Source organism: Gluconacetobacter diazotrophicus PA1 5 (assembly GCF_000067045.1).
Taxonomy (GTDB): domain Bacteria; phylum Pseudomonadota; class Alphaproteobacteria; order Acetobacterales; family Acetobacteraceae; genus Gluconacetobacter; species Gluconacetobacter diazotrophicus.
The window spans coordinates 708092-822271 of the sequence record NC_010125.1 but is presented as its reverse complement, the minus strand read 5'-3'; the positions used below and the strand labels follow the sequence as shown (position 1 = coordinate 822271).

At 67.9% G+C, this 114180-nt stretch carries 97 protein-coding genes, 1 tRNA gene, 6 pseudogenes and 1 riboswitch (1 of these 105 running past the window's edge); of the genes and pseudogenes, 54 read left to right on the top strand and 50 right to left on the bottom strand.

From position 1 onward, the window contains the following. Window positions 1–5 precede the first annotated feature (5 nt). The 8 genes from tolR to secA all read right to left on the bottom strand — a co-directional run bounded on the left by tolR (window position 6) and on the right by secA (window position 7478). Window positions 6–449, bottom strand: a complete 444-nt coding sequence (gene tolR / locus GDI_RS03825; protein WP_012223559.1) for a protein TolR — start codon at window positions 447–449, stop codon at window positions 6–8. A gap of 3 nt (window positions 450–452) precedes the next feature. Continuing rightward, window positions 453–1169 (bottom strand): protein TolQ, encoded by a 717-nt coding sequence (gene tolQ / locus GDI_RS03820; RefSeq protein WP_012223557.1) that lies wholly within the window; start codon window positions 1167–1169, stop codon window positions 453–455. 170 nt (window positions 1170–1339) lie between these two features. Beyond that, window positions 1340–1744: a YbgC/FadM family acyl-CoA thioesterase gene (locus GDI_RS03815; RefSeq protein ID WP_012223555.1), complete on the bottom strand. Its 405-nt coding sequence runs from the start codon at window positions 1742–1744 to the stop codon at window positions 1340–1342. Beyond that, window positions 1741–2787: a Holliday junction branch migration DNA helicase RuvB gene (gene ruvB / locus GDI_RS03810; RefSeq protein ID WP_012223553.1), complete on the bottom strand. Its 1047-nt coding sequence runs from the start codon at window positions 2785–2787 to the stop codon at window positions 1741–1743. Before ruvB ends, GDI_RS03815 begins: the two co-directional genes overlap by 4 nt. Then, complete coding sequence (ruvA, locus tag GDI_RS03805) at window positions 2784–3386, bottom strand: Holliday junction branch migration protein RuvA (RefSeq protein ID WP_012223551.1); 603 nt, start codon at window positions 3384–3386, stop codon at window positions 2784–2786. The genes ruvB and ruvA overlap by 4 nt, the downstream gene beginning before the upstream one ends. Then, the gene (gene ruvC, locus GDI_RS03800; protein ID WP_012223549.1) at window positions 3383–3889 is read right to left on the bottom strand and encodes a crossover junction endodeoxyribonuclease RuvC; all 507 of its coding nucleotides are present in this window, start codon (window positions 3887–3889) and stop codon (window positions 3383–3385) included. Before ruvC ends, ruvA begins: the two co-directional genes overlap by 4 nt. Before the next feature lie 26 nt (window positions 3890–3915). Then, window positions 3916–4665, bottom strand: a complete 750-nt coding sequence (locus GDI_RS03795) for a YebC/PmpR family DNA-binding transcriptional regulator (protein WP_012553648.1) — start codon at window positions 4663–4665, stop codon at window positions 3916–3918. Between the two features lie 62 nt (window positions 4666–4727). Beyond that, entirely contained in the window at window positions 4728–7478 is a 2751-nt protein-coding gene (gene secA / locus GDI_RS03790; RefSeq protein WP_012223545.1) for a preprotein translocase subunit SecA, read from the bottom strand. A gap of 244 nt (window positions 7479–7722) precedes the next feature. Here secA and GDI_RS03785 point away from each other — a divergent pair, with 244 nt between their 5' ends. The 12 genes and pseudogenes from GDI_RS03785 to GDI_RS03730 all read left to right on the top strand — a co-directional run bounded on the left by GDI_RS03785 (window position 7723) and on the right by GDI_RS03730 (window position 21426). Then, window positions 7723–9066, top strand: coding sequence for an IS1182-like element ISGdi13 family transposase (locus GDI_RS03785; RefSeq protein WP_012223140.1), 1344 nt, complete (start codon window positions 7723–7725; stop codon window positions 9064–9066). A 69-nt stretch (window positions 9067–9135) separates the two neighbouring features. Beyond that, window positions 9136–10062, top strand: coding sequence for a peptidylprolyl isomerase (locus GDI_RS03780; RefSeq protein WP_012223543.1), 927 nt, complete (start codon window positions 9136–9138; stop codon window positions 10060–10062). Between the two features lie 95 nt (window positions 10063–10157). Next, entirely contained in the window at window positions 10158–11390 is a 1233-nt protein-coding gene (gene argJ, locus GDI_RS03775; protein WP_012223541.1) for a bifunctional glutamate N-acetyltransferase/amino-acid acetyltransferase ArgJ, read from the top strand. A 25-nt stretch (window positions 11391–11415) separates the two neighbouring features. Further along, entirely contained in the window at window positions 11416–12024 is a 609-nt protein-coding gene (locus tag GDI_RS03770) for an RDD family protein (protein WP_012223539.1), read from the top strand. A gap of 116 nt (window positions 12025–12140) precedes the next feature. Next, a pseudogene (locus GDI_RS03765) lies at window positions 12141–14660 on the top strand (mechanosensitive ion channel domain-containing protein). Next, a complete protein-coding gene (locus tag GDI_RS03760; RefSeq protein ID WP_012223525.1) occupies window positions 14657–15394 on the top strand; it encodes a 2OG-Fe dioxygenase family protein in 738 nt (245 codons plus the stop codon). The pseudogene GDI_RS03765 and the gene GDI_RS03760 overlap by 4 nt, the downstream one beginning before the upstream one ends. Continuing rightward, window positions 15394–16770 carry an MBOAT family O-acyltransferase gene (locus tag GDI_RS03755; RefSeq protein WP_012223522.1) on the top strand — a complete coding sequence of 459 codons (1377 nt, stop codon included), beginning with the start codon at window positions 15394–15396 and terminating at the stop codon, window positions 16768–16770. The genes GDI_RS03760 and GDI_RS03755 overlap by 1 nt, the downstream gene beginning before the upstream one ends. Continuing rightward, window positions 16745–17809, top strand: a complete 1065-nt coding sequence (locus GDI_RS03750) for a hypothetical protein (RefSeq protein ID WP_012553654.1) — start codon at window positions 16745–16747, stop codon at window positions 17807–17809. Before GDI_RS03755 ends, GDI_RS03750 begins: the two co-directional genes overlap by 26 nt. A 91-nt stretch (window positions 17810–17900) precedes the next feature. Beyond that, a pseudogene (locus GDI_RS03745) lies at window positions 17901–19051 on the top strand (MlaE family ABC transporter permease). A 3-nt stretch (window positions 19052–19054) separates the two neighbouring features. After that, window positions 19055–19849: an ABC transporter ATP-binding protein gene (locus GDI_RS03740; RefSeq protein WP_012223516.1), complete on the top strand. Its 795-nt coding sequence runs from the start codon at window positions 19055–19057 to the stop codon at window positions 19847–19849. A 3-nt stretch (window positions 19850–19852) separates the two neighbouring features. After that, window positions 19853–20821 carry an MlaD family protein gene (locus tag GDI_RS03735; RefSeq protein WP_012223514.1) on the top strand — a complete coding sequence of 323 codons (969 nt, stop codon included), beginning with the start codon at window positions 19853–19855 and terminating at the stop codon, window positions 20819–20821. Then, a complete protein-coding gene (locus GDI_RS03730; protein WP_012223504.1) occupies window positions 20818–21426 on the top strand; it encodes a PqiC family protein in 609 nt (202 codons plus the stop codon). Before GDI_RS03735 ends, GDI_RS03730 begins: the two co-directional genes overlap by 4 nt. A gap of 19 nt (window positions 21427–21445) precedes the next feature. On the opposite strand, the gene GDI_RS03725 is transcribed toward GDI_RS03730, so the two are convergent. The 3 genes from GDI_RS03725 to GDI_RS03715 are packed head-to-tail and all read right to left on the bottom strand — an operon-like array spanning window position 21446 to window position 24357. Then, the gene (locus tag GDI_RS03725; protein ID WP_012553657.1) at window positions 21446–22510 is read right to left on the bottom strand and encodes a purine nucleoside permease; all 1065 of its coding nucleotides are present in this window, start codon (window positions 22508–22510) and stop codon (window positions 21446–21448) included. After that, the gene (locus GDI_RS03720) at window positions 22507–24102 is read right to left on the bottom strand and encodes an adenosine deaminase family protein (RefSeq protein WP_041249275.1); all 1596 of its coding nucleotides are present in this window, start codon (window positions 24100–24102) and stop codon (window positions 22507–22509) included. The genes GDI_RS03725 and GDI_RS03720 overlap by 4 nt, the downstream gene beginning before the upstream one ends. Window positions 24103–24150: 48 nt before the next feature. Next, window positions 24151–24357, bottom strand: coding sequence for a DUF1653 domain-containing protein (locus tag GDI_RS03715; RefSeq protein ID WP_012223498.1), 207 nt, complete (start codon window positions 24355–24357; stop codon window positions 24151–24153). An 80-nt stretch (window positions 24358–24437) separates the two neighbouring features. Between GDI_RS03715 and GDI_RS03710 the strand changes: the two genes are divergently transcribed. After that, entirely contained in the window at window positions 24438–25010 is a 573-nt protein-coding gene (locus GDI_RS03710) for a hypothetical protein (protein WP_012553659.1), read from the top strand. A gap of 32 nt (window positions 25011–25042) precedes the next feature. Here GDI_RS03710 and GDI_RS03705 read toward each other — a convergent pair. Then, a tRNA-Gly gene (locus tag GDI_RS03705) sits at window positions 25043–25116 on the bottom strand. A gap of 133 nt (window positions 25117–25249) precedes the next feature. Next, window positions 25250–25330, top strand: a riboswitch (SAM riboswitch). Window positions 25331–25453: 123 nt separating this feature from the next. On the opposite strand from GDI_RS03705, the gene metZ reads away from it, so the two are divergent. From metZ to folE, 3 genes are read left to right on the top strand one after another with little or no spacing between them, the layout of a single operon-like run. Then, entirely contained in the window at window positions 25454–26656 is a 1203-nt protein-coding gene (metZ, locus tag GDI_RS03700) for an O-succinylhomoserine sulfhydrylase (protein ID WP_041249665.1), read from the top strand. Window positions 26657–26674: 18 nt separating this feature from the next. Beyond that, complete coding sequence (gene apaG / locus GDI_RS03695) at window positions 26675–27151, top strand: Co2+/Mg2+ efflux protein ApaG (protein ID WP_012553661.1); 477 nt, start codon at window positions 26675–26677, stop codon at window positions 27149–27151. Window positions 27152–27188: 37 nt separating this feature from the next. Then, window positions 27189–27806: a GTP cyclohydrolase I FolE gene (gene folE, locus GDI_RS03690; protein WP_012223489.1), complete on the top strand. Its 618-nt coding sequence runs from the start codon at window positions 27189–27191 to the stop codon at window positions 27804–27806. A gap of 51 nt (window positions 27807–27857) precedes the next feature. On the opposite strand, the gene GDI_RS03685 is transcribed toward folE, so the two are convergent. The 3 genes from GDI_RS03685 to GDI_RS03680 form a co-directional block, all read right to left on the bottom strand. Then, on the bottom strand, window positions 27858–28487 hold the full coding sequence (locus GDI_RS03685; protein WP_012553662.1) for a POTRA domain-containing protein: 630 nt from the start codon (window positions 28485–28487) through the stop codon (window positions 27858–27860). A 102-nt stretch (window positions 28488–28589) separates the two neighbouring features. Continuing rightward, on the bottom strand, window positions 28590–28766 hold the full coding sequence (locus tag GDI_RS19625; protein ID WP_012553663.1) for a hypothetical protein: 177 nt from the start codon (window positions 28764–28766) through the stop codon (window positions 28590–28592). Between the two features lie 163 nt (window positions 28767–28929). Then, window positions 28930–29877, bottom strand: a complete 948-nt coding sequence (locus GDI_RS03680) for a hydrogen peroxide-inducible genes activator (RefSeq protein ID WP_012223482.1) — start codon at window positions 29875–29877, stop codon at window positions 28930–28932. Between the two features lie 129 nt (window positions 29878–30006). Between GDI_RS03680 and ahpC the strand changes: the two genes are divergently transcribed. Both ahpC and ahpF read left to right on the top strand, forming a co-directional pair. Continuing rightward, entirely contained in the window at window positions 30007–30570 is a 564-nt protein-coding gene (ahpC, locus tag GDI_RS03675) for an alkyl hydroperoxide reductase subunit C (RefSeq protein ID WP_041249274.1), read from the top strand. 69 nt (window positions 30571–30639) lie between these two features. Then, entirely contained in the window at window positions 30640–32196 is a 1557-nt protein-coding gene (ahpF, locus tag GDI_RS03670; protein ID WP_041249273.1) for an alkyl hydroperoxide reductase subunit F, read from the top strand. Between the two features lie 74 nt (window positions 32197–32270). On the opposite strand, the gene GDI_RS03665 is transcribed toward ahpF, so the two are convergent. The 5 genes from GDI_RS03665 to GDI_RS03645 all read right to left on the bottom strand — a co-directional run bounded on the left by GDI_RS03665 (window position 32271) and on the right by GDI_RS03645 (window position 39256). Beyond that, window positions 32271–32852 (bottom strand): DJ-1/PfpI family protein, encoded by a 582-nt coding sequence (locus tag GDI_RS03665; RefSeq protein WP_041249663.1) that lies wholly within the window; start codon window positions 32850–32852, stop codon window positions 32271–32273. 26 nt (window positions 32853–32878) lie between these two features. Then, window positions 32879–33427, bottom strand: coding sequence for a molybdenum cofactor biosynthesis protein B (gene moaB / locus GDI_RS03660; RefSeq protein ID WP_041249662.1), 549 nt, complete (start codon window positions 33425–33427; stop codon window positions 32879–32881). Between the two features lie 197 nt (window positions 33428–33624). Beyond that, entirely contained in the window at window positions 33625–35163 is a 1539-nt protein-coding gene (locus GDI_RS03655) for a carbohydrate porin (protein ID WP_081482847.1), read from the bottom strand. Window positions 35164–35438: 275 nt separating this feature from the next. Beyond that, window positions 35439–38105 (bottom strand): AAA family ATPase, encoded by a 2667-nt coding sequence (locus GDI_RS03650; RefSeq protein WP_012223470.1) that lies wholly within the window; start codon window positions 38103–38105, stop codon window positions 35439–35441. Further along, window positions 38102–39256: a metallophosphoesterase family protein gene (locus GDI_RS03645; RefSeq protein WP_012223469.1), complete on the bottom strand. Its 1155-nt coding sequence runs from the start codon at window positions 39254–39256 to the stop codon at window positions 38102–38104. The genes GDI_RS03650 and GDI_RS03645 overlap by 4 nt, the downstream gene beginning before the upstream one ends. Window positions 39257–39407: 151 nt before the next feature. On the opposite strand from GDI_RS03645, the gene GDI_RS19620 reads away from it, so the two are divergent. The 5 genes from GDI_RS19620 (at window position 39408) to GDI_RS03625 (ending at window position 43573) form a co-directional block, all read left to right on the top strand. Then, window positions 39408–39596 carry a hypothetical protein gene (locus tag GDI_RS19620; RefSeq protein ID WP_157870989.1) on the top strand — a complete coding sequence of 63 codons (189 nt, stop codon included), beginning with the start codon at window positions 39408–39410 and terminating at the stop codon, window positions 39594–39596. A gap of 244 nt (window positions 39597–39840) precedes the next feature. Next, a complete protein-coding gene (locus GDI_RS03640; protein WP_012223464.1) occupies window positions 39841–41913 on the top strand; it encodes an FUSC family protein in 2073 nt (690 codons plus the stop codon). Window position 41914: 1 nt separating this feature from the next. Continuing rightward, complete coding sequence (locus GDI_RS03635) at window positions 41915–42109, top strand: DUF1656 domain-containing protein (RefSeq protein ID WP_012223462.1); 195 nt, start codon at window positions 41915–41917, stop codon at window positions 42107–42109. 11 nt (window positions 42110–42120) lie between these two features. Beyond that, complete coding sequence (locus tag GDI_RS03630; protein WP_012223460.1) at window positions 42121–43152, top strand: biotin/lipoyl-binding protein; 1032 nt, start codon at window positions 42121–42123, stop codon at window positions 43150–43152. A gap of 40 nt (window positions 43153–43192) precedes the next feature. Further along, window positions 43193–43573, top strand: coding sequence for a hypothetical protein (locus tag GDI_RS03625; RefSeq protein WP_041249272.1), 381 nt, complete (start codon window positions 43193–43195; stop codon window positions 43571–43573). A gap of 35 nt (window positions 43574–43608) precedes the next feature. Here GDI_RS03625 and GDI_RS20460 read toward each other — a convergent pair whose 3' ends face one another. Then, window positions 43609–43758: a NepR family anti-sigma factor gene (locus GDI_RS20460; RefSeq protein WP_012223442.1), complete on the bottom strand. Its 150-nt coding sequence runs from the start codon at window positions 43756–43758 to the stop codon at window positions 43609–43611. Between the two features lie 234 nt (window positions 43759–43992). Continuing rightward, on the bottom strand, window positions 43993–44844 hold the full coding sequence (locus GDI_RS03620) for a phosphotransferase (protein WP_012223424.1): 852 nt from the start codon (window positions 44842–44844) through the stop codon (window positions 43993–43995). A gap of 491 nt (window positions 44845–45335) precedes the next feature. On the opposite strand from GDI_RS03620, the gene GDI_RS03615 reads away from it, so the two are divergent. Continuing rightward, on the top strand, window positions 45336–46757 hold the full coding sequence (locus GDI_RS03615; protein WP_012223422.1) for a hypothetical protein: 1422 nt from the start codon (window positions 45336–45338) through the stop codon (window positions 46755–46757). A 48-nt stretch (window positions 46758–46805) separates the two neighbouring features. On the opposite strand, the gene GDI_RS03610 is transcribed toward GDI_RS03615, so the two are convergent. Then, window positions 46806–47864 (bottom strand): IS481-like element ISGdi10 family transposase, encoded by a 1059-nt coding sequence (locus tag GDI_RS03610; protein ID WP_012222646.1) that lies wholly within the window; start codon window positions 47862–47864, stop codon window positions 46806–46808. Between the two features lie 127 nt (window positions 47865–47991). Here GDI_RS03610 and GDI_RS03605 point away from each other — a divergent pair. The 4 genes and pseudogenes from GDI_RS03605 to GDI_RS18850 all read left to right on the top strand — a co-directional run. Beyond that, window positions 47992–49359: pseudogene (locus GDI_RS03605) on the top strand (hypothetical protein); the annotation flags it as partial. A 23-nt stretch (window positions 49360–49382) separates the two neighbouring features. Continuing rightward, window positions 49383–50637, top strand: a pseudogene (locus GDI_RS03600) (IS701-like element ISGdi12 family transposase). 829 nt (window positions 50638–51466) lie between these two features. Then, window positions 51467–51901, top strand: coding sequence for a hypothetical protein (locus GDI_RS03590; RefSeq protein WP_231854208.1), 435 nt, complete (start codon window positions 51467–51469; stop codon window positions 51899–51901). 287 nt (window positions 51902–52188) lie between these two features. Then, window positions 52189–53258, top strand: a protein-coding gene (locus GDI_RS18850; protein WP_012553677.1) for an IS630-like element ISGdi5 family transposase whose coding sequence is annotated in 2 segments (ribosomal slippage) — window positions 52189–52675 and window positions 52675–53258 — 1071 coding nt in all. Because the reading frame shifts where the segments join, the coding sequence is not laid out codon by codon here. A 9-nt stretch (window positions 53259–53267) separates the two neighbouring features. Here GDI_RS18850 and GDI_RS03575 read toward each other — a convergent pair. Genes GDI_RS03575 through GDI_RS03565 form a run of 3 tightly spaced genes read right to left on the bottom strand, consistent with a single transcriptional unit; the run spans window position 53268 to window position 55921 of the window. Next, window positions 53268–54659: a cryptochrome/photolyase family protein gene (locus GDI_RS03575; protein ID WP_012223414.1), complete on the bottom strand. Its 1392-nt coding sequence runs from the start codon at window positions 54657–54659 to the stop codon at window positions 53268–53270. Window positions 54660–54671: 12 nt separating this feature from the next. After that, on the bottom strand, window positions 54672–55001 hold the full coding sequence (locus GDI_RS03570) for a chaperone modulator CbpM (RefSeq protein WP_012223412.1): 330 nt from the start codon (window positions 54999–55001) through the stop codon (window positions 54672–54674). After that, complete coding sequence (locus GDI_RS03565; RefSeq protein WP_012223410.1) at window positions 54998–55921, bottom strand: DnaJ C-terminal domain-containing protein; 924 nt, start codon at window positions 55919–55921, stop codon at window positions 54998–55000. The genes GDI_RS03570 and GDI_RS03565 overlap by 4 nt, the downstream gene beginning before the upstream one ends. 281 nt (window positions 55922–56202) lie before the next feature. On the opposite strand from GDI_RS03565, the gene GDI_RS03560 reads away from it, so the two are divergent. Then, window positions 56203–56589 carry a hypothetical protein gene (locus tag GDI_RS03560; RefSeq protein ID WP_012553679.1) on the top strand — a complete coding sequence of 129 codons (387 nt, stop codon included), beginning with the start codon at window positions 56203–56205 and terminating at the stop codon, window positions 56587–56589. A 14-nt stretch (window positions 56590–56603) separates the two neighbouring features. On the opposite strand, the gene glcF is transcribed toward GDI_RS03560, so the two are convergent. Genes glcF through GDI_RS03545 form a run of 3 tightly spaced genes read right to left on the bottom strand, consistent with a single transcriptional unit; the run spans window position 56604 to window position 60627 of the window. Continuing rightward, window positions 56604–57917 carry a glycolate oxidase subunit GlcF gene (gene glcF / locus GDI_RS03555; RefSeq protein WP_012223407.1) on the bottom strand — a complete coding sequence of 438 codons (1314 nt, stop codon included), beginning with the start codon at window positions 57915–57917 and terminating at the stop codon, window positions 56604–56606. Next, window positions 57911–59131, bottom strand: a complete 1221-nt coding sequence (locus GDI_RS03550; RefSeq protein WP_012223406.1) for an FAD-binding protein — start codon at window positions 59129–59131, stop codon at window positions 57911–57913. Before GDI_RS03550 ends, glcF begins: the two co-directional genes overlap by 7 nt. After that, complete coding sequence (locus GDI_RS03545; RefSeq protein ID WP_012223405.1) at window positions 59131–60627, bottom strand: FAD-linked oxidase C-terminal domain-containing protein; 1497 nt, start codon at window positions 60625–60627, stop codon at window positions 59131–59133. Before GDI_RS03545 ends, GDI_RS03550 begins: the two co-directional genes overlap by 1 nt. 197 nt (window positions 60628–60824) lie before the next feature. Here GDI_RS03545 and GDI_RS03540 point away from each other — a divergent pair, with 197 nt between their 5' ends. From GDI_RS03540 to GDI_RS03530, 3 genes are read left to right on the top strand one after another with little or no spacing between them, the layout of a single operon-like run. Continuing rightward, window positions 60825–61568, top strand: coding sequence for a (Fe-S)-binding protein (locus GDI_RS03540; protein WP_012223404.1), 744 nt, complete (start codon window positions 60825–60827; stop codon window positions 61566–61568). A 14-nt stretch (window positions 61569–61582) separates the two neighbouring features. Beyond that, window positions 61583–62998, top strand: a complete 1416-nt coding sequence (locus GDI_RS03535) for a lactate utilization protein B (RefSeq protein ID WP_041249271.1) — start codon at window positions 61583–61585, stop codon at window positions 62996–62998. Further along, the gene (locus tag GDI_RS03530) at window positions 62995–63582 is read left to right on the top strand and encodes a LutC/YkgG family protein (RefSeq protein ID WP_012223394.1); all 588 of its coding nucleotides are present in this window, start codon (window positions 62995–62997) and stop codon (window positions 63580–63582) included. The genes GDI_RS03535 and GDI_RS03530 overlap by 4 nt, the downstream gene beginning before the upstream one ends. 45 nt (window positions 63583–63627) lie before the next feature. On the opposite strand, the gene GDI_RS03525 is transcribed toward GDI_RS03530, so the two are convergent. Beyond that, on the bottom strand, window positions 63628–64611 hold the full coding sequence (locus GDI_RS03525) for an aldo/keto reductase (RefSeq protein ID WP_012223392.1): 984 nt from the start codon (window positions 64609–64611) through the stop codon (window positions 63628–63630). A gap of 392 nt (window positions 64612–65003) precedes the next feature. Between GDI_RS03525 and GDI_RS03520 the strand changes: the two genes are divergently transcribed. Beyond that, window positions 65004–65897 carry a DUF2272 domain-containing protein gene (locus tag GDI_RS03520; protein WP_012223390.1) on the top strand — a complete coding sequence of 298 codons (894 nt, stop codon included), beginning with the start codon at window positions 65004–65006 and terminating at the stop codon, window positions 65895–65897. Window positions 65898–66084: 187 nt separating this feature from the next. Here the strand turns inward: GDI_RS03520 and GDI_RS03515 are convergent, their stop codons facing one another. Then, entirely contained in the window at window positions 66085–66492 is a 408-nt protein-coding gene (locus GDI_RS03515) for a rhodanese-like domain-containing protein (RefSeq protein WP_012553684.1), read from the bottom strand. Window positions 66493–66577: 85 nt separating this feature from the next. Between GDI_RS03515 and GDI_RS03510 the strand changes: the two genes are divergently transcribed. Next, entirely contained in the window at window positions 66578–67615 is a 1038-nt protein-coding gene (locus GDI_RS03510; RefSeq protein WP_012223369.1) for a cysteine synthase A, read from the top strand. Here the strand turns inward: GDI_RS03510 and GDI_RS03505 are convergent. Together GDI_RS03505 and GDI_RS03500 are read right to left on the bottom strand one after the other, a co-directional pair. Then, entirely contained in the window at window positions 67557–68882 is a 1326-nt protein-coding gene (locus tag GDI_RS03505; protein WP_144880403.1) for an MFS transporter, read from the bottom strand. The genes GDI_RS03510 and GDI_RS03505 overlap by 59 nt on opposite strands. 70 nt (window positions 68883–68952) lie before the next feature. Continuing rightward, a complete protein-coding gene (locus GDI_RS03500) occupies window positions 68953–69735 on the bottom strand; it encodes a PRC-barrel domain-containing protein (RefSeq protein WP_012553686.1) in 783 nt (260 codons plus the stop codon). 147 nt (window positions 69736–69882) lie between these two features. Between GDI_RS03500 and GDI_RS03495 the strand changes: the two genes are divergently transcribed. The 4 genes from GDI_RS03495 to GDI_RS03480 all read left to right on the top strand — a co-directional run bounded on the left by GDI_RS03495 (window position 69883) and on the right by GDI_RS03480 (window position 73874). Next, window positions 69883–70602 (top strand): response regulator, encoded by a 720-nt coding sequence (locus GDI_RS03495; RefSeq protein WP_012223363.1) that lies wholly within the window; start codon window positions 69883–69885, stop codon window positions 70600–70602. A gap of 97 nt (window positions 70603–70699) precedes the next feature. Next, a complete protein-coding gene (locus GDI_RS03490; protein ID WP_012223362.1) occupies window positions 70700–72094 on the top strand; it encodes an ATP-binding protein in 1395 nt (464 codons plus the stop codon). 132 nt (window positions 72095–72226) lie between these two features. Further along, window positions 72227–72805 (top strand): YqaA family protein, encoded by a 579-nt coding sequence (locus tag GDI_RS03485; RefSeq protein WP_012223361.1) that lies wholly within the window; start codon window positions 72227–72229, stop codon window positions 72803–72805. An 82-nt stretch (window positions 72806–72887) separates the two neighbouring features. Next, a complete protein-coding gene (locus GDI_RS03480) occupies window positions 72888–73874 on the top strand; it encodes an SDR family oxidoreductase (protein ID WP_012223360.1) in 987 nt (328 codons plus the stop codon). 6 nt (window positions 73875–73880) lie between these two features. Here the strand turns inward: GDI_RS03480 and GDI_RS03475 are convergent, their stop codons facing one another. From GDI_RS03475 to GDI_RS03465, 3 genes are read right to left on the bottom strand one after another with little or no spacing between them, the layout of a single operon-like run. Then, window positions 73881–74267, bottom strand: coding sequence for a hypothetical protein (locus tag GDI_RS03475; protein ID WP_012223359.1), 387 nt, complete (start codon window positions 74265–74267; stop codon window positions 73881–73883). Between the two features lie 33 nt (window positions 74268–74300). After that, window positions 74301–75218, bottom strand: coding sequence for a 4-(cytidine 5'-diphospho)-2-C-methyl-D-erythritol kinase (locus GDI_RS03470; RefSeq protein ID WP_012223358.1), 918 nt, complete (start codon window positions 75216–75218; stop codon window positions 74301–74303). Beyond that, on the bottom strand, window positions 75211–77049 hold the full coding sequence (locus tag GDI_RS03465; protein WP_012223356.1) for a tetratricopeptide repeat protein: 1839 nt from the start codon (window positions 77047–77049) through the stop codon (window positions 75211–75213). Before GDI_RS03465 ends, GDI_RS03470 begins: the two co-directional genes overlap by 8 nt. 103 nt (window positions 77050–77152) lie before the next feature. Here GDI_RS03465 and GDI_RS03460 point away from each other — a divergent pair, with 103 nt between their 5' ends. Both GDI_RS03460 and GDI_RS03455 read left to right on the top strand, forming a co-directional pair. Further along, on the top strand, window positions 77153–77977 hold the full coding sequence (locus GDI_RS03460; protein ID WP_081482846.1) for a uracil-DNA glycosylase: 825 nt from the start codon (window positions 77153–77155) through the stop codon (window positions 77975–77977). Between the two features lie 213 nt (window positions 77978–78190). After that, on the top strand, window positions 78191–80197 hold the full coding sequence (locus GDI_RS03455; RefSeq protein WP_012223350.1) for a lytic transglycosylase domain-containing protein: 2007 nt from the start codon (window positions 78191–78193) through the stop codon (window positions 80195–80197). Window positions 80198–80233: 36 nt separating this feature from the next. Here the strand turns inward: GDI_RS03455 and GDI_RS03450 are convergent, their stop codons facing one another. Further along, complete coding sequence (locus GDI_RS03450) at window positions 80234–81520, bottom strand: hemolysin family protein (RefSeq protein ID WP_012223349.1); 1287 nt, start codon at window positions 81518–81520, stop codon at window positions 80234–80236. 121 nt (window positions 81521–81641) lie between these two features. Then, window positions 81642–82820, bottom strand: coding sequence for an adenosyl-hopene transferase HpnH (hpnH, locus tag GDI_RS03445; protein ID WP_012223346.1), 1179 nt, complete (start codon window positions 82818–82820; stop codon window positions 81642–81644). A gap of 407 nt (window positions 82821–83227) precedes the next feature. Here hpnH and GDI_RS20570 point away from each other — a divergent pair. From GDI_RS20570 to hpnK, 6 genes and pseudogenes are all read left to right on the top strand, one after another. Beyond that, window positions 83228–84217, top strand: a pseudogene (locus tag GDI_RS20570) (1-deoxy-D-xylulose-5-phosphate synthase N-terminal domain-containing protein); the annotation flags it as partial. Between the two features lie 37 nt (window positions 84218–84254). Beyond that, a pseudogene (locus GDI_RS20565) lies at window positions 84255–85360 on the top strand (transketolase C-terminal domain-containing protein); the annotation flags it as partial. Continuing rightward, window positions 85357–86034 carry an ABC transporter substrate-binding protein gene (locus GDI_RS03430; RefSeq protein ID WP_012223344.1) on the top strand — a complete coding sequence of 226 codons (678 nt, stop codon included), beginning with the start codon at window positions 85357–85359 and terminating at the stop codon, window positions 86032–86034. The pseudogene GDI_RS20565 and the gene GDI_RS03430, both read left to right, overlap by 4 nt. 111 nt (window positions 86035–86145) lie before the next feature. Then, a complete protein-coding gene (gene hpnI, locus GDI_RS03425; protein WP_041249659.1) occupies window positions 86146–87324 on the top strand; it encodes a bacteriohopanetetrol glucosamine biosynthesis glycosyltransferase HpnI in 1179 nt (392 codons plus the stop codon). Window positions 87325–87401: 77 nt separating this feature from the next. Then, window positions 87402–88826: a hopanoid biosynthesis associated radical SAM protein HpnJ gene (gene hpnJ, locus GDI_RS03420; protein ID WP_012553695.1), complete on the top strand. Its 1425-nt coding sequence runs from the start codon at window positions 87402–87404 to the stop codon at window positions 88824–88826. Window positions 88827–88880: 54 nt separating this feature from the next. Next, entirely contained in the window at window positions 88881–89720 is an 840-nt protein-coding gene (gene hpnK, locus GDI_RS03415) for a hopanoid biosynthesis-associated protein HpnK (RefSeq protein ID WP_012223336.1), read from the top strand. Window positions 89721–89842: 122 nt separating this feature from the next. On the opposite strand, the gene trxA is transcribed toward hpnK, so the two are convergent. The 5 genes from trxA to tsaE form a co-directional block, all read right to left on the bottom strand. Further along, window positions 89843–90169: a thioredoxin TrxA gene (gene trxA, locus GDI_RS03410; protein WP_012223335.1), complete on the bottom strand. Its 327-nt coding sequence runs from the start codon at window positions 90167–90169 to the stop codon at window positions 89843–89845. Window positions 90170–90239: 70 nt separating this feature from the next. Continuing rightward, window positions 90240–93794 (bottom strand): double-strand break repair helicase AddA, encoded by a 3555-nt coding sequence (addA, locus tag GDI_RS03405; RefSeq protein ID WP_012223334.1) that lies wholly within the window; start codon window positions 93792–93794, stop codon window positions 90240–90242. Next, window positions 93791–96835, bottom strand: coding sequence for a double-strand break repair protein AddB (gene addB / locus GDI_RS03400; RefSeq protein ID WP_012223333.1), 3045 nt, complete (start codon window positions 96833–96835; stop codon window positions 93791–93793). Before addB ends, addA begins: the two co-directional genes overlap by 4 nt. Further along, window positions 96832–97602 (bottom strand): nucleotidyltransferase family protein, encoded by a 771-nt coding sequence (locus GDI_RS03395; RefSeq protein WP_012223331.1) that lies wholly within the window; start codon window positions 97600–97602, stop codon window positions 96832–96834. Before GDI_RS03395 ends, addB begins: the two co-directional genes overlap by 4 nt. Continuing rightward, entirely contained in the window at window positions 97599–98030 is a 432-nt protein-coding gene (tsaE, locus tag GDI_RS03390; protein WP_231854207.1) for a tRNA (adenosine(37)-N6)-threonylcarbamoyltransferase complex ATPase subunit type 1 TsaE, read from the bottom strand. Before tsaE ends, GDI_RS03395 begins: the two co-directional genes overlap by 4 nt. Before the next feature lie 152 nt (window positions 98031–98182). Between tsaE and GDI_RS03385 the strand changes: the two genes are divergently transcribed. The 6 genes from GDI_RS03385 to GDI_RS03360 all read left to right on the top strand — a co-directional run bounded on the left by GDI_RS03385 (window position 98183) and on the right by GDI_RS03360 (window position 105359). Next, window positions 98183–99208 (top strand): NAD(P)/FAD-dependent oxidoreductase, encoded by a 1026-nt coding sequence (locus tag GDI_RS03385; RefSeq protein ID WP_012553701.1) that lies wholly within the window; start codon window positions 98183–98185, stop codon window positions 99206–99208. A 133-nt stretch (window positions 99209–99341) separates the two neighbouring features. After that, on the top strand, window positions 99342–100505 hold the full coding sequence (gene alr / locus GDI_RS03380; protein ID WP_012223326.1) for an alanine racemase: 1164 nt from the start codon (window positions 99342–99344) through the stop codon (window positions 100503–100505). After that, window positions 100502–101758, top strand: coding sequence for a D-amino acid dehydrogenase (locus GDI_RS03375; protein ID WP_012223324.1), 1257 nt, complete (start codon window positions 100502–100504; stop codon window positions 101756–101758). The genes alr and GDI_RS03375 overlap by 4 nt, the downstream gene beginning before the upstream one ends. A gap of 401 nt (window positions 101759–102159) precedes the next feature. Next, window positions 102160–102498: a P-II family nitrogen regulator gene (locus GDI_RS03370; RefSeq protein ID WP_012223313.1), complete on the top strand. Its 339-nt coding sequence runs from the start codon at window positions 102160–102162 to the stop codon at window positions 102496–102498. A gap of 53 nt (window positions 102499–102551) precedes the next feature. Beyond that, a complete protein-coding gene (locus GDI_RS03365; protein WP_173363395.1) occupies window positions 102552–103874 on the top strand; it encodes an ammonium transporter in 1323 nt (440 codons plus the stop codon). Between the two features lie 219 nt (window positions 103875–104093). After that, the gene (locus GDI_RS03360) at window positions 104094–105359 is read left to right on the top strand and encodes an outer membrane beta-barrel protein (protein WP_012553703.1); all 1266 of its coding nucleotides are present in this window, start codon (window positions 104094–104096) and stop codon (window positions 105357–105359) included. Between the two features lie 102 nt (window positions 105360–105461). Here GDI_RS03360 and GDI_RS03355 read toward each other — a convergent pair whose 3' ends face one another. The 3 genes from GDI_RS03355 to GDI_RS03345 form a co-directional block, all read right to left on the bottom strand. Next, window positions 105462–105704 carry a hypothetical protein gene (locus tag GDI_RS03355; RefSeq protein WP_012553704.1) on the bottom strand — a complete coding sequence of 81 codons (243 nt, stop codon included), beginning with the start codon at window positions 105702–105704 and terminating at the stop codon, window positions 105462–105464. A gap of 325 nt (window positions 105705–106029) precedes the next feature. Beyond that, window positions 106030–107853 (bottom strand): translational GTPase TypA, encoded by a 1824-nt coding sequence (gene typA, locus GDI_RS03350; protein ID WP_012223307.1) that lies wholly within the window; start codon window positions 107851–107853, stop codon window positions 106030–106032. 207 nt (window positions 107854–108060) lie between these two features. Further along, complete coding sequence (locus GDI_RS03345; RefSeq protein ID WP_012223305.1) at window positions 108061–109077, bottom strand: adenosine kinase; 1017 nt, start codon at window positions 109075–109077, stop codon at window positions 108061–108063. Window positions 109078–109506: 429 nt separating this feature from the next. Between GDI_RS03345 and GDI_RS03340 the strand changes: the two genes are divergently transcribed. Beyond that, on the top strand, window positions 109507–109995 hold the full coding sequence (locus GDI_RS03340; RefSeq protein ID WP_041249267.1) for a bactofilin family protein: 489 nt from the start codon (window positions 109507–109509) through the stop codon (window positions 109993–109995). Window positions 109996–110130: 135 nt separating this feature from the next. Here the strand turns inward: GDI_RS03340 and GDI_RS03335 are convergent, their stop codons facing one another. Together GDI_RS03335 and rnd are read right to left on the bottom strand one after the other, a co-directional pair. After that, entirely contained in the window at window positions 110131–110829 is a 699-nt protein-coding gene (locus GDI_RS03335) for a GcrA family cell cycle regulator (protein WP_012223302.1), read from the bottom strand. A gap of 136 nt (window positions 110830–110965) precedes the next feature. After that, complete coding sequence (gene rnd, locus GDI_RS03330; protein WP_012223297.1) at window positions 110966–112147, bottom strand: ribonuclease D; 1182 nt, start codon at window positions 112145–112147, stop codon at window positions 110966–110968. A gap of 106 nt (window positions 112148–112253) precedes the next feature. On the opposite strand from rnd, the gene queF reads away from it, so the two are divergent. Further along, on the top strand, window positions 112254–112733 hold the full coding sequence (queF, locus tag GDI_RS03325; protein ID WP_012223295.1) for a preQ(1) synthase: 480 nt from the start codon (window positions 112254–112256) through the stop codon (window positions 112731–112733). 86 nt (window positions 112734–112819) lie between these two features. Here queF and atpC read toward each other — a convergent pair whose 3' ends face one another. Both atpC and atpD read right to left on the bottom strand, forming a co-directional pair. Then, on the bottom strand, window positions 112820–113242 hold the full coding sequence (gene atpC, locus GDI_RS03320) for an ATP synthase F1 subunit epsilon (protein WP_012553706.1): 423 nt from the start codon (window positions 113240–113242) through the stop codon (window positions 112820–112822). Between the two features lie 31 nt (window positions 113243–113273). Then, window positions 113274–114180 carry the 3' portion of a F0F1 ATP synthase subunit beta gene (gene atpD, locus GDI_RS03315; RefSeq protein ID WP_012223291.1) on the bottom strand. The gene runs 575 nt beyond the window's last position, so the window shows 907 of its 1482 coding nt (coding positions 576–1482); the start codon falls outside the window, past its right edge; it ends in the stop codon at window positions 113274–113276.

Sequence of the window (114180 nt, the reverse complement as noted above, 5' to 3'; positions counted from 1 at the left end):
CGCGATCAGGGCGCGCCGCCGCCGGACGGCGGCTGCTGGGCCAGGAGGGCGACGTGGGTGAAGCCGCCCGCCGTGATCCGGCCCATCACTTCCATCACGCGGCCGTAATCGATGTGGGAATCGCCACGGACGAAGATCCGGTGCGCGGGGTCGTTCTGCGCCGCCGCGCGCAACTGGTCCACGAGTTGGTCGGACGAGACCGGGTTGTCACCCAGGTACAGCGCGCCGTCCGAGCGGATGGACACGGTGATCGGCTTGGTGTCGGCATTGACCGGCGCCGCGTCGGTTTTCGGCAGGTCGACATTCACGCCGCTGGTCATCATCGGCGCCGTCACCATGAAGATGATGAGCAGCACCAGCATGACGTCCACCAGGGGGGTGACGTTGATGTCCGACATGGGACGCCGGCGCCCGCGGCGCCCACCCCCTCCACCGAGCGAAACGCCCATGATTCAGCCCCTTTCCTCGGACTGGCGAGAGAGGATGGCGGCGAATTCGGTCCCGAACGCCGCCATGCGGTCCTCGAACAGAGACAGGCTGTTGTTGATGACGTTATAGGCGATCACCGCCGGGATGGCGGTCACAAGGCCGATGGCGGTGGCGAACAGGGCCTCGGAAATGCCGGGGGCGACCACGGCGAGGTTGGTGTTGTGCATCGCGGCGATGGCCCCGAAGGCGTGCATGATGCCCCACACCGTGCCGAACAGGCCGATGAACGGCGCGACCGGGCCGATCGTGGCCAGGAAGATCATCCAGCGGCCCAGGCGCTCCATCTCCCGCGTGATCGTGATGTTCATGGCGCGATCGACGCGTTCCTGCACGCCGCCGCGCGCCAGGTCCACGCCCGAGATCCGCGACGAGCGGCGCCATTCGCCCATGGCGGCGCCGAAGACCGCCGCCAGCGGGTGAACGGGCTTCGCCCCGTCGGTCTCATACAGGTCGTCCAGGCTGCCGCCCGACCAGAACTTGTCCTCGAAGACGCCGGCCTGCCGGTTGACGCGCCGCAGGGTGACGATCTTGTCGAAAATGATGCCCCACACCACCACGCTGCTGAATACCAGCCCGATCATCACCAGCTTGACGACGATCGCCGCATGGAGAAACAAACTCCACAGCGACAGACCCGACGCTGCCGCGCCCAGGTTAGCCGCGTTAACCGCTTGGTCCAAAAACGCCTCCTGCACCTTCTGCCCGTCGCCGCGCGATCGCGATCCCGACCGCCGAGTCGGGGGCAGTCTGACACTGCACTCCAGTGCGTTCCTTATAGGTTTCCGCGGGAAAGCAGAAGCACCCCAGCCGCAGGACACACCCATCGAAACAAGAAATTACCGACCGGCCTTCAATCCACGAGTCCAGTCAGAAGATCACGCCATAAAGGCGGAAATCGGGCGGCCCGGCCATCGGCCGCGCGCACGCAGGCCAGGCGGACATCCAGCGCCGCGCACAGCGTCTGCCCCAGCAGGAAGGTCTGTTCCAGCCGGCAACTGGCCGAGCCCAGTTCGGTCAGGCGCGTGGTCACCGTCACGACGTCGTCCAGTCGCAGCGGAGAGCGGTAGTCGATGCTGGCGTTGCGCACCACGAAGGCGAGGCCGAAATCGTCCAGCAGCGCGGACACCGGCTGGCCCAGGCCGCGAATCGCCTCGGTCCGCGCGCGCTCGGCCAGGCCGAGATACCGGGCGTGGTAGACCACGCCGCCGGCGTCCGTATCTTCGTAATAAATGCGGAAAGGAATGTTGTGCCTCACCCGTCGTCCCCCTGCAGCAGGTCGCCCTGGCCCGTCTGCCGTGGCGGGGGGGCAAGCCCCAGATGCCGCCAGCCCCGCTCGCCCAGCGTGCGTCCCCGGCTGGTACGCAGGACCAGCCCCTCCTGGATCAGGTAGGGTTCGACCACGTCTTCCAGCGTGTCTCGCGCCTCGGCCAGGGCGGCGGCCAGGGTTTCCACCCCCACCGGGCCGCCGTGATGATGTTCGGCGATGCGGCGCAGATAGCGCCGGTCCATCCCGTCCAGCCCCAGCGAATCGACTTCCAGCCGCGACAGGGCGGCGTCGGCCATCGCGCGGTCCACCGGGCCGCCACGGGTGACCGAGGCGAAGTCGCGCACCCGCCGCAGCAGGCGCCCGGCGATGCGCGGCGTGCCGCGCGACCGGCGGGCGATTTCCTCGGCCCCTTCCGGCGTCAGGTCGAATTCCAGCTTCCGCGCCCCGCGCGAGACGATCTGGCGCAGTTCGTCGGGGGTGTAGAACACCAGCCGCAGCGGAATGCCGAACCGGTCGCGCAGCGGGGTGGCCAGCAGCCCGGCCCGCGTGGTCGCGGCCACCAGGGTGAAGGGCGAGAGGTCGATGCGCACCGAGCGCGCCGCCGGCCCCTCGCCGATGATCAGGTCGAGCTGGAAATCCTCCATCGCCGGATACAGCACTTCCTCGATCGCCGGCTGCAGGCGGTGGATTTCGTCGATGAACAGCACGTCACGGGGCTGCAGGTTGGTCAGGATGGCCGCCAGGTCGCCCGCGCGCTGGATCACGGGGCCCGAGGTCGCACGAAAGCCGACCCCCAGTTCCCGCGCCACGATCTGCGCCAGCGTGGTCTTGCCCAGCCCCGGCGGGCCGTGCAGCAGCACGTGGTCCATCGCCTCGCCCCGCTGGCGGGCGGCGGCGATGAAGATGGCCAGGTTCTCGCGGCTGGCCTTCTGGCCCGTGAAATCGTCCAGGGTCTGCGGCCGCAGCCCGGCTTCGGCAGCATCTTCCGCATTGCGGGCGGGATCGACCTCGCGGAGGGGGATTTCGGTCATCGGGCAAGTTCCCGCAGGCTTTCGCGGATCACGACATCCAGGTCCGCCTTGCCGTCCAGGCGCGCCAGGATGCGCCCCACCACCGGCTGGGCCTCGGCCCGGCGGAAGCCCAGGCCCGCCAGCGCCAGCAGGGCATCGGCTTCCACCCCGCCCGAGGCCGGGGGGGCCGCGATCGTCACGCCCGGCCCGGCGGGCATGCGCCCGGCCTTGTCGCGCAGTTCGGTCAGGATGCGCTCGGCCAGCCGCGCGCCGACACCCGACACCCGGGTCAGGCTGGCCTTGTCCGCCGCCGCGATCACCCCGGCCAGGTCGCCCGGCGACAGGGCGGAGAGAATGGCCAGCGCGACCTTCGCCCCCACCCCCTGGACCGTCGTCAGCAGGCGGAACCAGTCGCGCTCCGCGGCTTCCGCAAAGCCGTAGAGCAGGAAGGCATCCTCGCGCACCACGGTCTCGACCAGGACGCGGGTCACATCGGGCGGACGGGGCAGCGCCGAGAGCGTGCGGGTGGAGGCATGGACCAGATAGCCGACGCCGCCGACATCGACCACGCAGCGGTCGGATTCCATCTGCCCCACCAGCCCGGTCAGGTGCGCGATCATGCCATGCGGGTCCCGGCCGACACCCGCAGGGCGCTGGCCCGGTGATGGGCATGGCAGATCGCCACCGCCAGCGCATCGGACGCGTCCGCCCGGCGGATCGTCGCCCCGGGCAGCAGACGGCGCACCATCATTTCCACCTGATCCTTGCTGGCGGCGCCGGTGCCGACCACCGCCCGCTTCACCGCCATGGCACCGTATTCCGAAACCGCGATTCCGGCCAGCGCCGGCACCAGCAGCGCCACCCCGCGCGCATAGCCGAGCTTCAGCGTCGAGGCCCCGTTGCGGTTGACGTACGTCTCCTCCACCGCGGCCTCGCGCGGGCCGTACCGGCGCACGAGGTCCAGCAGGGAATCGTGCAGGCAGCGCAGCCGCTCCGGCACGGGCGCGTCACCGTCCGTGGCGATCACGCCGTCCGCGACATGGCACAGCCGGTTGCCGTCCACATCGACCAGCCCCCAGCCGGTGAAGCGCAGGCCCGGATCGATGCCCAGCAGCCGGACCATCCGTCCATTCGGCCCCGTGGCGGGCGTCAGGCGGACAGCCTCTCGGCCACGTCGTCGGGCAGGTCGAAATTGGCGTAGACCGCCTGGACGTCGTCATGTTCGTCCAGCACGTCGATCAGCTTCAGCACGCCGCGCGCCTTGTCCTCGTCCAGGGTCACGACGGTGCCGGGGCGCCAGTCGAACTTCGCGCTGGACGGTTCGCCGAAGCGGGTTTCCAGCGCGTCGCGCACGGCGAAGAACGATTCCACGGGGCATGTGACCTCGTGCCCCTCGTCCGTGCTTTCGACGTTTTCGGCGCCGGCTTCGATCGCCGCTTCCAGCATCTCGTCCTCGGTGGCGACCGCGGCCGGATAGGTGATGACGCCCAGGCGGGTGAACATGAAGGACACCGAATTGGTCTCGCCCAGCGACCCGCCATGCTTCGAGAACGCGGCGCGGACATCCGAGGCCGTGCGGTTGCGGTTGTCGGTCAGGGCTTCGACGATCACGGCGACGCCGGCCGGGCCGTAGCCCTCGTACCGGACCTCGGCATAATCGTCACCGCCGCCGGCGCCGGTCGCCTTCTTGATCGCGCGCTCGACCGTGTCCTTGGGCATGTTGACTTCGCGGGCCGCGGAAATGGCGGCGCGCAGGCGGGGATTGGATGCCGGGTCGGGCATGCCGGACCGCGCGGCGACGGTGATTTCGCGAATCACCTTGGCGAACTGCCGGGCGCGGCGCGCGTCCTGCGCGCCCTTGCGATGCATGATGTTCTTGAACTGGGAATGACCCGCCATGGCTCGTCTCTACTGAAGTGTATGCAAAATCTTCTTTTTTCGGGAGAAAACGGGCCTCCCGATCAACCCATCCGCCCGTGACAGTGCTTGTATTTCTTGCCCGACCCGCAGGGGCACAGCGCATTGCGCGGCGTTTCGCCCCAGCTTGACGGGTCGTCGGGCATGATCGCCGACGCGCCGATCGGGGTCGCGACGGCGATGTCGGCCGTCGCGGCGCCATAGGACCCGACCGGCTGCGTCATCAGGCCGGGCGCGGGTTCGGAGGCAAGGCCGGGGACATGAGGGTCGGCATGCAGTTCGGCCACGCCGGCAAAGGGATTGTCCAGCACCGGGGGCGCGACCTCGACCCGCGACATGGTCGAGGTCACGCGCAGGCGCAGGGCGTCCAGCATCGCGGTGAAAAGCTGGAAGGCCTCGTGCTTGAATTCGTTCAGCGGGTCCTTCTGGCCGTAGGCGCGCAGGCCGATGCCCTGGCGCATCTGGTCCAGCGCCAGCAGATGTTCCTTCCACACCGAATCGAAGGTGGTCAGCAGCACCTGCTTTTCGATGTAGCGCATGACCGACGGGCCGAAATTGGCCGCCTTGGCGGCCTGGGCCTGCAGGGCGGCCTGTTCCAGGCGTTCGGTCACCGCGTGGCCGTCCACCCCGTCCTCGCGCGCCCAGTCGGCAATGGGAAGGTCCAGCCCCAGGATACCGCGTGCGTCCTCGGCCAGCTCCGCGCTCTGCCATTGCTCGGCGAACGAGCGTTCGGGGATGCGGCGGGCGACCATGTCGTGGATGATGTCCGTCCGCATGTCCTGGACCGTCGCCGCCAGGTCGTCCGCCGCCATGTATTCCCGGCGCTGGGCATAGACCTCCTTGCGCTGGTCGTTCATGACGTCGTCATATTTCAGCGTGTTCTTGCGCATGTCGAAGTTGCGGGCCTCGACCTTCTTCTGCGCGCGCTCCAGGGCCTTGTTGATCCAGGGATGGACGATCGCCTCGCCCTCCTTCAGGCCCAGGCGCTGCAGCATTCCGCCCATGCGCTCGGTCCCGAAGATGCGCATCAGGTCGTCTTCGAGCGAGATGAAGAAGCGCGAACTGCCCGGGTCGCCCTGGCGCCCGGCGCGGCCGCGCAACTGGTTGTCGATGCGGCGGCTTTCATGCCGTTCGGTGCCGATGACGTACAGGCCGCCGGCCTTGGTGACGATGTCATGGTATTCGGCGACCTGGGCGCGGATTTCGGCCTCGCGCCGCGCATGTTCCTCGGGGTCCTCGATTTCCGCCAGTTCCTGGCGGATGCGCATTTCCACATTGCCGCCCAGCTTGATGTCGGTGCCGCGCCCGGCCATGTTGGTGGCGATGGTGATCGCGCCCGGCGCGCCGGCCTGGGCCACGATCGTGGCCTCCATCTCGTGGAAGCGGGCGTTCAGGACATTGTGGCGGATGCCCCGCTTGGTCAGCAGTTCCGACAGATATTCGCTCTTCTCGATCGAGGTCGTGCCGACCAGGACCGGCTGCGGGGTCTTGGCGATGTCCTCGATCAGCGTGCTGACGGCCTCGTATTTCTCGCGCGCCGTCAGGTAGACCTCGTCATCGTCGTCCTTGCGTGCCACCGGCAGGTTGGTCGGGATTTCGACCACGTCCAGCTTGTAGATCTCGGCGAACTCGTCGGCCTCGGTCATCGCGGTGCCGGTCATGCCCGACAGCTTGGGATAGAGGCGGAAATAATTCTGGAAGGTGATCGAGGCCAGCGTCTGGTTTTCCTGCTGGATCTCGACATGCTCCTTGGCTTCCAGCGCCTGGTGCAGGCCGTCGGAATAGCGGCGCCCGTCCATCATGCGGCCGGTGAATTCGTCGATGATGACGACCTTGCCGCCGCGCACGATGTAATCCACGTCCCGCGCGAACAGCGTGTGGGCGCGCAGCGACTGCTGGACGTGGTGGATCACCGCGATGTTGTGGATATCGTACAGCCCGCCCTCGATCAGCACGCCGGCCTCGCGCAGCATGGCCTCGACCTGCTCGGCGCCCGCGTCGGTCAGGATCACCGAGCGGAATTTCTCGTCCTTCTCGAACGCCTCGGGCGTCTTGACCAGTTCGTGGATGACCGTATCGACCGAACGGTACAGGTCGGAACTGTCCTCGGCCGGGCCGGAGATGATCAGCGGCGTCCGGGCCTCGTCGATCAGGATCGAATCGACCTCGTCCACGATGGCGTGGTGGAAGGGCCGCTGCACCATGTCCTCGATCCGGTACTTCATGTTATCGCGCAGATAATCGAAGCCGAATTCGTTGTTGGTGCCGTAGGTGATGTCCGCCTGGTAGGCCGCCCGCCGCTCGTCGTCGGGCATGTTGGGCACGATCACCCCGGTGGTCAGGCCCAGGAAGGCGTAGAGCTTGCCCATTTCCTCGGCATCGCGGCGGGCCAGGTAGTCGTTGACCGTGACCACGTGGACGCCGCGGCCGGACAGGGCGCTGAGATAGACCGCCAGCGTCGCGACCAGGGTCTTGCCCTCGCCGGTGCGCATCTCGGCGATGCGGCCGGCATGCAGGACCATGCCGCCGATCAGCTGCACGTCGAAATGGCGCATGCCCAGGACGCGCCGGGCGGCCTCCCGCGCCACGGCGAACGCTTCGGGCAGCAGGGCGTCCAGCGTCGTGCCGGCGGCGACGCGCTGGCGGAATTCCACCGTTTTCGCCGCGAGTGCCGCGTCGTCCAGCGCCCGGACCTGCGGCTCCAGCGCGTTGATCTCGGGCACGCGGCGCTGAAAGGCCTTGAGCGAGCGATCGTTGGCGGTTCCAAACAGGGCACGGGCAAGACTGGCGAACATGTAGACCTTCCGGGATGGCGCGGCTCCCCCCGCCGGACCCCCGGACGGGCTGGAACTGTAGGAATGGCATTCTCGCGCGGCATCTGAGATAGGACCCGCGCCGTCACCGGTCAACCGAAGCCGGCCCGATGAGGCTGTCTTGCAGGAGCGGACGGGCTCGGCCATGATGCGTCGGACGCTTTATAATCTAGCAGGCTGTCGGGTTGGGGTACCTGGCTCTGGCGATCTGCGGTAAGCTTTCAGGATGAGCAGCTTCATTCCGTTTGATCGATCGCAGCCGTATCTTCTGCCGCCGGATCTGAAGTCATGGCTGCCGTCGGACGATGTGGCGCATTTCATCGTGGCGGCGGTAGAGCGGGTGCCGTTGAGGGCATTTTCCGTTCCTGTGCGGACTGGCGGCAAGGCGCAGTATCATCCGCGCCTGATGCTGGCGCTGCTGATTTACGCCTATGCGAACGGCGTGTTCTCATCGCGTCGGATCGAACGGGCGACATATCGTGATATCGGTATGCGCTTTGTGGCGGCGAACCTGCATCCTGACCATGACACGATCGCGACGTTCCGGCGCGGCAACCGCACGGCGATCGAGGCAGCGTTCATGCATGTACTCCTGCTGGCACGCGAGACGGGACTGGTGCGGCTTGGCACGGTGTCGATCGACGGCACGAAGATCGATGCCAATGCCTCGAAATACCGTTCCATTCGTTATGATCGCGCGAAAGAGCTGCGCGAGAAACTGGCCACCGATATCTCCACCCTGATGGAACGGGCAGAGGCGGCGGATACAACCGATGTGGATCATCAGGCGTTGCCGGAGGAACTGGCCCGGCGGGAGGCTCTGAAGGCAAAGCTGGATGAAGCCTGTGCGCGACTGGAGGCGGAAGCCCGCGAGCAGGCCAAGACCGCCCGACCAGAATATGAGCGCAAGAAGGCAGCTTTTGATGCGAAGCGGGGACGGCGCGGTCGGCCGCCGAAAGAACCGGACGATGAACCGCCACCAGACCGGCAGATCAACCTGACCGATCCGGACAGCAAGCTGATGCGCCGCTCCGACGCGCATGAATACCGGCAAGCCTACAATGCCCAGGCCGTGGTTTGTGCCGAGGGCAGCCAGTTGATCTTGGAAAATGGCGTCGTTGCGACGACGGCGGACGCGCCCAGCTTCGCCGCCACCATCCTGGGTATGGAGGAGAGGATCGGCCTGCCACGAACCGTCCTCGCCGACACGGGTTTCGCCAGCGGCAAAGCCGTCGAAACGTTGCAGGCCAGCGGCGTGGACCCGCTGGTCGCCATCGGACGCCCTGTGAATCGGCGCCCTTATGACTTCCGGCCAGAACCGCCACCCAGGGAGCCGCGCCGGATCACCGAGCCCTGGCGCCTGGAAATGAAGGCCAGGCTGCAACAGAACCCGGCAAAAGCCCTTTACGCCTTACGCAAGCAGACCGTCGAACCGGTCTTCGGTATCATCAAGAGCGCCATGGGCTTCACCCGTTTCCATCTCCGTGGCCTCCCCAACGTCGCAACAGAATGGACGCTCGTCGCCCTCGCATATAATTGCCGTAGGATCACGCGACTGACGGCCGCATAAACGCCGTCGTCGCCATCACTCATCACTACGGCAGCGCCCAATCCGACAGCCTGCTAGGGTATTCAACATATGCGGCCTTCCAGCCCGGCAGCCTCCTTTCTGGCGGCGGCCCTGCTCGTCCCTGCGCTTTCCGTCACTCAAGCCCATGCCGCAGCACCCGCGGCGTCCGCCGCCCCCGCCGCGGCACCGGCCGCGCCGGCCAATCCGAATCCTCTCGTCGCCAGCGTGAATGGCGAGGATATCCACCTGAACGACGTGCGGCAGGCCGCGGCGAACATGCCCGCGCAACTGCGCCAGCTTCCGCCGAACATGATCTTCCCGATGCTGCTGAACCAGTTGATCGACCAGAAGGCGATCCAGGCGGCCGCCACGCATGCGGGCCTGGACAAGCAGCCCGACGTGCAGCAGCAGATGCATGCCGCCGCGATGAACGCGCTGCAGAACGCCTATCTGTCGCAGCAGGTCACGCCGACGCTGACCGATGCCGCCGTGCAGGCCTATTACACGCAGCATTACGCCAACAAGAAGCCCGAGGCCGAAATCCACGCCCGCCACATCCTGGTCGCGACCGAGGCCGAGGCGAAGGACGTGATCAAGCAGCTGAAGGCCGGCGCCGATTTCGGGGCCCTGGCCACCAAGCTGTCGACCGACAAGGCGTCGGCCAAGCAGAATGGCGGCGACCTGGGCTGGTTCAAGAAGGGCGACATGCTGCCCGCGTTCTCGGACGCCGCGTTCGCGATGAAGCCCCACACGTTCAGCCAGACGCCGGTCCACACCCAATATGGCTGGCACGTCATCGAAGTGCTGGACACCCGGACCGCCGACGTGCCCAAACTGGACGCGGTGCGTGACGAGATCCGCCAGAAGCTGATCCAGCAGGGCGTTCGCGATGCGGTCGAAAAGGCCGTGGCCGGTGTGAAGGTCGTCCGCTACGACCCCAGCGGCAAGCCGGTTCCCGCCACGCCGGCCCCGGCCCCCGCAGCCGCGGCCAAATAAGGGCGGGCACCCGGCGCGCCCCCCGACCCCGGCCTGGTCCCCATCCAGGGGGCGGGCCGGTTTCCCGATCATGCGGAAGCAAGAAGGCCGAACCGATGGCAACCCTTCCCGTATCCCCCCTGGCCCGTACGATGCCTGACCTGCCGGCCCTGGCCGGCGTGCGCTTCGGCGCGGCGGCGGCCGGCATCCGCTATACGGGACGGACCGACCTGGTCATGGCCGAATTCGTGCCCGGCACCACGGTCGCCGGCGTGTTCACCCGCAGCAAATGCCCCGGCGCGCCCGTGGACTGGTGCCGCGCGGCCCTGCCGGAGGGACTGGCGCGCGCGCTGGTGGTCAATGCGGGCAATGCCAACGTGTTCACCGGCCGTGCCGGGTTCGAGGCGACGCAGGCCAACGCGGCCGATGCCGCCCGCCTGGTCGGCTGCCCGGCCAGTCATGTCTTCCTGGCCTCGACCGGCGTGATCGGCGAGATCCTGCCCTACAAGAAGATTTCCACCGCCCTGCCCGGCCTGTACGCCACCCTGTCCGAAACCGGCTGGGCGGATGCCGCGCGCGGCATCATGACCACCGACACCTTCCCCAAGGCGGCGGTGCGTGAAACGACGATCGGCGACACGCCGGTCCGTATCCAGGGCATCGCCAAGGGCAGCGGCATGGTGGCGCCCGACATGGCGACCATGCTGTGCTTCATCGCCACCGACGCGGCCCTGCCGCCGTCGGTCCTGCAACCGCTGCTGTCGGCGGGCACGGCGCGCAGCTTCAACCGCACGACGGTCGATTCCGATACCTCGACCTCGGACATGGTGCTGCTGTTCGCGACCGGGCAGGCCGGCAATGCGCCCGTCCAGTCCGAATCCGACCCGGCGCTGTCGGCATTCGCCGAGGCGCTGGACAGCCTGCTGCTGGAACTGGCGCTGCTGGTGGTGCGCGACGGCGAGGGCGCGACCAAACTGATCCGTATCCAGGTCACCGGGGCCGCCAGTGACGAATCGGCGCAGCGCGTGTCGATGGCCGTGGCCAATTCGCCGCTGGTCAAGACCGCGATCGCCGGCCAGGACGCGAACTGGGGCCGCATCGTCATGGCGGTGGGCAAGAGCGGCGAGCCCGCGAATCGCGACACGCTGTCGATCGGGATCGGCGGCGTGTGGATCGCCCGCAACGGCACCGTGGTGGCGGGTTATGACGAGACCCCGGTCGTGGCCCACATGAAGGGGCAGGAGATCGACATCGACATCGACCTGGGCCTGGGGAACGGCACCGGCACGGCCTGGAGCTGCGACCTGACCCACGGTTATATCGACATCAACGGTTCCTATCGCAGCTAAGACGCCATCGCACGGAGACCGACCCATGTCCGACCTGCCGCCTGGCACCAACCCGTTCGGCAGCCTTCGGCCACATTTCGTCTGGGTCTATGCGGGGTTCTGGTTCCGGGTCCTGGCCTGGTGGATCGATGCGTTCATCCTGACCATGCTGGGCTGGGTCACCCGGCTGCTGTTTGCGCCCAGCCTGTCGGTCACGCTGATGAACAGCGGGCCAGGGACGGGCAAATACCAGATTTCCGACATCGTGCAGGCCAGTTACGTGCCGGCCGACTATGCCTACTCCTACACCACGATCCAGCCGGTATGGCATTGGCATGGGCACGGATTCTACGAGATCGCGCAGTTCGTGCTGCCGGCGCTGTATTATATCCTGTTCGAATCCTCGCCGCTGCAGGCCACGCCGGGCAAGCGGGCCTGCCATATGCGCGTGACCGACCTGATGGGCCGACGGATCGGCATCGGGCGTGCGGCGGCCCGGTTCTTCGGCCATTTCCTGTCCTTCATGCTGATGGGGCTGGGATACCTGATGGTGCTGTGGACCCGGCGCAAGCAGGCGCTGCACGACCTGCTGGCCGGCACCTGCGTCATCCGCCGGCAGGAGGAGGCCCTGGTCAGCTTCGCGCCGCCCGCCTGAAGGCCGTTTTCCCCCGCGCGCATGACCCGGGGTGTCCCCGGGACCGTCCCCGGGGTATCGTCACGCTTCGCCGTCCGCCGTGGGCCGTGCGGAGCAGCAGGAGGTATCGAACAGGCATGCCGGTTTTTTCCGTCCGTCGCGATCCGCGGCGGGGCCTATCCTATGTGGCGATTCTGGTCCTGGCGCTGCTGGCCGGGGCAACGCCCGCGATCCGGCCGGCCCAGGCGGCCGACGCCGCGCCGGCCACCCAATCCTCCGCCCAGGCCCCCATGACCGCCGATCAGGCGCAGCAGGTCCTGGGGGTACTGAACGATCCGCACAAGCGCGAGGAGTTCACCCGCACCCTGACGGCCATCGCCAGGGGCCTGCCCCAGGCAGCCCCGGTTCCGGCCCGGGCTTCGGCGCCTGCCGCCGCACCCGCGCCGGCCGCGGGCAATGCGGACGTGGCGCTGGAGCCCAACAGCCTGGGCAGCGACGTCATGTCCGAACTGGCGGGCGTGCGCGACGTGACGCTGCACCAGGCGCGTGAATTCATCGGCCTGTTTTCCGACCTGGTCTTCGTCGGGCACTGGATCCATTCCGAACTGTCCAGCCCGCAATCGCGCCAGACCCTGTTCGACGCGTTCGGACGCGCCGGGCTGATCTTCATCCTGGCGCTGGCGGCCGAGCGGGGCCTGGCCATCGCGCTGCGCCGGCCGCTGAGCGCCGTGACCGCCCGCGCCGTCGAAGCCGAGCGGCAACTGAATCGCAGCGCGGAGCAGGAAACGGCGGAAGCCGCCATGCCGGCCCCGGAGACGGAGGCCGAGCAGGCGGTCCAGGACACCCGCCGGCAGGACGTCCGCAAGCAGGTCGAAACGCTGCGCATCATCCGCCGCATTCCGTATTCGCTGCTGCATCTGCTGACACAAGCTGCTGCCCGTGGCCCTGTTCCTGGGGATCGGCTACGCCGGGGCGGCGTTCGTCGGCGACGGCGAGGTCACGGAACTGGTCACGCTGACCCTGACCAACGCCTATGTCGCGGCGCGGGCAGATGTATCTGGTGGTCGAGATGGATCATGGTGCCGAAATCGCCGACCATCCGGCTGTGCGGGGCATCGGACCGGACGGCGCGGATCGTGACGCGCTGGTGGAACGTGCTGGTGGCCGTGCCGTCCATCGTCGTCTGCCTGTCGTCGCTGGGCGCGCTGTTCCACCTGGCCCCGCGCGGGACCGAGGCCCTGATCCGCGCCATCGTGCTGGCCGAGCACGTGATGATCGCGGTGTTCATCTGGCGCATCCGCAAGCCCGTCGCCATGGCCATGCAGCCGCCGGCCCGCTTCCGGGGCCGCTCGTTCTGGAGCTTCGTCGGCCATCTGGCGCATTTCTGGTGGCTGCCGGCGATGGTGTTCGACCTGGCGCTGTGGCTGGTCTGGGCGATGCATGTGCGCGGTGGATACACGTGGATCTGGCGCACCACGATCCTGACCATCGTCGTCATCCTGCTGTCGCGCGTGCTGTCGCTGCTGGCGTTCGGCCTGCAGAACAGGGTCTTTCATGTCAGCGACGAGTTCGAGGCCCGCTATCCCGGGCTGCAGGCGCGGGCGGATTATTATTATCCCTATGCGCGGCGCGGGCTGTCGATCCTGCTGGTCTTCGCCACCCTGGTCATCCTGCTGCAGGCGTGGGGCATCCCGGCGGTCGCCTTCTTCCTGTACGGCGCGCTGGGCACGCAGATCATGACGGCGCTGGTGTCGATCATCATCGCCTTCACCATCGCGATCGCGGTGTGGGAAATCGCGAATGCCGCGTTGCAGAACCAGATCGCCCGCTACGAGACCACCGAGCAGGCATCCCGCGCCATCCGGCTGCGCACGGTGCTGCCGATCATCCGCACCGTGCTGCTCAGCGTCATCATCATCATCGTCGCGGTCACGACCCTGTCGCAGATCGGCCTGAACGTGGCGCCGCTGCTGACCGGCGCGGGTATCATGGGCGCCGCCATCGCCTTCGGGTCGCAAAGCCTGGTGAAGGATTTCATCACCGGATTCTTCATGCTGGTGGAAAACGCCATGCAGGTCGGCGACTGGGTCACGGCGGGCGGCATTTCGGGCACGGTCGAGCATCTGTCGATCCGCACGCTGCGCCTGCGCACCACGTCGGGCGACGTGCATATCATTCCGTTCTCGTCCGTGACCTCGATCGCCAACACGTCGCGCGACTATAACGTCGTGGTCGTGACCTTCATGCTGGATCTGAGCGAGGACCCCGACCGGGTCGCCGCCATCCTGGCCGACGTGGTGGCCGGCATGCGGGCCGACCCGCAGTTCGCACCCATGATCCTGACGGATTTCGCCTTCCTGGGCGTGGAGAAGGCCGACGGCGACGGGGCGAAGCTGGTGGGATCGTTCCGCACCACGGCGGGCAACAAATGGAAGGTGTCGCGCGAATATTATCGGCGCCTGGGGCTGCGCATGGTCGCGGAAGGGGTGAAATTCCCCAGCCCCACCGCCATTTCCCTGCTGGGCAACACCGGCGGAGCGCCGTTGCGCATCCAGATGGTGACGCCCCCGGCGGCGGCGAACAGCAATACCCAGCCCCCGACCGACGCTCCGCCGCGCGTCCCGGGGGGCGTTCCTCATCCGGACACATCGCAATGACCGACGATCACACACCGGCCGGCCTGACCGGCCTTGAGGAACCCCTGCGGACCGACGGCTTCGCCTTCCTGCGCGCGGCCACGACCCGGGCGATGCTGGAGCCGTACGGCCTGGCGGACTGGGCGGGGTTCGCCGAAAGCTGGAACCGGCTGGGCCTGGACCGCTACATGGCCGACGGCGGCCGCTACCGCCGGCGGCGGCACGCCACCTACGCGATGTCCGGCCAGGGCGTCGAACGCAAGAAGCACCAGCCCCATTACCAGAGCCGCGACTACAACGAACTGAATGGCGGCATCGAACGCTGGTTCCGCCCCATCGAAACCGCCGTGGGCGCCCATCCCGCGCTGATGGCCGTGCTGCGGCTGCTGCACCGGGTGGTCACGGACCTGACGCCCCCGGCCGGCCGGCCCGACGCCTGGCATGTCGAGATCCATCAGTTCCGCATCGAGGCCCGCGCCGACGAACCGGGCGAACCCACGCCCGAGGGGCTGCATCGCGACGGGGTGGACTGGGTCTTCGTGCTGATGGTCCGGCGCGAGAACGTGGCCAGCGGCGAGACCTCGATCCACGACCTGCACCGGCGCCCGCTGGGGCATTTCATGCTGGCCGAACCGCTGGATGCCGCCCTGGTGGACGATAACCGCGTCTATCACGGCGTCACGCCCGTACGTCCGATCGACCCGGCGCGGCCGGCCTATCGCGACGTCCTGGTCGTGACCATACGCCACCAGTAATGCTGTTCAGCAGCCAGGGCTTCCTGCTCGGTTTCCTGCCGGCGACGCTGGTGCTGTTCCACCTGTGCGCCCGCCATCGCATCGCCCGCCAGTCGGTTCTGGTGGGGGCGTCGCTGCTGTTCTACGGGTTCTGGAACTGGCGGTTCGTGCCGGCGCTGGTGGCCCTGACGCTGGTCAACTGGGGCCTGGGCCGCGCATGGGCGGCAAGCGGCCGGCGCCTGTGGCCGATCACAGGAATCGTGCTGAACCTGCTGGTGCTGGGCTTTTTCAAATACGCGAATTTCCTGGCCGACAGCGTGGCGCGGGTCGCGGGCTGGCATCACCAGGCCTGGGCGATCATGCTGCCGCTGGGCATATCGTTCTTCACCTTCCAGAAGATCGCCTATCACGCCGACCTGCTGCGCGGCGGCCGCCCGGTTCGCAGCATGCTGGATTTCCTGGAATTCGTGACCTTCTTCCCGCAACTGATCGCCGGCCCCATCGTCCGCCATAGCGAGATCGTGCCCCAGTTCGAGCGCGATCCCCACGGTCCCGACCTGTGGGAAAACCTGTCGCGCGGCGCCATCCTGCTGCTGCTGGGCCTGGCGAAGAAGGTGGAACTGGCGGACACGCTGGGCGGGATCTGCAACCCGCTGTTCGACCAGGCCGCCCAGGGCATGCCCCTGAACATGGCGCAGGGCTGGATCGCCGCCCTGTCCTATACGCTGGAAATCTTCTTCGATTTCTCGGGCTATTCGGACATGGCGATCGGCATGGCGCTGCTGTTCGGGCTGCGGCTGCCGTTCAATTTCGACGTCCCCTATCGCGCCGCCAGCATCCGCGCGTTCTGGCGCCGCTGGCACATGACGCTGTCCCGGTTCCTGCGTGACTACCTCTATATTCCGCTGGGCGGCAACCGGCACGGGTCGGGGCGGCAGATCGCCAACCTGGTCGCGACCATGACGCTGGGCGGGCTGTGGCACGGGGCCGGCTGGACGTTCGTCGCCTGGGGCGCGCTGCACGGGGCGGCCCTGTCGGTCAACCATGTCTGGACGCGCCTGGGGTTGCGCCTGCCCGGCGTGGCGGGATGGGCGGTGACGATGCTGACCGTCATCGTCGGATGGGTCGTGTTCCGCGCGCCGGATTTCCCGACCGCGGCGCGGATGCTGCGCGCGATGGCAGGCCTGAACGGGGTGGGACGCGCCTGGATGCACGAGGCACCGGTCTTCTGGATCGCGATCCTGGTCGCGCTGGTCGGCCCGTCCTCGCAGGACGCGGCATTGCGGATGCTGCGCCCCACGCCATTGCTCGCCGTGCCCGCCGGGGTCGCGTTCGTGCTTCTGCTGCTGCTGATCGGGGGGCGGATACCCGATGCCTTCATCTATTTCCAGTTCTGACCCGAAATCCGGCGCGGGGCCGGCGGCCTGGCGCCGCTTCGCCGTCCTCTTCGCCGCGACCGCGGCGGGCGTGGGGGCGGCGGTGTACCTGTTCGTCGCCATCGTCGATCCGTGGGACATGCTGCCGCTGTCACCGCGCTGGCACCGGGTCCCGATTTCCATCAATGCGCGCTACACCATGCCGGCCCTGGCCGTCAGCGCGCGGTTCGATTCCGCCATGGTCGGGACATCGACCGGCCGCCTGCTGCAACCCGCCATCATGGATGCGCCGTTCGACGCACGCTTCGCCAACCTGGCGATGAGCAGCGCCTCGCCCTGGGAGCAGGATCGCCTGCTGCGCCTGTTCCTGCGCCATCATGCGGCGCCCCGCTTCGTGCTGATCGACATCGATGCCGCCTGGTGCTTCGCCGCGCCGCGGAACCTGTCCACCGGCAACCGGCCCGCGCCGGACTGGATGTATGTCGGATCGCCCTGGCGGGGATACGCGGACATCATGAGCCTGTACGCGGTGCAGGAAGCCGCGAACCAGTTCATGTGGCTGACCGGGCGCAAGCGCCAGCGCTTCGGCACGGACGGTTATACCACCTTCCTGCCACCCGACAGCCGCTACGATCCAAGGTGGGTCGCGGCGCAGTTCCGCAAGGAGATCTTCGATACCAGCATGGCACGCGGGCCCGCGGCCCCGCCGGTGTCGATGCCGATGCTGGCCGGCCTGGTCGCCGCCATCCCGGCCGGCACCACCACGATCCTGTGGTTTCCCCCCACGGACAAGGAAAGACAGGGCGCCCCGGGCAGCACCGTCGCCGCGACCCGCGCCGCCTGCCGTGCCGCCGTCACCGCGATCGCCCGGGCCGCGCCGCGCACCATGGTGGTCGATTTCGATATTCCCGGCCCGGTCACCGGAACGCGCGACAATTTCTGGGATTCGATCCATTACCGGCAGTCCGTCGCCCGTCTGGTGATGGACGATCTGGCCGCCATCCATTCGGGGCGCGCCATCCCGCCGGAACACGGTCGGGTCCTGGTGCCGCTGCACTGAACGGGGCGCAAATCCGGCCATACTGCCAGCCCCTTGTCCCTCCGCCGTCATCTGATAAGGAGGATGGAGGATCGAAGCGATTGGAGAGGCGGTGAGCAGCACTGATCACGGCCAGCCGGAATGGTCCCTGCAAACCGGCGACGGTGCTACCGTGATCGTCCTGTCGGGGGACTGGCTTGCCCAGGGGGGCAAGGTCCGGGGGGGCCCATTCCCACGTTCCCGCCCGACGGGTTGCGCCAGGCCGCGCCCGGCCGGCCGCTGACCTTCCGCAGCGATGCGCTGGGACGGTGGGATACCGGGCTGATCGCCTTCCTGTGGGATCTGAAGCAGCGGGCGACCCAGGCCCATTTGGACCTGCGCACCGACACGCTGCCCGATTCCGCGCGCAAGCTGCTGGACCTGCTGCCGGAAGCACCACCGCCACCGCCGACGCCCCGGCCCCGCACCTTCGCCCCCGTCACCGCGCTGGGCGCATTCACGATCGAGAGCCTGACCGAGATCGGCACCGTGACCGAACTGGGCGTGGAGACGGCACGCGGCGGCCTGGAGGCCGTGACCGGACGCGGGCGGATGCGGTCGATCGACCTGATGTCGAACATCCGCGATGCCGGGCCGTCGGCGCTGCTGATCGTCAGTGTCGTGAACTTCCTGGTGGGCGCCATCCTGGCCTTCGTCGGCGCGGTGCAGTTGCGCAAGTTCGCCGCCGACATCTATGTCGCCAGCCTGGTCGGCATCGCCATGGTGCGCGAGATGTCGGCGGTCATGACCGCGATCATCATGGCGGGGCGCACCGGCGGGGCCTACGCCGCGCGCATCGCGACCATGCAGGGCAACGAGGAAATCGACGCCCTGACGGTCTTCGGCATCCCGGTTTCCAGCTACCTGATCCTGCCCTCGATCCTGGGGCTGGTGGCCACCATGCCGTTTCTGTACCTGTATGGCTGCCTGATCGGCATGCTGGGCGGTTTCACGGTGGCGATCAGCATGCTGGCCGTCACCGGGGCGGGCTATTTCCACCAGACGATCAATGCCGTCGGACTGAACCAGTTCGAGTTCGGCTTCATCAAGAGCATCTTCTTCGCCATTCTGATCGGGCTGACCAGTTGCCGGATCGGGTTACGGTCGGGGCGCAGCGCCGCCGATGTCGGCGTGGCGGCGACGCGGGCCGTGGTGGTGGGGATCGTCGGCGTCATCACGCTGGATGCGATCTTCGCCGTCATCGCCACGACCCTGGGGATCTGACGCATGACCGATTCCCACGCGGCACAGCCCGAAACCCTGATGGCGCTGGACGGGGTCACGCTGGCGTTCGGGCCCAAGGTCGTACAGCAGAACGTCACCTTCAACGTACGGCGCGGCAGCATCTTCGCCGTGATGGGCGGGTCGGGCTGCGGCAAGAGTACCATCCTGAAAAGCATGATCGGGCTGCTGCGCCCGACCGCGGGCCGCTACCTGGTCGACGGCGAGGATTACTGGGCGGCGGACGACACCCATCGCGTGGAGGTCAGCCGCCGGTTCGGCGTGCTGTTCCAGAGCGCGGCCTTGTGGAGTTCGCTGACGGTGGGCGAGAATGTCGCGCTGCCGATGCAGATGCTGACGCACATGGACCCGGTCACGGTCCGCCGCCAGGTGGAACTGAAGCTGGGCCTGGTCGGCATGCTGCATGCCATCGACCAGTATCCGTCGGAAATCAGCGGCGGGATGAAGAAGCGCGCCGGACTGGCGCGGGCGATGGCGCTGGACCCGGACATCCTGTTCTTCGACGAGCCTTCGGCGGGGCTGGACCCGATCACATCGGCGCGGCTGGACGATCTGATCATGAACCTGCGCGACGGGCTGGGGGCGACGATCGTCATCGTCAGCCATGAATTGCCCAGCCTGTTCACCATTGCCGATGACGGCATCTTCCTCGATGCGCAGACCAGGACACCGATCGCGCACGGGGCCCCGTCCTGGCTGCGCGATCACTGCGATGACCCGCAGGTCCACGCCTTCATGCACCGCGAACGTACCGAAACCCAGTCCGGAAGGACCGACTGACCCATGGCAAACAAGGAAACAGCCGTTGGCGCATTCGTCATCGGCGGCGTCGCGCTGGGAATGGCGGCGCTGGTGTTCTTCGGCAATTTCAACATCTTTTCCAGCACCAAGCAGGCCGTCGTGGTCTTCCAGGGGTCCACATCGGGCCTGAGCATCGGCGCGCCGGTCACCTTTCGCGGGGTGCGGGTCGGTGCCGTGGACGGGATTTCGATCACATATGACGCCAGGACCCATGGCGCCTACATCCCCGTGACGATCGAGGTGCAGCCGGGCCGGGTGACCCTGACCGGCGAGGACCATCGCCGCACCGCCCTGACCCTGCGGGACCTGATCGATCACGGCCTGCGCGCGTCGCTGAACCTGCAGAGCTTCGTCACCGGACAGGCCGAGATCGACCTGGATTTCGACCCGGCCTCGCCCGCCGTGCTGCACCCGGACATCGCGACCCGAACGGAAATCCCGACCCGGCAATCGGCCATCCAGAAGGTGCAGGAAACCCTGAGCCAGCTTCCGCTGAAGGACCTGGCGGACAACGCCCAGGCCGCGCTGCAGAGCATCCGCCAACTGGCCGAACGCCTGGATGGCGACCTGCCGCCGCTGGTGGACAGCGTGAGGGAGACGTCCGACCATTCGCGGGCCGCCGTCGACACCGCGACCCGCGCCATCGACGACCTGCAGCGGCGGCTGGACACCACGCTGGGCAGCATCGACACGCTGGCCACCACCGGCACCCGGCAACTGGACGCGCGGGGGGCCGACCTGCATGTGCTGCTGGGCAATGCCAACGACACGGTGATCCAGGCACGCCAGAGCCTGGCCGGGCTGCGCGACATGACGTCGCCGCGTTCGGCCGACCGCGCCAACATCGATTCGACCCTGCGCGACCTTTCGGCCGCCGCCGCCGCGCTGCGCGGCTTTGCCAGCGATGTCGAGCGCAATCCACAACTTCTGCTGATGGGACGCCGCCCATGACCCGCCGCAATCGCCGGATGGCCCGGCTTGCCCTGCCCCGGCTTGCATTCCTCGTGGTTCCCGCCTTCCTGGCGGGCTGTGCGTCCCCGCCCGTGCGGTTCTACACGCTGGGGGCGCCGGCGATCGCGACCGGGGCGGTTCCGACCGGCATCGTCACGCCCGCCACGCCGGTCGTCGAGGTCGCGCGCGTCACCCTGCCCGACTATCTGGACGGGCAGGATATCGTCGTGCGCGCGGGCAACCAGATCGAACGCAGCGCCACCGGCCGCTGGGCCAGCCGGCTGTCGCTGGGCGCCACCGACCTGATCACCGCGCAACTGGCGCGGGGCCGCACGGATCTGTTCGTGACCGACCAGCCGCAGAGCCTGCCCGCGACGTGGCGGCTGGCGGTGAATATCAGCCGGCTGGATGTCACGCGGGACGGCACCGCGTCATTGGAAGCCGACTGGTCGATCATCCCGCATGACGCCAACCTGCCGATCCTGCACAGCCGCGCGGCCTTCACCCAGGCCGGCGCGGCCGCGACGGACGGGGACACCGCCCGCCTGACCCAGGCGGTGCTGGAACAATTGGCGGAAAGGATCGTGGCCGGGTGGCCACGGTAAGCCGGGGCGGGATGGTACGTTACGGCCCCGGCGGCCGCAGCGCCAGTTCCCGCACCACCACGCTGCCGACCTGATAGGCAGCGGCGACCGAGGGCAGATAACCGGAATACCCGCCCTCGGTCGCCTCGGACTTCAGCAGGGCAGCAGCCGTCTGGCCGGGCGGGGGCATGTCGTAATTGCTGGCGGTGCGCAGGATCAGTACGCGGTCCGGGTCCACGCGCCCGGCCTGGGCCTGCAGCGTCAGGGCCTGCATGAAGCCGACATCCTCCTCGGCCGTGGTGGCGAACGTGCCCTGCCCCTTGGTCCAGTATGTCACCCACCGTTCCGCCCAGCGATTCATCCGCGCGCCGACCCAGAAGGTCTCGCTGGACACGGTATCACCCAGCAGGACGGTGGGTGGCTTCTGCGCCTGGGGATAGCCGGCATAGCGGGCGCGGATCGCCCGCAGGGCCGGCGTGTCGGCCAGCGGCACCGCGCGTGTCAGGTCATACGCCCAGCGGACCAGCGCCGGATTGAGCGTGTAGGCCATGTCGCCCGACAGGGAATGGAGCGGCGGCACCGGCTGTTCGTCCGGGACGCTGCCCTGCACCGGGGTGAAGCCGTCCGGCCAGCCGGCGGGGATTTCACGGGCATCGACCATGTGCGCCAGCCCGCCATTGATCACGCGCGGGGCCCAGACGGCCGATCCGGCCGAACCGAAATTCGGGTCGATCCCGGCAATGCCGGCCAGTACGAAATACGCATGGCGCAGGTCGAAACGCGGGTCGAGGACCAGCGCCGTGATGGAAGAGGCCATATGTTCCGGCCCCTCGCCGCTGGCGATGCCCAGTACCTGAAGGTCGGGATTGTAGCGCATCACCCCGTGCCAGGTGCCTGGTGCGGGCAGGACCTGCGGCAGGGGCAGCTTCTCCACCCAGGTCTGGAATTCGCCGGGGACGTCGCCGGTATCGTTGCCGACCTCGAACGTGGTGACGACGACGACGCGCACCGGAATTCGTGCCGCCTGGGCCGTGCCCGCCCCGGCCATGCCCAGCAGCAGGGCAAGGCAGGAGACCATCCATGTGGGTCGGCCGATCATGATCATCCGTTTCCTTTCTGGCGGCGGGGTGCGGCGCCCGCGCCGGCATCGCGGATCATCCCGGCCTCGAAGTCATGCAGCCGGGCCTCCAGCGTCCATTGCAGCCGTGCCTTCTCGCTGCCGGCCAGCACGTCGTGGCAGGCACCCGCGGCGGGTGCGGGGCCGGGCGGCACCGCGGCGCAGGCCGCCACCATGCGGTAGGGCGCGGTCTGCCGCCACAGGCTGTCCCCCGGGACGAAGGCATATTCCAGCCCGCTGCGCGACAGGTCGCGCAGCGCGGCGTAGTCGAGCGCATAGGTCGTCGCCGCGCGGTCATATTCCCGGGTCAGGTCGATGCGCGACACGCCCTCGTCATCCGTGGACAGCGCGACCGGCACCCCGGCGGCGCGATAGGCGCGGAAGGGATGGGCCGCGCCGGCCACGCCGAGAATGACGTCGTTGCTGGTCAGGTTGATTTCCACCATCACGCGGCGACGCGCCATTTCGGCCATCAGCCCATCGGAATCGTCTTCATGCAGGATGTCCACCCCGTGGCCGATCCGGCGGGCGCCGGCGATTTCCACCGCCTGTCGGATATGGGTGCGCAGCCCCTCGGGCGGGACCAGGCCGGGCGCCAGTTCCCCGGCATGCAGCGACAGCTTCACCTGCGGATCGCGCCGGGCCAGCCAGCCGAACATGCGCATATGCAGCCCGTAGTCGCGCATGGCGATGGCGTTGTCTTCCGGCGCCACGATGTTCACGCCGACGAAGCGGGGATCGGCCTTGACCAGCGCATAGCCGAAATCAAGCTGCGGAAAGACCATGGCCGGGGGCATGGTGCGGATGGTCTGGTACAGATAGCGCACGACGACCGAGCAGCCGGGGCGGGCCTGGTCCGTGCCGCACTGCAGGACGGCATGCATGCGCGCCTCCATCGCATCGACCTCCTGCCGTGCCGCCGCGACCAGGGCGGGCAGCGCCGGGGCGATGGCGCGATCGACGTCGGCGAACCCGTCGCCCTGCAAGGGAAGGTGTGTGCCCAGTCCCGCGACCGGGCCGAGCTGCGGCGACACCATCAGTTCCAGGTACAGGACGTGATCGCCCGCCGCGTGCGTCACGGCTTCGGCCAGCATGTCGCCGCCATGGGTCATCTGTACCGGCATGAACCGGTCGAAGGTCGCGAAGAAATGGTCATGCCCGGACCGGTCGGTCGCGGTCGGCACGAAATCGCGCATCGACAGCGCGTCGATCATGTCGGCCCGGTCGTCGGGACGGGCGGCCAGGTCGGCGGCGCGGACCCGGCCCGAGACCGGCGCGGGGCCGCAATTGCCCGGCAGGATGCGCCCCAGCGCGGGCGAGACGCACAGCCCGTCCTGCGCCGCCCAGTCCAGCATGCTCTCGGCATAGACCGCGCCCGCCAGATGGTTGTGCAGGTCGGCGCCCTTCGGCATGGCGCGCAGCACGTCGTCCAGCCGCGCCGGATCGGTCCGGATGCGGTCGAAGGCAGCCGAGGCGGCGTCGGGCTGGACCGGTGCGGCCCGGGACGCGGCCACCCCGGGCGTGATCAGTGAAACGGCCAGGCCGGCGGCCAGGGCGCAGACGGGAACGAGTCGGACCATGCGGCGATGGTGCGGTGACCGATTCCAAAACGCAACAGCCGCCACATGTCAGGACAGGGGGCTGAAGCGGGGAACGCCATCGACGTCCTCGACCCACATGGCCAGGGGCCGGACCCAGTAATCGCCACGGGCCTCGCTGCGATAGGTCACCAGCCATTCCTCGGTTTCCGAGTGCCGGCCGACGCAGATCAGCGTGTACAGGCCGCCCTTGTAATGCCGATACAGGCCCGGCCGTGTCCTTTCGGTCTCGTTCATGCGTTACTACCCTTGTCCTGCCCGGATTCGGCTCCGGGACCCCGAGCCAGCGCCCACGCGAACCGACGGAACCTCATCGCATGAACCGCCCGCCTCGTCATATCCTGCCCCTTCTCCTGCCGGTCATCATGCCGATGCTGGCGCTCGGCCCCGCGCGGGGCGCCGCGCCACGTCACCCGTCGCATCCCGCCACGATGGGCGGCCCCGTCACGCTGACGCAACAGCCGGACAGCGTGCTGGACCGGGCGGCGCGGCTGCTGAACGCGGGCGACCTGGCGGCGGCGGCCCGGCGCGGGAATACGCCCGTGGTGCTGGTCGGGTCGGCCCCCCTGTCGACCCGGGCGGGGGACAGCGCGCTGTTCGTGCAGTTGCAGTCGGCCGACCTGTGCGGATCGGCGGGCTGTTCGACGTCGGTCTATCTGCGCAAGGACAAGCAGGACTGGATCAAGGTCCTGGATTCGGTCAGCGGCCCGGTTTCGCTGTCGCGCCGCACGCATGGCGGGATGCACGACCTGATCATCAACGGGACCGATCGCTGGGTGTGGAACGGCACGACCTATCGCGACACCATGCCCGCCCCGCCCGCCGACGATCTGCGCCAGTCGATCGAACACTACCAGGCCCAGCACCACAAGGCACCGCCGCCGCAGTAACGGGGCCGACACAGGAAAGACGGGGGAGTGCGTGGAGCGGGTGAAGGGAATCGAACCCTCGTATGCAGCTTGGGAAGCTGCCGTTCTACCATTGAACTACACCCGCGGCGCAGCGGCCCCTATAGCCCAGCGAGCCGGACGATGCAATCCGTTCCGCCGCCGTCGACCGCGCGGGGCGGCGATGGTTGACGAGCGGCGCCCCGATCCGCGATAACCCTGTCGTCCGGCGGGCCTGGGGTTCGGCGGGCCCTCGTGATTTGGATCGGCCGGCTTGCGACGAGGTTAAACAGACGCGCTAAAGAGGCCTGACTTCCGCCAGAATCCGCGGGCGTCACGGTTTCCACGGTCGGATTTTCGCGTCGGGACGCGGGGCCGCCGGATCGGTTCGACACCGGATGCCCCGAGGCCCGGCCTTTCTGACGATTCTGTTCCGGGAGCTCATGATGAGCAACGATTCGACCGACCGAGCCTACCGCCCCGCGACCCGCCTGCTGCATTCCGGCGTCGAGCGCACCCCGTTCGGCGAGACGAGCGAGGCGATGTTCCTGACATCGGGCTTCGTCTACGACAATGCCGAACAGGCCGAGGCGACCTTCACCGGCGACGTGACGCATTATCAGTACAGCCGGTTCGGCAACCCCACCGTCGAGGCGCTGGAGAAGCGCCTGGCGGACCTGGAAGGGGCCGAGGCCTGCATCGCGACCTCGACGGGCATGGGGGCGGTGTCGTCCGCGCTGCTGTCGCACGTCAAGGCCGGGGACCGGGTGGTGGCGTCGCGCGCGCTGTTCGGGTCGTGCCACTGGATCGTCGCCAACCTGCTGCCGCGCTACGGGGTGGAAACGGTGTTCGTGGACGGGGGCGACATGGACGCGTGGGCGGAAGCCCTGGCGCGGCCCACGGCGGCGGTCCTGCTGGAAAGCCCGTCGAACCCGATGCTGGACATCCTGGACATCCGCGCCATTTCCGACCTGGCGCACTGGGCCGGAGCCCTGGTGGTGGTCGACAATGTTTTCGCGACCCCGCTGCTGCAGAAGCCGCTGGAACTGGGGGCGGATGTCGTCGTGTATTCCTGCACCAAGCATATCGACGGCCAGGGGCGCGTCCTGGGCGGCGCGGTGCTGGGCCGCAAGGACTGGATCACCGATACCCTGCAGCCCTTCACCCCGCATACCGGCGACGCCCTGTCGCCGTTCAATGCCTGGGTGATGCTGAAGGGGCTGGAGACGCTGGCCCTGCGCGTCCGGGCAATGACCGACAACGCCGCCGCCGTCGCCGATCACCTGGCCGGCGCCGAGGGGGTGACGCGGGTGTTCTATCCCGACCGGCCCGACCATCCGCAATACGCGCTGGCGCAGGCGCAGATGAGCGGCGCCTCCACCCTGGTCGCCTTCGAGGTCGCGGGCGGCAAGGCGGGCGCCTTCGCCTTCATGAACGCGTTGCGGCTGATCGCGATTTCCAACAATCTGGGTGATGCGCGATCGATGGTGACGCACCCGGCCACCACCACGCACATGAAGATCGGCGCCGAGGAACGGGCACGACTGGGCATCACCGACGGCGTGATCCGCTTTTCGGTGGGTCTGGAAGACAGCGCCGATCTGAAGGATGATCTGGATCGCGGGCTGGCCGCCCTTCGGTCACGCTGACGCAGGCAGGAACGCGCCATGGCCCAAGACAGACCGCCGCCCCCCGGACTGGACCCCGACCCGGACGCCGCCCTGGCCGAGGCCATGGACGGCGCCCCGTGCTACGAGGCGACGACCGGCGCGATCCGCGTGGTCGTCCGGGCCTTCTGGCTGGACGACCAGTCCCAGCCGGAGGAACACCGCTTCACCTGGGCCTATCGCATCCGGATCGAGAACCACGGCAGCGACACGGTCCAGTTGCTGCGCCGCACATGGGAAATCACCGACGCCACCGGCCGGGTGGAACATGTCCATGGTGACGGCGTGGTCGGCGAACAGCCGGTGCTGGAGCCCGGCCAGGCCTTCGAATACACATCCGGCGCGGCGTTGCAGACGCCCACCGGCTTCATGCGCGGGCAGTTCCACATGATCCGCCCGCAGGCGCACCAGCAGTTCGACGTGCGGATTCCGCCGTTCAGCCTGGATTGCCCGTACCACCCCGCCATCATTCATTAAGGGCGCCGCTCCGGCACGCCCCCAGCAAGACAGGCTCATGACCCCCACCGACACGGTTCCCCTGCCCCGTCCCTCTCGCGAGGAGGCGGAAGACGCGATCCGCACCCTGCTACGCTGGGCGGGCGAAGATCCCGCCCGCGAAGGGCTGCTCGATACGCCGGGCCGCGTAGTGCGGTCGTACGAGGAATTCTTCCAGGGCTATGCCGAGGACCCGTCCGAAATCCTGTCGCGCACCTTCTCGGAAGTCGATGACTACGACGAGATCGTGCTGCTGCGCGACATCCGTTTCGAAAGCCATTGCGAGCACCACATGGTGCCGATCATCGGCGTCGCGCATGTCGCCTACCTGCCCGGCAAGCGGGTGGTGGGGATTTCGAAACTGGCGCGGGTGGTCGAGGCCTTTTCCCGCCGGCTGCAGATCCAGGAACGCCTGACGGCGCAGATCGCCAATACGATCAACGATGTGCTGCAACCGCATGGCGTCGCGGTGATCCTGGAGGCCGGGCACCAATGCATGACCACGCGCGGGGTGCATCGGCCCGGCGTATCGATGGTGACCAGCCGCATGCTGGGGGTATTCCGCACCAATTCGGATACGCGGCGCGAACTGATGGCGATGCTGAACCGGCCTTCGGCCGCCACCACCCATATATAACCGCCCGTTCGACCGGGTGGGTGGTCCCCGCCGGTGGCGGGGACCTTCGGGTCAGTCGCCCGCCTTTTCGTTGATCTGATAGGTCAGGGTCACGTGGCTGTCGCCCGGCTTCTGGGCCGGCACGACCTGGACCGACGCGCTGATATCACGCTTCTGGTACAGCTTCTGGACGGCTTCCTGATCGGCGGCCATCGTGGCCTGGGTGATCGCCGAACCCGGACGCAGGGCCGTCGCCGCCGTCAGGTCGGCGGTGGAAACCTTCTTGTTGCCCTCGAAGACGATCTTGTCGACGACCAGGCCGACATGGGTTTCGGTTTCGGTTCCCGGGGCCTGTTCCTCGATGACCCACTGGACATAGACCGCCTTGCCCGCGAATTTCGTCCTGCCGCCCAGTTTCAGGCCGACATTCTTCTTCTGGTAGACGGCCATGACGTCCTGCATGGCGGCTGCGATCTGGTTGCGGGTGACGGTGTCCCCCACATGGAAGGGAACGGCGGCCAGGATGTCCTCCGTCGAGACCTGCTTGTTGCCGGTCACGACCACCGATTTCAGCTTCAGCGGGTCATTGGGCCCCGGCGCGGCGGCGAACGCCACGTCGTGCAGGGCGGGCACCGAGGCGAAGCCGGTGGCCAGGGCAACGGCCAGCGCCGAGCGGGCCATGATATGACGGATGGTGCGCAAAATGGAATTCTCCCATGACACGGGCCGGCGGCGTGCGCGCCGACCCCCTGCCCCCATGATGCACACCTTCCGGGCAATGCCAATGATGGCCGCGGCCCGGTTCTAGAAGAGCGCCCGGTCGGGGATCGTGGCGACGTTGCCGGCAAGGCCGGCATCATATCCGGCCGGACCGTGCCCGTCGGACTGCGGCAGGCCGGAGCCCGCACAGGCGGACAGTGCCAGGGCGGACGAGATCGCGACGGCGATCGCGGTCGCGGAAGTCTTTGTGGATTTCATCATGTTTCGTATCCTTTCCTGATGAGGCACCTGAAACGGGATACGGATTTCCGAGACGGCCGGGAAACAGATAGTATCGAATTCCGTGATAGGAACACCCGATAACAGGTTTCCTTTTCCACAATGGAATCGATAAAATATCGTCAGGGACGCGGCACGTCGCGACCTATGCTTCCGGCCCGTCCTGGCACGGGCGGCACCCTTCGGGAACGTGCCGGCGCAGGAAATCGCCAAGCTCGGCAAAGGCCGGCCCGCGCGGGTCCGATTTGCGCCAGACGGCGCCGATCGTCCGGCTGGCATCCGCCAGGGGCCTGACGGCGATGAGGCCGCGCCATTCGCCGCGATTGCGCAGCGCCAGATGGGGGATCAGGGAATGGCCCTCGCCGGCGCCGATCATGTGCCAGAGCATTTCCAGGCTGGTCGCAAGCCGCTGCCGCGCGCGCGCCTGCGTCGGCAGGCCGCACAGCGCAAGCGCCTGGTCGCGCAGGCAGTGACCGTCTTCGAGCAGCAGGAGTTCGGGCCCGTCCAGGTCACGCGTCGCCAGCGACCGCTTGCGGGAAAGCGGATGGCCGGACGGAACGGCGGCGACGAACGGTTCCTCGAAAAGGGCGCAATCCATGAACGATTTTTCCGAAACCGGCAGCGCCGCGAATACAAGGTCGAGCTCGTCCTGCTGCAACTTCGCCAGGAGTGGTCCGGTCAGGCCGTCCGTCACCTGCAGCCTGAGATCAGGATAGCTCTTGCGCAGCAGCGGCAGCATGCTGGGAATGTAGTAGGGCCCCAGCGTCGCGATCACGCCGATGCGCAGGATTCCGTTCAGCGGCCCGGACTGCATGTGCGCCGCCTCCAGCATCATCCGGGCGGCGGTCACGACATCCCTTGCCCGTTCCAGGAGCCGTATACCTTCCGGTGTCGGCTTCACATGCCGTCGCGTACGTTCGAACAAGACGACGCCCAGGAGATTTTCCAGCTTGCGGATCTGCTCGGACAGCCCCGCCTGGCTGACGCCACATCGTTCGGCGGCGCGGGAGAAGTTTCGCAGATCATCGACGGCCACGGCATATTCGATGTCGCGCAGCGACAGGCCAGACAGGGGAGTGTAGGTCTTTTCCATAAGTACGATCGCTCAATCCAATCCCATAAAATGGTTTTACCTATAATTCCCATCGGGACAAACGATTTCCGCCCGAGGGAAATTTGTCGGACACCCGTTCTGTCATCAACGCACAGAAGGACAGAACTTATGACGACGATAAACTCCGAACTGAAGTCATTCAGCACCGATGCCTTCCATAACGGCGAATTTATCAAGGTATCGGACCAGGATGTGAGGGGAAAATGGGCCGTCTTTTTCTTCTATCCGGCGGATTTCACCTTCGTCTGCCCGACAGAACTGGAAGATATGGCCGATCATTACGCCACTTTCCAGGATCTGGGCGTCGAGATCTACGCCGTTTCCACCGACAAGCATTTCACGCACAAGGCCTGGCATGACACGTCGCCGGCGATCGGCAAGATCCGCTACGTCATGCTTGGCGACCCCACGGGCGCGATCTCCCGCAATTTCGGCGTGCTGGTCGAGGACGCCGGCGTCGCGAACCGCGGCACCTTCCTGATCGATCCGCAGGGGCGGGTGCAATATATGGAAATCACCGCCGAAGGCGTCGGCCGGACGGCCGAAAGCCTGATCGACAAGATCAAGGCCGCCCAATACATCGCTGCTCATCCCGGCGAAGTCTGCCCCGCCAAGTGGAAGGAGGACGGCGCGACCCTGACCCCGTCCCTGGATCTGATCGGCAAGATCTGACCCCAGCCACAGGCCCGGCCCATGCGGCCGGGCAACCGCCCCACTTCACTGGAATACGGAATCCTCCCGATGCTGCAGGATACGATCAAGTCACAACTCAAGGACCATTTCGCCAATCTTGCACATCCGATCGTGCTCGAAGCCTCGCTCGACGACAGCGCTCCGGCCCGGGACATGGCGGCATTGCTGCACGAGATCGCCGCGCTTTCCGGCAAGATTCGCGTCTCGACGGACGGCGTGGCGTCGCGGCGCCCATCCTTCGTAATTCGGCGCGAGGACGCAGCGGGCAGCGTGGCGTTCGCCGCCATTCCCATGGGACATGAATTCACCTCGCTGGTTCTGGCGCTGTTGCAGGTCGGGGGTCATGCGCCGAAACTGCCGGACGACGTTACGGCCCAGATCAGGTCGCTGAGCGGCACGTATCGTTTCGAAACCTATGTTTCGCTGTCCTGCCAGAACTGCCCGGATGTCGTGCAGGCGCTCAATGCGATGAGCGTGCTGAACCCGAACATCAGCAACATCACGATCGACGGCGCGCTGTACCAGCGTGAGGTCGAAGACAAGAACATCATGTCCGTCCCCCAGGTGTACCTGAACGGACAGCCCTTCGGGTCCGGCCGCATGGGTGTCGCGGAGATCCTGGCGAAGCTGGATGCCGACGCACCGAAACGGATCGCGGAACGGCTGAAGGATCTTGCCCCGTTCGACATCCTGGTCGTGGGCGCGGGTCCGGCCGGGTCGGCGGCGGCGGTCTATGCGGCGCGCAAGGGGCTGCGTACCGGCCTGATCGCCGAGCGGTTCGGCGGCCAGGTGATGGACACCGCCGGCATCGAGAATTTCATCTCGGTCAGGGAAACGGAGGGGCCGAAGCTGGCCGCCGCGCTGGAGGCGCATGTGCGCCAATACGACGTGGAGGTCATTTCCGCGCAACGGGTGCGGGAGTTGCATGCCGCAGCACAGCCCGGCGCCCTCCACCACGTCGTGCTGGAGAGCGGGGCGAGCCTGCGGGCGCGCACGATCATTCTTGCAACCGGAGCGCACTGGAGACATCTCAACGTCCCCGGCGAGGAGGAGTATCGCACCCGTGGGGTGGCCTACTGCCCGCACTGTGACGGTCCTTTCTTCAAGGGAAAGCCGGTCGCGGTCGCCGGAGGGGGCAATAGCGGCGTCGAAGCCGCGATCGACCTCGCCGGGATCAGTTCCCACGTGACGCTGCTGGAGCGCGACCCGGCGCTGCGGGCGGACAGGCTCCTGCAGGACAAGCTTCGCAGCCTGTCCAATGTCAGCATCATGACGAATGCCGTGATCACTAAGGTCGAAGGCAACGGCACGAAGATGACGGGCCTGACCGTTCAGGACGGCAGCGGAACCGCGCGGTATCTGGACGTCGACGGCGTATTCGTCCAGATCGGACTGCTTCCCAATACCGATTGGCTTCGCGGCACGATCGAGCGTACGGCGTTCGGCGAAATTATCGTCGATGGCCGGGGCATGACGTCGATTCCCGGAATCTTCGCGGCGGGCGATGCGACGACCACGCCGTACAAGCAGATCGTCATCGCGATCGGGGACGGGGCCAAGGCCGCGCTGGCCGCGTTCGACTACCTTATCCGCCTGCCCGGCTGACCGCCTGGTCCAGAACGTCGTCGGCCGTGACCGAACGTGACGAGGTGGAATCGCCTCGTCACGATCCATCCTTCTTATCCGGGGAGTTTGACGGTGACACCCAGCAGCGTGATGAACTGGGCCAGCCAGCGGGGATGGGCCGGCCAGGCCGGCGCGCTGACCAGCAATCCGTCGGTCACCGCGTCATCGATCGCGATATCGGCATAGACGCCGCCGGCCAGCTCGATTTCGGGCCGGCAGGCGGGATAGGCCGAGACGGTGCGCCCGCTGATGACCCGGGCAGCGGCGAGCAACTGGCCGCCATGGCAGATGGCGGCGACCGGCCGGTCGGAGAAAGCACGGACCAGGGCGATGACCTGCGGGTCCAGGCGCAGATATTCCGGGGCGCGGCCGCCCGGGACCACCAGCCCCGCATAGTCCGCCGCGTTCACCTGCTCGAAATCCGCCGTCAGGGTAAAGCGGTGGCCGGGCTTTTCGCTGTAGGTCTGCGCCCCTTCGAAATCATGGATCGCGGTCAGGACGTAATCGCCCGCCCGCTTGCCCGGGCAGACCGCATCGACCGTGAAGCCCAGCATCGTCAGGGCCTGGTACGGCACCATGATTTCGTAATCTTCGACGTAATCGCCCGCCAGCAGAAGCAGCTTCTTGCCAGTCATCGCATTGCCAGTCATCGCATGACCTTTCAATCGTGAGCGGGTTCCAGATGCTCCCGCAGGCGGGGCATCAGTTCCACGAAATTGCAGGGGCGGTGGCGGCTGTCCAACTGCCAGACCAGGATGTCGTCCCACCCGTCCTTCACCGCGCCGGACGACCCCGGCAGCGCGAACAGGTAAGTGCCGTTGGCGACCCCGGCCAGGGCGCGCGACTGGATCGTCGACGTCCCGATCTTCTGGTACGACAGCATGCGGAACAGTTCACCGAAGCCCTCGATCCGCTTTTCCAGCACCCGTTCGAAGGCTTCGGGCGTCACGTCGCGGCCCGTGACGCCGGTGCCGCCGGTGGAAATGACCGCGTCGATCGCGGGATCGGCGATCCAGCCCGCCAGACGGGCCGCGATGCGGTCGGCATCGTCCGGTTCGATGGCGCGGTCGGCCAGGTGATGGCCGGCGGCAGCGATACGCTGCACGAGCAGGGCGCCGGAGGTGTCGGTTTCCAATACGCGCGTATCGGAAACCGTCAGCACCGCGATACGGACTGGCAGGAACGGTCGGGTGGGATCGAGTCTGGACATGGCATCCATGTTCCCCACCACCGATACTGCCGTCAACGCTCTTCACGCCCGGCAGGAAACATGTGGGCGAAGCCTGCCTGGAAACGTGGTCTGGTGAGCGAGAGTGCCGCGCGGCGGCACGCCCGTCGTGTGTTTCCGAGCACCGGAGCACAGGAAACGCGCGTCGGATCGCCACCAGAGCGCGTTTACGGGCAGGCTTAGAATGTGAGGCCGGTTTCCATGTCTATGATGAAGGCGTTGGCGTAGCGGTTGGTGCCGCCCGGGTGCCAGACATATTGCAGGCCGGGGCGCAACGTGGCCCACGGGGTCGGCCGCCAGCCATAGTTCAGTTCGATGGCCGGTTCGTTCGAAGGGCGGATCGCCTTCTGGCCCTGCTGCTGCAGCATGCCCGCATATTGCGCCATCTTGGGATTCAGCACCGCGATCTTGCCGCCGAAGCTGATCGTATCGTTCGGACGATTGGGGAGCGTTCCCTTGCGGATGATGCCCCAGGTCGCGAAATACGGCGACAGCGCGGTGCGCGGATCGCCCCAGATGAACGACCCGAAAATGACCGTACCCCGGCCGCTGCCGGACTGGTCGCGCTGGATCATCTGGTCACCTTCGAACCAGCCGCCGAAGCGGCCGCGGATCTGGGTGGTCGGCAGGTCGATCAGTTCGACGCTCGCCGGCTGATAGGCCCCGGCCTTGGAGGTGACGATCGGGACCTCGGACGTGTCCCAGTATCCGCCGATGCGGATATTGCCGTCCATGTCGCCGGTATAGTCGTTGCCGTGGTGCCAGCCGAGCTGGAACGGCAGGTAGACGCCCGTCGTATCGTCCAGGCCCAGCTTGAAGCCGTTATGGGTGTTCGAGATGGTGTTATCGACGTTATAGATACCCGCCGACACCAGATAATGGTCGTTGCCGGCCGGATAGAGCTTCAGCCACGCGCCCGGATGGGCCGTGGGATACCAGCCATAGCCGCCATTCATCGCCAGCCCCTGCGGCATGCCGCAGATCGCGTTGGTCTGGAACTGGCAGTAGATCGACATGCCCCAATGCATGGTGGACTGCCCGAAATCGTTTTCGGTGTTGATCCAGCCGGCTTCCATCGAGACGTAGCGATTGAACTGCTTTTCCAGCGACAGGCGGGTGATGCGCACGGTCTCGCCCGAGCCGAAGATCTGCTGCACGGAATCCACCGCGCCGCCCAGCGGGCCCGCCGCCAGGCTGAGGCCCGCGCGTTCGGTCAGCAGAATATGCAGGACGCCGATGTCATGATGGATCAGCCTGGCGAAATTGATGTCGGCGCCCAGCCCGAATTCATGCGCGTAGCGGACACCGGCATATTTTCCGCCCACCGGATTGCCGGATGCGTCTTCCAGGAAATGCCCCTGGATATGCACGCCGCGATCTTCCAGATGGGTACGCAGCCCGCCCCAGTCGCCCGTCATGGTGCTGCCGCGAATCCATTCCTCGTAACTGGGCGGGAAATAGCCCGCCAGCAAGGACGGGGGCACATAGACGTGCGCCGCCGCGGCCTGTTTCGAGGACGTGGTTGCCGGGACGGCCTGTTTCGGGGCGGGAGCGGGGACAAGCCGTGCCGGGACCCGATTCGCATAGCCGCCCACCACGACCGGCCGCGTGGTCGCCACGACGTCGGACTGGGTGGACTGCGCGCGAGCGGACCCGTCGGATAGCATCAGGCCGGATATGGACAGCACGACCGCCGCCCCGAACACAGTACGAATCATCGGGTTCCATCTACCTGCGTCCGGCATCGGCCAAGGGCATGCCGGAGGGACATCATCACGTCAGGTGCCTGCAGGCACCTTTATTGTTTTGGGCGACGCTCTATTCTGTCGTCGTCCTGGGTTCGCCCCGTATAACATTCGCATGACCGATATACCACAACGTCCCGAGAGCGTGATGGAGTGTCGATATATCTGTATATAAAACAATCGAGTAAGACGGATTCCTCGCCCCACCCCGAACCCACGCCACATCGATTATAACACAATTGTGATTTTTACGATGGCGTTGCGGACTCAATCGTCAGGGCACGCGCTCCCAGGCCGGTAAACAGTTCGGTCCGGCAGGTCAGGATCAGGACCTGCACGCGGGTGGCCGCATCAGCCAGGATATCGAACATACGGTCCAGCCGGCCGGCATCGGACCAGGTCAGGGCATCATCCAGCACCAGCATGGCCGGACGCCCGCGCGCGCGCAGCAATTCCGCCAGTCCCAGCCGCACCAGCACCGCGATCTGCTCGCGCGTGCCGTCCGAGAGGTTTTCGAACGGCTCGCCGACGCGCCGGGTCAGGCCCGAGACGCGGAAATCCGGGTCCACGGTCGCCACCGCCCGGGGAAAGAGCGCGGCCAGCGCCGGCTGGATCGCCCGGCTGAGCGGGGCCAGATAGCGTTCCGTCGCCGCCCGGGCCGCGCCCGCCACCGCGTCGCGCAGGCAGTGCAGGATCGCGACCTCGCGCGCGCAGGCCGCGCGTTCGGCGGCGTGGGAGTCCCGCAATCTGTCCTGGGCGGCGATCCGTTCGTCCAGGCCGTCGCCCTCGGCCGCGCGGATCCGGGCCTCGCGCGCCGCCATGTCCTGTTTCAGTGCCGCCAGGCGGGCGCTTCCGTCCTGGATCGCGCGCTCCAGGCGTTGGATCGCGGCGTCGGCCAGGGCCTCCGTGCCGTCGGGCCGGGTTTCCTCGATCCGGTGCAGCGCCTGTCCGGCCTCACGCATCGCAGCGTCTTCCGCCGCCAGCCGGGCGGATAGCGCGTCGTCCGACTCGGCGGCGCGGGCCGCCGCCAGGTCGTGCGTCAGCCGGGACGCGGCATCCTGCGCCAGGCGGTGGTCGCCTTCCAGGCGCCCCAGTTCGGCGGCCGCCAGGCGCAGGGTTTCGTCGGGCGCGAACAGGGCCTGGTTGGCCGCGGCGTGGCGGTCCTCGGCCGCCTGCATGGCATCGCTGGCCCGCTCCAGCGCCTCGGCGGGGTCCTGTCCGGCGGCGGGGTTCCCGTCCTCATCGCCGTGCCGGGCGATCCGCGCCTCCAGTTCGGCCAGACGGCGGCGGCCCTCGGTCATGGCCGCGGCGGGCGACCGGTCGGCGGCCACCAGCAGGCCGGCCAGCGTCGTCTGCGCCGCCTGGAAGGCCAGGTCGGCCTGGCGGCGTTCGGCCAGGGCGGCCTCGGCCGCGTCGGGATCGACGCAGCCCGCGGCGTCCAGCGCCTGGCGCAGGGCGTGGTCGGCCCTTGCCGCGTCGGCGCGCAGCCGTTCGCGGTCATGGCTGGCGGGTTCGATGGATACGGTGCCGATACCCGCGATGTGCAACCGGGCGGTGTCCGTCACCTGAACGCGGCCGGAACCCAGCACGCGGCCGTCCAGCTTCAGCCGTCCGGCGCCCGTGCCCTCCAGCACCACGTCCAGCATCGTCGCCTGCGCCTGGCTGGCGGCGCGGGCGGCCTGGACGGCGCGGGCGGCCTGGCGGATCGCGGTCATCCGGGCCTCGTCGACCGTGCAGGCGGACAGGCGGGCCGCCGCCCGCGTCACCGCCTGCGCCGCCTGGTCCAGCCGGTCGAGCGACGCCGCCGCATCGCGCCGTTCCTGTTCCAGCCGCGTCCGCTCCACCCGCCGCGTGGCCCGGTCCAGGGCGCGCCGGGCCGACAGGCGGTGTGCGTCGGCATCCTGGACCGCCCGCATGCGCGCGGCCTGGGCGGTCTGGGCCGCGTCATGGGCCGCCCGCGCCGCCGCCAGCGCCTCGGCCAGGTCCGCCCTGCGCGCCGACTGGGCATCCAGCGCCTGCCGCCATTCGGCACGGCGGGCCACATCCTGCCGCACAGCGGCCAGCCGCGCCGTCGCGTGGTCCAGCGCGGCGCGCGCGGCACGGTGCCGGGCGTCATGGTCGCGCAGCCGATCGCGTTGCCGCCGGGCCTCGGCCAGATGCTCGCGCTCCTTCTCGCGCCGGTCGGAATCGTCCTCGCGCGCCAGGCGGCGGCGCAGGTCGGCCATGGCCTGCAGATCGTCCTCCAGCACCTGCCGGCGGGTCTGCAGGCGGGCCAGTTCGTCGGACGCCGCCTGCTCGCCCTCGATCGCCGCGCGATAGCGCCCCTTGGGATTGCCGCGCCCGTCCAGCAGCACCGACAGGTCGGCCAGCACCCGCGCCAGGATGCGTTCGGCGGCCTCGCCGCCCGTCATGGCGCCGAGGTCGGATTCCAGGCAGGCGCGCAGGGTCGTCCGCGCGGGGTCGGAAAAATCGGGCTGGGCCAGGCTGTGGCCCTGCCCGACCCACAGGGCATTCATCAGGCCCAGCGCCTCGGTCCCGCGCTTGCCGGACTCGACGCCGATCAGGGCATGCAGGCGGGCCTCCGCCGCATCGCCCTGGAAGGTCGCGCCGTCACCGCTCAACTGGGCGAAGGGCCGGTGCAGGAAGCGCTTTTCCAGCCGCCACATCGTGCCGTCCACGGTGAAGTCGACCGCGATCCGGGGCGCGCCCTTGCCGCCATAGGGTTGCAGGTCGGCGATCGGCCGGCTCTTGGAGCCGTGCTGCAACAGGAAGACGGCGCGCAACGCGGCCAGCAGGGTCGATTTGCCGGATTCGTTCGGCGCCCCCAGCAGGTTCAGCCCCGGCCCCAGCCCCGCCAGGCGCACCGGATCGGCGAAGCGCCGGACCTGTTCGACCTCCAGCCCATGCAGAATCATGCCGCACCTCCCCCGGATTGCGGATCGCCCGCGCGGGCCAGCAGGTAGAGCCGTTGCAGCGCCGCGGCGGCGATGTCGCGGCCGTCCTCGGGGCCTTCATGCGTCTGGCGGACCAGGGCGTCCGCCGCCGCCCGCACCGCGCCGGCCAGGCCAAATCCGTCCAGGTCGTCGGGCGACGGGGCCAGGCCGGGGGCGCCGTCGATGCGCAGCAGCCGCAAGGCCGAGCCCAGCCCGTCCACGATCCGCGTCTGGTAGCATTCGAGGTCGGTCAGGTTCAGCGCCCCGCTGACCGCCAGGCGAACCAGGACGCGGCTGGGATCGTCGCGGTCGATGGCGCGCAGCCGGGCATCCAGCGCCTCGATGCCGGCGGCGTCGGTCAGCACCGCCTGTTCGCGCCGCCAGCGAAAGCGCCCGACATCGTGGGATTCGACGACCGGTTCGGCCCGGGGACCGTCCAGCGTGACCAGCAGCGCCTGCCCGCCGCCGGCGCCCCCGACATCGAACCCGTCGACTTCCGGCGTGCCGGAATACCAGGTCCGGGCGTCGATCCGCAGCGCGCCGTGCCAGTCGCCCAGCGCCAGGTAGGACAGGCCCGCCTGCCGCGCGCGGTCGATGGCGATCACGTTATGGTCCGGCGCGTCCTCGCCGAACGTGCGGACCGACCCGTGCGCCAACCCCACCCGCATGGCGCCTTCCGGCGTGGCCGACCGGTCCATTCCCGCCGTGGGGTCGCCGATGACGTGGCGGTGGCCCAGCCCGGCCGGAATGACCCAGGCCGTGCCGGCCGCGTCCAGCGGCGCCGGGTCGTCGGACAGATGGGGCAGGATGGTGTCCGGCAGGCCGGTACGCAGCAGCCGGTCCCACAGCCCGTCCGGTTCGTGGAAATCGTGGTTGCCCGGGATCAGGTGCCAGCGCAGGTCGGGGAATTGCCGCATCCGTTCGATCGGCTGGCGCAGGGTGCGTTCCGCCGGGCGCGTATAGTCATAGATGTCGCCCGCCACCACCACCGCGTCGGCCCCCTGGGCGCGGGCCAGGCGGCCGATCCGGCTGATCGCTTCCAGCCGTTCGTGCTGCAGGACCGGCAGGACGTCGTCGTCGGCGAAGCGGAAGACCTTGCCGATCTGCCAGTCGGACGTGTGAATCAGGCGCATGGCGTCTTATCGCCCGAACCGGCGCCGGGGGCCAGAGGAACCGCCGGACGACCTTTTCCCTGCCGTATTTCGGACATGAGGCCGGGCAAGACTGCGTATGGCCAGCCCGGCAGTCCGGCCGCGCGGCGAAGACAGGGTTCAAGACACTCCGATGATGGTTCCGGTTCGCAGTTCCTCCCACACCACCCCGCCCCCTGTGACGACGTCCAGCCCCAACCGCCCTGCCCGTCGCACCCGCCTGCATCCGGCCATGTCCGAGGCCGTGCGGGCCATTCATACCCGGCACCGCCGGCATCTGCAGACCCACCGCCGCTCGGACGCCGGGCGCGCCCTCCGCTGAATCGTGGAGCGGCCATGACCATGGCACATTTCAGCCATCGGACCGGGATCGCGGGGGACGGATTCCCAGACAACTGATTGAAACACTGCCTTTATTCCCTCGACCAGCCCGTATCCCGGGCTGGGCGCGGCCGCCGTGACATGGTTTGTCGCTATCGTGACACATAGGATGGGCAGCCGGCCGCCATACTTCGCTCCGGCCCACGGATAGGGTCAGGCGGCACGGCGGATAGGGGCAAGGACGTATGGGGCAGGACGCCGCAAGCGGCGGGGCGGGCATGCGGGCCGGCATCGCGCGCCGGGTCTGGCTGCCTCCCATACTGGCGGGATGGTTTCCCCCCGGCAGCATCGCCTTCTGCCTGCGCACCTGGGCATCGGCCGTGCTGGCCCTGACCGTGGCGTTCTGGATGCAAATCGACTCGCCGGCCAGCGCGGGCGTCACGGTGATGATCCTGTCCCAGCCCCTGCGCGGCCAGATCCTGTCCAAGGCGCTGTATCGCATCGTGGGTACCCTGGTCGGCGCTGCCGTCGCGATCGGGCTGATCGCGGCCTTCGGGCAGGACCGGTTCATGGTGCTGGGGGGGGCCGCGCTGTGGCTGGGGCTGTGCGTGGTCGCCGGCACGCTGGCGCGCGACTTCCGGGCCTATGGCGCGCTGCTGGCCGGCTATACCGTCGCCATCATCGGAATCGGGTGCATCGACCGGCCTGAAGCGGTGTTCTCGGTCGCGATCTTCCGTGTGTCGGCCATCATGATCGGCATCGTATCGGTCGCGGTGGTCAATGACGTGACGGGCTCGCCCTCCGCATGGCGCGCCCTGGCGGACCGGCTGCGCCGGGCGGCGGTCGATGTCCGGCGGATCGCCCGCGACGCCGTGGCCGGGCGGGGTATTCCCGACGACGGAAGCTGTGTTGCGCTGGCAGGGACGATCATGGCGCTGACCAGCCAGGTTTCATTCGCGCGGACGGAACTGGCCGACAGCGCGCTGCGCATGACCGGCGCGCGGTCTGCCATGGTCGCGATGCTGGACATGATATCGTGCAGCCGCGCCATCGGCGGCGTCCTGCGCGAGAACGATGTCCGCCCGGCGATCCTGTCGCGGGTGCGGCAGCGCTTCGGCGACGGGACGCCCTTCACCGGCGCGGACGACGCGCGGGGCGCGCTGGATGCGCTGCTGCGCGTCGAGGACGGCGACGCGCCACCGACCCCGGCCGAGGCCTATCTGATCGAGCGCGCGATGGCGCTGCTGTCCTACGGACGATGGGTCGAGGACGGCATCCGCACGCTGGAGGACGGCCGCGCGGCACCGCGCGTGGCCCGGAACGTGCGCCTCGCCCGGCATCAGGACCCGGTGCTGGCCATGCTGAACGGCGTGCGCGTGATCGTGGGATTTTCCGCCGCCGCCGCGATCTGCATCCTGTCCGGTCTGCCGGGTTCGACGATGACGCTGGTACAGGTCGCCACCATCCTGACCCTGTCGATCACGACATTCGACACCCGCGCCTTCGGGTTCGGGGCGCTGATCGGCGTGCCGCTGTCCACGCTGTGCGCGCTGGTGCTGGATTACCGCATCCTGCCCTACGGGTCCGACATGGGCTTCCTGGCGCTGATGATCGCGCCGGTGGTGTTCGCGACATGCCTGCTGCTGATCCATCCGCGCCATGCGGCGATCGGGCTGAATTTCGGGGTGTTCTTCTTCATCGTGCTGGGGCTGGACAACATCCAGAACTACGACCCGATGCAGTTCATCGACCGCAATGTCTTCTACACGCTGTCGGCGGTGATCCTGTTCTTCTCGCTGGTGCTGCTGCCGCCTTCGGCGCGGCGGCGGCGCTTCCGGGTCGCGATGACGGTGGCGCTGTCGCTGCGGCGGCAGTTCACCGGCCGGGGGGACATCGCCGGCCCGATGCTGATCAGCCGGCAATATGACCGGCTGATCCAGGCCCGCACCTGGACGGGCCATCTGCCGCCGCACCGGGTCGCCGCCGGGGTGTTCGGCCGCATCGTGTCGATGGGCGACCTGATCGGCGCGCTGGCGCGGGCCCGGCGGCACCTGACGCGGGCCATGATGATTCCACCGGTATCGGACCTGGCCCGCCAGGGCCTGGACCTGCTGCGGGTGCGCAATGTCCCCGAAAGCGCGCGGCGCATCATGCACCATGCGACGGTGCTGCTGGCCGCGTCCCGCGACCTGCCCCCGGTCGAGCGCGAGATCGTGATCGGCGCCGTATCGGGCCTGTTCGGCGCGGCGCGGCTGCTGGAGCGCAACGTGCGGCTGCTGCGCCATTACGGCATCATCCCCGCGGCGTGGAGGGGCTGAGATGGGGCCGACGGTCGATATCGCGGGCGTGCAGGTATCCTCGTTCGTCATCGATGCGGGGCTGGCGGTGCTGACCCTGCTGGTGCTGCGCCCGCTTCTGGGCACCACCTTCGTGCAGAAACGGGTCTGGAACGTGCCTCTGGCCGAATTCGGAATCCTGATCTGCCTTGTCGGATTCTATGTTTTTCTGTTGTGAAAGGTCGGATGGTGTTCGAACGCGCCCGTCACGTCATACGGATCGCAACCACGCTGGCCATCCTGGCCATTGCGACAGTGGTGGTGCTGGGGCTGTGGGATTACTACACGGCCGCGCCCTGGACCCGGAACGGGCAGGTGCGCGTGCAGGTCGCCAACATCGCGCCGCGCGTATCGGGGCAGATCGTGGATGTCCGTGTCACCGACAACCAGTATGTCCATCGCGGCGATGTGCTGTACTCCATCGACCCGTTCGATTTCCGCATCGCGGTGGCATCGGCGACGGCGCGCGTCAATGAACGCCAGGCGGACCTGACGCTGCGCCTGGCGCAGCACCAGCGCCGGCAGCAACTGTCCTCGGCCTCGGCCTCGGCCGAGGAAAAGCAGCAGTTCGAAGCCGTGGCGGAACAGGCCAAGGCCCAATATGCCGACGCGCTGGCCGCCCTGTCGCAGGCGCGGATGAACCTGGACCGCACGCAGGTCCGCAGCACCGTCAACGGCTACGTCACCAACCTGACGATGCGGGTGGGCGATTTCGCCACCGCCGGCGTATCGGATATCGAGGTGATCGACGCGGAATCCTATTGGGTGGACGGGTATTTCGAGGAAACCCGGATGCGGGGGATCTATCCCGGCGCGCTGGTGCGGATCGACCTGATGGGCTACGCGACCCCGCTCTGGGGCCATGTCGAGAGCATCACGCGCGGCATATCCTCGGCCAACGCGCAACGATCGACCCAGGGCCTGCCCTTGGTCAACCCGGTCTATACCTGGGTACGGCTGGCGCAGCGCATTCCGGTGCGGGTGCATATCGACGCCCTGCCCGCCGGAATCACGCTGGCGGCGGGCATGACCGCGAGCGTTTCGATCGTCACCCCCGAGGGACGACAGCCCCGCGTGACGCTGCGCGCGCTGGTCGCCCAGTTGCGCCAGTCGATGCACCGCGTCCGGCCGCCCAATGCGGTGGCGGCTTCCCCCGCCACGCCTGTTCCGTCACCCACGTCCCTGTCGAACGGGGTGTCGGAGGACGGACAGGACCGCTAACATGGCTCATTCCATAAAAAGACAAGACCGGAGAAACGCCATGACCCGCCGTCTCGCAACCCACGCCGCCGTGCTGATGGCCCTGTCCGCCACGGGCGCGTGCCTGGGCACACCCACGGACGCGCGCGCCGCCGCTGCCGCCGACCCGTTCACCGGCCGCTGGGCCGCGATGGGCATCTCGCCCGTCGTCATCGCCGCCCCCGACAGCCACCACCAGATCCAGATCACGCTGCCCGACGAACTGCATGCCATCACGCGGCACCAGTTCACCCTGACCCGTCACGACCACACGACGCTGCAATCGATCAACCGCGATCCGCTGGTAACGTTTCGCATGGTATCGGAAAACAGCGCCGACCTGACGATCAAGGGCAACAAGCCGGGGCAGATGCTGGACCTGCCCCTGAGCCGGGACGACTAGGACGCCCGCGACGGAGTCATTCGACGACACGCAGCCTAGTCCGATGTATCCTTATCCTCGATATTTCGGACAATTTGCAGCAGGCTATCCGGTATCGGTTCACGGGCCACATCCCCGTACATTCCATGCAGCCTGCGTCCGAGCCACAGGGTAAAGGCATGATCGCCGTCAGCCGGTCCGGACATGTCTGGTACAGGCCTGTTCATTGAACGGTGTCTCCCGCACGCGGGGCGGTCCGGAGAAGCCAGTCGATCCGGTCATGGACCCGCAATCGGACGTCAACGTCCTCCCTCGACTTCAGTTCAAGGCAGCGACGATATGGCGCAACATTGCTGCCATGCGCCTCGGTGCCACGAATGACGCGGGGCGCGACCTTTCGGGCCGCTTTCGCACAGCATCAGGGCTTTTGAAACAGCCGCTTAAAGGCGAAGTGCTCGTTTGACCCAGGGCAATGCCGTCATAAGCTGCTCGCGCTGTACCCGGCGAACGAACGGAGCGTCGGGGATATTCGCCAGGCCCGCGCGGGCCGCAAAGTATCCTGATACCCACGCAGCGACCTCGGGCGCGTCCGGCAGGATTGCTTCAGGAGGCGGGCCGCCTTCATGCGCAAGGCTGGGCAACCAGAATCCCATATCCAGCTTCGGATTGGACAGGCAGGCCTCTGCCCAATCGACAAGTTTCACGGTCCCGGACAAGAAACACATATTGTCACTACGCAAATCCCAGTGCGTCGGACTGAGACCGGCTGTCGGGCATGCATTTTCAGCCTCGATCAAAGCAGGCAGCGCCCTCGCCAACCAATCTGCCGAGGCGAGTCCCAATGCCAGGAATGGCGTGGGATCAGCCTGGACACAGGTCCACCCTCGGACGTCCACGCCATGGACCGCGTCGAACGTCGGCAATTCAGCACGCATGCCGTGAAGGTCTTCAATTGCGGCTAGCGCGGCCGAAACCCTGTCGTCGGTCCAGGGAGGCGGCCAGATCGCCTCGCTCAGATCTTCGATAACCAGTATGGGATTGACGCTCTCGGCATCGTATCCCAACAGGCGCGGCCGGGTCCCTTCCGGCAAAGACCTGTAGGCCACGATTTCGCGACGCAACAGATTGGCCGTGTGGAGTGTCGTGGCAATCTTGACGAAAGCTTGTTGTTTCCCGTTTCGTACAAGATACCGCGCAGCCGGCGTATAACCTCCGCGCACGACCCGGAACGATTCCGGTGTCCATCCTGAAATCCGCCTGATCGCCTCGCGATGCGCTTGTCCGACGATCATGATCTCTCCGATGCCGATATGCTGAACAACCGCTTATCCAGGTCGTTTCTTCCAAGGCAACAGGTACGAATCAACCCAATATATTCGTGCATGAAGTCCCGCCAGAAGAAACGAGCAATCCTGGCCGGGAGCGCACGGGCAACTTTTGGACATCGGCATGCAAAAGCCGGCATCTGCTGGAACGCTACATATTACCGCTCTCGCCTCTTGTCGGACGCCGTAGTGCAGCCTCACGCTTCTTCGAAGCGGACGTGGTTCATCGCGTGCGAGAAATAAACTCCGTCAGTCCTGGAGCCGCTCAGTTCTCCATTTGGCGACACCCGTCATCTTGAATATAAGTAAGAGGTAGCAGCCCCATCTTACCTTGGGGGAGCGCGTTTGCCATGGGGGTCTTGCGCTCGCCCAATCCAAACACGGCCTAATGAGGCCGAATGTATTAATTTCAAATCCTGCCCCCCAACAGGGGCAGGCTATTTATTGGGACCGGGCCGATGGAAAACATGACAATTAGACAGGTATCGGTTTCTGATTCCATCCTGTCCCGTTTGGACGCTAGAGACATCGCGCTCTGGGTTGGCAAGGACGTCGTTAGGGCCGCGGACCCGGTCGCCTTGGCCGACGTCATCCGATTGCCGTGGCGAGCCGTGCTTCTCGAGGGAGGAGACCCTGCGCTTGAGACCGCGATCCTTGCGCAGGAAGACCCGACTGATTTCAGGGTTCTTCGCCGCGGATATCCCATCATCATCGACGGCAACCCCGCGGATATCGTGCTGCCTCCGCGGAGCTTGCCGATCTACAAGCTCAACAGCGGCGGCGGGTCGGGTACCCTCGTCTCGCAGCTCTCGAGATTGAGTATTCTTAATGAGTTGGCGCGCACGGATCCGCGTGAGCTGCTGGTGCTTTCGTCCAAGGCGACCGGCGTCCCGCCGGATCTCCGTACCTTGTGGGAAGAGGGCTTTCGGCCGCTCACAACCATTGTCGGAGACTACGCGACCCTTCATGCCGAGGCCGATGGATGGCGACGAGCTCGCGCCGCCGGCGGCTCGATCGCAATCGTCGAGAAGGACATCGCTAGCTTCGCCCACGACCTTTCCACCCGGTATGCGCAAGCCCATACTGGGGAACGGGTTCTCCTTCGCGTGCGGAGCGCGCGGGGCGACACGACGTCGGTTGATATAACCCAGGTGGACGACGCCCAGCATCCGGTGCTTGGGCGCTACGAACTCATCCAGGATCAGGATCTCCGGCCCCTCGCGCCCGAGGATCTGACGGCGGAGACCGTCGAGGGGTTCTTCCGCGATCCGAGCGCGTCATGGCAGCCCTACGCGGCAGGCCTTCCTTGGCCGCGGGACGACGTGGCGTGGCCTGAGCTGCGTCATATATTGCGGCGCTTAGATCGCAGCGGCTCCGAGGCCAACACGGTCGCGGTCATCCGCACCGAGCCTGGCGCGGGCGGAACGACCCATGCGCGGATGCTGGCATGGAGGGCCGCTGCCGAGGGTTATCCCACCCTCTTCGCCAAGGGGGCTCCATTCAAGCCAACCTCGCTCGAGATCGTCAACTTCATGACGCGAACGATTGACGCCGAGAAGCAGAGCCGCGGGGAGCCGGACGACGGTCGTCTCTACGAAGCTCCGTGGCTCATCGTGTTCGATCGAGACCATTGGGAGGGACGCGACAGCGAGCTGCGGAGCTTCCTACGGGGACTCGAACAGAGCGGCCGCGCAGCATGCGTACTTGTGGTCACAGGCCCCTACGCGAGCATGGAGTTCATGAGTAGCTCTCGCTTTAAGGAGATTGACCAGCTTACGCACGAAATGCCACGAGCCGGCGCGGTGGAGTTCGGCCAGCATCTCAATCAGTATCTTGCGCCCCACGGACCTGTCAGAAGGCGCGAGGAGTGGCAGGTGTAGAAGTTTGCACTTAATCTGACGGACGGCTTGAAGTGGCCGGCGTGGATGCTACGCGTTCATGTGGTGTTCGACGTGGCGCCCGATATCTTTTTCGCGGGCGTGGTGGGCTGCGTCAAGGAAGGTTTGCATCGGGGTTTTGCCGAAGCAGTATCGTCCCTGGTGGGTGCGATTGCGGTTGAAGTCATCCATCCATTCGTCGAGGTCTGCCTGGAGTTCGTGGATGCTGTCGTAGATCTTGCGGCGAAAAGTGACACGATAGAACTCGTCGAGCATGGTCTTGTGGAAGCGCTCGACGATGCCGTTGGTCTGCGGGCTGCGCGCCTTGGTGCGGGTATGGTCGATGTTCTCCACCGCCAGATAGAGTTCGTATTCATGGCGGTCATGAGAGCCGCAGAATTCGGTGCCCCGGTCGGTCAGCACGCGCTGGAGCGGGAGATCGTGCAGCTCGAAGAAGGGGATGACGCGGTCGTTGAGCAGGTCGGCAGCGGTAACCGGGGTCTTGCGGTCATAGAGCTTGGCGAAGCCGACCTTGCTGTAGGTATCGACGAAGGTCTGCTGGTAGACGCGACCGACGCCCTTCAGGGTGCCGACATAGAAGGTATCCTGAGCGCCGCAATAGCCGGGACATTCGGTCTCGAACTCGCCCCAGGCCTCCTTGTCGGCCTTGGCCTTCTCCAGGGCCGCAAGCTGGCTTTCGGTGAGGATCAGCCGTTCCTGGGCCATCTTGGCTTCGAGCGCCTTGAGGCGGAGCTTCATGGTAGCGAGGTCGTGGCGCAGCCAGATGCTGCGCACCCCGAAAGGAGAGACGGTGACGCCGCGCTTGAGCAGTTCGTTGGCCACGCGGGCCTGGCCCCAGGCCGGTTGTTCGATGGCGATCGCGACCACTGCTTCCTCAACCGCCGGCTCGACGCGGTTTTTCAGCAAGGGTTTGCGGCGGGAGAGTTCCTGGAGCGCGATTTCGCCGCCTTTGTCGTAGAGCTCCTTGAAGCGGTAGAAGCTGTCGCGCGAATACCCCATCATCTTGCAGGCCTGGGAGACGTTGCCCAGTTGCTTCGATAGTTCCAGCAGGCCAACTTTGGCGCGGATGATCTTCTGGTCACGGGTCATGAGGATATCCTCCGATGGCTGCGGCGGGGGCTGCGTCGCCCGGCCACTCCGCCCCCGCCGCAGCCCTGGTTGAGCTTCAGCAGACACCATCCGTCAGATTTAGTCGAGACTTCTACAGTGGCAGGGATTCTTCCAAGCCTCGGCCGTACACGCGGAAAGCGGCATCTCCTCCTTCTGGGTGGCGCTGTCCTTCTGGCTCCAACGGCAGATCGACATGAGCGAGACCGTACAGTCTTGGCTGTTCAGGCAGTTCCAGAGCTCCGTCGTCGATCCGCAACTGCGCTCGACGCTCGTGGATATCGCCGCGATCAGCACCGAGAGACGTCCGCTACCGGAGACCATGCTCCCCGCAACCGTCGACTGGCCAGTGACTCAAAAACTCGAGGACCTGAGAACCATGATCGGCGCGATGGGCCTGATCAGATTGCGACTCGAGGGAGACAGGTATTGGGCACTCGCACACGATATCTTAGGCCGATATCTGCTGAATGCGATCTACTATGATCGCTCCGCGCGGGAGGAATTCGGCTTCGGCGAGGCTTCGAACACCGAGCATCTCCGCTTCCTCGCACTTCGGCGACTCTCGGCCAATCCCGCCTTGGGGAACGCATCCAACCGGGAGATCGCGGAGGACTTCGCCGTCAACATCTTCAAGATCGATCCTGATCACGGCCACGGCACATTCGTGCCCTATTGGCGCGAGGCCCTGGCCGCCTTGGACGAAATGCCAAAGCTGCTGTGGCAGACGAGCCGCGCCCTGCGGCACCACTCCGCGATCTCACGGCGACGCATCGCGAAAGACAAGGAGCTCTTCGGCCTGCCCGAGAGCGAGCGGTTGGACCTGCTGCGGCGGGCGGTCGAAGATATCCGGTTCGCTCTCGACATGATTCCCCGAGCCGAGGGCGAGGAGTCTGACCTCAACCTCTACAACTCGCTGGCGCGGGCATATCAGGACCTTCACGACGAGGCCGCCGCGACTGGCGCGGCGACCGACGAACTCGAACGCCTGCGAGGACTGGCGCGGGACGCGACGCGCCGAGCTTTCCAGCTCAATCCCGATAGTCCTTTCGTCGTGGAAACTTACGCGCGAAGTCTGCTTGGGGAGGCCAAGGCCAATCCGCTGAAGGCGGCGGGAAACGCCATTGAGGTGCTGAACCTAATCTACTTGGAAATGGAGCGTGATCGCTCGGCACAGCGACGCTACGAGTTGAGCCGTCTGGCCGAGGTCGCTATCGAGAATCTCCTCGTCACGGGGGGAAGGCACCGGAATTCCGATAACCCCGAGATCGCCCTGCTCGTCGCGGCGCTCGACGCGCTTACCCACGATGTACCCGATCTGGCCGGAGTGGGCCTTGGTGACTTTCCTGTCGAGAATCGATTGGAGGCCGCGCGGATACTCTCGAATCCGGACGTGCAGTCGAACCTGCAAGCCGTGCGGATGCTTTACGCTCTCACATGCCTTGACAGGCCTAGCACTACAGTTGCGTTTTTCTGAGAGTTCTGAATCTATGGGTAACCATGATTCTGAACGAGATGAATAGCGCAGCTTCGGTCGAGGATGTTCTGGCTCTGACGCTGGAGGCGCTGCGGGACGCCAAGGAGCGAATGCGCCCGGTATTCGGCCAGGAGCGGGTGGCGGCATCGGCAGGCCGGTTTCTGGAAACACTACTGGGCAACGAGCCGCGCAAGACCGGCTGGATGCGGGCTGAAGCTGCGGGCGATCCGGGGCCATGGCGACAGCAGGCCCTGCTTGGACGCGGGCATTGGGACGCCGATGCATTGCGGGACGTCGTGCGCGATCATGTTGTCGAGCATCTGGGGGATGCCGACGCGGTACTGGTGGTCGACGAGACTGGTTTCCTCAAGAAGGGCTCTGCATCATGCGGAGTGGGACGGCAATATACCGGGTCTGCCGGCAAGATCACGAATTGCCAGATTGGCGTGTTCGCAGGGGATCCTATGTCTCTGACAAGGGGCATGCTTTTCTCGACCGGGCTTTGTATCTGCCGAAAGCCTGGACTGAAAAGCCTGAGCGGTGGCGGCGGCCCATGTGCCGGGCGATGTCACGTTTGCCAGCAAACCGTCCTGGTCCACCGCGATGATCGGCCGGGCGCTTGCGGCCGATGTGCCGTTCCGGTGGGTGGCTGGCGACAGCGTCTATGGCGTCGGTGAACTGGAAATGGCTTTGCGCCGCGCAGGCAAAGGCTTCGTCCTTGGCGTCAACGCCAATCACTGGTTCCATTCCTGGCGTCCGGACATCCACTGGTCCGGCGAGGCGCGCGAAATCATCAAGACCCTGCCGGACGAGACCTGGGTCCGCTGTTCCGCCGGACGCGGCACCAAGGGCGAACGACTGTATGACTGGCTGTATTGCCCGATGGCCGATCTCGAGGCCTCCGAATATTCAGGTATCTCAACCGGGATATGGACCCGTGGGCTGCTGGTCCGGCGTAATCCCTCCGATGGCGATCTGGCATATTTCACGACCTGGTGCCCTCAGGGAACACCGCTTGAGATCTTGGTGCGTGTCGAGGGCACGCGCTGGCGAATCGAGGAAGGGTTCGAGACCGCCAAGAACGAATTCGGACTCGACCATAATGAAACCCGTTCCTGGCATGGCTGGCACCGTCACGTCTCGTTGGTCATGCTGGCTTACGCCATGATGGCCGCTGTGCGGTCCCAGGCCAACGCCATGGCGCTCAAAAAAAGCCAGTTGCACAAACGCGGCCGCTCATCCGCTGGTCAATCCAGGAAATCCGCCGCCTCGCCGTGAAAATTACCCGAAGCCGCGCCTCCATCGAGCATATCCTCCGATGGTCGTTCTTTCGACGTGCTCATCAGGCCGCAGCATACCTCTCGCGCCTCAGGGCAAAAACGCAACTGTAGTGCTAGGGCGTTCGAAGCTCAGCTCTCGCTCCTGGAGGCGCTCCTTTCCGGGGGATATCCGGTCAGCCCTCAACAGCGCCTCGAACTGGCCGTCCTCCTACACCAACGCGGCCGGTACGAGGACGCGGAGCATCTCTTCAAACAACTGCGACCGCTGTGGCGCACGGGCGAGTTCTTCGTGCAGGTGCCGGACCGACTTCGATGGTTACTGGATGTGAACGCGGACAATCGGCTTCAGGTAACCGCACGTGTAACGGCTGGAGGAGAGGGCCGCGGCTTCGCGAATATCCAGGAGATGCGGAACCTCAGCGTGCCCTTCCGAGCCCCCGAGTTCGGATTGAAGCAGATCAGGCCCAGCACCCAGATCCGGGGCTACGTGTCGTTTGCCCACAATGGTCCCTTCCTCCGCCCCCTGACAGCTTTGGCGCGTTAGGCCATGTCAGGATTGATGGAGAGCTTTGCTGCGCGACTAGGTTGGACTCTCGCGAAGGTGAATATACTGGTCGAGGGAACACACGACGTCTCTCTAATCACACATGCTGCAAGCCTCTTTTGTAAGGTGACCGGCGTGAAACTACTCGGACCTGACCTTGCGGTAATAGCCGCGGGCCTTGGAAATGAAGGGGGGGGTGGACGGAATAAACCGACGGCTTCCAACCCTTCGTCAAGTAGCCGCGGCAGATCCGGACAAAAGCGGAAAGTTGAGGTATCGCTTCTTGGGACTCTATGACAACGACAGAGCGGGGAGGAGAGCGTTCGCGGCCATATCCTCATACGATGCGACCATCAAGAAGTGCTCTGAAGTCTTCCTGCTTCGCCCGGAGATGTCTCTGAAGGGCGGCGCTGATCATCGGATCGTCCAGCAGCGCTTCGAACGCGATAACGAACCGTACAAAGACCTGGATTGGGAGATGGAGGATCTAATACAGCCTACCTTTCTAGATCTCTTCGAGGACGAATTCCCTACCGCAGTTCGCCATCGGACCACCATCTTAGATCGAACCCATCGAGACTTCACAGAGCAGGGCAAGCGAGATCTTATTAGATTCGTCAAGCAGCACGCGACCCTCGACGAGTTGTTGGACGTAATCAGGCTTATCCGCGCACTTCGGGACTACGGTCACTTGCGGAGTGACCACATCATTGTCTGACCATCGTAGCCGCTCCAAGGCTCCACGCGTTCAGTTCATGGCGCATAGCGTCCGTCACCCGTCGTCGAACGTACGACCTGAAACACCTACCAGGCGTTCCGAAGCGGACGGTCAGCACTCCCGCCAAACCCGCCATAAAGGGACTTCCCGAACGCTCCACGCAGCACGCGTCCGAGCCACAGGTAGGGACGCAATTGCGTCATACCAAAGGCCGTAGCCACTGACTCGTGTGTGAAGTGACGAACGGCGCCGGCTCTGATTCTCTTGATTTTGGGAGGATCTGGCAGATGACGAGAGCGGTGAAGCTACGGGATGACTATTCGGCCTCTGATCTGAGGCGACTTGCGGCGCGCAGCCGGCAGGCGAACGCTGCGCGCCGGCTTCTGGCCCTGGCGGCGATCCGTGACGGGGCCAGCCGCACCGATGCGGCCCGCGTAGGCGGCATGGACCGCCAGACGCTGCGGGACTGGGTTCACCGCTTCAATGCTGAAGGGCCGGATGGCCTGCGCGATCATCTGCACGCAGGGCCGGCCTGCCGCCTGAGCGGGGCACAGCAGGCCGAATTGAAGGCCCTGGTCGAGGCGGGGCCGGATCGGCAGCGTGATGGCGTGGTGCGCTGGCGCCGGGTCGATCTGCAACGCGTGATCGAAGAGCGCTTCGGCGTCGTCTATCATGAGCGTCATGTGTCCACTCTACTGAAACGGCTTGGTTTTTCCTATGTCAGCGCCCGGCCACGTCACCCGGGTCAGGACGCTGGCGTCATGGAGGCATTCAAAAAAACTTCCCCCGCATCCTGAATGCCCATACCGGCCATCTGCCCAAGGGCAAGCCGATCGAGATCTGGTTCCAGGACGAGGCCCGGATCGGCCAGAAGAACGGCATCGTCCGACAATGGGCCCGGCGTGGCACGCGGCCACGCCAGCCGGCTGATCAGCGCTACGAGAATGCCTGGCTGTTCGGCGCGATCTGTCCGGCGCGTGGCAAAGCCGCCGGCCTGGCGCTCCCGTTCATCGGCACCGCCAGCATGCAACTGCACATCGAGGAAATCTCGCGCTGCGTCGTCCGCGGTGCCCACGCCGTCGTGCTGCTCGATCGCGCAGGATGGCATACCACCGACAAGCTGAAGCTGCCCCGCAATATCAGCCTGATCTTCCTGCCGTCCCGCGCGCCCGAACTGAACCCGGTCGAAAATGTCTGGCAGTTCCTGCGCGCCAACTGGCTGTCCAACACCGTCTTCGACGGCATCGATCATATCATCGACGCCGCCTGTTCCGCCTGGAACAAGCTTGCCGCCCTGCCTGACACCATCCGATCCATCGGGCTCAGAAAGTGGGCTCACACAGGTCTGTGTCTATAACCGTTGGTATCAGATCATCTTCCAGGCCGCCAGGGCCCGTTCTCGCGCTGCGCGATGATCCACGATGGGCGCGGGATAGGGATGGGTTGCGCCTGATTCCCATGGGGCGTGGATGGCGTCGTCGGACAGATGCGCAAGCTCGGGCACCCAGCGGCGGATATAGACGCCGTGGGGATCGAATTTCCGGGACTGCAGAATGGGGTTCATGACGCGGAAATAGGGCGCGGCATCCACGCCTGTGCCGGCGTTCCACTGCCAGTTCATCGGGTTGCTGGCCGGATCATGGTCGACCAGCGTGTCGGCAAACCAGCGCTCGCCTTCCCGCCAGTCGATCAGCAGGTGCTTGACCAAAAATGACGCCGCTACCATGCGGACGCGGTTATGCATCCACCCGGTGTGCCAGAGTTCCCGCATTCCGGCATCGACCAGGGGATATCCCGTCTGGCCCCGCTGCCACGCCGCAAGGCCCCCGGGATCGTGACGCCAGGGCATGGCGTCGAACTCCGGCCGCAGATTCCGGGTCGCGAGATCCGGGTTGAAGAACAGGAGCGACCACGCGAAATCCCGCCAGCCGAGTTCCATCAGGAACTTGTCCGGACAGGCCTTCCGCGTGGCCGCGTGCCACACCTGTGCCGGGCTGACATGGCCAAATCGCAGAAAGGGAGACAGCCGGGAGGTCGCCTCATCCCCGGGGAAATCGCGGGCGGTAGCGTAGCCGGCCCCGTCATGCCGGAGAAAATCGGAAAGCTGGTCGCCCGCTTCCTCCTCACCCGGCGACCACATGTCGCGCAGTCCGCCCGCCCAGTCCGGGTGGCGCGGCAGCAATCCATCCTGCTCGTGCCGCGTGATCAGGCTGTCCGGCATCGGGGGGGGAGGGGCGAAGACGAGTCTTTCCGGCGCGGGATGGGGCGGAAAGGGCGCCGGAAGCGCACAGGCGGCGCGCCAGAAGGCGGTAAAGATCTTGTATGGGGCAACCGAGCGCGTACAGACGCTCCATGGTTCATGTAGAAGGGCACCGGGGAAACTGCGGACCGTGAGGCCCCGCGCCCTGAGATCCGCCTTGATGGCGGTATCGGCCTCGCGTCCCGCCGGATCGTAGCGGCGATTCCAGAATACGGCGCCCGCGCCCGTCTTCCGGACGATTTCCGCCAGAACCGCCCGGGCCGCGCCGCGAAAGACATGAAGGGCGCCCCCCATCCCGCGCAGGGTTTCGTCCAGCGAGCGGATCGCGCCGTGCAGCCACCACCGCGCCGCGGCACCGGGCAGATGGGCATCATCGAGAATGACGATACAGAGAGTCGGCTGGCCCCGTTTTTCCGCCTCGAGCAACGCCATGTTGTCCGCGATGCGGAAATCCTCGCGAAACCAGACGATGGTCGGGGCAGGCGCCAGGTTCACCATCCTACCCGGATGTCACTTGGGCAGGTCGCCCAGCAGGGCGCGCACGCGGGCGCGTACGTCGTCGGCCTGGGGGCGTTCGAGGGCGGCGCGCAGGCGCATCATCTGGCGGCGGGCGTCGTAAAGCTGGTCCAGCAGGGACAGGACCAGGGGCATGCCGTCGTTACCGATGCCCAGATCGGTGGTCAGTTCCACGATCAGGCGGGCGCGGGCGACGTCGATGTCGTGGAAGACGTAGTGCCCGGGCTCGCCCTCCGGCCGCAGCCAGGCGACGTCGATCCAGTGTTCGACGTCCGCGACCGTCACGTTACCGACGCGCAGGCACAGAGTTTCGATCGTGATCATGTCGTGCTTCCCCCGGCAGGCGCCTCCGGCGGGGTCCAGGATTTCAGGAAGTCTTCCAGCGCCGCGTCGGTCGGGCCGATCACGACCTTCAGCGTGACGTACAGATTGCCCGCCTCGCGCTTCCCATGGGCCTTTACCCCGCGCCCGCGCAGGCGCATCAGGCGGCCGGTGTCGGAATGGGCGGGAATGTTCATCGAGACCGGGCCGCCCGGGGTCGGGACCGTGACCGAGCCGCCCAGCACCGCGACCTTCAGCCCCACCGGCAGCGTCATGCGGATATCGTTGCCGTCACGCGTGTAATCCGGGCTGGGCGCGATGCTGATCGTGATCAGCGCATCGCCCGCCGGGCCGCCCTGATGGCCCTCGCCCCCTTTGCCCCGCAGGCGCAGGACCTGACCGTCCTCGATGCCCGGAGGGATCTTGACGTCCAGCGTGCCGCCGCCCGGCAGGGTAATGCGCGACGTGCCGCCATTGACCGCATCGGCGAAGCTGACGGTCAGGGAGAAATTGCGGTCCTCGCCCCGCGCCGGCCCCTGGGGGCGGCGGCGGTAGCCGCGCTGCTGGCCGAACATCGACCCGAAGATGTCGCCCAGATCGTCTTCCGAAAAACCGCCGCCGCCGGCGGAATAGCGAAACCCCTGCGCGCCCTCGGCATGGTCGCGATAACCGCCCCCGCCGGGCGCCCAGCCGCGTTCCTGGCCGGCGGCATCGATCTCGCCCCGGTCGAAGCGCGCGCGCTGTTCCGCGTCGGACAGCAGCGCATGCGCCGTGCCGATCGCCTTGAACTTTTCCTCCGCCGCCTTGTCGCCCGGATTCAGGTCGGGGTGCCAGGCCTTGGCCAGCTTGCGATAGGCCTTGCGAATATCGTCCTGGCTGGCCGTGCGCGACACGCCCAGGATTTCGTATGGATCGGTGCTCACGACGGTGCGTCTTCTCCCTGCCTGGGTGCGAAATCGGGCTTCGGCGCCCCATGGAAGCGCCTGTTTCTCTGAAAATAATGGGGAGTGCCCGCCGGACGGTCAATGCGGGCCGGCACCATGCAGAGCAGCCATCACGCAAACGCCCATCCCGTGGCCACCCACCGGACGGACAATGCCGCCATCATGCCTGAACCGCGCCCCGTCCCACAAGGCGCAGGCCTTCACCCGGCGGGCACTTCGGAGTACAAGACCGCAGTTTCGAGGCTGTGGGGAACACGATCATGGTCGTCCGTATCGAGGCGCCGCGTCCGCGCCACCTGGCGCTGCCCGTCCTGCTGGCGGCCGGCCTGGCCCTGATGGGTGCCGGTCCGGCGCAGGCCCGGCATCACGGCCACCAGGAACACACGATCTATGGCTCGGTTTCGGGCTATCAGGCGGTGATCGACCGGGATTCGCCGGAATATAAAAGCGCCGATTCCTACTGCCAGACCCAGGCATCGGTGGATGCCTCGATCAACGGCAGCACCATGCAGAGCAGCGGCACTGGCGGGGGCGGCGGCAACCAGTTTCAACGCCTGAAATATACCTACGCCGCCTGCATGGCCAGCCGGGGGGCCTGGGACCGCATCAACAATACGAAGATCGGCGATCAGCCGTCGTCGGAATGATCGGTCGGTTCCGCTCAGAGGCTGTTTGAAGCGGTCTCCGGAAGTCCATCCGGGCGGGGCCCGCCCGTGGCCCAGTCCAGGAGCTGCACCGTGTGGACGAAGGGCAGGCCGGCATCGGCGGCCAGGTGCGTGATGCAGCCGATATTGCCGCTGGCCGCGACCTGCCCGTCGACCGAACGGATGGCCGCGACCTTGCGCCGCTTCAACTCCTCGGCGATGCCCGGCTGCAACATGTTGTAGGTCCCGGCCGACCCGCAGCACAGATACCCTTCGGGCACGTCCAGCACCGTGAAGCCGGCGGCCTGCAGCAGGGATTTCGGCTGCCGCGTGACGCGCTGCGCGTGCTGCAGCGAACAGGCGGCGTGATAGACCACCCGCAGCCCGGGCGCGACGACCGGCTTCATCAGGCCGATCCGGTCCATGATTTCGCTGATATCCAGCGTCATGGCGCTGATACGCGCCGCGCGCGGCGCCCAGGCCGGATCGTTCCGCAGGGCATGGCCGTAGGCCTTGACCGAATTGCCGCAGCCCGAGGCGTTGATGACGACCGCGTCCAGGCCGTGCGGCCCGTCGGCCTCGCGCAGCCAGGCGGCGATGTTCGCCCGCGCCCGCTTCAGGGCCGGGGCCTCGTCGCCCATATGCTCGGCCAGCGCGCCGCAGCACCCCGCGCCGCGCGCCACCACCACCTCGACCCCATGGCGGCGGAGCAGGCGGATCGTCGCCTCGTTGATCGCGGTGTCCAGGACGGTCTGCACGCAGCCGTTCAGCAACGCGACCCTCATGCGGCGCGGTCCCTGGGCCGGGAAGACCTGCGGCCGGTCGACGGGGCTGGGCGGCGGCAGCGGCGCGGCCGGCACCTTGTCGAGCATCGCGCGCACTGGGCCTGACAGCAGGGCACGCAGCGGGCGCCCCAGCCGCCCGGCCTCCAGCGCCGTGCGGAACAGGCGGGGCCGCGCCAGCAGCAGGACCAGCATGCGGCGGATCGCCGCCTGGACTGGCGGACGGCGGAAATGGGACGCGACATAGGCGCGGCCGGGGCCGATCAGTTTGGAATATTCGACGCCGGACGGGCAGATCGCCTCGCATGCCAGGCAGGTCAGGCAGCGGTCCAGATGCAGGACGGTGCGCGCGTCCGGGGCGCCGCCTTTTTCATACATGTCCTTCATCAGGAAAATCCGCCCGCGCGGGCTGTCATTTTCCTCGTGCCGCACCTGATAGGTCGGACAATGCGACAGGCAGATGCCGCAATGGACGCAGGCATCGATGATGTCGGCGGCCAGCGCGATATCGGAATCCCGGCGTGCGGCCGGGGAGATGGTATTCAGCATGCCGCGTCCTCCTGCGCCGGCGGGGTCATGCGGCCGGGATTGAGGATTCCGGCCGGATCGAAGACGCGGCGCGTCCGTTCGGACAGCGCGCGCACCGCCGGATCGGGCGCGGGGAACGCGCCATGGGCAGCGCGAACGGCGTCCGGCGCGCGGATCAGGATCGCCCGTCCGGCCACTGCCGCCGCCAGGGCGCGCAGCCGGGTCACGCTGTCTTCCCGGCCGGGCTTCATCGCGCAGAACAACAGCGCGCCGCCCCAATCCAGCATCAGGCTGGCGACCAGTCCCTCGCCCCGCAGCCGGTCGGCCAGGCCGGCCGCCGCCGTCGCGGGCAGATGGATGCGCCACAGCCAGTCGTCGGGCCCTGCCGCCAGGGGTACCAGTTCCCGCACCCCGGTCCAGAAGGCGGTGCTGGCCGGTCCCTCCAGCATCCGTCCGGGGGGCAGGCCGGATACCGGATCGGCCAGGCGGCCCATGTGGTCGGTCACGGCGGGCCGGCTGCCTTCGACCCGCAGGGCGATGACCCTGCCGTCGCCGTCCGGCACGACGGCCGCGCCGGTCACGGCCAGCGGCTGCGCCAGGACCGTGGCCATGCGCGCGATATCGCCGGCCAGTCCCGCCGAGGGCAGAAGCAGCGTCCGTTCCTCGGGCGGGGCGGGCAGCACCTTCAGGGTCACGCTGGTCAGCACCGCCAGGGTTCCGAACGCGCCGGTCACCAGTTTCGGCAGATCATATCCGGTGACGTTCTTCATCGTCCGGCCGCCTGCGGAGAAGGAGTCACCCTGGCCGTTCACCCCTTCGACCCCCAGGACGAAATCGCGCGCGGCCCCGGCCTGGAACCGGCGGGGACCCGACAGGCCGGTGCCGATCGCGCCGCCGATCGTCGCCCGTGCCGGATCGGTGCCGTACAGCACGGCATGGACTGGCGGCTCGAAGGGCAGGTACTGGCGGTGTTCGGCCAGGATCGCCGTGAGTTCGGCCAGGGGCAGTCCGGCATCGACGCGGATGACCAGATCGTCGGGTTCATAGAAATGCACCGTACGCAGTCCGCCCACTTCCAGCCGCACGGCAGCGGCAACAGGGTTGCCCAGACCGTGCCGCGTGCCGTTGCCCGCGATCGCCAGCGCCTGCCCCTTGGAGCAGGCGGCCCGCACCATTTCGGCAACGTCGGGGGCCCGGGTGGGGCGGTAGACGATGGGGTCGGCCAGGATGCTCATCAAAACCTCGGTATATGGGGGAAGCGCAGCGCGCCCCCCCGTACATGCATCCGCCCGAATTCGGCGCAGCGGCAGGGGGTGGGAAACACCTTGCCGGGATTGAGAAGTTCGCCGGGATCGAAGGCGCATTTCAGAACCTGCTGCTGCCGCAGGTCGGCGGGGGCGAACTGATGGGTCATCAGGTCGCGCTTTTCGACGCCCACCCCGTGCTCGCCGCTCAGCACCCCGCCCATGTCCACGCAGGCGCGCAGCACGTCGGCGCCGAAGGCCTCGGCCTTCTCCAGGTCGCCGGGGCGGGCGGCGTCGTACATGATGATCGGGTGCAGGTTGCCGTCACCGGCATGGAAGCAGTTGGCGTAGTCGAGCCCGTAGGTGCGCGACAGGATCGCCATACGCGCCAGGATGTCCGGCAACCGGTTGCGGGGGATGGTGCCGTCGGTACAGTAATAATCCTTGCACAGCTTGCCGATTGCGGAAAATGCCAGTTTGCGGCTGCGCCAGATCCGTTCCCGTTCCTCGTCGGTGCTGCTGACGCGCACGGCGATGGCGCCACCGCGTCGCGCCAGGTCGGCCACGGTCTCGATCAGGGCATCGACCTCGGCCGCCGTTCCGTCGAGTTCGCACAGCAGCAGGGCGTCGGTGCGGGGATCACAGGTTTCGCGCAGCAGGGCGGACACCGCGTTCACCACCTTGCGGTCCATGAATTCCAGCCCGGCGGGAATGATGCCGGCGCCGATGATGGCGCCCACGCAGCGGCAGGCATCCTCGACATGGGCGAATTCCATCGACACCACGCGCGCGGTCTCGGGCACCGGCACCAGCCGCACCGAAATTTCGGTGATGACCGCCAGCAGGCCCTCGGACCCCGTCAGCAGGCCGATCAGGTCCAGTTCGCCATCCGCGGCGCCCTGGAAGGCGCCCCCCAGGCGTACGATCTCGCCCGAGACCAGCACGGCTTCCAGTCCCACGATGTGGTTGGCGGTCACGCCATATTTCAGGCAGTGCACGCCGCCGGAATTTTCCGCGACATTGCCGCCGATGGTCGAAATCATCTGGCTGGACGGGTCGGGCATGTAGCACAGGCCGAGATGGCGCACGGAATCGGAAATCCGGACGTTCGCCACCCCCGGCTGCACGCGGGCCACGCGGTTTACGGCATCGACCGACAGGACCGCGCACAGGCGCGACGTCACCAGCAGGATGCCGTCTTCCAGCGGCAGCGCGCCCCCGGACAGCGAGGTACCCGATCCGCGCGGCACGATCTTCACGCCCTCGGCCAGGCAGAACCGCAGCACGTCCTGGATTTCCCGCGTGCTGCCCGGCAGCACGACCAGCAGCGGCGTCGCCTGGTACGCGGTGATCCCGTCGCAGCGATAGGGGCGGCGCTCGGCCTCGTCATCCAGCACCCATTCGGGGCCCACGATCCGGCGCAGATCGATCCCGGCCAGTTCCGCGCGACGGGCGATGATCGCCGGATCGGGATCGGGCATGCGCATTGGTCTGTTCCCCCCGCGACACCCCACCCCCGGCAGGGAGGCACCGCCATTGTCCCATGGCTTGAGTCGCCGCTGGCTTATGTAATAACGTGCCCGTCGGTGAAACAGAAGACCGGACACGGTCCAGCGGTCGCGGCGGCGCAAGCCCGGCCTGGCCGATGCGCCCAGGCAGGCGCGCGTCCGAGGGAACCACACGGATGAAAATCGGCCTGTTCGTTCCCTGTTATATCGACGCCTTCTATCCCTCGGTCGGGATCGCGACGCTGGAACTGCTGGAGCGGCTGGGCCAGGATGTGTCCTATCCGCTGGAGCAGACCTGTTGCGGGCAGCCGATGACCAATGCCGGCTGCACGTCCGATGCCGCGGCGGCCGAGGCCCTGTTCGTGCGCCTGTTCGCGCCGTTTGACGCCATCGTCATGCCGTCGGGCAGTTGCACGCATCACGTTCGCGCGCATTTCGACGCCATTGCCCAGACCGACGCCGTGCGCCATGTCCGTGCCCATACCTACGAACTGGTGGAATTCCTGCACGACGTGCTGCAGGTGCGGGATTTTCCCTGGGCCGAATTTCCCCATACCGTCGGGCTGCATAACGGGTGCAGTTCGCTGCGCGCGCTGCGGACCGCCAGTATGTCGGAACTGGGCGAGCCACCGTTTTCCAAGCCGCTGACACTGCTGTCCGGCGTGCGGGGCATCCGCTTCGCCACACCCCGCCGGCCCGACGAATGCTGCGGATTCGGCGGCACCTTTTCGGTCGCCGAGGAAGCGGTGTCCGCCCGCATGGGGCTGGACAAGGTGCGCGACCATCACGACGCCGGGGCGGAGTATATCGTTTCGGCCGATTCATCCTGCATGATGCACCAGCAGGGATGCGCCGAGCGGGCCGGGGTGGACATGCGCTTCATTCACATTGCCGAAATCCTCAACGGAGCCCGGTCATGAAAGGGACAGGGCGCATGAAGGAGAAGCGCGTCGACCATGCCGGGGCGGCCGCGTCCTTCCTGGCCGACGAGGCGCATCTGGCGTTTCATGACGCGCGGCTGTGGGACATGCGGCAGAAGCGCGACGCGCAGATGCACCTGCTGCCGGAATGGCAGGAGCTGCGCACCCTGGCGTCGCAGATCAAGGAACACACGCTGGCGAACCTGGCGGAGTACCTGCAGCAGTTCGAGGATAATGCCACGCGCAACGGCATCCGCGTCCACTGGGCCGCCGACGGGGCCGAGCATAATCGCATCGTGGCCGAAATCCTGGAGGCACGCGGCGCGAAGACGCTGATCAAGAGCAAGTCGATGGTGACCGAGGAATGCGACCTGCGCCCGTACCTGGCGGCGCGGGGCGTCACGGTCACCGAGACGGACCTGGGCGAACGGATCCAGCAGCTGGACGACCAGATGCCCAGCCACATCGTCGTGCCGTCGGTGCACAAGCTGACGGGCGACGTGGCGCGGATTTTCGCCCGCCATTACGGCACCGACCCCGCCGCCGACGACCCCCACCAGTTGGCCGAGGCCCAGCGCATCGCGGCGCGCCCGGTCATCCTGCATGCCGACGCGGGCATGACCGGGGCCAATTTCGTGGTGGCGGAAACCGGCAGTTTCGTCGTCTGCACCAACGAGGGCAATGCCGATTTGTGCGCCACCGTGCCGGGCGTGCATATCGCCACCATCGGGATCGAGCGCCTGGTGCCCCGCATGGCCGACCTGGGCGTGTTCATCCGCCTGCTGTCGCGCAGCGCCCTGGGTTCGCCCATCACGCAATACACCACCCATTTCCGCGGCCCGCAGGACGGGGGCGAGATGCACGTGATCCTGGTCGATAACGGCCGGTCGGCCCGGCTGGGCATGGCGGATTTCTGGACCTCGCTGAAATGCATCCGCTGCGGCGCGTGCATGAACACCTGCCCGGTCTATCGCCGGTCGGGGGGGCTGTCCTATGGCGCGGTCTATTCCGGCCCCATCGGCGCCATCATCGATCCGACCTTCAACGAGCGCAAATACAGCACCCTGCCCTTCGCCTCGACCATGAACGGCAGTTGCACCAACGTCTGTCCGGTCCGGATCGACATTCACGACCAGTTATACAAATGGCGGCAGGTCCTGGTCGAACACCACCAGATGCCCTTCGTCAAACGCGAGATCATGCACATGGCCGGGCGCCTGATGGGCCAGCCGAAGCTCTACCGCGCCGCGATGGCGGGGGGCGGGGCCGCGCTGAACACGCTGCCCCGCGCGGCATTGTACAATTGGCTGAATCCCTGGGGCCGGCACCGCGAACTGCCGCATCCCGCCCCGCAGACATTCCATAGCTGGTATCGCCGGAACCGGCCCCGCAAGCCCGATGCGGGGACCGACGCGAAAGAGGCGACATGAGCGCGCGCGACACCATCCTGGCGGCGCTGCGCCGCAACCGGCCCGACCCGGCGGCGCATCCCCTGCCCCCGCCCGCCCTGCTGGGCGACGAGGATGCCGGGATCGCCCGCTTCTGCACCAGCCTGTGCCAGATGGGCGGCGCCGTGCTGGACCGCGCCCCCGCCGAGCGGGTCGAGGACGCGGTCGCCCGCCGCTTTCCCCATGCGACGATGATCTGCTCGGTGGTGGACGGCATCAGCGGCACGGTGCGGATCGAGGACCTGCCGACGCCGCAGGCCGCCGAACCGGTGGATGTCGCCATCGTCCGCGCGGCCTTCGGCATTGCCGAAACCGGCTCGATCTTCCTGGGCGAGGCGCAATTGCGGCTGAACGCCCTGGCCCATCTGGCGCAGAACCTGGTGGTCCTGCTGGACCCGGCGCAGATCACGGCCAACATGCACACGGCCTATCGCCGGCCGGAATTCCATACCGCGCGCTATGGCGTCCTGATGTCCGGCCCGTCGGCCACCGCGGACATCCAGGGCGTGCTCATCCGGGGGGCCCAGGGCGTGCGCACGCTGTCGGTCTGCTTCATGCCGGCGTGACGCGCCCCGGGCCGCCCCGGCCCGGGACGATCGGGTCTTTCGCCTTCAGCCGCCCGGAGGCGCCATGAATTCCGGCCCGACCGGATCGGTGATGTGCCGGGCGAGGATCCGGTCGATTTCCGCCTTGTCGTCCGCCGACAGCGTCCAGCCGATGGCCTGGTCGATACCGGCAATCTGCTCGGGCTTGCGCGCGCCCCACAGCGCGATAGTCGGCCCCTGGTCCAGCACCCAGCGGATCGCCAGCGCCAGGACCGAACGATTGAAGCGCTGGCGCGCGAAATCCTGCAGCGCGGTCACGGCGGCCAGATACTGGGCGAAGCGCGGAGCGTGGAATTTGGGATCGGCGCTGCGCAGGTCGTCGACGCCGAAGACGGTGTCCGCCGTCATCCGGCCCGAGAGCAGGCCCCGGCAGAGCGGACCATAGGCCAGGACGGCCAGCCCGTGACGGACCGACCAGGGCAGGATGTCGGATTCGATCTCGCGCTCGAACACGTTATAGGGGGGCTGGACGGCCGCGAGGGGGGCCACCGCGCGGAACTGCTCCATCTGCGCCACGGAAAAATTGCTGACGCCCAGCGCCAGCACCTTGCCTTCGCGATGCAGCCGTTCCAGTTCCCGCGCCGTCTCGTCGATCGGCACCGAGGGATCGGGCCAGTGCACCTGGTACAGATCGATCCGGTCGGTGCGCAGGCGGCGCAGCGAATCCTCGATTTCCGTGCGGATACGGGCGGGCGTGGCGTTGCGGAACGGCTTGCCGTCCTTCCAGTCCAGCCCGACCTTGGTCGCGATGGCCACCTTGTCGCGGCGGCCGGCCAGGGCCTGGCCCACGACCTCCTCGGAATGGCCGAAACCGTAGACCGGGGCGGTGTCGATCAGGGTGATGCCCAGATCCAGGGCCTCGTGAATCGTGGCAATGGCCTTCCGGTCGTCGGGGCCACCCCACATCCAGCCGCCGATCGCCCAGGTTCCCAGCGCGATTCGCGATACGGGAAAGGGAATGCCTTCAATGACAAGGGTTTCCATCGACATGGTCTTTGTCCTTCCTGTCCTGCCGCCGGCGACGCAAGCGCCTTGGCTCATACCCCCAATCGGCGGGGGGCAGGATATGCCGCGGCCACCATAGGCCGGGCGGAACGGAGAGATTACGCGAAAAAGGGCCGGGATGTCGCCACCCCGGCCAAGTTTTCCCTCGTATGCAAGTGACGGGTACCGGATATCCCGCCAAGGCCTATCGTCCTCCGAATACAGCCACGCACAATAAAAAACGGATTTACTTTCATGCCAGTTCCGTGAGGCCCGCTTATCCCGCCCGGGCGGGATGCGGGGCATGCGCCTCTTCCCCCGCCGGGCCCCACGTCCTACGGTATAAGGGGCCGGACCGCCCGCTTCCGGTCGTCCGGCATGGGCCGAATGGAGAGACAATGCCGCGCAAGATCGTCACGCTGGCACCCATTGCACTGCTGGCGGCCTGTTCCGGCCAGTATCCATCCAAGCATCCCGCGCGCACGCCGACGGCGCAGTACCGCACCGGCCAGGGACCGCTGGCGGTGGACGACCACGTTCCCGATTTCGCCACGCGCAATTTCGAGCCCTTCACCCGCCAGGACGTGGTGGCGATCGCGACGCGGGAATGGCGCCTGTTCGGCCAGCCGGTGGATGACGACGACCCGGAGCAGCGCCCCGAACCCCAGACCGCCAGCGTCAAGCCCGAGCGGACCCCCGGCCTGTGGCAGCGGGTGGGCGAATATTGGTGGATCGGCCAGGACCCGGGCGAAACCGAGGTGGGCTGGACCGGCAAGCACGCCGCGGACGGCCAGATTACCGATTTCGTCCATGACGGGTTTTACGCCTGGTCGGCGGCCTTTATCTCCTACGTCATGCGGGTGGCCGGGGCGAACGACCGCTTCGCCTATTCCCCCAATCATTCGACCTATATCAACGCGGCCGCCGCGGGGACCGAAAGCGGGGTGCGGGCCCAGGACCCGGCCGTCTATGCCCCGGCACTGGGCGACCTGATCTGCGTCGGGCGGGGGGCCAGCAAGAGGGTGCGCTTCGCCGACCTGCCGACCCAGTACGGTTTTCCGGCCCATTGCGGCTTCGTGGTCGCGACCGGCCAGAACGGACCGCCCTTCGGCCGCCAGATCAGCATCATCGGCGGGAATGTCGACGACGCGGTCACGCTGACCCATGTCCCGGTCGGGCCCGACGGCAAGCTGGCGGACGCCACCGGCCACAGCTACGACCCGCGCTATCCCTGGTGCGTCGTGCTGCAGGTCCTGTACGACGCCGACAGCGAACCCCCCGACCACGGATAGCCGACCGTTCAGTCTCTCATCATGGACCCCGAAAGTTGGTCCGGAAACGCGGGCTGGTGAGCGAGAGCGGCCCAGCGGGCCGCGCCCGGCGTGCGTTTCCGAGCACCGGAGCGGAGCGGCCATACGGGCCGTGAGCACCGGCGCGCAGGAAACGCGCGTCGGATCGCCACCAGGGCGTGTTTACGGATCAACTTTGGCGCCAGGGGAGGCCTTCGGCTTTCCATCCGGCGACGGTACCGCGATGGCCGTGGGAATCGGGCGGGCCCTCGAAGCCGCCGGCGACGTTGAAGACGTGGGTGAAGCCCGCCATCCGGGCCGCCATGGCGGCCGAATGGCTGCGCGCGCCCGACCGGCAGATGAAATGGATCTCGCTCTCGGGCGTCAGGCCGGCGGCCTTGAGCTGTTCCACGAAACGGGGATTCGGCTGGCCGGTAAGCGCCTGCCACGAGATCGGCAGCACCTGCTTGCCCGTGCCCGCCAAGTCGGGCAGGCCCACGAACATCCATTCCGCGTCGGTGCGGACATCGACCAGTTGTGCCTGGGGCCGCGTGTTCAGGGCCGTCCAGCTTTCGCCCGGCGTTACGTCGTCGATCATCTTGTGTCCTATCGCAAGAATGCACATTGTGCGCGACACGGGCGGCGGCTGACCGCCACGCACGTTGCAGAGAGGGTGCTGCCTTATGGCCGAAAGTGCAAATCCGTCCGCCGTCGGCTGGACCACGTCATCCCCGGACATGACCGCCGCGATCGGCCATACGCCTCTGATCCGCCTGCGCCGCGCATCGGAACTGACGGGATGCGACATCCTGGCCAAGGCCGAATTCATGAATCCCGGCGGGTCGGTCAAGGACCGCGCGGCGCTTGCGATCATCGACGATGCCGAACGGCGCGGCGTGCTGAAGCCGGGCGGCATGGTGGTGGAGGGCACGGCGGGCAATACCGGCATCGGCCTGACGCTGGTCGCGAACGCGCGCGGCTATCGCTCGGTCATCGTCATGCCCGAGACGCAGAGCCAGGAGAAGATCGATTTCCTGCGCATGATCGGCGCCGACCTGCGCCTGGTGCCGGCCAAGCCCTTTCGCGATCCGGGCAACTACGTCCATGTCTCGCGCCGGCTGGCCGAGGAAACCGGGGGCGTGTGGGCCAACCAGTTCGACAACCTGGCCAACCGCGAGGGCCATCGCGCCACCACCGGGCCCGAGATCTGGACGCAGACCGACGGGCGGATCGACGCCTTCACCTGTTCCTGCGGGACCGGCGGCACGCTGGCCGGCGTGGCGCTGGGGCTGGAGGATTCCGCCCGGGCCGCCGGGGCCGCGCGGCCCCGGATCGTCCTGGCCGACCCCGAGGGATCGGGCCTGTACGGATGGGTCAAGTCCGGCGACCTGGGCGTCAGCGGCAGTTCGATCACCGAGGGAATCGGCCAGTCGCGGGTCACGGCCAACCTGGACGGAATCGCCATCGACGACGCCGTGCGGATTCCCGACCCCGAGGCGCTGGAGCTGATCTACGACCTGCTGATCCACGAGGGCGTGTCGGTCGGCGGGTCCTCGGGGATCAACATCGCGGCGGCGATCCGGGTGGCGCGGCAGATGGGTCCGGGCCACCGCATCGTCACCATCCTGTCGGACGGCGGCGGCCGCTACCAGTCCAAGCTGTTCAATCCGGCCTTCCTGCGGGAACGGAACCTGCCGGTTCCCGCCTGGCTGGATCGGTAGCCGGCGGAGTACGCCCGAACGGGCTCCGCGAGACCCCGTTCGGGCGGCTGGTATCGCCCATCAGCAGCCACACCAGCACCACGCACAGCAGCCCCGCAGCCGCCAGCAGCAGGAAGGCCAGCGGCGCCGACCGGTCGGCCACCGTTCCGGCCAGGGTGGTCGAAAAGCTGGCGCCCGCGCCCATGGCCAGGCCCAGGATGCCCATGCACAGATTGAACCGGCCGCTGATCCGCGTCAGGTCGGCGGCGACCAGCGGCATCATCACCCCGAACGAGGACGAGCTGACCCCGTCCAGGAGCTGGATCGCGACGATCAGATAGGGATTGGTGGTCGTCGCCAGCAGCGCCGCGCGCAGCGGCAGGGCCGCGAACGTCACCAGCATGACCGGCCGGCGCCCGACCGTTTCCGCCAGCCGGCCGATATGCGGCGACAGCGCCGCGCCGACCAGTTGCGGCAGCAGGATGCAGGCCGCGATCACGATTTCCGCGATATTGCCCGCGTCCTTCGTGACCTGGCCGGCCGCCAGCGCCAGGATTCCGGCATTGGACAGATGGAAGAACGCGACGCAGATCGCGAACGAGAACAGGCGCCGGTCCCGCAGCAATTCCCATATCCGCCCCTTGGTGCGCGGGGCGCGCTCGCCCTCGGCCAGGGCGGCGGTGTTGACCGACGCCGGCGGGTCGGAGCGTTCGATCGCCGCCAGCGCCACCAGCCCCGGCACCGCCAGCGCGGCCCCGAGGAAGAACGTGGCCTGGGGCGACACCCAGTACCCCACCGCCCCCATCAGGCCGGAACCGATGGCGTTGCCCACGGCGGCGAAGCTGGCATTGCGGCCGAACCGTTCCCCCAGCAGCCCCTTGCCGCTTTCGGCCGTGCGCAGGATCCGCGACGCCACCACCGACAGCGTGATCGCGCCGATGGCCGGCGTCAGCGTGCAACTGGCCAGGCCGTGCAGGATTTCCGCGATCGCGACGGGAAGCTGCTGCGGAAAGAGCGCCAGCAGCAGGCACGAGAAGATCACGCACAGGATCGACAGCACCGCCACCCGGTGCTTGTCGCGCAGCCGGTCGACCAGCATCCCGGCCGGGACCTGGCTGACCATGGCCGTGACCGACCCGATGCTGAGCGCCACGCCGATCTGTCCCTGCGTCCAATGGGCGCCGGTCAGGTACACCGCGATGAACGAGCCGAAAGAAGCCTGGAGATTTCCGACGAAGAAATTCAGCCAGTCCAGCCCGCGCTGGCTGTTTGTGGGCAGAGCCTTCACGCAGGCCCGCCCCCGGATTGACGGAAACGGCAATCCGGACCTCGAGGCTTCAGGGGGTGGCAGGCAGGCTTCATCGCACCATCTGCCCCGCCCGGGCGGAAGGAGGACGCGGATTGGCCGGCGCGTCGCCACGGCTGGAGGAATCGGGCAGCACGGCCGGCGGCGGCGCGGGCTGGACCTCGACCGAAACGGGGGGCGGGTCGATTTCGGCGGGGGGCGCGGCCGGCGGCGCCGGCGGGGGCGGAGGCGGCCCATGGACGACCGTCACGTTCATCGACGCCGCGTCATAGGCGGGGGCCGAGCGGACGTCGGCCGCGCCGATTCGCAGCTTGACCGGACTCTTTTCCGTCATGCCGCCCATGATGAACTGGTCCCAGGCGATGGCGATCCGCCGGTTGCCCACCCCCAGGAAGCCGCCGACATCCACCACCGCGGCGGCGGGGCGGCCGTCCTGGTCCAGCAGCACGTCGATCACCTGGCCGACATGGCTGCCGTCGGGCGCGACGACGTCACGATCGATCAGGCTGCCCAGCCGGCGGCTGGCCAGCGTGGTCGGGGCGGCGTCGTGCCGCACGGCGGGCGCGGAAGCGAGAGGCAGGATCGGGGGGGCGGCCAGTTCGGCGTCGTCGCCCGTCGGCATGTCCTGCGCCGGGCTGTCCACGCCCTGGCTTTCGGCACCGTCCGTCCTCGGGCTTTCCGTTCCCGGACTTTCCGTCCCTGGGCCGGCCGCATCCGCCGCGCGGGTCGGCACGGGCAGCAGGGTCAGGACGCCCAGCAGGGCGCCGCACGCGGCCGCCAGGCGTACGGAACGGCCGGACGGATGCGCGGCCGGGGACAGGGGGCGATGTTCCATGGCCATCCTGTGGCACGAACCGCGCCGTCCTGTCACAGGCTTCGACGCCCCGATGGATGTTTTTTCACGCGACCGGGTCGCCCCGGCGGATTGCAACCGAATGAAACACCGGATGCCGGCCGCCTTGTTTGGAGATAGAGTGATGAAATGGAGCCCTTGCCGCACATCCTGATTGTCGATGACGACCGTGAAATCCGCGACCTTCTCGCCCGTTTCCTGGAACGCAACCAGTTCCGCGTGACCACCGCGCGCGACGGGCGCGAAACCCGCAAGGCCTGGCTGGCCGGCCATTACCAGATCGTGGTGCTGGACCTGATGCTGCCGGGCGAAAGCGGGCTGGAGCTGGCGCGCTGGCTGCGCGGGCAGGCCAACGTGCCGATCATCATGCTGACGGCGATGGGCGAGGAAACCGACCGGATCATCGGGCTGGAACTGGGCGCCGACGATTACGTGCCCAAGCCGTTCAACCCGCGCGAATTGCTGGCGCGCATCCGCGCCGTGCTGCGCCGCAGCAGCGAGGCACCGGAAACCCGGGTGGTGGGCGAGCCGCGCAGCCTGCATTTTTCGGGATGGACGCTGGAACAGGCACGGCGCCGGCTGCTGAACCCGGAAGGGACCGAGGTCCCGCTGACGGGCGGGGAATACGACCTGCTGATGGCGCTGCTGGACCGGGCCAACCGCGTGCTGACCCGCGACATGCTGTTCGACCTGCTGCGCGGACGGCAGGCGGGGCCGTTCGACCGCGCGATCGACGTCGCCATCAGCCGGCTGCGCCGCAAGCTGGAAGATAACGGGCGCAACGCCCAGTTGATCAAGACGGTGCGCGGCGGCGGCTATGTCCTGGCGTCCGATGTCGAACGGCATTGATCCGGCGCGCGGTGCCGCGGACACGATTCTGAACGCCCCCGCCCCCGCGTCCTCGTCCTCTTCCGATGGCGACGCGGCGGCCGGGCCGATCCGCCGGATGGCCGGCTGGCTGCGCCCCCGGTCGCTGGCCGCCCGCACCAGCCTGCTGCTGATCGTGGGCCTGGGGATCATCGAATCGATCGGCCTGACCATCCACGCGCTGGACCGGATCGATTTCGATCGCCGCATGATCCAGCAGGAAAGCCAGAACCGGGTCGGCATGATCTACCGCTCGATCGTCGAGACGCCGTCCGAGGACCGCGAGGCGGAACTGGAATCGCTGCACCTGCCCCCGACCTTCCATGCCACGCTGACCCCCGGCCCCGAGCCCGACATGGTCGAACAGGCCGTGGACGGCCCCCCGCCGATGGACCGCATGGACATGCGGATGGAGCGGATGAATTTCGGCCGGCCGCACGACAACATGCCGCCCCTGCCGCCGCATCTGCGGCCGCGGCAGATGCTGTTCGGCGCGGCGCGTCCCTCGCCGCAGCGCGCCGTGGCCTTCCTGCTGCCGGACGAGACGCGGTGGCTGACGATCCATTATGTGGTGCCCGCGCCCAACCCGTTCCGTTCGCCGACCTTTCCCACCGCCTTCGCGCTGATGACCGTGGCCGGCAGTATCCTGATCGTCTGGGGCGTGCGGCGGGTGATCCGGCCGGTGGGCACCCTGGCCGCCGCCGCCGAGGCATTGGGGCGCGACGTCAACGCCCCGCCGCTGCCCGAGGACGGGCCGCTGGAAATCGCGCGGGCCGGGCGGGCGTTCAATGTCATGGCCAGCCGCATCCGCCGGTTCCTGACCGACCGGACCCTGCTGCTGACGGCGATCGGGCACGATCTGCGCACGCCGATCACACGGCTGAAACTGCGGTCGGAATTCATCGACGACGACGAATTGCGCGCCAAGTTCCTGATGGACCTGGACGAACTGGAATCCATGGTCGCGGCCACCCTGTCCTTCGGCCGGGACACGTCGCGGCGCGAGCCGATGGGATCGCTGGACCTGACCGCGCTGCTGCAGACCATCCTGGACGAGGCCGCCGAGACCCACCCCGACATCGCCGAGGCCATCGGATTCGCCGATGACCCCCCGGCGGTGACGATCCATGCCCGTCCGGTCGCGCTGAAGCGGGCGCTGAACAACCTGGTACAGAATGCGGTGAACTACGGCGGCGGCGTGCGCATCACGCTGCAACCGCCCTACCCCGGCGCCGCGGGCGAGATGCTGACGACCATCCTGATCGAGGATGACGGGCCGGGACTGCCGCCCGAGGACCTGGAGAGAATGTTCGAACCCTTCGTCCGGGCCGAGACCAGCCGCAACCGCGAAACGGGGGGAACCGGGCTGGGCCTGGCGATCGCCCGGAACATCATCTGGGGGCTGGGCGGGGATATCCGCCTGGGCAACCGCACCCCACACGGACTGAGGGCGACCGTCACGCTGGTCTGCTGATCACGTCTTCCTTGCGGCGCGGCGCGGCGAATGGCATTGCTGGATGCAATCGGTGCAACGCGGACCTTCCTCCCGCCGTTAGCGGGGCGCGACCCTTTGCGCCCCACCCGACACCCGACATGGCGGACCGACATGCTCGACCGATTCTATGCCCGTGCCCTGTTCCTGGCGGCCAGCCGCCACGCGCCGCTCTGGCTGGCGGTGGTGGCCTTCGCCGAGGCCAGCGTCTTTCCCCTGCCGCCCGACATCCTGCTGATTCCCATGGTGCTGGCGCACCGCGACCGCGCCTGGGCGCTGGCGGCGCTATGCACCGTGGCCAGCGTCTGCGGCGGCATCCTGGGGTGGTTCATCGGCGCCTTCCTGCTGCAGCACGTCGCCATGCCGATCGTGCATTTCTATCATGCCGAGGCCAGGCTGGCCGCCATGCAGGACCAGTTCCGCCACTGGGGCGTGTGGATCATCCTGTTCAAGGGACTGACGCCGATTCCCTTCAAGATCGTCACCATCGCCAGCGGGGCCGCCCATTTTCCGCTGACGCCGTTCGTGGTGGCCAGCCTGGTAACGCGGGGGGCGCGCTTCTTCCTGCTGGCCGCCCTGCTGCGCATCTACGGGCCGCCGATCCAGAATTTCATCGAGCGCCGGCTGACCCTGGTCGCATCGGCGTTCGGGGTGGTGCTGGTGGGGGGATTCGTGGCGCTGAAATACCTCTGATCCGACACGGCGACTTGCGGCGCGGTGCGTCGCGGAGCAAACACGGCATCGGAAAGTACGTATCAGGTCCGGAGCCTTCGCCATGCCACACCAGGTTGCCGTCATCACCGGAGCAGGGGCCGGTATCGGCCGCGCCACCGCGCGGACCCTTGCCCGCGCGGGATGCGACGTCGCCCTGATCGGCCGGGACCGGGCGCGGCTGGAGGATGCGGCGGCCGAACTGGCCGGGCTGCATGTCCGCACCGCCGTCCTGGTGGCCGACGTGGCCGAGGCCGATGCGCTGGAACAGGCCGCCGACGCGATCGAGGACCAGTTGGGCCCCATCACCCTGTGGGTCAATTGCGCCGGCGCCGGGGTCAGCGGCCAGTTCGTCGCCCTGTCGCCCGACGAAATCCGCCGTGCGACGGAAGTGACCTACCTGGGCACCGTCTTCGGCACGCGTGCGGCGCTGGCGCGGATGCGGCGGCGCGGATACGGCACGATCGTCAACCTGGACGCGCTGGGCCTGCCGCGCCCGCTGCGGGCCGTCGAAAGCGGCGCGCGGGCGGCGATCCGCGCCTTTACCGAAAGCCTGCGGCCGGAAATCCTGCATGACGGGGACCGGATCCACCTGTCCCTGGTCCATCTGCCGGCCATCAATACCCCGCGCTTTGCCTGGACGCGCAACCGTACCGGCAAGCGGCTGCGGCCGGCCGGCCCGGTCTACGAACCCGAAATCGCCGCCGAGGCGATCAGCCATGCCGCCTTCGGCCGCCATCGTGACGTGTGGGTCGGCCTGTCGGGCCTGGGACGGCGCCTGGCCGGGCTGCTGGCCCCGACGCTGGTGGACCGCCGGCAGTCGGTCCGGTCCTATGCCGCGCAACTGGAAAAGAACCCGGCCGAAAGCGACGCGCCGGACAGCCTGTTCGCCCCGGTGGCCGGGGCCTACGCCGCGCACGGCCGTTTCGACCTGATCGCGCGCAAGACCATGCCGCCGCTGATCACGACCACGATCCGCACCGCCGCCATCGGCGTGGCCCTGGTTGCGGGGGCCGGGGCCGCCCTGTCCCTGCTGCGCCGCAGGGACTGATCCGGCTTAGCTGGGCCGGGTCCGTCCGCTGGGGTGGATCATGGCCTGGTGCCGTGTCAGCGCCTGGACGACGCGCCGCGCATCGTCCGGGGCCAGGGCCAGGCCGATCGGGCCATAGGCCGGATGCTGGAAGGCGATCAGCGAGCCCTCGGTCAATGCTTCGGGCTGTACCGCCCAGTTGGTGCGAAAGACCGGCACGACCGGCACGCCCTCGATCGGCGGCGGGGGCGTGTTTTCGACCATCGCGCGGCGGACGGCACCCAGACTGGCGATCAACTGGGTCAGTTGATCCAGCGAGAGGGTGATTTCACCCTCCTGCCCGCTTGCTTCCAGAAAGGCCAAGTTCGCGGTCCGGCCGTCGTCGGACAGACTGACCTGCATGCGCGCGCTCATACCATCCTCCCCCCAACGGAGGGGGACAGTCTATCAGGTTTCCGCCGGCATTCCATGCAAGCCGCCGGCCCATACCCACCATCCGGGGCGTTCGACCGCCGTCATCGCGTCGCGTGCCCCCTGCGGGCTGTCGAACAGGGCGAAGCAGGTGGCGCCCGAACCGCTCATCCTTGCCAGCCGGCAGCCCGGCGCGGCGTCCAGCACCTGCAGGACCGTGCGGATGGTCGGGCAGAGCTCGCAGGCCGCATCCTGCAGGTCGTTGGTCAGCGCCGCCAGGTCGCGCACCATCGCCCCGACATCCGGCCACGCGGACGGCAGGCTGGCCGCCGGGGTGAAGACGGGCGCCCGCGCGCGGAACACGGCGGGGGTCGGCACGGCCTCGCCGCAATTCACCAGCATCATGCCGCAGTTCGGCAGCGCCGGCGCGGGGGCCAGTCTTTCGCCCACGCCGCCCATCCGGGCCGCGCGCTGGTCGATGCAGACCGGGACATCGGCCCCCAGTTCGACCGCCAGGGCCATCAGCCGCGCGCGGGGCAGTGCCTCGCCCGGCCAGGCCCGCAGCAGCAGGCGCAGCGCCGCCGCCGCGTCCGCCGACCCGCCGCCGATTCCCGATGCGACGGGCAGTGATTTTTCCAGCACGATCCGCATGGGGGCCAGCCGGTCGGTGACCCCCATTTCCGCCCGCAGCCTGCGCGCCGCCTGCAGCACCAGATTGCTGTCGGTATCGGCCACCAGCCCGGCGCCGAACGCGCCGGCAATGTCCAGGGCCACCGCTTCCCCCTGGCCCGCCGCACCGGGACGCAGGGTCAGGCGGTCCGCCGCCCCTGCGAAGACCGCCAGGCTGTCCAGCAGGTGATATCCGTCCGGCCGGCGCCCCGTTACATGCAGGTAGAGGTTGATTTTCGCATGGGCGGATTCGTGCAGCGTTCCAGTCCCTGTCGGATCAGTCACGGTCGGATGGGTCCTTCTTCCGGGCCGCCCCGTCCTGGTCGGGCGGCGGGTCTTCGTGGCCCGATCGGGCGGCGTCCGCAAGGGCGGCAGTGATCTTTTGCACGTCCGACGGATCGGCGGCGGGCAGGGCCTGCGCGACATGCCATTGATTGACGGCCTCACGCGGGCGGCCGGCTTTCCAGTAGGCCACGCCCAGATGGTAATTGACGGCCGGGTCCTCCGGCGTCTGTTCCGCCGCGCGTTCCAGCAGGGCCAGCCCTTCGGCGATGCGGCCCTGGCGCACCAGCGCCCAGCCCAGGCTGTCGCGAATCGCCGCGTTCTGCGGCTCGACCGCGACGGCGTGCCGCAGCAGGGCTTCGGCCTGCGGCAGGTTCCGGTCATGCTCGACCCAGGAATAGCCCAGATAGTTCAGAAGCAGCGCCTCGTTGGGCGCGAGGGCCAGCGCGTGTTCCAGGTCGGCCTGGGCCTGCGGCCAGCGGGCCAGCCGGTCATAGGCGACGGCACGGCCGAACAGGATTTCCCAGTCGTCGCCCGACAGCCGGCCCGTGGCCGTGATCGCCCGGCTGAAGGACGCGGCGGCCCCGGCCCAGTCCTCGCGCCCGGACTGGATGTCGCCCAGCGTCTGCCAGATCTGCGCCTGCGCAGGCTGCGCGCGGGCCAGGTCGGTCAGGATGCGGATCGCATCGTCCCCCCGGCCCGTCGCGGCGTCCAGGCGCGCGACCTGCACCTGCATGACCGTCGCCAGCGGGTCGTGGGGAAATGCCCGCGCCACGCCACCATCACGCGCCTGCGCCACGATAGTATCGCGGGCCGCCGCCGCCTGGCCGCCGTCATACTGCAGCGCGGACAGCAGCAGCCGCGCCTGGCCGAAACCCGGGTCCAGCGCCAGGGCGAATCGCAGCAGCAGCATGCGCATGTCGCGCACGCCGGCATCATGGGCCAGCCGTCCGGTCGGGTCGGGTATGCGCTCGGCCTCCTGCCCGATCAGGGCGGAGAGGAACGCATAGGCCTGCGCGATACCCTGGCGCGGTGACGTGACCGGTGGGCGGTCCATCGCGGCCAGCACGCCGTCACGCGCCAGCGACAGGCCGGCCCCGCCGGCCACCAGGCTGTCGAGCAGCCGCGTGGCCTGGTCGCGATGGCCCTGGGCGATCAGCCAGTGCCCCAGGGCCCAGGTGGAAAACAGGTCGCGGCCCGGCGATGCGTCCAGGGCCAGGCGATAATACCGGTCGGCCCGGTCATGCTGTCCCGCGAGATCGGCGATCAGCGCCGCATGGACGGCATAATAGCGGCCCAGCACCCGGTCGGCGGTCCAGGGGTCGATGATCGCCAGCGCCCGGTCAGGCTGGCCGGCGCCCATAAGGGTCCAGGCATCCAGCAACGGGCGGATCGCCGCCAGCATCGCATCCTGCTGCACCCGGTCGTAATGCGCCTGCGCGTCCGACCAGCGTCCGGCCCGGACCGCGTCATTGCCCATGACCAGTTCGGCCATCAACTGCCCCGGCAGGCGCGCCGCCAGGCCGGCCGCCGCATCGTCGCCCGCCAGAGCGCTGTACAGGAACGCCTGCCGCAGCAGGACGGAGCGGGAGGGGTCGAGCCCATAGGCCTGGCGGAAGGCCGATGCCGCGACGGCGTCGTCGCCTTCCAGCGCCGCGACGGTGGCCACCAGCATGGACCCCGACAACCCGTCCGGCCACGGCGCCGCCGCCACCGTCACGGCAGGGGGCTGCATGGACGGAGCGGGGGCCGCCGCCCACGCGCCGGCAGGCACGGCCGCCAGCGGTGCTACGATGGCCAACGCGGCCGTGCATACGAGGTGAAAACGCTGCATGATGGCGGACCCTACCCCGCGTCGGGTAAACTGCCAAACCCTGTCGGATGGCGCTTGGCCGCCCGGCGACCACCCGCATGCAAGAGGCCGCCCCGACCGGATGATGGACGCACTCGCGCTGCTGCAACTTTACGCCGAATGGGGGGCGGATGTCGCGTTCGACGACAGTCCGACGGACCGCCTGGCCGCGCGGCCCCCCCCCCCGGCCCGCGCCGGCATCCCCCCCGCGCGCGACGACGCCCCCAGCCCCCCGGCGCGTCCTGCCGGCCGCGCGGCCGTGGAGCCGGATGACGGGCTGACCCTGGTCGAACGCGCGATTCGCCAGGCCCGGGACGCCGCGGCAGCGGCCGAGAACCTGCCGGCCCTCCACGCCGCGCTGGCGGCATTCGGGGGCTGCGCCCTGCGCGACACCGCCACCCATACCGTGGTGCCGGAAGGCCCCGCGGGGGCCCGCCTGCTGCTGATCGGCGAGCCGCCGGACGCGGCCGAGGACCGGAGCGGCACCGCCTTCGCCGGGCCGGCCGGGCAGATCCTGGACCGGATGCTGACCAGCATCGGCCTGGCCCGGACCGACATGCTGCTGGCGCCGGTCATCCCCTGGCGACCGCCCGGCGAGCGCCCCCCCTCTGCCGCCGAGCTGCAGATCTGCGCGCCGTTCCTGCATCGGCTGATCGTGCTGGCGAACCCCCGCCGGATCATCCTGATGGGCAACACGCCCGCTCGCCTGCTGACCGGCGAGCAGGGGGGAATCGCGCGCCTGCGCGGCCGCTGGCGCGACGTCGCGATCCCCGGCCTGGGCCGGGCGATACCCATCCTGCCGATGCGCCATCCATCGCAGTTGGGCGCCAGTCCGGCGGCCCGGCGCGACGCCTGGAAGGATATCGTGCTGCTGCGCACGACGCTGGATCAGGACCAGGATACAGAGTGAAACAGTAAGCAGGAAAACGCGGTTTGAATTCTGTCCGGATTGTGGCGAAAACTGTGTTTATTGCGTCGCAACATACGAATTATTCGCTCTCGACATCCCTGCCTAAACCGCCGTTTTTACTGCGGTTTGGCCATCTGTTCTGATGCCATACTGATTGCCCCGCACGCAAAAGGCTTGCCTTCCGGGGAATAACCCCTTAGACGCCCCTCGGCCATGCGAGGGACAACACACACACCCCCACAGATCGCGGTCCGGGCCTTTCTGGCCGGTGCCGCCCTTCTGGCAGGAGCGACGTTCACGCCGCTGCGTGTCCAGACCGCGAACGCCCGGAACACGGACGGACATCCGTCCGGCCCGGGCGAGCGGAACGAGGAAACGGCCCTGGCCATGCCGCGGATCGCGCCGCCTGGTGGCGGAGCGGTCGGACTGGCCCAGCCGCTGAGCCCGGACGTCGTCGCCCAGGTACGCCGGATCTTCAGCCTGCAGCGCGCGGGGGCGTTCGACGACGCCATCCGGGAGACCGCGCAATTGCGCGACGACACTCTGCTGGGCGACATCCTGGCCGACCGCTACCTGAATCCCGCCTATCATCCCGCGCCGGGGCAGTTGCGGCTGTGGCTGCGCACCTTTTCCACCCTGGCCGACGCCCCCGCCATCCACACGCTGCTGGCCGGCCTGTCGCCGCGCGGCGCCAGCCTGCCGCCGCTGCCCGCGCAGATGGCGCTGGCGGCCGGCACCGGAGCGGCGGCCATGCGCCCGCCGGAAGAGGACGATCCCGCCGGCCGGGCCTTCGCCCGCAACCCGCTGCTGGACCGGACGGTGCGCGACCGGGCCGAGCAGGGGGTGAAGGGCGCGCGCAGCGCGCTGCACCTGATCAAGATCACGCCGGGCATCGGCGACCTGTATGCCGCGCAGTTGCGCGCCGAGGTCGCGATGACGCTGTTCAGCGCGGGCGAAACCGCCCTGGCGCTGCGGACGGGGCAGGATGCCTTCATCCAGTCCGGCGGCCGGATCGGCCTGGCCGGCTATGTCGCCGGCCTGGCGGCCTGGCGCCGGGGACGGCCCGACATTGCCGAACCGCTGTTCGAAGGCGCGTCGCGCGCCGAACTGACGGCAGCCGGCATCCGGGCCGGCGCCGCCTTCTGGGCGGCCCGGGCGCACCGCAATACCGGCGACCTGGCGGCCTATCATCCCTGGCTGCATCGCGCCGCCGCCGCCCCGCACACGTTCTACGGCCTGCTGGCGGCCCAGTTGCTGGGCCTGCGCCCGGCGAAGGGCCAGCACGCCGCGGACACGTCCCTTCCCGGTGAGCCCCTTTCCGGCGAACCCGCCGCGCCGTCCGCCATGCCGGCGGAAGACCGGACGATGCTGCATGCCGGCGCGCCGGTCATGGGCGAAATCGACGTGGACGCCGTGGCCGCGAAACCGGCCGGGCGGCGGGCCTTCGCCCTGTTGCAGGTCGGCGAGACGGCCCGGGCGGAAGCCGCCCTGCGCCGCCTGTGGCCCGAGGTGCTGGGCGATGCCGCCCTGTGCCGCTCGATCCAGCTTGTGGCCGATGCCGCCGGGCTGACGGGCCTGTCGGCGCAATTGTCGTCGCTGCTGGCATCACAGGGCGCGCCCCAGCCGGCCGTGCCCTCCCGCTTTCCGACGCCGCGCCTGGCGCCCAGCCATGGGTTCAGGGTCGATCCGGCGCTGGTCTATGCCCTGACGCGCCTGGAATCGAATTTCGACAGCGGGGCGATTTCCGGGTCCGGCGCGCATGGGCTGATGCAGATCATGCCGACGACCGCCAGCTTCGTGACCGGCAGGACCCGGCGTTTCGAAGCGGCCCCGGCGCTGCTGCACAATGCGGCGACGAACCTGGATATCGGGCAGCTCTACGTCCTTTACCTGGCGCACCTGAGCGAACAGCATGCTGGCGGCCGTCACCCGTCCGGCGGCGACCTGGTGCGGCTGCTGGCCAGCTACAATGCCGGGCCGGGGGCGATTTCCCGACAGGAAGCCCTGAACGATTGCGGTGACGACCCGCTGCTGTTCATCGAAAGCCTGCCCAGCGCCGAGACGCGGGATTACGTCCATCGCGCCCTGACCTATCTGTGGATCTATGCCGACCAGATGGGCCTGCCCACGCCGTCGCTGGAAACCCTGGCGCGCAACGAATGGCCCGCCTTCGCCGCCGAGCAGGACCTGGCCGGCCGCCACTTCCACACCATACACTGAAGGTCGGCCCGGAAGGGCGGCCTGGACCCGGGCGGTTCAGTCCGCCAGCGCCTGACGGCTGGCCCGGACCTTCACGACCCGCCGCTGGTCGGTCTCCAGGACCTCGAACAGCCAGCCGGAAAACACGACCTTGTCCCCCGTCGCCGGCACGCGGCGCAGCAGCGCCAGGATCAGGCCGCCCAGCGTGTGGTAGCTGCCTTCGTCCGGCAGGTCGGACAGGCCCAGGCGGTCCTTGACCTCGTCGGCGGGCATGAAGCCGTCCAGGATCAGCACGTCGTCCTGCGCCATGCGCTTCTTGGGGGTGCTGCCCGGTTCGTGGTGTTCGCCCACGATGGCCTCGAACAGGTCCGAGGCGGTCACGATCCCTTCGAACGACCCGTATTCGTCCAGCACCAGCGCGATGCCCAGAGGCACGGTGCGCATCCGTTCGACCATGTCGAAGGCCGAGATCGTGTCGGGGACCACCACGGGCTTGCGCAGCCCCGATTCGATCGTGACCGGCCGCCCGTCCAGCAGGCGGTCCAGCATGTCCTTCGCCAGGATGACGCCCACCGGATTGTCGACCCCGCCGTCGCAGACCACGATGCGGGTATAGACGGTGTTGCGCAGGGTACGGCGCAGTTCCTCGCGGCTGGCGTGGCGTTCGATCCAGAACAGTTCGTTGCGCGGCGTCATGATGGCACGGACCGGCCGGTCCGCCAGGCGCAGCAGGCGCTCGATCATGTCGCGCTCCTCCTGCTCCAGCACGCCGGACTGCGCGCCTTCGGCGATATAGGCCTTCAGTTCTTCCTCGGTCAGGGCTTCGCGGGTCATGGCGCCCACGCCCATCAGGCGCAGCACCAGGTTCGAGGACCGCCCCAGCAGCCAGACGGCCGGGCGCGTGACGCGGGCCAGGCCTTCCAACGGCAGCGATAGCCGCGCCGCGACGATTTCGGGATGGCGCAGCGCAAGCTGCTTGGGCACCAGTTCGCCCAGCACCAGCATCAGCGAGGTGATCGCCACCACCACGACCGTCATCGACAGTTCGGCGGCGAACGGACGCAAGGCCGGAAACCGCGCCAGCCAGGGCGTCAGGTACCCTTCGATCTGCGTGCCGCCGAACGTACCTTCCAGGATCGAGACCAGGGTGATGCCGACCTGCACCGTGGGCAGGAAGCTCTGCGGGTCCTCGGCCAGGCGCAGGGCCCGCTCGGCGCCCTTCACCCCGCTGCGGTGCATGATCATCAGGCGCGTGCGGCGCGCCGAGATCAGGGCCAGTTCCCCCATGGCGAAGATGCCATTGATGAGAACGAGGAGAAAAATGACGACAAGCGGCGCGATCATGATGGAAGCGATCTTATACCAATCGGCGGAAGCAATCCGAACTGTGGCAAAAAAGACGCGATGAATATGAAAATGGCGGGGACAAGCCCCGCCACTTCAGATCGCGTCCGTCGCGCACCGCTCAGTCGGCGGCGGTCTCGACGGCCGGCGCGTCCACGACGGTGACGCGCGGCGGCTTGGCCGGCTTCTTCGCCGCGGCCAGTTCGGCCATGCGGGCATCGACATGCTGGGTGTAGACGTATTCGGCCGGACGCTGGTTGGCCAGCGAGATTTCAGGAACCATCGGCTTTTCGGTCTCGGGCCCGAACAGGGCGACCTTGGCGATGTGCCAGGGGCGGCGCACGGCGTCCATCACGGCGGTGGATTCATACCCGGAATGGACCATGCAGTCGGCGCATTTTTCGTAATTGCCGGTGCCGTAATCATCCCACTTGGTGTCGTCCATCAGTTCCTGGAACGTCTTGGCGTAGCCTTCGCCCAGCAGGTAGCACGGACGCTGCCAGCCGAAGACGTTGCGCAGCGGCTTGCCCCACGGGGTGCAATGATATTCCTCGTTCCCCGCAAGGAAGTTCAGGAACAGCGGCGACTGCGTGAAGCGCCACTTCTTGCCCTTGCCCAGGCGGAAGACGTCGCGGAAAAGCTGCTTCGTCTTCTGGCGATTCAGGAAGTGGGCCTGGTCCGGCGCGCGCTCGTAGGCATAACCCGGGGCGGTCATGATGCCGTCCACGCCCATGGCCATGACTTCGTCGAAGAAGGCGGCCAGGCGCTTGGGGTCGGTCCCGTCGAACACCGTGCAGTTGATCGACAGGCGGAAGCCGCGGGCCTTGGCCTTCTTGATCGCGGCCACGGCGCGTTCGTACACGCCGTCCTGGCAGACCGAGGCATCATGCATCGCCTGGTCGCCATCCAGATGCACGTCCCACGAGAAGAAGGGCGACGGCTCGTAATCGTCCATCTTCTTTTCGAGCAGAAGGGCATTGGTGCAGAGATAGACGTATTTCTTGCGCGCGATCAGGCCCCGGACGATGTCCGGCATTTCCTTGTGCAGCAGGGGCTCGCCACCCGCGATCGCGATGACGGGGGCACCGGCCTCGGTATCCGCGTCCAGGCATTCCTGCACGCTCATGCGCTGGTTCAGGATCTGCGCCGGGTAATCGATCTTGCCGCACCCCGCGCAGGCCAGGTTGCACCTGAACAGCGGTTCGAGCATCAGGACAAGCGGGTAACGTTTCCGGCCGGTCACGTGCTGCTTCACGACGTAAGCACCCACCCTGACAGCCTGCATAATAGGAACGGCCATGAAACCTCTGCTCCTGCGCCGGCGATATGCCGGCCCTCTTCAAATCATGTGACCTTATTATGGACACGTTCGTACGAAGGATAACAACCCCGGGGCCGTCCAAGCTGTGCGCGAAAGACATATCGCGGTTGCGGACATGCTACGCCACGCGATCCCGTTCCCGGGGGTATAGGACAAGTCGGGTGTTATACTCAATTCCCATCGCATGTCCTACCGCATGCACTGTGCCTTAATAACCACACCTGACAGCGAGAGGCTGTCTTTGCTTCCGCCCCGGGAGTAGAACCCGAACTGGAACAGGCCGAGGGGCGTTACGAGCATCCGGCTCGGAGACGTCGAAGCAGACTGGACCAGGAGTCGCCCGTCCCCGGACGATATCCCGGCAAACATATATGGACGTAATCGTCATGGATCAGCCGAATCCCACACAGCCCACCGGCCTGTCGGCAGTCGCGGCGGTCCCCGCCGAACGAAAGACGGATGGCCGGCAGCGGGATGGGCGGCATGACGCACAGCCGGGGGGCTCGGTTCCGACGCGTGGCCGCTTTCCGCTGCTGGACCGGGTGGCGTATCCCGAGGACCTGCGGAACCTGTCGGTGGAGCAGCTGAAGCAGCTGGCCGAGGAATTGCGGGCCGAGACGGTGGACGCGGTATCCACCACCGGCGGGCACCTGGGCGCGTCGCTGGGCGTGGTGGAGCTGACGGTGGCGCTGCACGCGGTGTTCGACACCCCGGCCGACCGAGTGATCTGGGATGTCGGCCACCAGGCCTATCCGCACAAGATCCTGACCGGACGGCGCGAGCGCATCCGCACCCTGCGCCAGCCCGGCGGCCTGTCGGGCTTCACCCGCCGGTGCGAGAGCGAATACGACCCGTTCGGCGCCGCCCATTCCTCGACCTCGATCTCCGCCGGGCTGGGCATGGCGGTGGCGCACCACCTGCGCGCCGAGCACGACCCCGCCTATCGCGAGCGCAACGTCGTCGCCGTCATCGGTGACGGCTCGATTTCCGCCGGCATGGCCTACGAGGCGATGAACAACGCCTCGGTCGCCGGCCCCGGCGCCGGGCGGCTGATCGTGGTGCTGAACGACAACGAGATGTCGATCGCGCCCCCGGTCGGCGCCATGTCCAACTACCTGTCGCGGCTGATGTCCTCGCGCCAGTTCCTCGGCCTGCGCGACCTGGCCGGCAAGGTGGCCCGCCGCCTGCCCGAGCGGCTGGAGCGCACCGCCAAGAAGGCCGATGAATATGCCCGCGGCATGATCACCGGCGGCACCCTGTTCGAGGAGCTGGGCTTCTACTACGTCGGCCCGGTCGACGGCCACGACCTGAACCAGCTGGTGCCGATATCGAATTCCTGCAGCCCGGGGGATCCACTAGTTCTAGAGCCCGCCACCGCGTAGCTCCAGCTTTGTTCCCTTTAGAGAGGTACGCGGCTACCGCCCGGCCGAATCGGCGGGTGACAAGTACCACGCGGTGGCCAAGTTCAACGTGGTGACCGGCGAGCAGAAGAAGGCCCCGCCGGGACCGCCCAGCTATACCTCGGTGTTCAGCCGCGAGCTGGTGCGCCGGGCGAAGCAGGACGACACCCTCGTCGCCGTCACCGACGACATGCCCTCGGGCACCGGGCTGGACGCCTTCGCCCGCGCCTGCCCCGACCGCTTCTTCGATGTCGGCATCGCCGAACAGCATGCGGTGACGTTCGCCACCGGCATGGGGACCGAAGGGCTGCTGCCGCATCTGCGCCATCTATTCCACCTTCCTGCAGCGCGCCTACGACCAGGTGATGCATGACGTGGTGCTGCAAAACCTGCCGGAGCGCTTCGCCATCGACCGCACCGGGCTGGTCGGTGCCGACCGCGCCACCCATGCCGGGGCGTTCGACATCAACTATCTGGGCTGCCTGCCGGGCATGACCATCTATGGCCCCCAGCGACGAGCTGGAACTGCTGCACATGACGGCGACCGCCTGCGCCTTCGATGCCGGGCCGATCGCCCTGCGCTACCCGCGCGGCAACGGGCTGGGCCTGGCGCTGCCCGAGGCCGGCGAGATCCTGGAGATCGGCCGCGGCCGCATCATCCGCGAGATGGGCCGCCAGTCGGGGCGCGAGACCGGCGGTATCGCCATCCTGTCGCTGGGCACCCGCCTGGCCGAGGTGCTGAAGGCCGCCGACATGCTGGCCGCCCAGGGGCTGGCCCCCACCGTCGCCGACGCCCGCTTCGCCAAGCCGCTGGATACCGCGCTGATCGAGAACCTGGCCCGCAACCACGCCGTGCTGCTGACCATCGAGGACGGCGCCGAGGGCGGTTTCGGCGCCTATGTCATGCACCACCTGGCCCGCACCGGGCTGCTGGACACCATCCGCTTCCGGCCCATGACCCTGCCGGACCGCTTCATCGACCACAACACCCAGGACGCCCAATACCACCAGGCCGGCCTGGACGCCCCAGCCATCGCCGCATGCGCCATGCAGGCCCTGGGGATCGAAAAGACCATGCCGCAACCCTTGCTAAAGGCGACAATCGGACAGAGATCATGAAGGTTATGCGAGTCCTGACCCATTCCCTCCCGCTGGCCTTCTGTGCCGGCCTGGCGGCGGCGACCATCGCCGCGCCCCTCTTCAGCCCCGTCGCGGCGCACGCCCAGTCCGCCGAGGCCGCCCCGGCCCCGGCCGCCGCGGTGACGGCCCCGGTCAGCGCGCTCTATGCCGCGCTGGGCCAGATCCAGGCCCCCCACAGCGGCAGCTTCGACCAGCGGGCGCAGCTTCTGGGTCCGGTCGTGGACAAGGTCTATGACCTGGAGACGGTGCTGCGCGCATCGGTGGGCCTGCGCTATGCCGGCCTGGCCGACGCGGACAAGCAGCAATTGCTGGGCGTGTTCCGCCAGTTCACCGTCGCGCGGTACATTTCCAGCTTCAAGCCGGGGGGCAACGCACGGTTCACCATCGACCCCACCCCGCGCCCGTCGCCGGTCGGCAGCGACCAGATCGTGACCACCCATATCGGCGCGGCCGACGATTCGGACCCCACCGAGATCGACTATGTCATGCGGTCGGGCCCGCAGGGCTGGCGCATCGTGGACGTCCTGCTGGAAGCCCATATCAGCCAGGTCGCGGCGCAGCGGTCCGATTTCAGTTCGACGCTCGCATCCGGGAATGTGCAGAACCTGATCTCCCTGCTACAGAGGAAGGTCAAGGCGTTCTCCGAGGGTTGATGACCCGCGGAGCCCACCTGTACCTGTGATCCACCCGGTGGCCGTGCGCGCCCGATTCCTGGGCGCCCAATCGCTGGTCACCTTGTCTGTGCCCCCGCTGCCGGAAAGATGATGTTCGCCTTGCACGCCCTTGCCTCACCCGCCGGTCTTGCCGCCCTTGTCGCGGCGGCCGGATGCGTGCAGGCGACGCTGGGGACCGCACTGGTCGCGCGATTCCGCTGGCGCGAACGCCATATTCCCCCGGACAGCACGCTGCCGCCGGTCACGATCCTGAAGCCGCTGCATGGCGACGAGCCGCTGCTGGAGGAGGCGCTGGAGAGTTTCTGCACCCAGGATTATCCCGGCATGCAGATCGTCTTCGGCGTGCAGGATGCCGGCGATCCGGCGATCGCGATCGTCAGGCGCCTGCGGGAACGCCATCCCGGCCTGGACATCGCCCTGGTGGTCGATCCCGCCGTCCATGGCGTCAACCGCAAGATCGGCAACCTGATCAACATGCTGCCCCGGGCCCGGCACGACGTGCTGGTCATCTCGGACTCCGACATCCACGTGGCGCCGGATTACCTGCGGCATGTCGTCCATGCGCTGGCGCGGCCGGGCGTGGGCCTGGCCACCACGCTGTATGCCGGCCTGCCGGCGACGCGCAGCCTGCCGCGCCTGCTGGCGGCATGCCAGATCAACCACAATTTCCTGCCCGGGGTCATGCTGTCGCGCTATCTGGGGCGGCAGGACTGCCTGGGCGCCACCATGGCCCTGCGGCGCGAGACGCTGGATGCGGTGGGCGGCCTGGCGGCGCTGGCACCGCATATCGCCGACGACGCCATGCTGGGCCGCCTGGTGCGCGAGCACGGGCTGCACATCGCCATCGCCCCCTGCATGACCTGGACCACGGTGGGCGAGCCGACCTTCAACGACGTCATGCTTCACGAACTGCGCTGGGGCCGGACGGTCAAGACGCTGGAGCCGGCGGGCTATGCCGCGTCCGCCATCCAGCTTCCGCTGTTCTGGGCGGCGGCTGCCGTCCTGCTGCAACCGCATGCGCGCTGGACCTGGGCGGTCTTCCTGACCGTCTGGGCGGTGCGGGCGGCCAGCGCCTTCCTGATGGACCGGCTGCTGGCGCAGCGCAGCCTGGTCCCGCTTCTGCTGCTGCCGCTACGCGACTGGCTTTCCGCCGCGATCATGGTCGGCAGCGTCAGCGGCACGCGTGTCGCGTGGCGTGGACAGACGATGCATATCGCGCCACATTCGGTTATGACGCCTCCATCCCATCCTGTCGTGCCGGGCGACTGACGCACCCCACACGACATAAGACAGACCAAGAATGGCGGCGCCGGACCGATGTCCCCCCGCCCGAGGATTTGCGTATCATGATGAGAACATTATTCCTGCAACCCCCTTCCTTCGACGGTTTCGATGGCGGCGCCGGGTCGCGCTACCAGGCCAAGCGGGAAATCCGGTCGTTCTGGTACCCGACCTGGCTGGCGCAGCCCGCCGCCATGGTCGAAGGCAGCCGCCTGATCGACGCGCCGCCGGCCCGGATGGGGATGGAGCCGATCCTGGAGGACGTGCGCAACCGCGACCTGGTCATCATGCATACCTCGACCCCGTCCTTCGCATCGGACGTGCGGGTCGCGCAGATGCTCAAGGACGCCAACCCGGCGCTGAAGATCGGCATGGTCGGCGCCAAGGTCGCCGTCCAGGCCGAGGAAAGCCTGCTGAAGGCCGCGCCGGTGGATTTCGTCGCCCGCAACGAATTCGACTTCACGATCAAGGAAATCGCTGAAGGCCGCCCGTTTGCCGAGGTCGACGGCATTTCGTGGCGCAACGAGGACGGCACGATCGTCCACAACCGCGACCGCGCCATGATCGAGAACATGGACAGCCTGCCCTTCGTGACCGAGGTCTACAAGCGGGACCTGAAGATCGAGGATTACTTCATCGGGTACCTGATGCACCCGTACATCTCGATCTATACCGGCCGTGGCTGCAAGTCGCATTGCACGTTCTGCCTGTGGCCGCAGACCGTGGGTGGCCATCGCTACCGCACCCGCAGCCCGGAACACGTGGCTGCCGAAATCCGGCTGGCGAAGCAGTATTTCCCGCAGGTCAAGGAATTCTTCTTCGACGACGACACCTTCACCGACGACCTGCCGCGCGCGGAAGCGATCGCGAAGGAACTGGGCAAGATGGGCGTCACCTGGTCGTGCAACGCCAAGGCCAACGTGCCGCGCAAGACGCTGGAAGTCCTGAAGGAAAACGGGCTGCGCCTGCTGCTGGTGGGGTATGAGAGCGGCAACCAGCAGATCCTGCACAACATCAAGAAGGGCATGCGGGTCGAGGTCGCGCGCGAGTTCACGAAGAACTGCCACGAACTGGGAATCAAGATCCACGGCACCTTCATCCTGGGCCTGCCCGGCGAGACCAAGGAGACGATCCAGGAGACGATCAGGTTCGCCACCGAGATCAATCCCCACACGCTGCAGGTCTCGCTGGCCGCGCCCTATCCCGGCACGTTCCTGCACAAGCAGGCGACCGAAAACGGCTGGCTGGACGAAAGCAACGCGGAACTGATCGACGAGAACGGCGTGCAGATGGCCCCCCTGCACTACCCGCATCTGTCGCACAGCGAAATCTTCAACGGCGTCGAGGAATTCTACCGGAAATTCTATTTCCGCGCGCCGAAGATCGCCTCGATCGTCGGCGAGATGGTGCGCAGCCCGCAGATGATGAAGCGCCGCCTGCGCGAGGGCGTGGAATTCTTCCAGTTCCTGCGCGACCGCCGCGCGGCCTGAGCCCACCCGCCGGGGCCCAGGCCCCGGCGGACTTTCCCCCGGCGACACCTATCCATGAAGCGTGTGATCGTATCCGCCGACGATTTCGGTCTGTCGGAAGAGGTCAACGAAGCCATCGAAATCGCCCATCGCGACGGGCTGCTGTCCACCGCCAGCCTGATGGTGGCGGGACCGGCGGTGGCGGACGCGGTGGCGCGGGCACGGCGCCTGCCGGGGCTACATGTCGGGCTGCACCTGGTGGTGATCGAAGGGCCGGCCATACTGCCGCCCGCCGAGATTCCGCTGCTGGTCGATTCCGCCGGGCAGTTTCCGTCCAACCAGATGGAACTGGGCGTCAATTATTTCTTCCGCCCCGATGTGCGCCGCCAGTTGGCCGCCGAGATCGAGGCGCAGTTCACCGCCTTCGCCCGCACGGGACTGAAGCTGGACCATGCCAACGCACACAAGCACATGCACCTGCACCCCACCGTGGGGCAGTACCTGATCCGCAGCGGGCTGCGCCATGGGCTGACGGCGGTACGGGTGCCGCTGGAACCGCCCGAACCGCTGATCGCCGCCGGCACGTACAGCGATTCGATGGGCGCCGCCGCCCTGCGCCGCTGGACCGGCCTGCTGCGCCATCAGGCGAACCGGGCCGGGCTGCGCACCAATGACTGGTGCTTCGGCATCGCCTGGAGCGGCCATATGACCACCGAGCGGATCGCCGCCCTGGCGGCGCACCTGCCCGAGGGATTGTCGGAAATCTATTTCCACCCGGCCACCGCGAAGAACGCGCTGCTGGAACGGCTGATGCCGACCTACGAGCACGCCGCCGAACTGGCGACGCTGTGCAGCCCGGGCTTTCGGGCCGGCCTGTCGCATTGCCACGCCATACCGACAAGCTGGTCGGCCTGAAAGCCGGGCTCTGCCCGGACCCGGCAGGGCCTGAGGCCCTGCACCCCAATCATTTGATAACAATCGGGTTTCCAAAGGGCGACTGCCCTTTGGCGGGGTTTGGGGCGGAGCCCCAAGCCTCCTTACAGGCTGCTCTTGACCCACTCCTTGAGCTGGCTCTTGGGCAGCGCCCCGACCTTGGTGGCCGCCGGCTGGCCGTTCTTGAACAGGATCAGGGTCGGGATGCCGCGCACGGCGTATTTGTTCGGCGTGCCGGGATTGTCGTCGATATTGACCTTGGCCACCGTCAGCTTGCCCTTGAACTCGGCGCCGATCTCGTCCAGCGCCGGGGCGATCATCTTGCAGGGGCCGCACCATTCGGCCCAGAAATCCACCAGAACGGGCCCTTCGGCCTTCAGGACATCGCTTTCGAAAGTGGCGTCGCTGACGGCCACGGTGTTTTCGCTCATCACATCACTCCTCGGGTTTCCGATGGCGGCTTCCGTCCGGACATGGCGCCGGACGGCCCGGTTATCAAGATTATGGTCCTTCGGGCGTCTGCCCGCCTGAGGCCTGACCCGGAGCATGATGTGCCAGAAGCGAATCGGGCAAGGGCATGATCCGGACGTCCTCGGTCCACACAAGGGTGCACCGAACAGGGCGATCGGGATAGAGGGCACCAAGCAGCGCGTGGTAGGACGCCATCTGGCGCAGGTACAGCACGGGCACCGATGCCGCGTCGTCCGGCGGCTGGCGGTTGGTCTTGAAATCGCACAGCAGCACGTCGCCGGGCCGCACCATCATGCGGTCGACCTGGCCGACGATCACCGCACCGCCGGCGATGCCGGCCAGGGGCTGCTCCGCGCGGCTGCCGGGTCCGAACAACGGCGCCATGGCCGGATCGTCCATCACCGCCAGCACCTGGGCGGCGATGCGTGCCTGTTCGGCGGCGTCCAGGCCATGCCCGGTACGCGACAGCCAGTCGCGCGCGACCCGGGCGCGATCGGCCGCCGGCCGGTCGGGCAGGTATTGCAGCAGCGCATGCACCAGTTGCCCCTTTCGCAGGGCCTGTTCGCGCGCGGCGGGGCGGCGGGCGCGTGCGATGGCCAGGGGGGAGCGCACGGCGGGCTGCGGGCCCAGCGGGGCATCGTCGGGGCGGCTGGGCACCAGCGGGCGCAGCAGCTTCGCCTCGGCGGAGGGCGGGGTGGCGATCCAGTCCGGCGCGCGGCCCATCCAGGCGGGTAGCGCCACGGCGGGGGGCTCGGGCCGGGATCGGGGCGCGGCGGGGGCGCCGGACAGGCGCGCGGGGGCTTCCTCCAGCACCAGGCGAGTGCCTTCCCACCCCAGGTCGAAGGGGCGTTCCTCGGCGCCGGCCTGTTCGAAGCCGCGACGGCAGAGCATGTACCAGCTTTCGTCCGTCACCATGCGCTTCTGCTGCCAGCCGCAGACCACCAGCCGGTCGCTGGCCCGGGTCAGGGCGACATAGAGCAGACGGTTATATTCCTCGATCGCGGCGGCGCGGATGGTCTGCTGCAGCGCGCGGGTCACGCCGATGCCCATTTCGGCGCGCGGCACCCACAGCGGCAGGTCCAGGCCGCTGGGCTGGTCCCGTGCCCAGACCAGGCCGCCGTCGAACTTCGCCGTGCCCACCGTGTCGGGCAGGATCACCAGCCGGGCCTGCAATCCCTTGGCGCCATGGGCGGTCATGACCCGCACCATGTCGGCCGCCGCGTCGGGTTCGCGCTTCACGGTTTCCTGCGACGCGCGCAGCCAGTGCAGGAACCCCTGCAGCGAGGCCGGATGCAGCGATTCGTAGCGCAGGGCCGCGGAGAGCAGTTCGTCCACCGGCTCGGCGGCCTCGGGACCCAGGCGGGCCAGCAGGCGGGCGCGGCCGCCCAGCGGCCCCAGCGCCTCGGACAGCAATCCGTAGGGCGAGGCGTAATCGACGCGGCGGAACAGCGCATCCAGCATCGTCCAGGCCGCGCGCCAGTCCGGCCGTTCGGCATGGCGGTCGCGCAGCACGGCCCAGAGCGGCCGGTCGCCGCGTCCGACCGCCAGGTCCATCACCCCGTCATCCGACACCCCGCCCAGTGGCGAGGTCAGCACGCAGGCCAGCGTCAGGTCGTCCTGCGGCAGCAGCAGCGCGTCGCACAGCGCCATCAGGTCCTGCACCGCCACCTGGTCCACCAGGCCGGTGCGCACCAGCGTCGCCACCGGAACGTCCTGCGTCTTCAGCGCGCGGATCAGGGCCCGCACGAAATTGGAGCGCCGGGGCACCAGCACCAGCACGTCGCCCGGCGTCAGCGGGGCCTGCCCGGGTTCGGGCGGGCGGCGCAATTCCGCCACGATCCAGGCGGCCAGGGAATCGGCCAGGCGCTGGGCGGCGGTGGATTGCCCGGCATTCTCGCGCGGGGCCGCCCACGGGTTGGCGTCCTCGCCGGCCTCGTCGATCGGGGTCAGCGGCCAGAGTTCGACCCGCCCGCCCTGCCCCGGCCGGGCGGAGAGATGGCCGGGCACGCCCCCGCCCGGCTCGACCAGTCCGCGCGCGGCGTCGGGCAGGGAAAAGACGCTGTCCACCAGGCGCAGCACCGGCGCGGTGGAGCGGAAGGACACGGTCAGCGCCGGTTCCTTCCACATCCTGCCCGCATCCTCGACCTGGCGGCGGAAGCGCTGGCGCCAATGGCGGAAGGCGGCGGGATCGGCCCCCTGGAAGGAATAGATGGACTGCTTGTAGTCGCCGACCGCGAACAGGGTGCGCGGCGGGGCGCCGTCATCATGCGCGCCCGCCCCGGCGAAGAATTCCGAGGTCAGGCCGCCCGCGATCGCCCACTGGTCGGGCGAGGTGTCCTGCACCTCGTCCAGCAGCAGGTGGTCGATGCCACCATCGAGCTTGTACAGCACCCAGGCCGCGCCCGGGTCCTTCAGCAGGTCCAGGGTCCGTTCGATCAGGTCGTCGTAATCGACCAGGCCGCGCCCGCGCTTGCGCTCGCCATAGCGATGCAGCACCGGCACCGCGACATCCAGCAGGGCCTGGCTGACGCGCAGGATGGCGATGGCCCGGCATTCCTCGTCCACCGCGATGATCCGCTCGGCCTCGGCCAGCAAGGGCGTCGCCGATCTGCGGCTGCGTTTCGTCGAATTTCGCGTGGGCCGCCCCGGCGGCGCGGTTCGCCGTCCTGCTTCACAGGGCCGCGCGCCACGCGTCCATTGCGCGGCGCGGGCGTCCGGCGCCAGGGCCATCCAGTCCAGCATCGCGACGGCCTTGGCGCGAACGGCGGTCGAGGCCTGTTCGGCCACGATACGCAGCATCCCGCGCAGCCGCTCCTCGTCCGGGACGGCGCAGGCGGCGCGGCGCACCGCGTCCGCATCGCGGCCGCGCGTGCCCAGCACGCGCATCAGCGCGGCCTCGATCGCGGCGCGGTCCTGCTCCAGCGCCGTGATGACCGGCTGCAACTGCCGCAGCCGGGCCTGCAATCCGCCGATCAGGGCGGCGAAATCCCCGGCACCGATCTGGCTGGCCAGGATCGCGACCGCCGGCCCGCCGCCGCCGACCACGGCTTCGACGGATTCGCCCATGGCGATGCGGGCATCCGTGTCCTCGACCAGGGTGAAATGCGGGCTGATCGCGGCCTCGACCGGAAAGCGCCGCAACAGGGACTGGCAGAAGGCATGGATGGTGCCGATCCGCATTCCGCCCGGCAAGTCCAGCACGCGGGCGAACATTCGCGTGCCGCGCGGCGTGTCGCCTCGCACGGCGGGACCGACAGGAAGGCCAGTTCCCGGTCCAGGGACGCGTCGGGCAGCGTTACCCAACTCCCCAGCCGGCTTCTGCAGGCGGATCGCCATTTCCGCCGCCGCCGCCTTGGTGAAGGTCAGGCACTGGATTGCGCGCCGGGTCCGCCCCCGCAAGCAGGTCCCCCGCCCCGTCCCCCCTCGCGTGGGCGCGGGGCGCGGCAGCATCAGCCGCAGCAGCCGGTCGATCAGCAGCTTGGTCTTGCCGCTGCCCGCCGAGGCCGAGACGAAGACCGACGCCCCCGGGTCCGAGGCCTCGCCCTGCCTGGCGTTGGCCAGGCCGATCGCATCCAGCGGGTTCATGATCCGGCCTCGTCGCGCGCGGCACTCCATTCCGCGACCCGGGCTAGGCGGGCGTAATCGGCGAAGCGCGGCCCTTCCTCCGGGTGGGGGTGCGACAGGTAGGGCTGGGCGGGATCGTCATACATCGCGATCAGCCCGCGCAGATTGTCCCAGGACGCGGCGATCAGGTCGTCCAGTTCCTGGCCGGTCGCCACCGGCAGGTCCTCGCCGGCTTCCGGGCCGCCGGTCAGCCGCCAGTAGAGCAGTTCCCGCGCCCGCCCGGCCAGTTCGGCCCCGAAGGCGCCGCGTTCGGCCATCGCGGCCTCCAGCACCAGTTGCGAGGACCAGCCGGCGAAGACGCTCTTGCGGCGCGGCAGGGTGCCGGTCTTGTAGTCGATCAGGGTCAGGCCCCCGTCCCCGTTGCGGTCGATCCGGTCCGCGCGGCCGCGCAGGACGAACGGGCCGCCGGGCAGGCCGGACAGTTCCACCGTTCCCGACCGTTCGGTCCGGGTCACGACGGCACCGGCCTGGCCCGAGGCACGGGCGGCCTCGGCCTGGACCACCCAGGCCGCGATCCGCGCCAGGCGCGGCGCCCACCAGGCGGCCAGCGCCGGACGCAGGCGGGCGGCCGCCAGTTCCTCGGCGAAGGTCGCGCGCAACCCGGCCTCGCCCGCCGCCGATCGCCTCTCGACCGGCTGGCGGAACCAGCGGTCCAGCGCCGCATGGACGATCGTGCCGTAGTCGGCGGCGTCCGCCGGTTCCTCGATCTCCTTCAGCCGGCGCAGGCCCAGGATATGGCGCGCATGGATGGCATAGGGGTCGCGCATCCAGGTTTCGATCTCGGTGATGGTCAGGGCGCGCGGCCGGGCGGCCAGGGGCGGGCGGGGCCGTGGCGGGGCGACCGGGCGGGGCGCATCCACCGGCCGGTCCAGCCGCGACAGCCAGGACAGGGCCGGGTGCGCGGCCAGCGCCTGGTCCCGTCCCGCCAGGAAGGCATCCAGCCGCACCAGCCAGCGCGCGGGCACGGTGGGCGCGCCGTCGCGCCGGCCGGGGACCGACAGCACGACCCGCGGGGCGGCGCAGGCGCAGGCGACGAAATCATGCGCCGCCTGCCCGATCGCGCGTTCCGGCGAGGGCAGACCCACGCGGGCACGCATCGGACGGCTCATCCACGGGCCGGGATCGGTCGCGGGGGGCCATACGGTTTCGACCAGCGCACCCAGCACCATCGTCTCGACAGCCTGCAGCCGGGCTTCCATCAGGCCCCAGATGAAGATGCGCGGATGCAGCGCCGTGGCGTCCCGTCCGCGCAGGCCGCGCCGCGAACGCACGGTCTGGCCAGCCATCGAGGCCGCCAGCAGGCCATCCAGGATCGTCGCCCCCTGCGCCGGCAGCACGTCGCAGAACGCGATCAGCGCGGCCAGGTGCTGGCCCAGCGCGTTGCCGTCCTCGCCCGCCCACAGGCGGTCCGCCCCGGCCCGGTCGTCGGTGGTGGCCAGTGCCTCGGCGGCTTCGACCAGGCCGGCCAGCAGGTCGGCGACCGGCCCCGGGGCCGGCGCCGCGACCAGGGTCAGCAGCGGCGCCAGGCATCGTTCTACCCGGTCGACGAACCCGGCCAGGTCCTCGGGCGCGTCGGGCCGGTCGGCCAGTGCGCCATGCGCGTCGTCGCGCGCCACGGCCAGGCGATCGCGCAGCCCGTCGATTCCGGGCCGAGGCGCCGGTCCGCGCAGCAGCGCGCGTTCCAGCAGGCGGGCCGAGGCACGGCAGGCCCCGGGCGACAGGCCGCAGGCCGCCAGCGGATGTTTCAGCAGCGACAGCAGGGCGACGGGCGACAATCCGCCGGTCGCGGCCTGCACCACCAGGCGCAGGAAGATCGCGGGCGGGGTGGCCCCCAGCGGTTCGCCGGCGCTGTCGTCCGCCACCACGCCCCAGCGCGCCAGTTCCACCGCGACCCGGCCGGCCAGGCCCCGGTCGGGCGTCACCAGGGCGGCGCGATGCCCCGGTTCCGCGATCGCCTGGCGCAGCAGCAGCGCGATGGCCGCCGCTTCCTCCTGCTGGTCGGCGGCGCGCAGGACCGACAGTCCGTCCATCGCGACCGGCGTGGTGTCCCGCAGCCATTCGCCCAATGCCGCCGCCGGCAGCAGGGCACGGGCCAGTACCGCGCCCCGGTCCACCGGGCAGGCGGCACCCGCGTCACCCGAACCTGCGTCACCGGACGGATCGCCCCATTGCGCCAGGTCGGCGCGGTTCCGGCCCACGCCCGCCAACAGCCGGGCGATGCCGGCCTGCGGGTGGCCGTCCGGCAGAGCGGTCCACGTCGCCTCGTCCAGCGAGAGATCGACACCGGGCAGCACCAGCCGCCCGCCCGGCATAGCCAGCACCGCGTCCAGCACGGCCAGGACCGACGGCATGGCGTCGGTGAAGCCCACGGCCCACAGCCGCTCGCCGCCCGGCAGGGGAGAGGCGTGCCACCGCCGGGCCTGGGCGTGCAGCAGGGCGACCTGCCGGGCGGCGGGATTCATGACCCCCTCCTCGGCCAGCCAGGCGGGCCAGATCCCGGTCACGATCGACAGGAAACGCAGGGTCAGGTGCCAATGTTCGGCGAAATCGCCCTCGGCCGCCGCCGGCAGGCGCTCCGCCAGATCGCATTCCGCCCATTCGGCATCGTCCATCAGGTCCGCCAGGGCCTGGGCCAGCGGCCAGGCCTGGTCGATGGTGCGGACATCGCCGAAGGCATCGCCGGCCTGCAGGATCAGACGCGTCAACGTCGCCAGCCGGCGCAGCGGTTCGACGGCGGGCGGCAGGTCCAGCGCCTCCTGCCCCGACAGGGCCAGGGCGGATTCGTCCAGGCTGCCGATGGGGGCGATGCGCGGCAGCAGCATGGGCCGGCCATCGGCATGGCGCAGGAAGGCCTCGGTCAAGGCGCGGGCGGCGCGGCGGCTGGGCAGCAGAATCAGCCCGTCGCCGCTGCGCTGCGGATCGTCCGCGATTTCGGCCATCCACCGGGTCGCGACCGCGTCCAGGAAAGGCACATGCGGCGGGATGGTGACGACATCGCTCATACGACGACGTCCTGGTCCGTTCCGTAGGGATCGCGTGCCATCCGCAGGGCGCGCGTCGCGGCGGGCAGGTCCTCGGGCCGCGACAGGTGGCACCAGACGGAATCATGCACGATGCCGTACAGCCGTCCGCGCGCGATCGCCGCGTCCCACAGCAGGTTCAGGCTGAACGCCCCGGACGGGGCCGCGGCGAACAGCGCCGGGCCGGCGATCTGCACGCCGGTGAAGACATAGGGCGTCACCGCCCCCGATGCCGGACGATGCAACAGGCCGCCGGACTCCAGCACGAAATCGCCCCGCCCGACCTCGCCCACCGCCAGGCTGGTCCGTGCCAGCAGCAACAGTGCATCCATGCGCGCGGGATCGAACGCATCCGCCAGCCGGCGCAGGGCGGGAACCGGACCGTTCAGCCAGATCGAATCGCCGTTCAGCAGGAAGAACGGGCCGTCCCCCAGCGCGCCGTCGCGCAGGGCCGCGCCGGCGCTGCCGCCGGTTTCAATCAGCGCATCCTCGCGCCGGAGGGTGACGCGCGGTCCCTGCCCGGTTCCGGCGCGCGCCTGCATGGACTCCGCTACCCGGTCGGCCTGCCAGCAGGCATTCACCACCGCCTCGGCCACGCCGGCCGCCTCCAGCCGGTCCAGCACATGGTCCAGGACGCTGCGCCCGTCCACCGTCAGCAGAGGCTTGGCCGTCCGGTCGGTCAGCGGGCGCATCCGCCCGCCCAGCCCGGCGGCGAACATCATGGCCCGGGCCGGCATCGGAATGCTCATGGCGCCGGCACCGGCCGGTCGGCCCAGCCCGTGAGGCACGCGCGGCGCGCGCCGTCCTCCAGCACCTCCAGGTCGATCCGCAGGGCGTCGGCGGGCGCCAGCGCGCCCAGCCGGTCGGGCCATTCGACCAGCACGATCCCCTCGCACGCATCGTCCCAGCCCAGTTCGTGCACGGCGTCGGGCCCGGACAGGCGCCACAGGTCGAAATGCGCGATCGGGCCCCGTGGCGTGTCATAGACCTGGACCAGCGTGTAGGAGGGGCTGGGCACCTCCATGTCCGGATCCGCGCAGGCGGCGCGCAGGAAGGCGCGGGAAAACACGCTCTTGCCCGCGCCCAGCACGCCGGACAGCAGGATCGCGTCGCCCGGTGTCGCGACGGACGCGATACGCCGCGCCAGGTCCTCGGTCGCCTCCTGTGTGGGCAGCATGACGGATTGGGCTTCCATGCCCGCATTGTGCCCGCCGGCCCGGCGGGCGCACAAGACCTCGTTCCGCGCAGACGGCGACTTGCACTCCGCCCGGCGAGGCCGCACAACCCATGCCATTCATCGCAGCAGCGTGGAAAGACGGATCTGGACCCATGACGGACGCCCCTACCCTGACGACGGATGTCGCCATCATCGGCGCCGGCCCCGCCGGCCTGTTCGCCGCGTTCGAATGCGGCATGCTGAAGCTGGACAGCCTGCTGATCGACGCGCTGGACTGCGTGGGGGGGCAATGCGCCGCGCTGTATCCGGAAAAGCCGATCTATGACATCCCGGGCCATCCCGCGATCGCCGGCGCCGCGCTGATCGAGGGACTGGAACAGCAGATCGCGCCGTTCGACGTACCGCGCCTGCTGGGCCGGCGGGTGGAGCGGCTGAGCGGCCATCGCGGCGCCTTCACGCTAGGCACCGACCGGGGCGAGACGATTCACGCCCGCGCCGTCATCATCGCCGCCGGGGCCGGCGCCTTCGGGCCCAACCGGCCGCCGCTGGCCGGGCTGGACGGGTTCGAGGCCACGGGGGCGGTGCAGTATTACGTCCGCCGCCGCGCGGATTTCGCGGGCACGCGCATCGTGATCGCGGGCGGTGGCGATTCCGCCATAGACTGGGCCCTGGCGCTGAAGGACGAGGCCGAGAAGATCTGGCTGGTCCATCGCCGCGACCGCTTTCGCGCCGCCCCCGAAAGCCTGCGCCAGCTGGACGAGGCCGTGGCCGCCGGCCGGATCGAGAAGATCGTGCCCTATCAGCTTCATGGCCTGCGCGGCACGGACGGCGCGCTGGAAGGGGTCGAGGTCGCGACGCTGGACGGCGACACCCGCATCCTGCCCGCCGACCGCCTGCTGCCGTTCTTCGGCCTGTCCACCGACCTGGGCCCCATCGCGCACTGGGGGATGGATTCGATCCGCAGCACGATCCCCGTCGTGCCTTCGAGCTGCGAAACCACCCTGCCCGGGGTGTTCGCGGTCGGCGACGTCGCGGCCTATCCCGGCAAGCTGAAGCTGATCCTGCAAGGCTTCAGCGAGGGCGCGATGGCGGCCCATGCCATCCACCCGATCGTGCGCCCCGACACGGCGCTGCATTTCGAATATTCCACCAGCAAGGGCGTACCCGATCGGATCTAGCATCGTTCCTGTCTCTGTTACGCCACACTGTTGCTGTCGGGTGAATTTGTTATATCATCGCTGACCCCCATCCGGAGTCCGCGATGCGTTCCAGCCCGCGCCAGACGATGCCGTACCGGCGGTCCTGCCCGCCATGCTGACCGCGGACCCGATGCCCGCCGCCCCTTCGGCCTGGACGGGGGGCATCCTGACGATCGATCTGGACGCGGTCGCCGCCAATTACCGCATCCTGCGCGACCGGGTCGGTCCCCGCACGATATGCGGCGCGGCGGTCAAGGCCGATGCGTACGGGCTGGGCGCGGCCCGCATCGTGCCCGTCCTGGCGGAAGCCGGGTGCCATACCTTCTTCGTCGCGCACCTGGCCGAGGGGGCTGCCATCCGGCCCCTGCTGGGCACGGATGCCACGATTTTCGTCCTGAACGGCGCCATGCCGGGCACCGAAGCCGCGTTGCACGAACACGGACTGGTGCCGGTGCTGAACAGCCTGGAACAGATCGCGCGCTGGCGCGACCTGGCCCGGCAGGCCGGCAGGGACCTGCCTGCCGCGCTGCAGGTCGATAGCGGCATGTCACGCTTCGGCCTGTCGGACGCGGATGTGGATGCCCTGGCGGCGCGGGACGGTTCCCTGGCCGGGATCACGCCGCTGCTGGTCATGAGCCACCTGGCCTGCGCCGACGAACCCGCCCACCCCGCCAACCACGCGCAGCGCGCGGCCTTCCTGCGCCTGCGGGCCAGGCTGCCGGCGGCGCCCGCCAGCCTGGCCGCGTCGTCCGGCCTGTTCATGGGCAGCGACTGGCATTTCGACATGGTGCGCCCGGGCGCCGCGCTGTACGGCATCAATCCCACGCCGGGCTGGCCGAATCCGATGCAGCCGGTGGTCCGCCTGCAGGCGCGCATCGTGCAGACGCGCTGGATCGGCCCCGGGACGGCAGTCGGATACGGCGCAGCCTTCATCGCCGACCGGCCCAGCCGGATCGCGACGCTGGCGGTGGGGTACGGCGACGGATTTCCCCGCGCCGCGGGCGGCCACGGCCATGCGGTCCTGCCCGAACGGCCGGCGGCGAAGCTGCCGATCATCGGCCGGATTTCCATGGATTGCCTGGCGGTGGACGTAACCGACATCAGCGACGCCCCCCTGGACGCCGGCACGGCGCTGGACCTGATCGGTCCGCATCATTCCATCGATTCCGCCGCCGCTGCCGCCGGAACCATCGGCTACGAACTGCTGACGGGGCTGGGCGCACGGTATCATCGTCTCTATCGCGACGACCGGTCGCGGAAAGGATGCAACGGGTGAAGGTCATCGTTCTGGGGGCCGGGGTCATCGGTGTCACCTCGGCCTGGTATCTGGCGAAACTGGGCCATGAGGTCGAAGTGGTCGACCGGCAGCCCGCGGCGGCGATGGAAACCTCCTTCGCCAATGCCGGCCAGGTCTCACCCGGCTATTCCACGCCCTGGGCCATGCCCGGCCTGCCGCGCAAGGCGCTGGGCTGGATGCTGCAGAAGCACAGCCCGCTGGTCATCCGCGCGCGCATCGATTTCGCGATGTTCCGCTGGATGACGCAATTGCTGACGAACTGCACCGAGCACGCCTACGACGTCAACAAGGCGCGGATGCTGCGGATCGCGGAATACAGCCGCGACTGCCTGACGGCGCTGCGCGAGGAAACCGGCATCACCTATGACGACCGCCAGCGCGGCCTGATCCAGCTTTTCCGCACCGACGCGCAGCTGGAGCACGCGCATGAGGACATGCGCCTGCTGGCCGAAAGCGAGGTACCGCACGAACTGCTGGACGTGGCGGCCATCGTCAGGCGCGAACCCGGCCTGGCCCACGCGCAGCATCTGCTGAAGGGGGGGCTGTTCCTGCCGGGCGATGAATCGGGCGACGCGCATATGTTCACCCAGCGCCTGGCGCAGAAGGCCGAAGAACTGGGCGTCACCTTCCACTACGAGACGGGCATCGAGGGGCTGGATGCCAGCGCGTCCGAGATCCTGGGCGTCCGCACGTCCACCGGCCGGATGACGGGCGATGCATACGTCGTGGCGCTGGGCAGCTATTCGCCGCTGCTGCTGCGGCCGATGGGAATCCGGTTGCCGGTCTATCCGGTCAAGGGCTATTCCCTGACCGTGCCCCTGACCGACCCGGATCGGGCCCCCGTCTCGACCGTGAATGACGAGACGTACAAGGTCGCCATGACCCGGCTGGGCGACCGTATCCGCATCGGCGGCACCGCGGAACTGACGGGATACGATCTGCGGCTGAGCCCCGACCGGCGCGAAACGCTGGAACTCTCCTTTTCGGACCTGTTCGGCGGCGGCGACCTGGGCCGCGCCACCTACTGGACCGGCTTGCGCCCCAATACGCCGGACGGCACCCCGGTGGTCGGCCCGTCGGGACGCTTCCGCAATCTGTGGCTGAATACGGGCCACGGCACCCTGGGCTGGACCATGGCCTGCGGGTCCGGACACATGCTGGCCGACCTGATCGCCGGCCGGCGGCCGAACATTCCACACCTGGACCTGTCGATCGACCGCTACGCTTCCTGAAGGATCGCGATCCGCGCCGGTCGCCCCCTGCCCGCCCCAAGGCAGGGGGCTGTATCGCCCAAGTCAAACGGCTTTCATTACTGTATGTGTTCAGGCTGGGCAGGTTTTCATGCGGTACGCGCCCTAAATCGGGTCGCGGCCCCACACCATGCCTTTTTTATTTCACAATCGATGCAACCAGCGTTTCCGGATGCGTTTGATGGACCGGCGTCCATCATTCGGATTTTCCGAAACGCCTGATGACGACATGGTTGTCGTCATCCCATCACTTTTTTGTTGCACGACGGTTTTTTGACGACATGGAAATCCGGTAGCGGCTTCAGAACGATCTTGCGTCGAAACGTTTTGGCGAATGCAAGCATCGCAGCTTTCCTGGAGACATATTCGCCTGCGAGGAAGACATGAAATTCATTATAGCCATTATCAAGCCATTCAAACTCGACGATGTCCGCGAAGCCCTGGGCACCATCGGCATCCAGGGACTGACCGTTACCGAAGTCAAAGGATATGGCCGCCAGAAGGGACAGACCGAGATCTATCGCGGCGCGGAATATCAGATCCAGTTCGTGGCAAAAGTGAAAATCGAAGTCGCGGTGGCCGATTCGATGCTGGATCAGGCGCTCGATACCATTCGTGCCGCCGCCCATACCGGCACGATCGGGGACGGCAAGATGTTTGTTCTTGAACTGCAACAGGCCATTCGTATCCGTACGAATGAAACCGGGGAGATTGCCTTGTGAACGGGTCAAATTCCTGCTTCAGACGATTGACGCTGGCGGCCCCGGCCGCCGCGATGGCCCTGCTGGCCGCCCCGTCGATCGCATCCGCCGCCGATCCGGCCCCTCCTCCCCCGATCAACACCGGCGATACCGCCTGGATGCTGACCAGCACCGCGCTGGTGCTGATGATGACCGTGCCGGGCCTGGCCCTGTTCTATGGCGGCATGGTCCGCAAGAAGAACGTGCTGGCCACGCTGATGCAGTCCTTCGCCATCTGCTGCATCATCACCGTCCTGTGGATGGTCGCGGGCTACAGCCTGACGTTCGGCACCGGGTCGCCCTATATCGGCGATCTGTCCCGCTTCATGCTGAACGGCATCGGCGCGCAGATTTCCAAGGGGTCCGATGTCGGCTTCACGCTGGGGCTGGGGTCGGCCAACGCCACGGTGATGACAATCCCCGAGAGCGTCTTCATGATGTTCCAGATGACGTTCGCGATCATCACCCCGGCGCTGATCGCCGGCTCGTTTGCCGAGCGCATGAAGTTCAGCGCGCTGTGCGTCTTCACCATCCTGTGGTCGCTGCTGGTCTATGCGCCGATCGCCCACTGGGTCTGGAGCCCGCTGGGCTGGGTCGCGGGGTTCGGCGCCGTCGATTTCGCCGGCGGCACCGTGGTGCACATCAATGCCGGCATCGCAGGCCTGGTCACGGCGCTGGTGCTGGGCAAGCGGCAGGGCTACGGCCAGGACGATATGTCGCCCTTCAACCTGACCTATGCCGTCATCGGCGCGTCGCTACTATGGGTCGGCTGGTTCGGCTTCAATGCCGGGTCGGCCGTGGGCTCCAACGGCCGCGCCGGCATGGCGATGGCGACGACGCAGATCGCGACCGCCGCCGCCGGCCTGTCCTGGATGCTGGCCGAATGGGCCCGCACCGGCAAGCCGACGGTGCTGGGCATCATTTCCGGCGCGGTGGCGGGCCTGGTCGCGATCACGCCCGCCGCCGGCTTCGTGCTGCCGGGCGGGGCGCTGGTCATCGGCCTGATCACGGGCGCCGTGTGCTATTTCGCGGCGACGTCGCTGAAGCACATGCTGGGCTATGACGACAGCCTGGACGCCTTCGGCGTGCATGGCATCGGCGGCATCCTGGGCGCGCTGCTGACCGGTGTGCTGGCCTATGGCCCGCTTTCGGCCACCGACGCCAACCCCGCCGGGGTCGTGGGGTCGTTCGCGCAGTTCGTCACCCAGGCCAAGGCCGTGGGCGTCACCATCGTCTGGTGCGGCGTCGTGACCTTCATCCTGCTGAAGATCGTCGACCTCGCCATCGGCCTGCGCGTCACCACCGAACAGGAACAGCAGGGTCTCGACATGTCCCTCCATGGCGAAAAGATAAGCTGATCGTTCCGGAAACGGGCGGCGCGTCATGCGCCACCCGTTAATATCAGAAAAATACAGTAATATTTAAGCAATACATAATAACGCACGAGATTTTCTCGGGCACAAACAAACAATATAAATTATTTTATCCTCATATATATCCGACATACGCGCTCGGTCGGTCGACGATTATTTCGCATTCGGACAATGGGCGCCTATTGTACGGAATGGGAAGATTCCATGAAGCTGATATCTCATGTCCTTACGATTATCGTGTGTTCCGTCGGCGTGGCCGTGGCCCTGAAACCCGTTGCCGCGCGCGCCCAGGTGACCATCTTCCAGAAATCCGGCCCCTCATCCGATTTCGATGCCTGGCTGCAGGGCATAACCCTGACCGGGCAGATCGAGGGCGGCATCGACGCCAATCCCGCCCGGCCCGACAACGGCATCAATTTCGGCAACTTCCTGGGGGACCACGCCAATCAGGTGCAGCTCAACCAGGTGGCGCTGACCCTTGCCAGGGCCATCGACCCGACGAAGGCCGAATACCAGATCGGCTTCACGCTCGAAGCGCTCTACGGCTCGGACGCACGCTATTACCACCTGCTGGGCATTTCCGACCACATGACGTCGGACCGCTATCAGCTCATTCCCGCCCAGGCCCACGTCGATACCCACCTGCCATGGCTGACGAAGGGGGGGCTGAACATGCAGGCGGGCATCCTGCAGGCCCCCATGGGGGTCGAAACCCTGGACCCGACAACGCGGCCCTTCTATTCTCTGGCCTATACGTCGGAATATTCGGTGCCGTTCCAGCATGTCGGCGCGATGTTCAAATGGCACGTGATCGATATGCTCGACGTCACCTTCGGCATCGATACCGGCAACCAGACGACGTTCGGCCGCAGCGACAACAATGACGCACCGGCCGGCTATTTCGGCTTCAACCTGAACAACCTGGCACACGGCAAACTGACCATCATCGAACTCAGCCGTGTCGGACCCGAAGATTCGGTGAAGGTCCTGGGCTCGCCCGCCAATCACCTGAATCGATTCTGGAACGATATCAACGCGACCTATGCCATCACGGACAAGCTGTCGGTCACCGGCGAATTCAACTACCTGCACGATGACGGGCTGCGGGCGGATACGACCAGCTTCGTCAGCTTCCTCAGCTACAAGATCACGCCGACCCTGACCTTCAATTATCGCGGCGAAATCTATCGCGACAATACCGGCCTGTTCGTCGCCAGCTTCCTGACCAACCGGGCCTATATGCAGGCCGTCGCCGGCATTCCCGCCCCCGCGGAATCCGCCCCGCCGACCACCTATGGCGAACTGACGCTGGGCGTCACCTACAAGCCGGATCTGGGCCACCATATCCGGGTGTTCGAGATCCGGCCCGAAATCCGCTTCGACCGGTCGCTGAACGGCACGACGCCCTTCAACGACGGACGGAACACGGGCGTGTTCACGTTCGGCGGCGACGCCGTGCTGGGTTTCTGATCGTCCCGGCATGCGGCGGTGACAAAAAAAGCGGGGACGGCAAACCGTCCCCGCTCTTTCGTGCCGGCAGGGCCGAAGCCCCGCCGCCGTGCGATCAGCCGATCACTTGGAAGGCGCGGTGGCCTTCTTGTGGTGCGAGCCGTGATGCGAGTGCTTCTTCGGCGCTTCGCTGGAAGTCGCCGGAGCAGCCGGGGTGGCCGGCGCGGCCGGAGCAGCCTCGGGCGCGGCCGGGGCGGCGGGCGCTGCCGGAGCCGCCGGGGTTTCCTGCGCCATCGCCGGGACAGCGGCGCCCATCAGGGCAACGGTAGCAACGGCGGCCAAGAACCGACGAGTCGAAACGATCATTGAATCTCTCCAGAATCAGGACGTCATCCCAAGGCCCAGACCAGTAATCGGAGAGGCTTTCCCAAGTCGGGCAAAAGTACAGCGCCGCACACGGTCCGTGCCCGCCGTTGCTAGCACGCCGCACCGCGTCCGTCTCGCATTAAAATTTATCAAGAAAAACCCCAGGATAGGGTTGTGCCGTCAGGGCCACGGATTCGCAATTATAAAAACATTACGAATTATATCACTTCCGAAATATGTCCGGGCCCGTGGCCGGCACGTGGCCGGGCGGATCACCCGACCACGTGGAAACACCTTGAAAACGCCCGGTTAAAGCGGGACGCGGTCAGGCCGAGGCGCCCTGGCGGTCGCGCTTCTTGCGCTCATGCGGGTCCAGGTAGCGCTTGCGGATTCGCACCGCGCTGGGCGTGACCTCGACCAGTTCGTCGTCCTCGATATAGGCGATCGCCTGTTCCAGGCTCATCTTCCGGGGCGGGGTCAGCAGCAGCGCGTCGTCCTTGCCGGCGGCGCGGATGTTCGTCAGCTTCTTTTCGCGGACCGGATTCACTTCCAGGTCGTTCTCACGCGAATGCTCGCCGATGATCATGCCGACATAGACCTTTTCGCCCGCATCGACGAACAGGGTCCCGCGCTCCTGCAACGAGAACAGCGAGTACTGCGTCGTCGCCCCGTCTTCCGACGAGATCAGAGACCCGTTGCGACGCCCCTCGATCGCGCCGGCCCAGGGCTGGTAGCCGGCGAACAGCCGGTTCATGATGCCCGTGCCGCGCGTGTCGGTCAGGAATTCGCCGTGATAGCCGATCAGGCCGCGCGACGGGATCAGGAAGGTCAGGCGCACCTTGCCGCCGCCCGACGGCTGCATGTCCTGCATCAGGCCCTTGCGCTGCGCCATCTTCTCGACCACCACGCCCGAATAGGGCTCGTCGACGTCGATCAGGACCTCTTCGAACGGCTCTTCGCGCTCGCCGGTCTCCTCGTTGGTGCGAAACAGCACCCGGGGGCGGCCGATGGTCAGTTCGAAACCCTCGCGGCGCATCTGCTCGATCAGCACGCCAAGCTGCAGTTCGCCACGGCCCGCGACCTCGAACGCCTCGCTTTCGGGGCTGTCGGTCACGCGGATGGCGATGTTGCCCTCGGTTTCCTTGAACAGGCGGTCGCGGATCTGGCGCGACGTCACCTTCTTGCCCTCGCGGCCGCCCAGCGGGCCGTCATTCAGGCGGAAGGTCATCGACAGGGTCGGCGGATCGACGGGGGTCGAGGCCAGCGGCTCGGTGATTTCGGGCGAGGCGATGGTTTCGGGAATGGTCGCCTCGGACAGGCCCGCGACCGCGACGATGTCACCGGCCTCGGCTTCCTCCACCGGCACGCGCTCCAGTCCGCGGAAGGACAGCAGCTTGGTCAGGCGTCCGGTTTCGACCACCGAGCCGTCGGGACGCAGCACGCGCACCGGCATGTTGACCTTGGCGCGTCCCTGCTCGACGCGGCCGGTCAGCACGCGGCCAAGGAAGTTGTCGTTTTCCAGGATGGTGGCGACCATGGCGAAGGGCGCGTCCTTATCCACCTGCGGCGGCGGAACGTGCCGCACGATCAGGTCGAACATCGGGGCCAGGTCCTTGCGCGCGCCCTCCAGTTCCTCATCCGCCCAGCCCTGGCGGCCCGAGGCGAAGAGCATCGGGAAATCGAGCTGCTCGTCGTTCGCGCCCAGGGCGGCGAACAGGTCGAAGATCTCGTTGTGCACTTCGTCGGGGCGGGCGTCGCCGCGATCGATCTTGTTCACCACCACGATCGGCTTCAGGCCGCGGGCCAGCGCCTTGCCGACCACGAACTTGGTCTGCGGCAGCGCGCCCTCGGCCGCGTCCACCAGCACCACGGCGCCGTCCACCATGCTGAGGATCCGCTCGACCTCGCCGCCGAAATCGGCGTGGCCCGGCGTATCGATGATGTTGATGCGGGTGTCCTTCCACACCACCGACGTGCACTTGGCCAGGATCGTGATGCCGCGTTCGCGTTCCAGGTCGTTGCTGTCCATCGCACGCTCGGCGACGTGCTGGTTTTCGCGGAACGAGCCCGACTGCTTCAGCAACTGGTCAACCAGCGTGGTCTTGCCATGGTCGACGTGGGCGATGATGGCGATATTGCGAATATCCATAACGTGTGTGACCTGACTTCCTTCGCGGGCACCCGACGGGCGTGCCGGCCGGCCCGCGCACCTTGCGCCACGGCCGACCCGCAGATGATTCCGTATTCCCGGGGTTGATAGAGGGGACGCACGCGGATTGCACGCGAAACTTCGCGGCCGGCGCCCCGGCCACGCACAGGGCAGGTATCAGACGCGCGCCCCGCAGCCTTCCGGAGGCTACAGTTCCATGTCCTGGCGCAGGTTGACCAGCGGACGCGCGCCGTAATGCGAGATGATCTCGGACGCCGCGACGCTGCCCAGCCGGCCGCATTCCTCAAGCGTGCGGCCCGAGGTCCAGCCCGCCAGGAAGCCGGCGGCATAGGCGTCACCCGCGCCCGTGGTATCGACCACCTGCGTCGCCACGGGGGGGACGTCGATCCGCTCGCCCTCCCGGATGATGGCGCTGCCCTGGCCGGAGCGGGTCACGACGGCGAAATGCGTGTCGGCGGCGGCGTGCTCCATCGCCGTCGTGAAATCCTCGGTCTGGTACAGCGAACAGATTTCCTCCTCGTTCGCGAACAGGATGTCGATATGGCCCCGCACCAGCTCGCGGAACGCATCGCGATGGCGGGCGACGCAGAACGGGTCGGACAGCGACAGCGCCACCTGCCGCCCTGCCCCGTGGGCCAGCGACGCGGCATGGCGGAATGCGTCCTGCGCGTGCGGGGGATCGAACAGGTACCCTTCCAGATACGTCACGCAGGCGCTGGCGACGACCTCCTCCACGACGTCCTGGGGCCCGAACGAGACGCAGGCCCCCAGATAGGTATTCATGGTCCGCTGGCCGTCCGGCGTGACCAGTACCAGGCAGCGCGCCGTCGGCTGTTCCTGCGCGATGCGGCCGGTCAGGAACGAGGACGGAAAGAAGATGCCGGAATCCTGCAGGTCGGCCGCGAAGGTCCGGCCCGGGGCGTCGTCCGCGACCTTGCCCAGATAGGCGACCCGCGCGCCCATGTTGGATGCCACGACGCAGGTGTTGGCAGCCGACCCGCCGCCCATTTCGCGTTCGCGATGGATCTTGTTGTACAGGGCTTCGGCACGCTCGGCGTCGATCAGCATCATGCTGCCGGAAATCATGTCATGCTCGGTCAGGAAGGCCGGATCGACCGGTGCCAGGACGTCGATGATCGCGTTGCCGATCCCCAGCAGGTCGAAGCGACAATCCTTTGCGGCGTCGCCGTTCGTCACAGACATTCCATTCCTCCCGCGCGGACCGGATTTTCCGACGCCGTGCCATTAAATAACCAAGATCATCAATCAAACGCGCCCTTTCGCTAACATCGGAGCGGCACGGTCGCAATGGCACACATTTCTTGTCCGTAAGCTTGACGCTTCAGGCTTGTTCGGGCCCAATCCGGGCGTGTAATCGTTGCCCACACCGTTTTTCGAAAAAATCCTCCGACCGGCCGGGCCCCCGCCCGGCCCCACCCACGACACTCAGCGGGGTATCTTTTGTTCAAACGACGCAAACCAGAAGACGAAGCAGCCCCCCCGGGCCGTCCCGCCAGTCCGCAGACGAGCTTCCCGCCGCCGCCTGCCGGTGTTTCGTCCCCCCGTTCCGCCGCCGCATCCGGTCCCGGCGCACCGTCCGCCCCTGCCGTTCCGCCCAAGGAGAATGCCCCCATGGCCCGTGCCCCGTTCCCGCCCGCTCCGCCGCCCGGCCCCGGCGCCGTTCCGCCGCCGCGCACCGGCATGGCCGCGTCGCCGCGCAAGGACAGTGCCGAACGCCGGACGCTGGTCGTGGGGCGCGGGATCAGCGTGCAGGGTACCATCCAGGATGCCGAGCGCCTGGTTGTGGAGGGCACGGTCGAATCCACGATGATCCACGCCCATGAACTGCAGGTCGCCCATGGCGGCATATTCCGTGGCGAGGTCGAGGTCGAGGACGCGGATCTGGCCGGCACCATCGACGGCACCCTGACCGTGCGCGGCAGCCTGACCATCCGGTCCACCGGCCGCCTGCTGGGCAAGGCGAAATGCCGCCGGCTGCAGGTCGAGGATGGCGGGCAGGTCACCGGCCAGCTTGAGATGATCACCACGCCGGCGTCGGCCGCCGCCGAGGCCCCGGCCCCGGAAACCCCGGTCGCGCCCGAAGTGCCCGAACCGATCTGACGGACGATCTCATTCGCCGGACTGCTGCGACGCGGACGTCGCAGCAGTAACGACGGTATTTCCAAAATAAAAAAACCGTTGTGGACCCTGCGATCCACAACGGTTTTTTTGATCCTGTTCCAGCGTGCGAAGCCGTCAGGCGACGTTGTCCCGCCGGTCGCGCAGCTTGACATAGGCAAGCTGCGCGTGTTCGGCGCAGTACGGCTTGCCGGGTACCGGCGTGCCGCCGCAGAAGTGAAAGCCCGGCGTACCCGGGTCGCCCAGCGGCCAGCAGCAGGTCAGGCCGCTGCGGCGCGGGGCCGGAGCCGTAACGGCACGCAGCGGGGCACGCGGTTCCGGCCGGGTGGCCGCGCGGGCTTCCACCGTGCTTTCGGCCTTGCTTTCGGTCGCCGGCGCCGGCGCCGGAGAAACCGGCTGCGGAGAGGACGGAGCCACGGCAGCCGGGGGCGCGGAACCCTGCGGCGCGGGACGGATTTCGGCGACGACGGCCGGCGCCACGGTCGCCGGACGGGGCTCCGCCGCTGCGACGGGCGTCACGCTGTCCGACGCCATGGCCGGAGAGGCGACGGGGGTCGGAGCGGCAGGGGATGACGCGACAACGGGCGCCACTGCGGGCACTGGTGTCGGGGTCGTCGCCTTCTGTTCCATCGCCCGGGCGGGTGCCGGGGGCCTGCGGATCGGGGACGGACGCGACTGAAGGCCAAGACGATGCGCCTTGCCCACGACCGCGTTTTTCGTCACCGCAAGCTGACGCCCGATCTCGGCCGTCGACAGCCCCTGCTGCCAAAGCTCGCGAAGACGCGCGATCGTCTCCTCGGTCCATTCCATTGCCATGCCCCATCTCTCCTTACGAAGAATAGGCGGAAATTAAGCCTATCTTGTGGTCGACTCAACCATTCCACCACAAAATCTTGTGGACAAGGCTGGGCATAACCTGTTCGCAACCCCTGTAAAACAGGTGCGCGACCTGTCAGGCGGGAATGCGCTTGACGCGGGTGCCATCGACCCCCAGCAGCATCCGGCCGTCCTTCAGGGCCAGGGCTTCGTCACCGAACACCGTGCGGCGCCATCCCTGCAGCAGCGGCAGGTCGGGCTCGGGCTCCAGCGCCAGGCGGTCCAGGTCCTCGGACGAGGCGACCAGCCGCGGCGCCACGTCATGTTCCTCGCAGCAGGCAGCCAGCAGGACCTTCAGCAGGGCGACCAGCGCCGGCGACGGGCGGGGCCCCTCCTTGCCCTTCTGCTGGCGCGGCAGGGCGCCGTCGGGCAGCGCCCGGGCGGCCGCCACGGCTTCGAGGATGCCGGTGCCGCTCTTGCCTTCGGCGAAGCCGCGCGACACGCCGCGAATGCGGGCCAGGGCATCGACATCCGCCGGGGCGGTGGCCGCGATTTCCAGCAGGCTTTCATCCTTCAGCAGCCGCTGGCGCGGAACGTTCACCCGCTGGGCCTCGCGCTCGCGCCACGCGGTAATGGCCCGCAGCACGCCCAACATGCGCCGGTTCGAGGTCCGGGGCCGCATCCGCTCCCACAGGGTTTCGGGATCGGGGCGGAAGGTCGCGGGATCGGACAGGACGGCCAGGTCGGACGCCACCCAGTCCAGCCGGCCCTCGCGCTCCAGCCGTTCGAGCAGCAATTGATAGACCGTCCGCAGATGCGTGACGTCGGCGGCGGCGTAGGCGATCTGCGCCTCGGACAGGGGGCGCGCCGACCAGTCGGAAAACCGGTGCGCCTTGTCGATATGCGCGCCGGTCAGCGAGGCGACCAGATTGTCGTACCCCACCTGGTCGCCGAACCCCGCGACCATCGCCGCGACCTGGGTATCGAACAGGGCGGCCGGCAAATGACCAAAGAGGTACAGGAAGATTTCCAAATCCTGCCGCGCCGCGTGGAAGACCTTGACGACCTCCGGGTCGTCCAGCAGGACCCCCAGCGGGGCCAGGTCGATGCCCGGGGCCAGCGTGTCCACCACCACGACCTCGTCCTGGCCGGCCAGTTGTACCAGGCACAGTTCGGGCCAGTAGGTCCGTTCGCGGACAAATTCGGTATCGATCGAAACGAACGGCTCGCGCCGCAGGCGTTCGACGACCCCCGTCAGGTCTTCAGTGGTGGTAATCAGGACCGGATCGGGAAAACCCGCTTTGGATGTGCGCGCCATTCCGTCCTGTTATCATGGGCCACGGTCGGTGCGAAGACCCGGCGCTTGACGGCGGCGGTCCCGCTCTGACATCACCCCCCTACCCCCAAGCGCAAGGATACGAGACGTGAGCGCACCCACCCGCCCGGACGATGGCAGCCAGACCCTGACCCAGCTGGGCCAGGCCACGATCCAACCCGCCCGCCCGGAAGACGCGACGCTGGAGCGCGTGCCCGCGCCGCATCCCGGACGTCGCTACGTGGTCCGGTTCACCGCCCCGGAATTCACCTCGCTGTGTCCGGTGACGGGGCAGCCGGATTTCGCGCATCTGGTCATCGACTACATCCCCGACCAGTGGATCGTCGAGAGCAAGTCGCTGAAGCTGTTCCTGACCAGCTTCCGCAACCATGGCGCCTTCCACGAAGCGTGCTCGATCCAGATCGCGACCACGCTGGTCGATCTGCTGTCACCGGTCTGGCTGCGGATCGGGGCGTACTGGTACCCGCGCGGCGGCATGCCGATCGACGTGTTCTGGCAGACCGGGCCGGCACCCGAGGGCGTGTGGATTCCGGCGCAGGACGTGCCGGGATATCGCGGGCGGGGCTGAAGGATTTTTGAAGCGGCCTCTACGAACCCCAAACGAAAACAGCACCCCGAAGGGTGCTGCCATCGTCTTGCGTCAAACGGGGGCGGTTACGCGCCCTGGACCGCTGGGCCGCCCGCCGCTTCGATTTCCGCGCGGGCCGACTGCATCTTGGCCATCAGCAGGTCCAGCACCGGCACGTTCATCTTGTCGGCCTTGTCGTACGAGGCTTCCAGTTCCGCCAGACGGGCCTGGGCCGCCTCGACCGACAGGTCGGACAGCGCGGTCGCCTGGTCGGCCAGGATGGTGCAGCTTGTCTCCGTCATGTCGGCGAAGCCGCCGGCCACGAAGAACCGGTCCGTCACCGCCCCGTCCTGATGCAGTTCGACGACACCACCGCGCAGCAGCAGCATCATCGGCGCATGGTCGGGCATGGCGGCGATATCGCCCTCCAGGCCCGGGATCAGCGCCATGTCGACCGCGCGCGAGAAGAGGACCTTCTCGGGGCTGACGATCTCGACCTTAATCGGCATCAACTGACTTCCTTGCGCGGGATCGGGCCGGTCAGGCCGTTTCCTTCATCTTCTCGGCCTTGGCCACCGCTTCCTCGATCGATCCGACCATGTAGAACGCGCCTTCCGGCAGATGGTCGTATTCGCCGGCCACGATCGCCTTGAACGAACGCACCGTGTCTTCCAGCGACACCAGCTTGCCCGGCGCGCCGGTGAAGACTTCGGCCACGTGGAAGGGCTGCGACAGGAAGCGCTGGATGCGGCGGGCACGCGCCACCACCTGCTTGTCGTCCTCGGACAGTTCGTCCATGCCCAGGATCGCGATGATGTCCTGCAGCGACTTGTAGGTCTGCAGGATACGCTGCACGTCGCGGGCCACCTGGTAATGCTCCTCGCCCACGATCTTGGGGTCCAGCGAGCGCGAGGTGGAATCCAGCGGATCGACGGCGGGGTAGATGCCCATTTCCGCGATCGAGCGGTTCAGCACCGTCGTCGCGTCCAGATGGGCGAAGGTCGCGGCCGGCGCCGGGTCGGTCAGATCGTCGGCCGGAACGTAGACGGCCTGCACCGAGGTGATCGATCCCTTCTTCGTCGAGGTGATACGCTCCTGCAGCGCGCCCATTTCGGTCGCCAGCGTCGGCTGGTAGCCCACGGCGGAGGGGATACGGCCCAGCAGGGCCGAGACCTCGGCGCCCGCCTGCGTGAAGCGGAAGATGTTATCGACGAAGAACAGAACGTCCTGGCCTTCCTCGTCACGGAAATACTCGGCCAGGGACAGGCCCGACAGCGCGATGCGCGCACGCGCGCCCGGCGGCTCGTTCATCTGGCCGTAGACCAGCGCCACCTTCGAGCCCTCGGTCGTGTCCTCGCCCAGCTTGATCACGCCGGCATCCTGCATTTCGTAATACAGGTCGTTGCCTTCGCGCGTGCGCTCGCCGACGCCCGCGAACACCGACACG

Excerpts from the sequence above, each read along its gene's own strand:
- tolR (WP_012223559.1), bottom strand. The coding sequence starts at position 449 with ATGGGCGTTTCGCTCGGTGGAGGGGGTGGGCGCCGCGGGCGCCGGCGT.
- ruvB (WP_012223553.1), bottom strand. The coding sequence starts at position 2,787 with ATGACCGAAATCCCCCTCCGCGAGGTCGATCCCGCCCGCAATGCGGAA.
- ruvA (WP_012223551.1), bottom strand. The coding sequence starts at position 3,386 with ATGATCGCGCACCTGACCGGGCTGGTGGGGCAGATGGAATCCGACCGC.
- ruvC (WP_012223549.1), bottom strand. The coding sequence starts at position 3,889 with ATGGTCCGGCTGCTGGGCATCGATCCGGGCCTGCGCTTCACCGGCTGG.
- GDI_RS03795 (WP_012553648.1), bottom strand. The coding sequence starts at position 4,665 with ATGGCGGGTCATTCCCAGTTCAAGAACATCATGCATCGCAAGGGCGCG.
- secA (WP_012223545.1), bottom strand. The coding sequence starts at position 7,478 with ATGTTCGCCAGTCTTGCCCGTGCCCTGTTTGGAACCGCCAACGATCGC.
- GDI_RS03785 (WP_012223140.1), top strand. The coding sequence starts at position 7,723 with ATGAGCAGCTTCATTCCGTTTGATCGATCGCAGCCGTATCTTCTGCCG.
- GDI_RS03780 (WP_012223543.1), top strand. The coding sequence starts at position 9,136 with ATGCGGCCTTCCAGCCCGGCAGCCTCCTTTCTGGCGGCGGCCCTGCTC.
- argJ (WP_012223541.1), top strand. The coding sequence starts at position 10,158 with ATGGCAACCCTTCCCGTATCCCCCCTGGCCCGTACGATGCCTGACCTG.
- GDI_RS03770 (WP_012223539.1), top strand. The coding sequence starts at position 11,416 with ATGTCCGACCTGCCGCCTGGCACCAACCCGTTCGGCAGCCTTCGGCCA.
- GDI_RS03760 (WP_012223525.1), top strand. The coding sequence starts at position 14,657 with ATGACCGACGATCACACACCGGCCGGCCTGACCGGCCTTGAGGAACCC.
- GDI_RS03755 (WP_012223522.1), top strand. The coding sequence starts at position 15,394 with ATGCTGTTCAGCAGCCAGGGCTTCCTGCTCGGTTTCCTGCCGGCGACG.
- GDI_RS03750 (WP_012553654.1), top strand. The coding sequence starts at position 16,745 with ATGCCTTCATCTATTTCCAGTTCTGACCCGAAATCCGGCGCGGGGCCG.
- GDI_RS03740 (WP_012223516.1), top strand. The coding sequence starts at position 19,055 with ATGACCGATTCCCACGCGGCACAGCCCGAAACCCTGATGGCGCTGGAC.
- GDI_RS03735 (WP_012223514.1), top strand. The coding sequence starts at position 19,853 with ATGGCAAACAAGGAAACAGCCGTTGGCGCATTCGTCATCGGCGGCGTC.
- GDI_RS03730 (WP_012223504.1), top strand. The coding sequence starts at position 20,818 with ATGACCCGCCGCAATCGCCGGATGGCCCGGCTTGCCCTGCCCCGGCTT.
- GDI_RS03725 (WP_012553657.1), bottom strand. The coding sequence starts at position 22,510 with ATGATCATGATCGGCCGACCCACATGGATGGTCTCCTGCCTTGCCCTG.
- GDI_RS03720 (WP_041249275.1), bottom strand. The coding sequence starts at position 24,102 with ATGGTCCGACTCGTTCCCGTCTGCGCCCTGGCCGCCGGCCTGGCCGTT.
- GDI_RS03715 (WP_012223498.1), bottom strand. The coding sequence starts at position 24,357 with ATGAACGAGACCGAAAGGACACGGCCGGGCCTGTATCGGCATTACAAG.
- GDI_RS03710 (WP_012553659.1), top strand. The coding sequence starts at position 24,438 with ATGAACCGCCCGCCTCGTCATATCCTGCCCCTTCTCCTGCCGGTCATC.
- metZ (WP_041249665.1), top strand. The coding sequence starts at position 25,454 with ATGAGCAACGATTCGACCGACCGAGCCTACCGCCCCGCGACCCGCCTG.
- apaG (WP_012553661.1), top strand. The coding sequence starts at position 26,675 with ATGGCCCAAGACAGACCGCCGCCCCCCGGACTGGACCCCGACCCGGAC.
- folE (WP_012223489.1), top strand. The coding sequence starts at position 27,189 with ATGACCCCCACCGACACGGTTCCCCTGCCCCGTCCCTCTCGCGAGGAG.
- GDI_RS19625 (WP_012553663.1), bottom strand. The coding sequence starts at position 28,766 with ATGATGAAATCCACAAAGACTTCCGCGACCGCGATCGCCGTCGCGATC.
- GDI_RS03680 (WP_012223482.1), bottom strand. The coding sequence starts at position 29,877 with ATGGAAAAGACCTACACTCCCCTGTCTGGCCTGTCGCTGCGCGACATC.
- ahpC (WP_041249274.1), top strand. The coding sequence starts at position 30,007 with ATGACGACGATAAACTCCGAACTGAAGTCATTCAGCACCGATGCCTTC.
- ahpF (WP_041249273.1), top strand. The coding sequence starts at position 30,640 with ATGCTGCAGGATACGATCAAGTCACAACTCAAGGACCATTTCGCCAAT.
- GDI_RS03665 (WP_041249663.1), bottom strand. The coding sequence starts at position 32,852 with ATGACTGGCAAGAAGCTGCTTCTGCTGGCGGGCGATTACGTCGAAGAT.
- moaB (WP_041249662.1), bottom strand. The coding sequence starts at position 33,427 with ATGTCCAGACTCGATCCCACCCGACCGTTCCTGCCAGTCCGTATCGCG.
- GDI_RS03655 (WP_081482847.1), bottom strand. The coding sequence starts at position 35,163 with ATGATTCGTACTGTGTTCGGGGCGGCGGTCGTGCTGTCCATATCCGGC.
- GDI_RS03650 (WP_012223470.1), bottom strand. The coding sequence starts at position 38,105 with ATGATTCTGCATGGGCTGGAGGTCGAACAGGTCCGGCGCTTCGCCGAT.
- GDI_RS03645 (WP_012223469.1), bottom strand. The coding sequence starts at position 39,256 with ATGCGCCTGATTCACACGTCCGACTGGCAGATCGGCAAGGTCTTCCGC.
- GDI_RS19620 (WP_157870989.1), top strand. The coding sequence starts at position 39,408 with ATGATGGTTCCGGTTCGCAGTTCCTCCCACACCACCCCGCCCCCTGTG.
- GDI_RS03640 (WP_012223464.1), top strand. The coding sequence starts at position 39,841 with ATGGGGCAGGACGCCGCAAGCGGCGGGGCGGGCATGCGGGCCGGCATC.
- GDI_RS03635 (WP_012223462.1), top strand. The coding sequence starts at position 41,915 with ATGGGGCCGACGGTCGATATCGCGGGCGTGCAGGTATCCTCGTTCGTC.
- GDI_RS03625 (WP_041249272.1), top strand. The coding sequence starts at position 43,193 with ATGACCCGCCGTCTCGCAACCCACGCCGCCGTGCTGATGGCCCTGTCC.
- GDI_RS20460 (WP_012223442.1), bottom strand. The coding sequence starts at position 43,758 with ATGTCCGGACCGGCTGACGGCGATCATGCCTTTACCCTGTGGCTCGGA.
- GDI_RS03620 (WP_012223424.1), bottom strand. The coding sequence starts at position 44,844 with ATGATCGTCGGACAAGCGCATCGCGAGGCGATCAGGCGGATTTCAGGA.
- GDI_RS03615 (WP_012223422.1), top strand. The coding sequence starts at position 45,336 with ATGGAAAACATGACAATTAGACAGGTATCGGTTTCTGATTCCATCCTG.
- GDI_RS03610 (WP_012222646.1), bottom strand. The coding sequence starts at position 47,864 with ATGACCCGTGACCAGAAGATCATCCGCGCCAAAGTTGGCCTGCTGGAA.
- GDI_RS03575 (WP_012223414.1), bottom strand. The coding sequence starts at position 54,659 with ATGGTGAACCTGGCGCCTGCCCCGACCATCGTCTGGTTTCGCGAGGAT.
- GDI_RS03570 (WP_012223412.1), bottom strand. The coding sequence starts at position 55,001 with ATGATCACGATCGAAACTCTGTGCCTGCGCGTCGGTAACGTGACGGTC.
- GDI_RS03560 (WP_012553679.1), top strand. The coding sequence starts at position 56,203 with ATGGTCGTCCGTATCGAGGCGCCGCGTCCGCGCCACCTGGCGCTGCCC.
- glcF (WP_012223407.1), bottom strand. The coding sequence starts at position 57,917 with ATGCTGAATACCATCTCCCCGGCCGCACGCCGGGATTCCGATATCGCG.
- GDI_RS03550 (WP_012223406.1), bottom strand. The coding sequence starts at position 59,131 with ATGAGCATCCTGGCCGACCCCATCGTCTACCGCCCCACCCGGGCCCCC.
- GDI_RS03545 (WP_012223405.1), bottom strand. The coding sequence starts at position 60,627 with ATGCGCATGCCCGATCCCGATCCGGCGATCATCGCCCGTCGCGCGGAA.
- GDI_RS03540 (WP_012223404.1), top strand. The coding sequence starts at position 60,825 with ATGAAAATCGGCCTGTTCGTTCCCTGTTATATCGACGCCTTCTATCCC.
- GDI_RS03535 (WP_041249271.1), top strand. The coding sequence starts at position 61,583 with ATGAAGGAGAAGCGCGTCGACCATGCCGGGGCGGCCGCGTCCTTCCTG.
- GDI_RS03530 (WP_012223394.1), top strand. The coding sequence starts at position 62,995 with ATGAGCGCGCGCGACACCATCCTGGCGGCGCTGCGCCGCAACCGGCCC.
- GDI_RS03525 (WP_012223392.1), bottom strand. The coding sequence starts at position 64,611 with ATGTCGATGGAAACCCTTGTCATTGAAGGCATTCCCTTTCCCGTATCG.
- GDI_RS03520 (WP_012223390.1), top strand. The coding sequence starts at position 65,004 with ATGCCGCGCAAGATCGTCACGCTGGCACCCATTGCACTGCTGGCGGCC.
- GDI_RS03515 (WP_012553684.1), bottom strand. The coding sequence starts at position 66,492 with ATGATCGACGACGTAACGCCGGGCGAAAGCTGGACGGCCCTGAACACG.
- GDI_RS03510 (WP_012223369.1), top strand. The coding sequence starts at position 66,578 with ATGGCCGAAAGTGCAAATCCGTCCGCCGTCGGCTGGACCACGTCATCC.
- GDI_RS03500 (WP_012553686.1), bottom strand. The coding sequence starts at position 69,735 with ATGGAACATCGCCCCCTGTCCCCGGCCGCGCATCCGTCCGGCCGTTCC.
- GDI_RS03495 (WP_012223363.1), top strand. The coding sequence starts at position 69,883 with ATGGAGCCCTTGCCGCACATCCTGATTGTCGATGACGACCGTGAAATC.
- GDI_RS03490 (WP_012223362.1), top strand. The coding sequence starts at position 70,700 with ATGGCCGGCTGGCTGCGCCCCCGGTCGCTGGCCGCCCGCACCAGCCTG.
- GDI_RS03485 (WP_012223361.1), top strand. The coding sequence starts at position 72,227 with ATGCTCGACCGATTCTATGCCCGTGCCCTGTTCCTGGCGGCCAGCCGC.
- GDI_RS03480 (WP_012223360.1), top strand. The coding sequence starts at position 72,888 with ATGCCACACCAGGTTGCCGTCATCACCGGAGCAGGGGCCGGTATCGGC.
- GDI_RS03475 (WP_012223359.1), bottom strand. The coding sequence starts at position 74,267 with ATGAGCGCGCGCATGCAGGTCAGTCTGTCCGACGACGGCCGGACCGCG.
- GDI_RS03465 (WP_012223356.1), bottom strand. The coding sequence starts at position 77,049 with ATGCAGCGTTTTCACCTCGTATGCACGGCCGCGTTGGCCATCGTAGCA.
- GDI_RS03460 (WP_081482846.1), top strand. The coding sequence starts at position 77,153 with ATGGACGCACTCGCGCTGCTGCAACTTTACGCCGAATGGGGGGCGGAT.
- GDI_RS03455 (WP_012223350.1), top strand. The coding sequence starts at position 78,191 with ATGCGAGGGACAACACACACACCCCCACAGATCGCGGTCCGGGCCTTT.
- GDI_RS03450 (WP_012223349.1), bottom strand. The coding sequence starts at position 81,520 with ATGATCGCGCCGCTTGTCGTCATTTTTCTCCTCGTTCTCATCAATGGC.
- hpnH (WP_012223346.1), bottom strand. The coding sequence starts at position 82,820 with ATGGCCGTTCCTATTATGCAGGCTGTCAGGGTGGGTGCTTACGTCGTG.
- GDI_RS03430 (WP_012223344.1), top strand. The coding sequence starts at position 85,357 with ATGAAGGTTATGCGAGTCCTGACCCATTCCCTCCCGCTGGCCTTCTGT.
- hpnI (WP_041249659.1), top strand. The coding sequence starts at position 86,146 with ATGTTCGCCTTGCACGCCCTTGCCTCACCCGCCGGTCTTGCCGCCCTT.
- hpnJ (WP_012553695.1), top strand. The coding sequence starts at position 87,402 with ATGATGAGAACATTATTCCTGCAACCCCCTTCCTTCGACGGTTTCGAT.
- hpnK (WP_012223336.1), top strand. The coding sequence starts at position 88,881 with ATGAAGCGTGTGATCGTATCCGCCGACGATTTCGGTCTGTCGGAAGAG.
- trxA (WP_012223335.1), bottom strand. The coding sequence starts at position 90,169 with ATGAGCGAAAACACCGTGGCCGTCAGCGACGCCACTTTCGAAAGCGAT.
- addA (WP_012223334.1), bottom strand. The coding sequence starts at position 93,794 with ATGAACCCGCTGGATGCGATCGGCCTGGCCAACGCCAGGCAGGGCGAG.
- addB (WP_012223333.1), bottom strand. The coding sequence starts at position 96,835 with ATGAGCGATGTCGTCACCATCCCGCCGCATGTGCCTTTCCTGGACGCG.
- GDI_RS03395 (WP_012223331.1), bottom strand. The coding sequence starts at position 97,602 with ATGAGCATTCCGATGCCGGCCCGGGCCATGATGTTCGCCGCCGGGCTG.
- tsaE (WP_231854207.1), bottom strand. The coding sequence starts at position 98,030 with ATGCTGCCCACACAGGAGGCGACCGAGGACCTGGCGCGGCGTATCGCG.
- GDI_RS03385 (WP_012553701.1), top strand. The coding sequence starts at position 98,183 with ATGACGGACGCCCCTACCCTGACGACGGATGTCGCCATCATCGGCGCC.
- alr (WP_012223326.1), top strand. The coding sequence starts at position 99,342 with ATGCTGACCGCGGACCCGATGCCCGCCGCCCCTTCGGCCTGGACGGGG.
- GDI_RS03370 (WP_012223313.1), top strand. The coding sequence starts at position 102,160 with ATGAAATTCATTATAGCCATTATCAAGCCATTCAAACTCGACGATGTC.
- GDI_RS03365 (WP_173363395.1), top strand. The coding sequence starts at position 102,552 with ATGGCCCTGCTGGCCGCCCCGTCGATCGCATCCGCCGCCGATCCGGCC.
- GDI_RS03360 (WP_012553703.1), top strand. The coding sequence starts at position 104,094 with ATGAAGCTGATATCTCATGTCCTTACGATTATCGTGTGTTCCGTCGGC.
- GDI_RS03355 (WP_012553704.1), bottom strand. The coding sequence starts at position 105,704 with ATGATCGTTTCGACTCGTCGGTTCTTGGCCGCCGTTGCTACCGTTGCC.
- typA (WP_012223307.1), bottom strand. The coding sequence starts at position 107,853 with ATGGATATTCGCAATATCGCCATCATCGCCCACGTCGACCATGGCAAG.
- GDI_RS03345 (WP_012223305.1), bottom strand. The coding sequence starts at position 109,077 with ATGTCTGTGACGAACGGCGACGCCGCAAAGGATTGTCGCTTCGACCTG.
- GDI_RS03340 (WP_041249267.1), top strand. The coding sequence starts at position 109,507 with ATGGCCCGTGCCCCGTTCCCGCCCGCTCCGCCGCCCGGCCCCGGCGCC.
- GDI_RS03335 (WP_012223302.1), bottom strand. The coding sequence starts at position 110,829 with ATGGCAATGGAATGGACCGAGGAGACGATCGCGCGTCTTCGCGAGCTT.
- rnd (WP_012223297.1), bottom strand. The coding sequence starts at position 112,147 with ATGGCGCGCACATCCAAAGCGGGTTTTCCCGATCCGGTCCTGATTACC.
- atpC (WP_012553706.1), bottom strand. The coding sequence starts at position 113,242 with ATGCCGATTAAGGTCGAGATCGTCAGCCCCGAGAAGGTCCTCTTCTCG.